The sequence below is a fragment of the Mastigocladopsis repens PCC 10914 genome, assembly GCF_000315565.1.
GTDB lineage: Bacteria > Cyanobacteriota > Cyanobacteriia > Cyanobacteriales > Nostocaceae > Mastigocladopsis > Mastigocladopsis repens.
In genome coordinates this window covers 4,269,622-4,384,964 of sequence record NZ_JH992901.1, presented here as the reverse complement: position 1 = coordinate 4,384,964, position 115,343 = coordinate 4,269,622, and the positions used below count along the sequence as shown (strand labels likewise).

The window sequence follows — 115,343 nt, the reverse complement described above, 5'->3', positions numbered from 1 at the left end:
ATTCTGGCAGTTCCGCCTAGACATTTTCTGTTAATTTTGCTGTCGTTGGAAGCGCCATAACAAAACACTTGTCATAATGATAGTCGGCAAAAAAACGATAATGAGGGCGTTGGTTGCTGTCGCTGGAATAGATAGACTCGGAAGAACGTACTTAATCAAGACCGAAATCCCAGCCGAGAGAAAAAACACTTTGAGAATAAATCCAAACTGATTTTGCATAGAAGTACGGCAATTCGCATTCATAGGGGGGGTAGATACGAAAGAGAAGTATATCTCTTACTCTTTAAAATAAATTCAAGCAGAGCAACACACAACACTCTGCTTGTACATCGCCATGATTCACTTGCCATCACTGCTGCTATTTCTGGTGTTGTTACTGCTACTACCTTTTCTTGGGTTTGTTATAGCACTAGACGTGGTGGGAATTGCAGTGAAAAAATTAGGGTTCTCCCCCTCTATCGCGATTTTATTATTTACACTGGGGATATTAACCAGTACTATCAATATCCCTTTGTACCGCACTAAATCTTTGGTTTATTCGCTCTTTTATTAACTCTTAAGTTAGTGGTTAGTAGAACAATGTAGAGACGTGTCATAGCACGTCCCTACAAACCATGGCGCTTCTCAACAAGTTTTTCAATTTAAGCATGAGGTAACATCAAAAAATGCCAGTTGAAACTAATAATAATAAACGCCCAATCAAACCGCCAAGAATACGGCAGTTTGGGGGTAGCTTGCTCATTCTGTTGACCCTTCTTTTTCTCCTGAACGCAATTGTTCCCAGCTTTTTTGGTCCTAGACTGACGCAAGTTCCCTACAGCGATTTTATTGCTCAGGTACAAGCAGGTAAAGTAGATAGGGCTGTTGTGGGCAGCGATCGCATTGAGTATTCCGTCAAAACCCAAACCCCGGACGGTAAGCCTGGTGAACAAGTTTTCGAGACCACACCAATCGCAATTGATCTGGATTTACCCAAAATTCTCCGCGACAATAATGTAGAATTTGCCGCACCACCGCCAAACCAAAATGGTTGGATTAGTACTCTTTTAAGCTGGGTTGTACCACCATTAATTTTCTTTGGTATTTGGGGCTTTTTGCTCAATCGCGGTGGCGGTGGTCCCGCAGCACTAACGGTGGGTAAAAGTAAAGCACGGATCTACTCTGAAGGCAGCACAGGTGTAAAATTTATTGATGTTGCTGGCGTAGATGAGGCAAAAGCCGAACTGGAAGAAATTGTTGACTTTCTTAAAAGTGCTGATAAATATACCCGCCTGGGGGCAAAAATTCCTAAAGGTGTGTTGGTGGTAGGACCTCCAGGAACAGGTAAAACACTCCTAGCCAAGGCAATTGCGGGTGAAGCTAGTGTTCCCTTCTTCAGCATCTCTGGTTCCGAATTTATCGAACTATTTGTTGGTGTCGGTGCTGCAAGAGTCCGCGATTTATTCGAGCAAGCAAAACAACAAGCTCCCTGTATCGTCTTTATCGATGAGTTAGACGCACTGGGTAAGTCTCGCGGCGGTGCTGGTGGGTTTGTAGGTGGTAACGATGAACGGGAACAAACCCTCAACCAATTACTCACCGAAATGGATGGCTTTGATGCTAACACTGGTGTCATTATTATCGCCGCCACCAACCGTCCTGAAGTGCTCGACCCAGCATTGCGCCGTCCTGGTCGCTTTGACCGTCAAGTCGTTGTGGATCGACCTGACAAAATTGGTCGCGAAGCCATTCTTAAAGTTCATGCCAGAAATGTCAAATTGGCTGAGGATGTGGACTTGGGAATGATTGGTATTAGAACACCTGGGTTTGCTGGCGCAGATTTAGCCAACCTTGTCAACGAAGCTGCACTGCTTGCGGCACGTCAAAATCAGCAAGCAGTGACAATGGCAGATTTTAACGAAGCCATTGAGCGCGTTGTTGCTGGTTTGGAAAAACGCTCTCGTGTCCTCAATGAAACTGAGAAAAAGACTGTAGCTTACCACGAAGTTGGTCACGCTATTATTGGTGCTTTGATGCCAGGAGCTGGTAAAGTCGAGAAAATCTCGGTTGTCCCTCGTGGCGTTGGTGCTTTGGGTTACACAATTCAAATGCCAGAAGAAGACCGCTTCTTGATGATAGAAGATGAAATTCGCGGTCGCATCGCTACCTTGTTGGGTGGACGTTCCGCAGAAGAAACAGTTTTTGGCAAAGTGTCCACAGGTGCGAGTGACGATATTCAGAAAGCGACTGACCTCGCAGAACGCTATGTTACTCTGTACGGTATGAGCGATAAACTTGGTCCTGTGGCATTTGAAAAAATCCAACAGCAATTTCTCGAAGGTTACGGGAACCCGCGTCGTTCAATTAGTCCTAAAGTAGCAGAAGAAATTGACCGCGAGGTGAAGCAGATAGTGGACAATGCCCACCACATTGCTTTAACTATTCTGCATGAAAACCGCGAGCTACTGGAGCAAACTGCAGAGGAACTTTTGCAGAAGGAAATTCTTGAAGGTACACAACTGCGCGAACATCTTAAGCAAGCCAAAGCACCAGATGAACTGGCTGAATGGTTGCGGACAGGTAAGATATCCGAAGATAAGCCCTTGATGCAAAGTTTGCTGGTGTAGGGATTTTAACCGCAGATGGACGCAGATGGACGCAGATAATTGTTAGTTGCATCTTTGAATTTGAATTGGTAGCGATCGCACTTTCAGGAAGGCGATCGCTTTTTTTCTATTCTAAATTTTTAAAGTTTCGCTGTAGTTAGTGAAGTGAGTTTCATAAATTTTCTCCAAATTCGTCGCCACATAGTATCCCGCCATCCTGACCAAGCTGTCATATCAAGATATTGAAAGAACAAATTTTTTTTAGGGTGTTTACATTCCGCTTTCAATCCTGCAAACCAGGGTTTAGGAGAATTAGTATAGTGAATAATGCAAGGATTGTGAACCAGTTCATTATAGACTTCTTGTGCGAAGGGACTGTCTTGCCATGATGGATAGTCATATACTTTTGGCATCAGATTCCATTTAGGGTGAAGTTCTCCCCATTGACCTGCAAGCACTGCGTTTAAACCATCTTGATCGTTCCGCACATATTCTCTATTTTGTTTTACATATTCGATGACTTTTTTCCCTATACTATCATCTCGCCATTTTTTAAATAACCATCTCAATTTTCTGATACACTCAAGGCAACATATCTGTCTGCGTTCTCCCGTGTTGTTCAGATTACTGTTGAAGAATTTGTTTTTTCTCCAAAGTAATTTCAAAGCTAATATAATCATCTTTTGTGGCTAGGATTTTGCATTTTAGTAGTAAATATGAAAGTTTCTGTGATATTGTTAAAATCATTTACCACATTCGTATTTTACGAGTCATAGTCAGCTTTTAGTAACTATTAAACACCAGCAATGATAGGACTAGAAAAAGTATTGGTCAGTATTGGGCACGGAAGTTTTCCACCCTAAAGTCATTTTATTGAGGTTCATTTCTCAATTAGATTTGTGTTAAAAGCTTCATGTTTTGAATTGAGTTTTAAGTAAATAGACTGGGTTAAATCTGGTTTCCCAAAGCTGCTAAGTGGCTTTTTTAAAGTATTGTTTACTAGGCAAACTCTATTTACTTATCTAACTGATCACTAGTGGATGGAAATAGTTGCCTGGTGATAATTTAGGCTATTTTCCTAGAAAAACAATAGAAGTCAGTTAAGAGAATTAGAAGCTTTTAACCACCTTAATTGAGAACAAGCCAGGTATTTTAGCATTTCTTTATTAAGAGAAATCAGGAATTCGTAAATCTTACTTGTGAGCTAGAAGCACCATGTCCAGTCAGAATTAAAGTCATATTCAAGCTGCTCCTGGCTGTGCAAGCTCACAAAATACAAAGGTGGTGTAAATAGGTTTGTTCTGTGTAGTTTGCTGTTTCCTAATTTGAAGAGTGAAGTGGAGGATAACTTGAACAAAAAATTACAACGAGAATGGTTCTCCAATATCAAAGCAGACGTATTGGCAGGTACTTTAGTCGGGTTAGCACTCATTCCAGAGGCACTCTCCTTTTCCATCATTGCAGGTGTAGATCCGAAAGTGGGGCTATATGCCTCCTTCTGCATCGCTGTGGTGACAGCTTTTGTGGGTGGACGACCTGGTTTAATCTCAGCTGCTACGGGTGCAATGGCGCTGGTGCTGGTTACGTTGGTAAAACAACACGGACTGGAATATTTGTTTGCGGCGACCATTTTGACTGGTGTCATCCAGATCATTTTTGGCAGGCTCAAGTTGGGTCAAAAGATGAAGTATGTCCCCCGAGCAGTCATGATAGGCTTTGTCAATGCCCTAGCAATTTTAATCTTCATGGCGCAGTTACCGCAATTGGTGGGTGTTCCCTGGCAAGTCTATCCAATGTTAGCGGGAGGTCTTGCCATCATCTATATATTGCCTCGGTTTACTAAAGTCGTACCATCACCATTAGTTGCCATCATTGTTATTACAGCCATTTCCATTGTGGGCGGTATCGATGTTCCTACCGTTGGCGATATGGGTGAGTTACCGACAGCTTTGCCGATGTTGAGAATTCCTCAAGTCCCCCTGAACTTTGAGACATTCCAGATCATATTTCCCTACGCATTCACCTTGTCTATTGTGGGTTTGCTAGAGTCATTGTTGACAGCATCACTGCTTGACGAACTGACGGATACTCCTAGTGACAAGAACAGAGAAGCTCAGGGTCAGGGAATTGCCAATATCGTCACCGGGTTCTTTGGAGGAATGGCAGGTTGCGCCATGATTGGTCAGTCAGTGATTAATATTAAGTCTGGTGGACGCACTCGTCTTTCCACTTTGTGTGCAGGTGTTCTCTTACTGTTCTTCATTTTAGTGTTAGGCAGCTGGGTAAAGCAGATACCGATGGCAGCTCTGGTGGCGGTGATGATTATGGTTTGCATCGGTACTTTTAGTTGGTCTTCGCTTCAGACTTTACACCTAGTGCCCAGAAGTGAAACTGCCGTTATGGTGACAACGGTTTTCGCTACCGTATTGAGCCACAACTTGGCAGTTGGAGTTGGGGTGGGTGTGGTTCTCAGTACAGTCTTCTTTTCACGCAAAATTGCGAAAGTTGTCTTTGTTGACTCAGTTCTTGGTCACAATAACACCTACCGCATCTATAGTGTTGCCGGACAATTGTTCTTTTTATCAGTGGACGACTTTCTCGCGGCGTTTAATTTTAAGGAAGACTTAGAGCGCGTCAAAATTGATTTAACCCATGCCCATATTTGGGATCAGGCAGCGGTTGCAGCTATTGATAAGGTAGTGATTAAGTTTCGCCGAAATGGTGCAGAGGTAGACTTAATGGGGCTAAATGAAGCGAGTGCCTCATTGCTAGAGAAACTAGCAGTTCACAACAAGTCAGAAGGTTTGGACAACTTAGCTAGCCACTAAATTATCTTCGGTGCTGTTGGCAACTATTCTTAGCCAGGATGGCAACGGTTTCGCTTTTCCTTTGAAAGGAAATCTCGTGCAAAGACGCAAAATTACTAACGGAATTTGTCGCAGATGTAGCAGATAGTTTATCGGTTCCTTGTCTTACATAACTCATCCGTTACATCCGTGACTTATCCGTTGCCTAACTCCGCTGCCAAATTTTAATTGTCTTATCTAAACTCCCACTGACCAAAAGTTCCCCCGAAGCAGTAAAAGCCAATGCTGTGACCGTATGTGTATGACCTGTAAACGTACCCAGCAATTCTCCTGTTTCTAAATGCCACAATTTAATCGTTTTATCTGCACTGCTACTGGCGATCATTTGTCCATTAGGACTCAATGTAATAGCATACACTCCATCCGTATGTCCGTTGAGCGTGTTCAGCAATTCTCCTGTTTCTAAATGCCACAATTTAATTGTTTTATCCCGACTGCCACTGACTAAAATCTTGCCATCTAGACTAACAGCCAAAGAACAAACAATATGAGAATGACCTGTAAACGAGTGCAGCAACTGGGGAAGGAAAGGTATTAGAGCTTCTTGTTGTGAGATACGCCAGACTTTGATTTTGCGGTAACTCCCTGTGACTAAAGTTTGCCCGTCTGGACTCAAAGCAAGTGAATGAGCAGCGGTATCATCTAAGGATAGAGCGGTGGCTACTTGACGCTGCGTCAAGTCCCAAAACATAATTTTTCTATCATCTCCCCCAGTCGCCAACATCCGTCCATCTGGGGTAAAGGCAACGCAGCGCACCATCCCATTATGCTTGTGCAAAATATCAATCAAATCTTGTGCGCCTACGTGCCAAAGTTTAATTGTGGAATCTGCACCAGCACTGACTAAAGTTTGCCCGTCGGGACTGAAAGCAAGGGAATTGACTTCATCGACTAGCCCCGATAAAATCCAAGGTTGTTCTGATAATGTCCCGATTAACTCACCCTTGGTCAAATCCCACAGCTTGGTCTCCCCACGACTACCACTTGCTACCAGAGCAGAGGCGTCACCGTTGTTACCCCTTTGACTGAAGGCTAGGCAATTAATTCCTCTCGTGTGCCCTTTCAAAGTTTGCCAGCATTCCCAATCACCTACTACTGGCTTAAGCGGATGTTCTGGTGGCAGAGTCTGAGCTGTCTGTGTCATCACAATCTCAGTCAAGACTCGTCGTGTCTCTTTTTTAGTATTAAGTGATTCTAAATACCAACTCAATCCCCCTGCATATAATAAATGACTCGGAGTCATGTGCAGTTTTGGCTCACTAAATTCAATTTGATTTGTGGGTAAAAACCCAGCAATAATCGCTTGTTTTTCGTAACCTTTTTGACCAGTAGATGGATAAAACAAACAGAGGAAAATTAAGACTTGGTGATTTTTCAAATCCTCTTGTGTGACAGACCATCTAACTTTGTCTTTCTTGAGACTGTTAAAACTTTCTCCATCAGCAGCGTAAACTTGAAGACTAACTTTCGGGTTACTTGCAAGCAAGTAGGAAAACTTGCTTTCGCCCCGTAAAATGCCCTCATCATCCAGAACCATGTTGTTCAAGGTGTCTTGTGGCACTTTTTTAACCTGCTTGCCCAAGCGATCGCTCATCACTCGGTCAACAATTTGCTCTCGTAATAGATAATCTTCCGCTTGCTGTTGGAAATATATTGGAAAAGGGATCGCCCAGTCAGGAGGGTCAGGATATTCAGGCGGTGTAGGAGGGGGATTTTTGGCGAGAATTTCTGCGTGTTGGCGAGCAATCTCCAGCAGTTTTGCCAATGGTTCGCCCCAAAATGCCATAATTTCACTGTGGCAGCCTTTGACTTGACTTTCCAGCAAAGATAAATCGTAGGTCTTAAGTTTTTTTAGTCGTTGAAGAAAATCAGCTTGTTGAGCTTTTAGTAAGCTAATCCAATCCATTTGCATTCCTGCGGCGCAGTGTTGCATACTTACGTTAAGTCATGCCAAGGCAATTGCTCAAGTCAGTGTATCAACTTTAGTTATTTAAGAAGCCAGTTACCTTAGTAGTTAATGTAACACAACCTTTTATGTGGATAGACACCAATTGACCTGCCCTGGGGCATGGTCAAGAAGTGGTAACACGAGCTAGTTTGCCTTGAGAAAATTTAAGATGATAAAGGAAGATTTTAACCAACTTGGAGCATAAGATACTGTTTCAGGAGACGCAGTTTTACCTGGAATGTGATCAAATTTTATAAAATCTGAGAATCTAAGTTCTGTGTTCTTCTCAGATTTTCCACCACCCAGCGCTAACATAACGCTAAAGTTTTCTTGTACTTACGTGTTGATATCGTGGAGTGCAAGGTGCAAGAGATGAGAAATGTTAAATTAGAAGCATGGAAAGAAAAAGTGCTCACAAATTATCTTGATGGTATACGCCTCATAAAGATTCCCGCTTCTCGCAAAAAACGCTTGGTCGTACTCAGATGGTTAGTTAGAAAATTTGAAAAAGAGGTGACTTACACCGAACATCAAGTTAACGAAATTATTCCTCATCATCACTCTGACTACGCGACATTACGACGGGAACTTATTGGTTATCAGCTTATGGAGCGAGAAAATGGTTTTTACTGGCGATGACCCGCAGCCTTGTGGAAGCCCGAAACAGAAATTATGAAGCAGACTGAGTTGTAGGCAACAATGCTACATTTCACGTTGCGTTCGTACTCTTTAAGAGAAAATTAAGCGACATTTGTCAGGGAGGGGCGTATGGCATGGATCTATCTTTTGATTGCTGGTTTATTTGAAGTTGGATGGGCAATTAGTCTCAAGTATGCACAGGGGTTTACTAGACTCGGTTCTAGTGTCGCTACGATCGCCTTTGGGATACTGAGTTTTGCCTTGTTATCCATTGCTCTGCGTACGCTACCAGTTGGTACTGCGTACACTGTCTGGACAGGTATAGGAGCCGTTGGTACAGTTGTGTTGGGTATAGTTTTATTTCAAGAACCTATTGAAGTGCGCCGCCTGAGTTGCATCGCCTTGATTATCATAGGTGTGGTAGGGCTAAGGCTTGTCTCTCCACACTAACCTTAATATGTGAAATTTTCTACCACAAGTGAGAGCCGCAGAAACCTGGGATCTGCAACCATTGCGATGGAGAGATAGAGAGTAATTCATGCAGATTCATACACCAGATTGGGTTAAACACGCTGTTTTCTACCAAATCTTTCCAGATCGGTTTGCCATCAGCAAACAACCACGGAAACGGCTTTTACGTAATGCTCGTTGGGAAGATTGGGAAGCTATGCCCACACTTCAAGGTTACAAGGGTGGAGATTTGTGGGGCATTATCGAGCAGTTAGACTACATACAGGATCTGGGAATTAATGCCATTTACTTTACGCCTATCTTTCAATCGGCTAGCAATCACCGCTACCATACCCATGATTATTATCAGGTTGATCCGATGCTGGGGGGTAATCCGGCTTTTAAGGAATTGCTAGACGCAGCTCATCAACGCAACATCAAAGTTGTTCTGGATGGGGTGTTTAACCACGCCAGTCGGGGATTTTTCTTTTTTCACGACATTCTGGAAAATGGTCCCCATTCACCTTGGGTGGATTGGTTTAAAATTCATGAGTGGCCCGTTTCACCTTATAATGGTGAGTTTCCCGCCAATTATGAGGGCTGGGGTGGAAATCGCGCACTGCCGGTATTTAACCACGACAAGCCAGAAGTGCGGGAATATATTATGGAAATTGCCGAATATTGGATTAAATTCGGCATTGACGGTTGGCGGTTGGATGTACCGTTTGAAATTCAAACTCCTGGTTTTTGGCAAGAGTTCCGTCAGCGAGTCAAAGCGATTAATCCTGATGCTTATATTGTCGGTGAAGTTTGGGGAGATTCCCGTCAATGGTTGGATGGGACTCAATTTGACGGGGTGATGAATTATCTGTTTGCAGGACCAACTATTGCTTTTACCGCAGGCGATCGCGTAGTCATGGAACAAGTACAAAGCCGCGACTACCAACCATATCCACCGTTGTTTGCAGTTGAGTATGCTGAAAAAATGCAACAACTCCTGCAACTTTACCCTTGGGAAATTCAGCTGACTCAATTAAATTTGCTAGCCAGTCACGATACAGCAAGGTTACTGACTATTGCTGGGGATGATAAAGCAAGTGTGGTATTAGCAACTTTACTGCTACTTACCTTTCCTGGTGCCGCTAGTATCTACTATGGTGATGAAGTTGGTTTACCAGGCGCTTTAGATCCAGACTCTCGTCGTGGTTTTCCTCTAGAAGCTGGATGGGATAGGAATATTCTCAAAACTCACCGCGAATTAATTGCCATACGCCACGCTTATCCATGCTTGCGTACAGGTGAGTACAAAGTCCTGTATGCTCAAGCAGGACTTTACATTTTTGCCCGAATTTTGGGAAGGGAAGAATTGATTGTTGCAGTTAATGTTGGTACTGCACCGGCAAAAGGGATTGTTGATACCACAAGTTTAAGCACTCAACCAAACAATCTGTTATACGGCGCTGCTGAAGTGGAGTGGAGTGTCGAGGGAGGGTCTAACCAACTCATTTTAAATGTTCCTCCACGTACTGGCTGCATTCTAGGTGTAAGGTAAGCTAACAGATCGCATATCACATTTAAAGAATCTATGGGGTGGGTCGGAAAACCTGCCCTTGCTATTTTAAGGCAGGCAGGATGTCAGCCCCACAAGAATTTGAATGTACAATACCTACTTTCCAGCAACCATTGCAGGCATCAACACTGCATCAATAACGTGGATGACACCATTGTCGGTAAGAATGTCGGTTGTGAGGACATTGGCGTCATTCACTTTCACTTTGCCATTAGCAGAATCAATTGCGACAATTGATCCCTCTAGTGTTTCCGCATGGTCAATTTGGATCAAATCGTCAGACCTGACATCTCCGTTAGCGACATGATACATCAGAATTTTCTTCAATTTAGGGATGTCTTGCAGTAATGAATCTAAAGTTCCTGGTGGAAGCTTGGCAAATGCCTCATCGGTGGGTGCAAAAACCGTATAGGAACCTGGAGTTTTCAGAATTTCTACGAGTTCGGCAGCTTCAACAGCTTTTATCAGCGTGTTAAACTTTCCGGCATTGACAGCAGTTTCAACAAGGTCAGGCATAATAAGTTGACTTAGGGTAATACTACAAAATACTTATAGAGTGACAAAAAACTATCAGCCTCTATCAATAGAGAGGTTGCTAGCAAATCAACAGGCGCAACAGGCGGCAGTAAACACGTTGGTGCTGCTAAACTGAATCCCATGCGTACCTCCTCTATGAAGCACTTTTGACCACACCCCCCCCATTTACTGCATAAGTGTATTTGTAATTTAATTATCTATATTATGGTTTATTTAGTTGACCATTTACAAGTTGTTTAGTTTATGCGTTCCCGCCAAGGTATTATCGAGCTATTTACGACTTTCTTACAATTCGACGCAGATAGGGTAATTGGTTGGGCTACTGATGCTAAACTGCGTCGAAATATACTCAATCATAACGCGCGTTTATCAGAACCAGAAAATTCTGAGAATTTTTGGGTTTGCTATTGGTATAAACTATGGCAAATTCAAGCAGAAAATCTGGCACGAGGGCATTTGTCAGCTTATTTACAAGAAGTGTGCTATTGGACGGCTAACAAAACAGTTGCTAATTTTTCTTCTGGACAATACACTTTAGCTGACTGCTTTCAAATGGTAGTAACTAGCACAGATAAGGTTTTGAAAAAGTTTAAACCCGAGATGGGTTTTAACCTTAAGAATTACGCCAGTGCGATTTTTAGCAGCGAAATTAAGGAAATGCTGCGCCAGCAGAACGAAGTTGATATTTGCACCAATTGGCGATTGTTGCGAAGGTTGACTCAAAAGCGGTTAATGGAGTCTTTACAAAATGTTGGACTGAATGCGGACACGATAGAACGTTATGTATTAGCTTGGAAATGCTACCAGTCTCTATATGCTCCTAAGGTTCCTACTGGTACTCGCAAACTGGCAAGACCAGATGATGCTGTATGGCACGCGATCGCTCAGCTTTACAATTTTCAACGCAACACTCAATTGTCACAACCAGGGGCAGAGTGCAGTCCAGAAACAATAGAAAAATGGCTGGTAAGTTGTGCGAAAGCTTGCCGCACTTATTTGCACCCTAATATGACTTCCTTAAATGCGCCAAGAGGAGATGATAATTCTGGGGAGTTTCAAGATATTCTACCGCAACTTAAGCAAGAATCGTTACTAACAGAAATTATTGCTCAAGAAGAAGTGCTTGAGAGACACTCAAAGCAATCTCAAATCAGTACTGTGTTAATTGCAGCTTTGAACGAACTGGAGGTTGAGGCGCAAGAGATAATAAAACTTTATTATAGTAAGGGTTTCACTCAACAACAGATTGCAAAACAATTAGGAGTGAAGCAGTACACTGTTTCTCGTCGGCTCACCAAGTCTAAAGACGTGTTATTGCTTAAGCTAGCTACCTGGACTAAAGAATCGTTGCATATTTCACTAAATTCCCAGGTACTTAACTATATAAACACTATTTTAGAGGAATGGTTACAAGCTTACTATAGCCGTCCCTCTTTTAAATTGGAGCAACAATTATGACATTTAACCCAGGCGCAGTGACACTAACAAATCCTACAGATTTGTGGCTAGAAATTTCTGAAGCCGAACAAACAAAGACTTGGGAGCAAAGCCAAGCTTTTTCATCGGACAATCGTCGTTGGACTGCTTACCTCAACCGCTTGTGTTTGAATACTTTTTTACCTTGGCTACGCGAAGAATACGCTGTAGATGCGACTGCTTTTCCTTCTCTAAAAGCTCATCCAAGTATTTGGGAAGTCGTGAATGGTACTGGTATTTCCTTTGGAACGTCACGAATGGTATTAATCCCCACAGAGGCGGTTGATTTAAGCGAACTACGCGTTCCTCAAGAATGGGTGGATATTCCTAGCTGGAGTGCTGATTATTATTTAGCAGTGCAAGTTAATTTAGAAGAGGGCTGCATTCGGGTTTGGGGGTATACAACCCACGCGCAACTCAAGAGTATGGGAACATATGATGCAAGCGATCGCGCTTATTCTTTAGATGCAGAGGATTTAATTTCTAATTTGAATATCCTGTCGATGACACATCAAATATGTCCAGAAGAAGTGACTCGCCTTGAAACTGCCCCAATACCAGCTTTATCTTCCGACCAAGCACAAAGCTTGCTCCAGCGCTTAGGCAATTCCAGACTTATATTACCACGCATAGCAGTACCATTTCAAATCTGGGGAGCGCTCTTAGAACATGCAGGCTGGAGACAACGTTTGTACGAACAACGTCAAGGACAGCAACAACAATGGTCAATTCGTCAATGGATGCAAAGTGGTGTATCAGATTTTGCACAAAAATTTGGTTGGGGAAGTGTAGATTTACAGTCTAGTTTTGCTGGAGCGCGAGGTTCGGAGGTAGAATCAACCTTGCCACACTTAGTACGAAAATTAACAATTTCTGGACAACAATACGAACTGCGGGTGCAACCTAAAGGCAATATTGAAGATAACATATGGCGCTTTGAACTACGGAGTCAAACAGGCAATTTGATCGAGAGTGGATTTAAATTGAGACTTCTGACTGAAGATTTACAGCCATTTGCAGGTAATCAAGCGCAAGCCAAAACTCCTGTAAACAGGCTTTACATTGAAGTCGCTTTGAATGAGCCTGGAGAAGGGTTGGTGTGGCAGATAGAACCGAGTCCAGAAGAGTATGAATGCGAAGTCTTGTATTTTTGATGAGCTAAAAGGAGTTGCTGAATAACAACTAAAAATAACAACTATATGGTTTTTTATGGTTTTCTTTCTTTTTCTTTCTTTAGCCGCGCGATGGAGGTGTTAAGGTTACGCATTACAACGTTAGTGAAACACGTCTTGCTGGCGTGCTTTAAGTTTACATAAGTAACGGCGATATGCAGCTTTAGCCGTATGTATAATTTTGAATCTCTAACCCTATACTATAAAAATAGTATTAATACTCAAATAAGAACTTAAAAATGATTGCAGAAATAAATCCAGGAACTTTAATTAATAATCGTTATCTGGTTCAGAAAATTCTTGGACAAGGGGGGTTCGGACGAACTTACCTAGCATCTGATACTCAGCGCTTTCATGAAGCCTGTGTTCTCAAAGAGTTTGTACCTGCAACCACAAAAGAAGATATTATCCGTAAATCTAGGGAGCTATTTGAGCGCGAAGCAAAAGTTTTATACCAAATCCAGCATCCTCAAATTCCCAAATTTCTGGCTTGGTTGACAGAAAACCAGCGGCTGTTTATCGTCCAGGAATATATTGATGGCAAAAATTATGCACAAATTTTATCCGAACGTCTTTCAGTAAAAGGTAAGCCATTTTCCGAAACTGAAGTGAGAGCATGGCTAGTAGATATGTTGCCAGTTTTGGAATATATCCACGAGCGTAACATTATTCACCGGGATATTTCACTGGAAAATATTATGACCCATAATCAATCTAAACCCGTGCTGATTGATTTTGGGGTGGTTAAGGAGAAATTCACTCAGATATTATCAGCCCAATCTCCATACCAGTACTCAATTCAAGGTTCAGTAGTGGGGAAAATTGGCTACTCTCCACCAGAACAGCTGCGTTTAGGACAGTGCTACCCTTCTAGTGATATCTACGCACTTGCTGTTTCTGCAGTTGTCCTTTTGACTGCGAAAATGCCACATATGTTAATAGATGGTTCTCTAAACTGGCAATGGCGATCGTATGTCAATATCAGTGACTCTTTAGCTCGCATACTGGAAAAAATGCTAGCTGAAGTACCAACAGAGCGCTACCAGTCAGCAAAAGAAGTTCTTGTTGAACTTACTAGTAATAATATTACTACTACTACTACTAATATTACTAATAACAATAACAATAATAAATCATTTTCATTTGGTGGTCTAATTTCGAGCCTGTTCCCAAAAAAACCACAAATTAACTCTAACATTACATACGAACAGCAAAAGCAAAAAGTACTTCCAAATAAAGATTTAGAAGATTTGCTAATTTTAGAGGAACTAGAACAAAAGCTTCAAGAAAGTGAACAAAATACGGAACTACACCCACAAACACCTATCTCTGTCAATCCAGAGTTTTTAGAGTTTGTTGGGCAAGAATTGACTAGTTTTGTTGGTCCTTTCGCCAGTGTTTTGATGAAACATACTTTAGAGAAAAGTCCACACATACCACGCAAAGAATTCATTGAAACGCTAGCTGAGTCAATACCTGATGCACAACGGGCACAAGAGTTTAAAAGTCGCCTCCAAGCTCCTGTTAAACCTCACTCCCCAAAGCTTCAAATTTTTACCAACTCAGACAAATTTATTGGAAATCAACCTGCCATTAGCAATCCAGAGTTTTTAGAACAATGTCGGCGAGAACTGACTAGTTTTGTTGGACCTGTTGCTAGCGTAATTCTCGAACATACTTTAAATCAACAGCCAAATCTCACTCTAAACCAACTTATAGACAACTTGGTGGCAGAAATTCCTAACCAGCAAAGGGCACAAGAATTTAAAGAACGCGTCCACAAATTAAATATTACTTAATAAATTAAATAAGGATTTTCGACACAACAAGCGATTGGTTAACCTGAAGTTCGCCTTTGACAAATCGGTCAATCAGGTGTGGTTTCTTGAGGGTGAGCCATATCACGTTTGCACCAATTACTAGAGTTTAGAGTAGAGCACAGTGGCAAAGACGCACATCGTTTCAAAAAAAAGATGCGTTTGCTCTAGATTGGTGCTGCATAATCATCGTTTTCTGCCGGTAATGAAGTAATAGTTAATCGATAACAGGTTAATTGAAGGCAGACAAAAACACATCAAGATAATTGAAATAATGCAGGTTTGTGAATAAAAATTAGTAATTTATTCTCACTCTCTGAGTAGAGCATTTTTTGATTTTAGCATTTTTTTGTTACCTGATTGAGGCAAATTTATCGCTCAAACCTCAAGAATTAATTTTGTCCATATTCACAACATGAGCATTTCCCAAAAATCACATTGTTATAGGAGATAATTTTCGTGAAATCATTGCCTAGCAAAATCAACATTAAAAACGAAAACCGCATACAGATTGATGCCAATCTTCTCATCATCGTTTCTATATCGTTAATAGCAATTAGTGGTGTAGTCGCTATTAATCCTATTTTACCAAACATCGCAAATTCGCTCAATATTGCACCACAAAAAATCGGACTGATAATGACAACTTTTCTGATGCCAACTACGTTTGGAACTCTAATTTTTGGAGCATTAGCCGACCGTATTGGCAGAAAGAAAATCCTCATTCCTTCTCTGCTACTGTTTGGGATTGGCGGAATATTATGCGCCTTCGCCAATAATTTTCGCAGTTTACTGGAGTGGCGGTTTTTGACAGGTGTCGGTGCTGCTAGTTTAGAGTCTTTAGAACTCACTCTTATCAGCGATTTATATAGTGGTAAAATGCTCACCAGTGCAATGGGGTTCAACGCCGCAATGATTGGCATTGCTGCTACAATTTATCCTCTGGTTGGTGGAGTATTAGGGGGGTTGAGTTGGCGATATCCGTTTTTACTATCGATATTAGCCTTTCCAGTTGCATTGTTGATTTCAAAGAAGCTGAAGCTAGCGAGCAAGCAAAAGAACACCTTGAATTTGAATCTTACTAGCTATCTCAAAGATACCTATGACAATATTAAGAATCCCCAAGTGTTTGGATTACTGTTTGCAGTCTTTTCCCTCTTCGTAATTGAGTTAGGTACTTTCTATACCTATATCCCTATCTTTGCAGGAAATTATCTTGGTGCATCTGGAGCAGAAATTGGTATTATTATTTGCTGTGAATCACTAGTTTTTTCTTTTGCTGCTTCCCAGTTGGGGTTTTTGGCAAATCGGCTTTCAGAAAAAAGCTTAATTCTATTGGGCTTTATTCTCTGCGGTTTGTCACTACTGATTATGCCTACAATTCATACCATTTGGGGGCTGATAATTCCCTGTATTATATTTGGTGTATCTAAAGCCTTGGCTTTTCCACCTTTACAAGCAATGTTAGCAGGAATTGCCCCAGAAGGCTTTCGGGCTTCTTTTATGGCGCTAAATGTTACAGTTCAATCACTTGGGAGAGCGCTTGGTCCGTTATTGACAGGTATTGCTTACAGTGCTTGGGGAATGCAAGGAGTCTTTTATGCAAGTGCTGCTCTTACCATCATCACAGTTATAGTGTTTGGTTCGCTGCTGACTTCCAAAAAATTGAGAGCCTTAAACAACTAGATTTGTAAAATTAATTTTCAGGATGAAAGGTTTTCATAGTTGTTAGGGCCGAGAAAAATATAACTCCTCGACCCTTTTGGAATAAAAATAATTTGATGGAATTTTCACTTCTAACGCTACTTAATGGGTTTCCCCATTCTCAACGCAAAGCTTCAATTAGTGGCCGGTCTGAACCCCCACTAACTGCACATAGCTGCCCTCTGCCTTTGTTCAAAGATTCTTTGGAACACAGGGCTTAAAGATAACTTATAGCGGTTTGCAATTGGGTGAGGTACACAAAGAAATAATGAACCACAGATGGACAACGGACACTTGCTACAACGGGGGGCTTCGGGGTCCCCACGGAGTGGGGTTGGGGGGAGACCCCCCTCCGGATTCGCCAGTCGCCTGGGTGCGGGAAACCCCTATGGCTGACGCCACGCCTTACGGCGAACGGGTATGCCTGAGCCTTCGGCACGGCTGCGCCGAACGGCACGCCTGACGGCGTTGGCGTAGCCTGTCCGCAGGACTTACGCCAGTTGCCTAGGTCGGGAAACCCTCCTTCAGCACTGGTCTCACCGCAACGCAGTGTCCTCCAGATGCACACAGATAAATTTGTACTTCATTCAGATGAGAAGCGCTGTAACAACCGAACTAACACCTTGGGAGTTACCAGCCAAAGCATCGAGTAAGCTGATATAACTCTATAGTCCAATAGTGATGCAACACTGAATGAATTATGTCAAAAGCTCAACGAAAAATATAGCGTGCAAGTCAGTTCAAGTACCATGTGTCGTTTCTGACGCCACTAGCAACATATGAAAGAAACACATTTATTTCGGAATCCTCCAATCCTTACTCGATAAGGGTTTTAGAATGTGTTTCTTGAGAGATAAGGAACTATCTCTTTCCTTGACTTTTTTTTCGCTTTTATTGAGATAATAAGGGCTGATACACTTTTTTACCTTAAACTCTTTTTTTGAAAGAGTTTAGAGTAATTTTTATTTATTCAGAAAAATTAGATTTCTAACAAAAAAAACAGCAAGATGCAGAAGAAAATATTGTCTATGAATTCCTCTTTTGCTACCAATATTCCCCAGAAGTTTTTAACAAAAACTATTGTAAAAGGAGCAAGTCTGCTCACTTTGTCATTGTTAGCTATATATCCAGCAAATGCAGAAACGTCTGTTTCTCTTCCTGGTGTCGCAGCTTCTGGAAACAATCTTCACGCACAAGGGAGCACACCTTCCAAAAGCCAGGTCACTAATGTCAATCAGCTTAGTGATGTCCAACCGACTGATTGGGTATTTCAGGCATTGCAGTCACTGGTAGAACGGTATGGTTGTATTGCAGGGTATCCTAACGGAACCTTTCGCGGGAGTCGGGCGATGACCCGTTATGAGTTTGCAGCTGGGTTAAATGCTTGCTTAAACCGTATCAATGAATTGATTGCACAAGCCACAACAGATTTGGTGAGCAAAGAAGACTTAGCAACTTTGCAGAGGCTTGAGCAAGAGTTCACGCCTGAACTGGCAACTTTACGAGGTAGGGTAGATGCTCTAGAAGCACATACAGCTCAACTGCAAGCCAATCAGTTCTCCACAACGACCAAGCTCACTGGTCAGGCTATTATTTCCGTGAATGCTGGTGGGTTTAGTGGCGATCGCATTGTTGACGCCACTGGACAAAACGTACTTGCTAACTCAGACCCCAATCCGACAGTGTTATATAGAGTAAGTCTAGATTTCGACACTAGCTTCAGAGGAGATGATCTGCTAAAAATACGCCTTGACGCTGGAAGCGGTGTTGATTTAAACAATCGAAGTGATGGCACGATTGATAATGCTGCTGGTTTGTTGGAGCCTTTTTTTGGTAGTCCCATAGACTATTCAAGCGAGCCACCTACAAACAATGATATTACTATAGGCAGAGTGTTTTACAGTTTCAAACCTACTTCCGACTTAACGGTCTCTATCGGTCCAGACATTCGGGCAACTGATTACGCTGATTACAACAGTTATGCTAATCTGAGTTTTTTGGATTTTAGTACTCAGGCATTTGTAAATAATCTTCTTATCTTCCCGGTTGACGGTCCTGCTACTGGGGCTGCAATTCACTGGAAACCAGGTAATGGAGCATTCTCTGTACGAGCATTGTACGCTGCGGCAGACGCTAACAACCCTGGGGACAACGGACTGCTCATTGGTTCTGCATCGTTCACAGGGTTACTCTACCCGGATTTAAGAAATTCCAACATAGTTAGCAACCGAGGCTTATTCGGAGATACCTATCAAGGTACAGTGGAAGTAGAATATGCTCCCTCTCGATCATTCACGTTGCGCTTGCAATACAGTGGCGGTGAAGTCATAGACAATCGCTTTGATGCGCTTGGGGTAAATGTTGAACTAGCCCTTGGACAAAAGTTTGGTATTTTTGGTCGCTACGGTTACGGTAGCTACAATGACACCGCCTTTGGCGACATTAACCCCAATTACTGGATGGCGGGGATTGGGATGCGAGACTTGTTTACACAGGGTGCTTTAGCAGGAATTGCCGTTGGTCAGCCATTTATTGCAAGTGAAATCGGCAATTCAACTCAGACTAACTTCGAGGTATTTTATAACTATCCATTCACTCGAAATATCCAAGTCACACCAACAATTCAAGTGATTAACAATGCTGGAAATCAAGAAAGCAACGGCACAATTGTGACAGGTACACTCCGTACGGTATTTTCCTTTTAGCTTAATCGGACAACTGGTTCGGCTGATGTGTTGGAAGCTTTAAGCGTTAATCTCCAAGCTAACACCGAAAAAGCTCAAGCCGCTTTGGAGACAATTGGCATAACTTTTCTGTTTGCACCAGATTGGCATCCCGCCCTCAAGGCGATCGCTCCATTGCGAAAAACGCTACCTTGAAAGGGCGACTTATCTACTATGTTTTATTTCAAATTGTTAAGTTATGTAAAAATTAGTGGAATCTGTCAAAATAAAACTGACTTATAAATAGGGGTAAAAACTTTTGATTTCAACACGGACAAAGTGTATGCTATTAGCAAAAAAAGTGCATGATAATTTTTTTTAAATTATTATAACACAATAATTTGCTATTTTTCAGTGAAAGGGAAAACAATTTTTTTGAAGCTAGTGATTCAAGCCCTAACGAATTTAGCTAAACAGACTCAGGTTGAATTATCAAAGTTAATTTTAGGATTAAGTAGTAAATATGTCCCCGATAGGCGTTGGTTCTAGTGACTCGACTACTATATTAAAAACAGGAGAAGCCAAGCTTTGGATTTTATTGGTAGGTGTTAACGAATACCAAGATGAAAGCTTGCCTTCTTTGCGCTACCCAGCCTTAGATTGTCAAGGCTTAGGAGAAGCACTTAGCAAAGCTACCCAAAGATTTCCTAATAAGGAAGTTATTGTTCACCACGATTTTGCGACAAAACCTCCTACTTTGGAAATGATTCGTGGGAGCTTGCAAAAAATTGTTTCGCAATCTCAATCTCAGGACTCGATCCTGTTATACTTTTCAGGGCATGGAATGTTAGAGCCGAATACTCAGCAGGCTGTTCTATGTTTGGCAGATACCCGCAAAGATGACTTGCTCTGTTCAGGGTTGGGTATGCAAGAACTGTTACAAATCTTAGGGGCTACTCGCGCCAACCAACAGTTAGTTTGTTTAGACACCTGTCATAGCGGTGACATGAGATTAGTAGAGAACAGTGGGAGAGCTAGAGATGCAACTATCCCTGAGACTTTACCCAATCCCACAACACAAATGATGGATGTGTTGAGACAACGTGCTTCTCAAAGTAAGGGATTTTGCGCCTTACTATCTTGCGATCAAGGACAAAAATCTTGGGAGTTTCCAGAATTAGGACATGGAGTATTCACCTACTATTTAATGCGGGGACTGTTGGGTGAAGCAGCTGATTCACATGGACTCATTGAAGCAGACGGGCTTTACAAATATGTTTACCGCCAAACTCTGCAATATATTAATAAATTAAATCAGCAACTGCGTCTAATTAATCAGCAAAAGCTCAACCGTGGAGATAGTAAACTTCATCCAGAATATCCCTTACAGACACCTAAACGAATTGTAGAAGGAGTAGGAGAATTAATTGTTGGATTCAAGCCAGCAAAAGCTGAAACTCACAAGTCGCGACGTGCAGTTGTAATTGATGGACTCTCAAACAAGAAAACGACTAATGATTTGAGTCGATTGTTTGCTGGGGCTGGCGGTTTTGAGGTAGAATTTTTTCCTCAAAAAGGCAAAAATTGGTCAGAGGTACGGGGAATAATCCAAGAACTTACTCGTTGGGATCATGAATCAGAAATAAAATCTCCCTCACAATTGGGGGCGGTAAGAGATACACCAACATCCTTATTGTACTTACGCGGGCAGATCGAAGAAATTGAAGATGGAGAAGCCTGGTTAATTTTAGGTGATGGAATGCGCTTGAGCCGTTCTTGCTTAAGACAAGAGTTACGCCGCGCTCAAAAAACTCAACAAATAATTATCTTAGATTTAATTATCTCAGATTCTTCGGAAGCGACTTCCCTAGAGAATTGGATAGAAGATTTGCAAAGTGGCGCAGAGCAGGGACAATGTTTAATAGTCGCTGCAACGCCTGCCGAAAAGTCAGAATTATTTTCCGAAACGCTTCTAGAAACCCTTGTAGCAGCAAATCCGCAAGCCGGATTACCTGTTGCTAAATGGATGACTCAATTACAACAGCTTTTGCAAGCCAAAGGTATCAAACTCCATACCTGGGTATCTGGTACACAAGCAGTCATTGATATTTTACCTGGTAATATTGGCACAGTTTTCCAAGATTTAGAGGAACTAGAGGAACCTCAGATTCAGGAAAACAAACAGGAAGACAAGGAAATTTTACTTTCCCAAGAAATTAACAATGTATTTCCATCTCTTTCTGCTCCCTTGTCTTTACACCAGTCACAAAAGAAGGAATCTTCTTTATCTGGTGATGTTCCTGTTTCAGCAATCAAACAACCTCAACTCAATTTCTTCTTAGACTCAGAACAATATACCAGCCTGGAACAGTTGCTAAAGCAATCGATAGGACCGATCGCGCCTACAATATTACGAAAAGCTGTTCTACAGGCAGCAAATTGCCAAGAATTAGTGGAAAGTATAGCGGCTTACTTATCGCCACTCCGACAAGAAGAATTTCACAAACGGGCGAGCACTATATTAGAAACATTGAATGTTTCATCTCCCCAATCAGCTAAATCGTCAACACAGGAAAATCAAATCATCGATGCCAAATTTATCAGTAAATGCGAGCGTGAGTTGGCTTATTCAGTTGGTCCGATCGCTAATTTGATCATTAAAAAGGTTTTGCAATCTCACCCACAAATTTCCTTAGCAGAATTTGTCAGAAAGTTGGCAAAGGAAATTCCCGAAACAAAACTGGCTATAGAGTTTGAGCGGCGTCTGCTTGGTTAAATAAAACTCAATACCGTTCAGATAAGACCAAAACAGTTATCAGCACGGCAATGTAGAGACGCGCCATGGCGCGTCTCTACACCTCACCGAATCTCACCAAAAATCCTTAACTGAACCGTATTGAAATAAAACTGGGTATTACAGCGCTTTTTCAAATTATTGGACCACAAATCATAAAGAAAAAAAAGCCGATTTCTTATGCAAAATCTGCTTTCTAAATATAAGCTGACGGATTAAAATATTATTCCAATCCATCTACTTCTGATTCTTGTTTAACATATTAAAAGCAATTTCTAAACTATACTTCATCCGATTGAAAGCTTCTGCTAAATCCCCAATTTCATCTTTAGATTGTTTCCCAAAATCGGCATTCATATCACCAACGCTAACTTGTTCTGCCACAGTTGCAATTTTTTTAATACGCAATAGTACAGTCTTTCTCAACAACTGATTCATGATAATAACGATGGCTGTAAAAATAATTCCGACAATTGCTAGGACAAGAAGCAATGACTGATTAGCAGTTTTTAAAATGTCTTCAGCCGGAACATAAACCATTTGGGCTCCCAGAACTTGATTGAGCTTCCATCCAAAACCATTGTCTTTTCCGTAAGTCGCTATTTGACTTTTTGGAGCTAATTCGGGAGTGGTATGACAACGAAGACAACTCTTGTCCTGAATAGCAAAAGGTCGGGCGCTATAAAACAATTTTTCTCCAGACATAGTCCGGAAACCAGAGTCGCTTTTATTACCAGGTTCTTTACGAAATCGTTCAACAATCTCAGCTTCAAATTCGTCAGCTTTATCTCGCAGATTTGTTGGATTCAGAGTGGCATCTTTGTATAAAAAATTCCCATATTCTTTGTTTTTACGAAATTTTTCAAACACCTCTCTAACGGTAAATGATGGTATGGATTCTGGAATGAACTGCTCTTGAGTGTCCACTTTTGGCAACAATAAGGGTTGTACACGCTCGTTGGTATAATCTCTAACCGAATTGGCGATTTGCATGAGAATCAAGGCTTTAGAACTTACCTCATCCTGTGCTTTTGTTTGAAGTACATTTGATAAAGCGATACCACTAATGAAAATACCGCTGATAAAAACCATTATTAAAATTAGATTAACTTTAGTTCCTATTTTCATGATTTTTTTGCTGAATATACACCTGTTATATATAAATGGCAGACAATCAATCAAAATCTAATTTCATATATTATAAGATTTTCCTAAATTTTTACCTAATTATTATATCAATTTCCCTGAATCATTTATCAAAACTTCTCTCATTACGCAAGGAATGCACACTTGGAGAAACACCCAACGCACTGGCTTCCCTACCTCTGTGCCAAGTTGTGAGAGGGATGCCCTCAGGTGGGTTGCGGGTTTTTTACGGTTCTCATCCGAACCTGATTGACATAAAAATTGCTTAGAAAAATTTATCCATGCTATATTTTGATTCGCTTAGAAAAATTATTTCCTAAAATATGTTGATGTCATCCCAACTTTCCCGACGTTTATTTATTTTGCAGGTACTGCTCTTCACCTCTGCCTGTGCAAGAGAAGAAACAGCAAATCAACTTGAGTTAGTTATTGGTGTAATTAGCTATGGAGAAGGAAAACAAGCAATAGAACGGTTTGCTCGCTTCCGTGAATATTTGGGTAAAAAAGCAAGGGCACTTATTCAATTAGAGCCAGCTTTTAATGAAAAGATAGCAATTGAACGCATTCAGCATCGTAGTTGGTCATTAGTTTTTGCTCCTCCAGGTTTGGCAGCAATTGCAAGTGCTAACTATCAATATTTACCAATTTTTCCTCTCCAAATGGAGGGTAATTCCCGCTCGGTATTTGTTGTACGCAAAGACAGTCCTGTACGACAATTAAAAGATTTACAAGGGAAAACAGTTGCCCTAGGTCAACCAGGTTCCGCCACTGGATATTATTTTCCCCTGTACAATCTTTTTGGTTTAACATTGGCAGAAATCCTATTTGCTCCTACACCAGAAACAGTGCTTGAATGGGTGGCACAAGGAAAGGCTGCTGCTGGTGCTATTTCCCTAGAGGAATTTAATTTGTATAGAACAAAATTAGGTAATGCATTTCGCATATTATTCTTCGACTCTCAAAATGTTCCACCAGGTGCTGTTTTGATTGGACCTGATGTTGAAAGAAATCGTCAAGAAAGGATTCGCGATTATATGAGAGATGCTCCTCCTAATTTGGTTCAAGATGTTAAATATCTACCAAACGCAGAGGCACCTGATTATCAAAATATGATTTCTGTAGTCAAGCGGGTAACATCTATTGCTGCCCGTCTTAATTCCAAACCTGTTCGCTTATTTTGATGAATCAACCTCTCCCTTTTAAGGAAAAAACCTACTAATCAAGCTGAAACATGAATGCGATCGCGTTTCGCCGACCAAAACTAATGTGAAGACCTGATTTTAATTTGTACCAAACACCTGGTATAAGTGGATATTTATTAATGAAAGTGCCGTTAGAACTGTTCAGATCTTGGATATAGTATTCGTTTCCATCGTAACGAATCTGGGCGTGAACCCGTGAGATAACTCCACAATTGGGAAAATCTGAAAGATCCACTTCGGGCTTAATGCGATCGCTGGACTTGCCGATATTAATAACCTGAAAATCTTCCGGTAATTCAATCACCCTGTCAGTTTCCAGATGGAGTAGCTGTGCAATGGGCTTTTGTACGATTGCAGGAGACGCAGGGAATGGCGAAGACGAAATTGATTGTTCATTGCGAACTGGTGGAACCTGTAAGTGTATGGTTTTGGCTGTGAAATCGAATACTTTAGTCGTTAAGAAATAATTGAAGACAGCAAATGAAATCAAAGAAAAAATGGCGCTCGTATAAAAGACTGATTGTATTCCCCAAAACCTAACAGCAATGCTTCCTAAAAAAGGACCAAGTGTCTGCCCCCACGACATAATTGAGGTATTTACCGCCATAAATCCAGCCCGAGATTCTTGTACAGAAAGCCCTGCTAAGAGTGCTTGGGATGATGGAAGGGCGATACCTTGAGCTGCACCGAGTAACAAAAGCGGGATGAATAGCAACCAAAAATTAGGAATAATCGGGAGAATTAGCAAGGCAATTGCAAAGAGAATAAAAGAAAGTTTGATGAGTTTGATTTCCGACAAATTCTGAGTCAAACGTCCCAATTGAGCAGCAAAAACCGCTAGCGCAATTGACATACTCGTCAGGAGGATGCCATTTATCGCCTCTGATGTACGGAACTTGTTTACCGCCAAGAATGGGATAAAGGTTAAACATAAAGTTTGCAGTAAGAACAGAGACATGACCGCGAACAACAGCCCTAGTACGTGACGATTGTTTATGCTGCTCCAGGTACTTTGTAGATAAGATTTTAACTCAAACTTTTCTGCGTTCTGCGGTCGCCTTGGTAATCTTAGTGTCACGAGTACCAAAAACGCAACTGGAATGGCAAGCAACCCTGGTAAAAACGTATATCGCCAGCCAAACCCGCCTAATACTCCACCAATCAGAGGAAAAAGCGCCCCACTCATACCAATCAAACCGGCATTAAGTGCCATCGCAGTACCTAGCGTTCTCCCGCGATAAAGGTCACCGATAACGGTAAGTTGTAGCGGTTCTAAGCTAGCAGCACCAACACCTTGTAAAAGTCGTCCTCCCAAATGTGCCGTGAAATTAGATGTCCAGCCGCTTAACCCAGCACCAAGGGCAAACACTAGCAGCGAAGGAATTAGGACTTGCTTTCTGCCTAAAACGTCAGCTAAAATTCCAAATATCGGAGTAATAATGGCACCAGGCAACTGGAAAATTGTCGCTGTCCATGAAACTTGATCAGTTGTAACTTGGAAAAATTGTTGTATCGTTGGCAGCGCGGGGTTAAAAAGGGTTCCCCCTAAAATTCCCATCAGCGTCACAAAATTGACTATGTAAAAATTCTTATCTTGGAAGATATTAGTTGTACTTTTTGGTTGAGATTGTATTCTTGCGTTATTCATAGGTTTGATTTTTTATTAAACTAATACTCGGCTTTTTAAGTTTGCATAATATGACAAATTTATTGATGGTTAAAATTTCTTAAAATAACGCAGGTTGAGGTCATCAACCTGCATTATTTATGGCATTTAAATTAAGCCAAAGCAGCGCCTAACTGTCTGCCTGTTTGGGGTCCAACTATTCCATCCACAGTTAAGTTATGGTCTTGTTGGAATTTTTTGACGGCGTTTGCGGTAGCTTCACCGAATATGCCGTCAACTCCAACTTGATATCCCAGTTGGGATAAGTCGCGTTGTAAGCGTTCGACATCTGCGCCAGTGGAACCATGTTGTAGCATAGGGGGTTGACTCATGACAGTTTACTCCTTGTTATTGATATTTGTTTATAGTGGTGAACCTTTGAAAGTATGCACGCGAAAGGCTTAACCTTTTTGGGGGATATCCCACTCCACAAATAGGTCTGTAAAACCACGGAATATCATTGTTGGGACATGGGTTAATTCTTGGTTTGGGCGCAGTCGCAGATTTGTCAGCCTTGAAGACAATATTTCCAGAGCGATTCGTGCTTCCCGACGGGCTAAGTTTGAACCAATACAGTGATGAACTCCATGACCAAATGCGAGATGGTTAGCTTGTGCTTGTTTGAAACGTTCTATATCATAGCGATCGCTATCACTGTACTTAGTTTCATCACGGTTAGCGGAAGCATACATCAAAAAGATGCGAGTGCCTTTGGGTAGTTGAACTCCCGCCAGTTCTAGATCTTGGGTGGTTGTGCGACTCATTGCTGGGACAGGAGCATCATACCTGAGTACTTCTTCCAAAGCAGCAGGAATGAGCGATGGGTCATCACAAATAGCTTGCCATAATTGGGGACGCTCCAACAGGTGTTTTAAGGCATTCCCAATCAAATGAGAACTCGTTTTATGTCCGGCTTGTATTAACCCCACTAAAATTCTCACCAACTCTGGCATATTCAGGTCAGAGGTGATTACATTGCTGATCAAATCGTTGCGAGGTGCATTCCGTCGTCCCTCGATTAAACCTGCAACGAAATGCTGCATCGCCACCATGCTGCGAGCACATTGCACCTGCTCTTCTGGCGTCAGCGGCGACGATATCAAAGCATTCATGTCATAACACCACTGCTTGAGTTCTGCCATCCTGTCTAACGGGATACCGTACATAGTGAGGATGGCTTCAAGAGGTAACGGATAAGCAAATTGCGATATGATGTCTGCCTGACCATCATTGACAAAATTGTCTACCAACTTATTAGCAATAGCGCGAATGGAATCTTCCATCGCCTCAAGGCGCTCTGGTGCAAACACTTTCATAAAAGGAGCGCGTAAGCGTTTGTGTTCTTCGCCATCGCTATTAACCAAATCGCGTACCAAGGGAAACCCTTGACGCAGCACTTGGAATACCTCTGGGGTAAATTCAACAATCGGGCTGAGAGTATCCGCCGAAGAAAAGCGTGCTGGGTCTTTCAGTATAGTTAGGATGTCATCATAACGCGTGGCAACATAGCCGTTTAACAATGGACTGTAAAATAACGGCTCCTCAACTCTTGCACGCTTATAAAATGAATAGGGATCTTCAAGTTGTGGGTTGACAAAGGGTTGGTAAGCTTCTCCTAGATGAGGGCAAGTTTTCTTCTCAGGCTCTGTTGAATGCTGTCCAATCATTTTGCTCCTTAATATTGCAATATTGCAAACAATTAAAGTGAAATTAGTATGATGTCACCGCTTCTAGTGGTGGAATTTTGAGTGCCTTATTCCTGACAATCAATGGTGAACGGATTACCTTCTGGATCAAGACCTTCAGCAATTTTTAAACCAGGCGAGGGGGAACGAACAGGGCTGAGTTGAACGCCACGTTCAGTTAGCGTATGGTATGCGGTTTCAAAATCATCAACGTGAAACGCTAGCTTGGGTCTATCCTTACCATGTTGTGTCTCTAAATTACCGTGCAACACTAAGGTGCATTCGCCAGTTGCAAACTCTACCCACTGTTTGTCGTTGCGTCCTTCTATACTTTTGAAGGATTTAACCTCAAGCCCCAACTGGTCGCGGTAAAAGTTTACCTGTTTGTCTATGTCCTTTACATAGACAATAGCTTTTGTCAAACCTTGTATAAGACTCATGTTATTTGCGCCTTGTTTGCAAAAATATTTTGGAGTGGGGAACTAGCATAGATACACATTTGTGTGGAAAAATCAAGACTTAAAAGCAATATTTTTGAATTTTGAATTTTCAATTGTTCCCCCCTCCTTAAATCAAGCGATCGCAGGTTTTCTAAAAGCAACCTGTAGGTGATTAGGACCATGAAACACGATGTTGTTTGCCCACTCAATGTTTTCTTGTGCCAAACGAAGGTCAGGCAAACGGTTGAGCAGGACATTTATGGCAATTTGACCCTCGGCACGGGCTAGCGTCGAACCAAGGCAGTAATGGATACCGCCGCCATAGGCACTGTGTTTGTTATCTTGCCGCTGTATATCCAGAACATCGGGGTTCTTGAATTGGGCGGGATCTCGGTTAGCTGAACCAAGCATGACTCCTACGCTATCCCCACGCCGGATTAACTTGCCGCCGACCTCAACGTCTTCATAAGCCCAGCGTGTCACCATCTGGATTGGGGTGTCGTAGCGGACGAACTCTTCGATTGCCCCAGGGATCAGTTCGGGGTGCGAGCGTAACTTTTTGAGTACTTCTGGATGATACAGTAACGCCAGTGCGCCCTTGGCAATGAGGTTAATTGTAGTCTCGTGTCCTGCGGTCAACAGGTGCGTACAAGTGGCGACGATCTCAAAGTCGCTCAGTTTGTCGCCCTCATCAGCAGCCTTGACTAAAGCCGAGATCAGATCCTCGCGCGGATTGGCACGTCGTTCTGTGATGAGAGGGGTGAAATAATCCACGAATGCTTGGGCAGCCTCGTTTGCACGTTCGTAGACTTCTGGTGGTGGTTTCAAACGGGAGGCGCTGGCATGCTGCATGGCAAGTGCCCATTCACGGAACAACGGCAAATCTTCGGGATCAGCACCGAGCATAATCGCAACTACCTTAGTTGGCAGAGGGAAAGCAAACTCCTCAACCAAGTCCAACTCACCACGGTTCTGGACTTTATCCAACAAATTGTCTGCGATTTCGTAGATGGCTGGACGGATGTTTTCGACAATTTTTGGGGTGAATGCCTTGCTAGCCAGCGATTTTAGTCGTGTGTGATTGGGCGGTTCCCGAAAGACTATCCAGTTACTGACCAAAGACAGGAACGCGTTATATGCCGTTGGTACTGGCGTGGTTTCAACGTCCTCTCGTTCGTTCAAAGTCTCGCGACCAAATCTCCTGTCTTCCATCACCTTCATCACATCGTCATAACGGAAGATGTACCAGGCACCCGGCAACTGAGGATTCGCCGATACTCCCCAATGAACGGGGTCTTCTTCTCTATAGCGACGATAGACTGTGTAGGGGTCTTGGATAACTTCACGTATAAATGGGTTTAATCTTTCAATTGTCGAACTAGTCATTTTTAATCTCCAAGAAAAAGTTTTGAATTAGGGGTTAGAAGTTAGGAAGCACTAGACCTGTTGCATCTCTTTGATTCCATCTGTGTCCATCTGTACGGCAGTTGCTATCTCCTGCGGAGACGCTGCGCGAACAACGGGGGGAACCCCCCTTCGGGTTCACAGTCCCCTACGGCGGGAAACCCGCCTGCAGGGCTGATTCACCGCAACGCACTGCCTCGTCCATCTGTGGTTAATTATTCTTTTTTTTGGAATGAATGCAAGAAGTCTACTCAAAACTCCTAACTCTCTAAAGGCACCAGTTGCAGTGGATTCCGCAGTTCAGACAGCATCTTTGTCATCTGGTCGCGTCCCAAGTTGAAAACTTGCGCTACGGATGGTCTAGACTCCAGACGCCTAACGTAATGTGTCAAATTGGAAAAGTGGTTGTAGTTGTAGACCATACGCAGGTAGGCGAGCGTGGGAGCAGCAGCACAGTCAGCGATCGTAAACTCTTCTCCTCCCAACCAGGTACGAGTTGCCAGTTTTTCATCCAGCAGTTCGAGTGCTGTTTCCAATAACCGCTTTGCTTTGATAACTTCTTTTTTGCCCTGTTCCTCAACAGGACGCTGGGTATCGGCGAATAGCGCCTCCCGTCCACCGTTGATATACACATCAATCGTCCGTTCCAGCATCCGCACCTCTAGGGCTTGTTCTGGGTCAGCAGGAATCAGGCGGGTTGTATTTTGAAAATATTGGTCGAGGTATTCAATGATGATATTTGCCTCAAATAAAACATTACCTTTATCAGTAGCCAGAGTCGGAATTTTGGCAAAATGGTTGATTTCCATATATTCCTCACGAGATTTTGGCTCAAAAAGATTTACCTCGACAGGTGTAAAATCTGCTGACTTCTCGTACATAGCGATCAGGACTCGTTGGGAATAGGATGATGCAGGGGCATAGTAAAGCTTCATAATTCAGTTCTCAGTTATGAGTTGATAGTTTTATCACTACCGGCTGAAAAATGAATATATGCATTTCTTTTTATGCTCCATAACATAAGCTAATGAGCATTCAAGTTGCATAGAGCTAGGGCTGAAGCCCTTACTACAAGCGAATCATCGTGGAAAAATGAATGACGATTAGCTTACTACTTAAAAGCTCCCTCGAACTTGGTCAATCAACGCCTTTGAATCTTCAGGTAGGGTGTCACCTCTCCAAGCAACGTGTCCATCAGGTCGCACCAAGACATAGGCACGCTCGTAAAGCTTGGCAATTTCGGGGTTGTCGATGTGCTGAATCGACAAAGGCACTCCTTTTTCCTGACAAACCTTTGTTAATGTTTCGACTCCCTGCGTTGACTGGAAGCACATTAGCACAAAAGAGCGACCGAACAAATCTAAAGTTGATTTACCAGGTTCCAACCAAGCATGAGGTGCCCGACAGCCAGGGTAGCTACTCTGTTTCCACTCAAAGGGGTCGTCAGTTGGGGCTGTACCATCAGGAATGATACCACCGGACTCATAGCGGAACCCGAAGTGAACCCCAGGTGCATCAAACTCTCGCTTTACGCCACTGCGTTCCATACCAACAGCCATCTCTTTGCGGATTTGTTCACCTTCTGGGGTGTCAGTCATAATGACTGGAGGGATGGCGCGTTTTTGGGTGCGTTGCAAGTTCGCGTTTGCCTGTTGCAGGTTTCGTACTGCAATGGGACGCCGTTCAATTTCATAAGTGTCGAGCAAGTTGGGACCAGCCCAACCTTTGAGAGTGGCAGCAAGTTTCCAGCCCAAGTCAACTGCATCACCTATGCCAGTGTTCATCCCAAAACCGCCAGAGGGAGAAAGTGTATGGGCACTGTCGCCGACGAAGAAGATATTTCCTACTCGGAAATGGTCTGCGACTCGGTGAGTGAGACGCCATGGAACGTTGGAAACAATTTCAAACGGAGTATCAATTGATATGGCGGCGCGGATGGCTTCTTCGGCATCACGCACACTTCCGTCTTCTTTTGGCTTCAAAATCAGGCGATAAAGTGAGTCCCCATCTACTGCGCGCAGCGGTTCCTGAAGAATTGGGTTAACCAAATAATAAACCATTGCATGGTTTTTGCCCATCACACTCGCCAGTTCGGGTGCCTTGAACACAACACTCTGAAACACCTGCGTGGCGTGAAACGTGGGAGCATCAACATCACAAGCCTTACGTACCGTACTGCGGGCACCATCGCAAGCTACCATGTATTGGGCGTGGATGACCTCTGTACTTTCTTTTTCCAGGTTTGTCACCTGCGCGATGACACCCTCAGCAGTTTGCTCAAAGCTATCCAAGCGAGAGAGAAACCGAATTGCTCCATCTGGATATTCTCCCAAGTTATTTAGGAACACCGGGGCGAACCAGTTTTGTGGGCAGACTTGCTCCGGTTCCGGTGTGTAGTTAGGGAGCGATCGCTCGGCATAAGAGGGAAAGTGAACTCGGTATATTTCGTGACCCCCGACAGATGTCACCCAGGCAATATCTAGGGTGTGGTCGGAGGGCCAGCCTGCATTGCGTATCTGCTGGGCAATGCCCCAACGACGGCAAAACTCCATTGAGCGCGGTCCAACTGTACTCACCTTGGGGTCAGTCACCACCCCATCAGTCTCCTCTATAAGGGTACAATCGATACCTTGGTAACGTAGTTCCACCGCCAGCGCTAGACCCACAGGTCCGCCACCGACTATTAGTACATCCGTTTTAATATTGTTATCACTTGTCATTTGTCCTTTGTCCTTTGTCATTTGTCCTTTGATTCAATGGGATAAAGACTGGGGATGATGAGCCAGGTCTTCAAAGAATCTGGCGTAGAAATCAAACATCTCGTAAACGGTGCTGTGGATAACTTGACATTCACGCGCTTGATGTGCCAGCCGCTCAAATCGACGGGCGATCGCTCTCATTGCTAATTCCGGAGTCGGGATATAAATGGGGTTTTCAATCTCAAACGATGGTCCGGCTGTTTTACCGCTTTTGCCTGAAGGCAGACTCATCAGCAATTCTCCTAGCGGACGCATCATTCCCGTCATCACGTCAATACCAGCATTCATCAGCTTTGAGCGTCGCAAACTACCAGTGGGCATCAAGCCGAAGTGTTGCACCATCAACTGCATCATCAGAAAATAAGTTTCGTTGAATATTTCCATAACTGCCCTCGTTTGCGGAACAGTGACAACGTTGGTGCTATAATCTCGGTGCTGTAAGGAGGGATTACGCAAAGCAGGGTAGGAGGGGTTCCACGGTACTTTGCGTCCAGTCTCAGCATCGGTCATGTGTTCTTTAGAAAGTGCCTCCGCTAGACGACGAAATTGCTGATAGTGAGAACGGTCAAATTTAGGTGATTCGGCATGGCATCCCTCTCCTTGCTCGACAATAAGGTCGATGGCAAAAAGTGCGCTGTTGAGATCGTCAACTTGAAACTGGTAATCTGGGTGAACTTTATTAAAGTCATCGCGCAGGAACAAACGATGCTCGCCACCTACTTGACCCTTCTTAACCATGAATAAATCTGGAATATTCTCTAGCCCTTGGCGAATCTGGTGGTACAACTCGCTCAAAGAACCATAACCGTGTAAGTTGTCAATTGAGCGATTCCCACTTCCTGGTTCGTTGCTCAAGTTTTCTTCCAAAAAGTCCGGCATCTCCAAACGCATAAAACGCTGTAGAGAGGCGGCGTTCATTGGTTCTAGGGCAAAGTCTACATCAATGGGGAAACGTGCGTTAAGTTCCTTGAAGTTAGGAACTGCTGGATAAAAAGGTTCCCCAATCGCCATCAATATATTATTAACCATCAAAAAGTGAATCATTTCCTCGCGGGAAATTTCCAGCACCACACCCCGCATGCCGTAACTTCGGACTTCTTTGCCGTCGCCACAAGCTAAATGTAACTGTTCGGGAGTCCACAAACCCCGGCGCACGTATTCCTCACCAGTGACGTAGTTGGGAATAGAGTATCCTGCATAGATGTATTGCAACATCACAGTCACTTCCAACTCCGCCGCTTGTTTGAGGGCGCTTACCAACTCCTCCCGCGTTTGGATGGTGCGTTGCGGGCGTTTTGGTTCTGGAATCGCAGGCGGAACGTACCCAACTCGCTGTAGATTTTGCAGAAACTTCAGCAAAAGCATCGACTTGGCTTGGGACATATCCCGCGTTGGGGGCATATAGTAAGTCTTATATTTGTTGCGTGGATCGGACATTTGCCACATTAACCGTGCGTAAGTCTCGACCTTGCATTGGTCGGCGAGACTAAACACATCGACTTTCATAAACGAGAAACTTAACTCGTAGAAAGCTAGGATCTGTTCGTAGATTAAGTTAAAATCTACCGCTGCATCGGGGATTTCATCCAGGTGCCAATCATCACTCATCACCCGTACAGCAAAAAAGCCAGTACCAGACCAAAAGCCTAGTTTATCATCATTATCGTAAGCAATTAGCGCTTCGTCCAGGTGATTAGCGTCACAAGGTAACTCATCCGGGCGAGCAGATAGCAGCACCCGCGTTGTTCCTGCCCTAGCACCGCGCAGAGTCACCCAAGCACGCCCCTTGTCGTCGGTGGAAATGACACACTCAGGGGCAAACTCTCCCTTGGACTGCCGTTTCCCTGGCTTGAAGTGTACGATTTCCATTTCAGAGTTACGCGGGTAATGGAAAGCCTTATCTGCATTGGCGGGATCACTTTCAAACTCGTAGCGTAGTTGAGGAAAGGCTCTGGGGTTATAGAACTGACGCAGGTAAACCGCTTCAACTGGTGCTGGACGCCCGCGTACGAAAGACCGCACTTCTAACTCCACTGCGTGGTCTTCACCGCTATGTCTATTGGGATGTTCGACAAACAAACAAGCGTCATCTACCTGAAGGTTGATTTCTTCCTCTTGAACGAGAATTCGCCGTTGTCCGTCAGGTGCCGTCCCGATGATGCACAGACCTTGCTGTTCTATTTCCTGAGATAAATTGTCCCACTCTTGGGCTAAAGGAACATCTACAATTCCACTAGTTAATTGATGCGCCTCCTTTTGATATGCTTCCTTGGGTATCCGCGCTATCAGCTCTTGGCTATCAACAGTACGCAATTCCAAATCACCCAAGTCGAGCTTAGAACCAATCGCGTGGGTTGGTCCTGGTCCCGCTTTGGGGGTGCGTCCCACACAAGGTACTGCCGTAACCATATTTAAACTCACGCCTTGCGGGGTGACTTGCACAGTAAGGTTAGAAATTGGTTTAGATTCTGTTTGCGAAAGAGCAGCACGTCGAGGAGTCAGCAACCGTCCGTGAGGATAGGTAGAAAGTTCGTCTTGACACCATAAACCGATCGTTCCGTGCAGTTCCCAGAAACTAGGCAAATCCGGTTGAACTGGCGCAGACATATTACTAATGCCCAATTGCATCACCAGCCCCAAGACATCCTCACGATTCATTGCTTCGCGCAGTAGAGATACAGTTGGTGACTGGGCGGCTTCTTCATACCACAGAAAATCTTGGGCATCTTTGGGGATAGTAAACTGATAAACAGCCGCTCGTTTAAACTCATTGTTGAGGCAGTGTTGAGGCAATTCGCGGATGTGGTTAAAGTCTTGCCAGCGAGCTAACTGCATACCTGTAATCGGGGCAGATAGCATATATGGAACTTCGTGGGAAACGCCTTGGCGTCCGAAGGCGAGTTGACCCAACATAATTGTGCTACTCCAGTTGGAAGCTGGGTCAGATTCAAAGATTCGGGCGCGATTAAAACTTGTTTTGACGTATTCGTTGTAATGACCCCATAAATCAACAGAACGTCCTACCACTGGGTCATTTTGGTCAACTTGTCCAAACTCCCTTTGCGTGCTAACAATTTGTGCTTCGATAGAAAAGTGACCGTTACCGCCAAAGTCCCATCCCATAGCCATACTAAAAGGACCATTTTCATCTAGTTCCCCTTGGGCGTTAAACTTTGGTCCCAAATTGTAGAGGTATTCGTGGTACTCGGACGCTCCACGGTGGTGGTCGAAGGGCTTACCGTTCATGTAGACTGTGTTGCTACTAACATCCACTCCTCCGTTTTTATGTCCTGTTGGGGCGTGGATGCGGGCGAAACCGAGTAAGTGTAGGCGGGGAAAATCTAAGATGCTCATCTTAAAAAATCACTTTTATGACTTTGGACAAAAAGGGAAGTTAGGAAAGAAAAAAGGACTTTGCTGAATTATGATGTACATCTGGTAAGTCGGGAAATTGGGTTAGTCAAGTTGATAGTTATAAGGTCACTAGAAGTGTATAGAGTTCAGTGAATCGAACTTATGCAGTTATAGACAAAAAGGGGAGGTGCGTAGGTGATGCAGAGACCAAAACAGAGGGCAAAGAGGAGAAGAAGTAAAGATTTCCAGTAATTGATTGTATGAGAATGTCATGGGGATGACTCGTTTAGAACTGAGAAGCTGTAAATTCCACACAAGGAGAACCGCAAGTTGTTAAATTTCTCAAATTCTTTTGAAAATTCATAATTTTTTGTTTTTGACAAGATAGTTGAGGTGTCCTCAGCCCTCCAGATGTATTGAGGCGAGTCGAGAAGATTAAGCCGCTTTATAATTCTGTAGATGTTGGTTTGTTCTTTGAGTCTTGCCATTTGCCTTGCTGGTAACGGGGTAGTTGGTTGTCGTTTTTTTTATTGGTTGGTGAGAAACAATATCGTACACAGCCTCAAGTGTAGACTCAATAGAACCCTGAAGCCAAGCGGGGTATTTAGAACAATGTTCGCCAGCAAACAAGAGAGTGTTTTGGGGTTTAGCAGCTTCCAAGTAACTGATAGTATGGTTAGATTCATCAGACATATCATCGCTCCAATGAACAGTGCATCCACCAGCACTCCACTCGTAGTTACCCCAGGCGATCGAAGCCACATCTTTAATCATCCCAGGAGTTTGAATTTCTGGGTGAACTTTGCTCACAACGTTCTTGACGTAACTGTGGCGCTCTTGCTCAGACATCATCCCTAGGCGTTTTGCATCGTCGCCGATGGTATAACTAGCAAGCATCGTACTCCCACATTCGGGGTTGAATTTCACAGAAGGATAGTATGTTTGGCGAACACCATCACCGCTAAAGGATGCACCACCTTTGATACCTTGTTTTTCCCAAAAAGCTTGTTGAGTGTGAAATGCAACCTTGGTTGCTGGACAATATATGGTATTGTGGATAGACTCCAGTTTTCTGTCGTCAAATCCGCTCAACTCCATCTTACGCATTACCGAGAAAGGAATAGTGCATAACACATAGTCGCAACGACGCTTATGGAACTGTCCGTTTTCCAAGTAATCCAATTCTACGTGGTCTTTACGTACGTGCATTCCTACAATTTTTTGGTTGCACTGAATTTTAGCTCTGATTGATGCTACTAAGCGCTGGATGAGTTGGTCCATTCCGCCTTTGAGTTGTAACAAATCGTGACTGGTTTCAACTAAGATGTCGCTAAGGAACATATCCAAGGCTTTGCTGCAACGAGCGCGAAAACTTGGATTATCTTTGATGAATGCTTGTAGGTCGATAGTTTCGCCGTCTTTTCTAAAGTAAGGTTCTAAATCCAGTCTTTCCAATTCATCCATCAAGTGTGATTTGAGGTCAAGTTCTAAACTTTCACGCAAATTACCAGGTGAGATGGTATCGACGATAGTTTTTAGCCATGCAGCAAATAGTTGAGTTTTCTCGCTGTAACGATTGTCTGTAAAGATTTCTTGATAACGTTCTTGGAAGATGCGCGGTGCATCTTTCATCTGGAAAATCTTACCAGAGATGTTCATAAAAGCGTTTTGTTCTTCAAATACTGTGACAAATTTGCAGAGTTTGTCATTCAACCCCATTTCAGATACGTAGTGCAGTGTATGCTGATGTTCACTAGGTATACGCATGGCTCCCAATTCTGCGTAGGGTGCGTCAGGTTCGTTACCAAAACGGTGTGTCCAAACTCGACCACCGATACGTGGGCTACCTTCCATAATATCTACTTCATGACCCATACGTTCTAACTCGTAAGCTGCAACCAAACCGGCAATTCCCGCGCCTAAGATGGTGATGCGCTTACCTTTTTGGAAGTTAGCCAGTTTGCACATATCGAGCATTGTTGTAGTATCCATTTTCCAATTCCTCTTGCAAATGAGTTTGTTGTTTGTTTTGGGTGTTTCAATTGCTTCATTTGTTTGATACAGGAGAGGAATTTTTTTTATGCACTCTTATCTGAACTTACTGATAAATTTAACGCTCACATGAATTCGCCAACATAAATCATCAATTACGCGAACCACTCTTTTTTGTCCAAAGTCCAACTCGTAGTTTTGTTCAAAAATCAAATAGGAGTCCTATATATTATCTCAAGTACGGTTCCGTGGCGCTGCGGGCGCTCTGCATCTAGTCCTAAGTGCTGGCGAAATTCCTGTTCTGCTTCTTCTTCTGAGAGAAACTCACTACAGTAAACATACCCCGTACCAATTTTGCCATAAAGAAGTATGTTCCACACCCAACCAGAACCCAAGGCGGTGGCTGTTGATTCTTTCTTTGAGTAATGTGATTGTCCGAAGGGCACTGCGCTCCGCGCAATCGCTTTGCTCCCAAACAAAAACAAAGCACAGTTTCGCAGAACATATTATATATGGTATTTAATTTTTGTCCAAAGTTCAATCAAAATGTAAACAATTGTAAAAAATGCAGAGGTTTTGCATAAAGTGCCGTGCCTTCATCACGAGAGAGAATTAGAGGTTCACTTCGGCTCTTCTAATAAAGTTTGGAGTCTCAAATAATGAGGAGAGATGAACTTGATTCGTATCTACTACAACTTGCTTCTGTTGCGCAGCGACAGAAGCCGCATTCTCATGAACGGCAAATCGCTTTAACAAAGCTAGTTCATAGCATTGTGCGCTTTGGCAATCTTTGGTATCCATCCAAAAATCAATTTTTCAGCAATGTTCAAGATATTTACAATGAAGCACGTCAGGAACTTTTCCTTTATATTTGTCAAAATATTGACAAGTACGACCCGGAACGCGGTACGGTTTTGGTATGGGTCAATGTTCTTTTGGAACGACGATTTTTTAAAGATACTCTTCGTAAAAACCTAAGTCATCGTTCCGTCACAAAAATGACGATCACTGACCTAGATAATCTTGCCTTACCTGAAGAACCAAAAGACCTGACAGAAATCCTTAAGAAATGTATAGAATCAGACCCAGAAGACATTTTCAAAAATGAGTATGTAGAGAAATGTCCTCAAGCGACGTTTCAAGCATTAGCTATACGAAGAATGTCTGGAAAATCTTGGAAAGAAATTTCAGCAGAATTTGAAATGAAAGTTCCTACAGTTAGCAGCTTCTATTACCGATGTATAAAAAAGCTGTCTTCAAAATTAAAAGAATACTGTGACAATGAGGTAGATTAAGGAATAGGTGAACAAATGAGAGGAAATTTATCAGAATCTTTAACCTTTACGATACCGATAAGCTTAGAAGCGCACGCACTTGCAGAACGTTTCCGAAAGAAATATAGGAATCCTCATAAAGCTAAACAGGTTTATCTCAATACTTTGGCAGTGTTTGCCGTCCAGTTTTATCTGCGTTGTATGGAAATTCAAACTTCTTGGGAAGGAAGTTTTAGTTGCAACCCAGTCATACAAACTCTTATGGATGTTGCTGATTTAGAAGTCATTGGTTTAGGGACGATAGAATGTTGTCCAGTGTTACCAAACCAGAAAGTTATTCATGTTCCACCAGAAGTTTGCTCAGATAGAATTGGCTATGTAGCTGTACAGCTTGACGAATCTCTTGAAGAAGCAACACTACTGGGATTTTTTAAAACAGTTCCCTCAGGCGGTGAGTTACCTCTCAGTCAGTTGGGTTCGCTTGAAGATTTGCTTATACACCTAAACCAATCAACCGAAAAAATTAAACAACCAATTCACTTGAGCCAGTGGTTCATGAACGTTGTTGATATCGGTTGGCAAACTATAGAATCACTTCTGAATCCGCAACAACAAGCAGAACTAGTTTTTAAATTTAGAGGTGCTGAACCCACTTTATCTCTTCACCCAGAAAATTCAAATTGTGGTGTGCAGAAAGGCAAACTGCTGGACTTGGGACGAGATTCAAAAAATCAACCAATTGGTTTAGTGGTAGGATTGATACCAGCTTCTGGAGAAGAAATAAACATCAGCGTCAAAGTGTACCCAACTAGTGGTCAAAATTATTTGCCAGAAGAACTGGAACTTATAGTGTTAGATGAAGCTGGAATTGCCGTGATGCAAGCTACTGCCAGAAACACAAAGAGTATTCAATTAAACTTTAGTAGCGAAATTGGAGAACGTTTTACCGTTAAAGTTGTTTTAGGTGATGTCAGCTTTACAGAAGTTTTTCTTACCTGAATTTCAGAATCAAGAAATACTGGTGCTGGTTGTTATAGTCGGAATTGAAATATTACGGAGCGAACTGAGTGTAAAAGACTTTATCTTACTATTTGTTAGTGTTATTGTGATACTTCAGAATCCCAAGTTTTACATGGGTCTATGGAGAAATTAGTTGTTCTTAAGTTGGATGGTGATTTGGAATATCAGGGATTTCGAGTGACGCTGGAGATTGGCTCAGATTTTGCTCCTCCAGAAATAGAAATCTCTGGTAACTTGCCACCTGCACCCGACTTGGCTACCTACTTGCGTCAATGGCAGCAAAAGTATCGCATTTTAGGGATGCCAAGTCGTATCAAGCCACAAGATATTATTTACGATGGCTTCATCAAAACACGAATTTCAGAATGCCGCCAAAAAGCTAAGGTATTAACTGATTGCCTACAAAGATGGCTTGACTGTGAAGAATTTCGCTGCATAAATAACACATTACGGGAAGAATTAAGACGAGATGAAGCAATTAGAGTATTAATTCGCACAGATAATTTTGAATTACACAGAATTCCCTGGCATTTGTGGGATTTCTTTAATAGATACTCGTTAGCAGAATTTGCCCTAACTACGACAACATCACAAACCCCTCCAAAAGCAGTGCGTAAACATAGGGTAAGAGTTTTGGCGATTCTGGGCAATAGTAGTGGAATTGATGTTCAACTAGACCGTCAGTTGCTAGAAAATTTACCAAATGCCGAAATAGTTTTTTTAGTAGAACCGCAGCGCAAAGAGCTAAACAATTATCTTTGGCAGCAGTGGGATATTTTATTTTTCGCAGGACATAGTGAAACTGCTGATAATACGGGTCTAATTTCTATCAATAAAACTGATACTTTATCAATTGAAGAGTTAAAGTATGGTTTAAAAAGAGCTATTGAACAAGGTTTACAGATAGCAATTTTTAACTCCTGCGATGGTTTAGGATTAACACGGCAACTGGCTTCTTTAAACATCCCGCAAATGATTATCATGCGGGAACCCGTACCGGATGAGGTGGCACAAGAATTTTTAAAACATTTTCTCAAAGCTTTTTCGGGTGGTCAGTCTCTGTATCTGGCTTCACGGGAAGCAAGGGAAAAGCTGCAAGGCTTGGAGGATAAATTTCCCAATGCAACTTGGTTACCAGTCATTTTCCAAAATCCCAGAGTTGTCCCGCTGACTTGGAAGGAATTAAGCACTCAACAAACCGAGCCTAAACGTCATTTTCTGAGTGTGCTTATGGCAAGTGTGCTTGTCACAAGCTTAGTCATGGGAGTGCGCTATTGGGGAATACTACAACCGTGGGAGTTGCAAGCTTATGACCATCTCATGCAACTGCGACCAGCAATTGAAATCTCAGATCCACGTCTAGTGATAGTGACTGTTGATGAAGCAGATATTTATTATCAAAACCAAAAGGGGATGAAAGGGCGAGGGTCGCTCTCAGATAAGGCACTGGCTCAACTGTTGCAAAAACTTGAGCAGTATCAACCAACAACTATCGGTATAGATATTTATCGTGATTTCTCTGTAGACCCGAGTTATCCAGATTTAATAACTCGGCTAAAGCAAGATGAGCGTATTTTTGCAGTGTGCAAAGTTCCTGCTGAATCTGATGGCGCACCAGATGGTATTCACCCCCCGTACGAAGTTCCAAAAGAACGACAGACTTTTAGTGATGTTCTGGCAGACGAAGATGAAGTTGCACGTCGCCAGTTGCTGTATTTGACCCCTCCTGCAAAATCTCCCTGTACAGCAGAATATGCTTTCAGCCTTCAGCTTGCACGTCACTATTTGCGTTCCAAAGGTATCAAGGCAGATATTACCCCTCAAGGCTACTTACAAATTGGCAAAGTTTTGTTTAAACCGTTAAAGGAACACACCAGCGGCTACCAAAAAGTGAGTGCAATAGGTTATCAAGTACTGCTTAATTATCGTTCTTTAAGTAATCAGGAAAAAATTGCCGATTCTATCTCTCTAAGAGATGTCCTAAATGACAATGACCAAATTGACTCTGAATTACTAAAAAATCGTATTGTTCTTATTGGTGTGACTGCCCCAAGTACTGTTGATCATTGGAAGACTCCCTCCCACAAAAAGAAAATACCAGGATTATTTGTGCAGGCGCAGATGATCAGCCATATCCTCAGTGCTGTTGAAAATGATCGCCCTTTGTTGTGGTGGTGGTCTTGGTGGGTGGAAACACTTTGGGTGTGGGGATGGTCGTTGGTAGCTGGAATAATAGCGTGGCGTTGCTCAAAGCCACTATATCTTGGACTGGCAGTAGCTGGGGCGCTGTTAACACTATTTGGAATTTGTTTTGCTATCTTTACACAAGCGGGATGGATACCACTCGTTCCGCCTGCCTTGACATTAATATTAACCTCTATGGCTGTGGTGTGGAGAATACGAAGATAAAATTCCGAAATACAGGCATTGTCAGCTGATGTTATAAGTAACATCGGCATTTGGACACTTAATTATGAAACTTGCTGGCGTTATACCTGTGATACTCCTTTGTGTTGCGAGTTACTCCTCACAAGTATATGCACAGGTTAGCCAACCGACTAAGAATCCTAATGTTAATACACAAAAGCGCCTTGAAAAATTGAACTTTCCACGTAGCGGTGCACCTATCGGTCGCCGCCAAGGAGGGGCAAGGCGTAATGGCTGCCCAAACCTGAAGCAGTCTGTGACTGCCTTGGTGCCAGGTGAGAGAACTGTAAATGATGAATCAATATCTTTCTTAGCATTGACAGTCTCTGAGTATCCAACCTTTTGGGTTTATGTGCCAGAATTACCTACCAACGTACGCTTTGGAGAGTTTATATTTCAAGATGAAAAAGGCAAAAATATCTACCGAACATCTTTGACGCTGCCTGAAAAGTCTGGTGTTATTGGCATTAACCTGCCAGAAAATCCGCAATATGCTCTTAAGCAAGACAACAAGTATCAGTGGTACTTCAAAGTTTATTGTGGAAATCCGCAAAATACATCTGATTATTATTACGTTAAAGCATGGGTGCAAAGAGTCGCGCTCACCCCGAACCTTGAAAGTCAGTTAAAGGCGGCAAAACCAAAAGAATACACTGCCTATGCTGTTAATAATATTTGGCAGGATGCCCTAACCAATTTAGTCAACTTGCGTCGCATCAATTCAGGTTCGTCAGTGCTTGCACAGGATTGGAGTAATTTGTTAAAAGCTGTTGGCTTAGAAGAATTTGCAGCAGTGCCGATTGTGCAACGTTATACTTTGGAAAAATAATGGTTGTGGCAGAATTATGCGAGATTTTTCGATAACTGACCAAACTTTTATGAACTTTCGTAAAGAACTAGCAGGTTTTGCGTAAAACTTGCACTTGGCTAACTAGAACTCTTGCAAAAGTACATTGTTTTATTTGAAATTTAAATTCATGCCATAAGTTAGTTCCTAGTTCCTTCAATGACGAATTGTTCTGTCATAACCAATTCCCCAGCAGCACATAAGGTGCCCAGAAATAAGGACTGTTATCCTTCGCAAAAACCGCAAGTTGAGCACGCTGGAGTGCTTCGGCTTTAGCCACCCCATTCTTTAACTGTCGGTAGAACTCGCTCATCAAATCTGCGGTAGACTGGTCGTCTACTGACCATAAACTTGCTAGAGTACTGCGTGCGCCCGCCCGCACAGCGACTCCAGCTAATCCTAATGCTGCTCGTTTATCTCCAAGCGCAGTTTTGCAAGCACTCAAGACAAGTAATTCGATGTTGCTAGACCTACTAGATTCACTAACTCGCAGTAAAGTGTCAAAATCCTTAACCTCAAGCAGATCATCCCAGGTAAGAATAAAGGTTTTTTGCGGGTCGGAACTGAACTCGCCGTGAGTCGCTATATGAACCACGGAGAAAGGAGCTAATTGTAGCTCCTTTTGCAGATTGGTTTTGGTAAACTCTTGATTTAACAGTTCTTCACTCCTGGGTACCTCAGACTGGATTTCTTTCAATTCCCGTGGCACATTTTGCAATGGAGGAAACCCAAAGCGTTGTTCGCCGACTCCGGCAGTTAAAGCTTTTAGCTGTACTTGTTGCAATGGTTTGGGGTCAAAAAGTCGCAAACCAGGAGTTAGAGCGATCGCATATTTCTCTACCAGATATTTCTGCTGCTGTGCGTCGTACAGAACGCCCATCGGGATATTTTGCAACGAACTATCCAGAACAAACACTAAGGTTTTGATGCCACTCTTGCTTAAGAGTGCTTCTGCTGGTCGAATTAACCAATTATATATCTCCTGCGACTTTTCCTGAACCTGAAAAGTCCCAGCAACATCTAATAGGCTTTTCCGCAGGTTTTGTACAGTGCTTTCTACTTTCTCTTGAGGTATGACTGTTGTATACTTGCGAAGTTCTTTTTGTTCAGGCAAGGTGAGAATAACTTCTATACGGTCTGGTAAAATAATTGGATAGATGATTGCTGCTTTTTTGTCCTGCTGTACTACTGTGTCAATTGCTACCTTAGCTTCCACACAGGGTGAGCGAAAGAAGTTGTTCAGTTCTGCAAGTTGGAGTGATTCGATCACATTACGAGCTTGCGTGAGATTGTATTGCATAGTTTCAGAGTTTCCCTGATTCTGCAAACGCAAATCAACCAACTCCCGATACACAGGTTCCACACTCTCACGGAAGGAAAACTGAATTTCAGGATTAATGGCGACTAAATCGCTACGTAGAGACTCAAGGGTTTTGAATGCTTCATCGTATGCGGCAGTTGCTCCTTTTATATCTCCCTGAGCTTTGAGTAAACGTCCCAACTGCCATTGCCACTGATAAGCAATGTCTGGCGGCTCAAGAGTTTGGGCGATGAGCAGTGCTTGCTTAGTGAGGTTTTGTGCCTCAGAGAACTGCTTGGTTTTTTCGTACAACCCGCCAAGAGTACCAAGTCCATAAGATTCTGCTCGTTGGTCTTTTAAGCTTCGCGCCTGCTCCACAGCACTGGACAAGATCTGAGCAATATCCAGCCATGAGGAAGTCTCTACGGTAGTTTTCTGTCTCAATTGCGTTATACTTTGGGCATAATTAATCTGGGCATATACTGAGGTTCTGCTGGGGGGCAACTTGCTCATTTCTGGTTGGATTTGGGATCCCAAAGCCAATGCAGCAGGAAATTGTTCCTTTTCCACAAGTAAGCTAAGTTGATTAAGCTGTGCTTGAATACGCGTAGTAGGTCGTGCGACAAGAGCAGCCTGTTGGTAGTATTTTAATGCAGCTTGAGTTTCTTTTTCAGCCAAGGCTTTGTTGTCTAGACTGAGTTGAGTTTTTCCTTGGGCGAGAGCTGTGTTACCTAGACTGAGCAAAGTATCCCCAGTCGCTGTTGATGATTGTACTCGCTTTGCGACTGTTAAACTTTCCTCCAAGACTTCCCGTGATTTATTTAAATCACCAACGACTCTGAGGATATTACCGAGACTACGCAGTCCAGTAGCTTTGAGTGGCGAGTCTGGAAGCTTTGTGAAGGATTGCTGAACCTCTGTTAAAATCTTACTAGCCTGACGGTAAAGTCCCAAAGCTTGCATAGCTTGAGCAGTATTGATACGGTTGCGGGTTAACGTCGCCTCATCACCTATTTGCTTGTAAATCTTTGCGGCTTCTTGCCAAGTCGAGAGCGCGGCTTGAGTTTGTCCTTGTGCCAATTGTAACCGCCCTTGCACATCTAAGGCTTGGGCAAAGATGGCAAAACGTTGTTTTGAGTTGTCGCCATTTTTTAACAGATTCAGGCTTTGGGCGTGAAGCGAAGCTATCGCCTTGCGAATCGCCTTTTCTGCCTGAGTCCATTGTCCAAGTTGCTGATACACCAGGGAAAGATTGCTCAAAGTCATAGCTTCGTTGAGTTTATCCCCAGTAGCTCCAAAGGTAGTAGCTGCCTGTTCCAAAACTTTAACCGCTTCAGCAAACCGTCCAGCATCATAGAGTGCTTTGGCCTGTTGCACAGAGTTTTCAGTTTGAGCCGTGCTGTTTGGTGTCGTCTGGGTAGTATAATTAACAGCAAGAACGGTTGCCAAAAATGGTGAAACTACTGTGCATAGAAACGCGGTAAGCAGCGCTAATAAACACCGAGTTAGCCAACCCTTACGCGTTCGCCCGTATATGCCCGGAGGGTTTCCTTCAGAAACTCTCCCCTCGAATCTTCGATTCGAGGCAACAAAGCGGAGCTTTGTTGGGGCATAGGGCGCGCTACGCGAGCGCCCAGACATCAAAAAGGATTGTATTGTATGGAAAAATACAGACCGTTTTCCTGCCATGTTCTTTTCGTTGAATCAACAGATATTAAAGGAATACCCCAGTCAAGACGAGCGGTAAAGCGCTCTCCCTGTGACCAGCGCAAACCAAGACCGACGGATGCTAAGGTGTTAGGGTCTGAATTTTCTGTATCAGAATCTTCTGTATCTGAACTGTTCCAGCCTACACCGAAATCAACAAAGGGGATAATTTGTAAAACACCATTAATCTGGGGTACGCGAAGAATTGGGACTTGGACTTCAGTAGAAGCAAAAGCGCCATTATCTCTAAGTAGGAAATCTTGACGGTAGCCACGAACACTATCCAAACCTCCTAAGCCAATCTGCTCTAAAGGGAGGAGTGCTCTTGATGCCAGTTGCATATCTGCACGAAGGAACAGTAAGGTGTCAGGAGCCAGAAGACGTACCAATTGAGCCTGTCCTTGCCATGAGAAAAAACGGCTATCGGGTGGGTCATCATTAATTGTGGCACCCAACGCACCCAATCCAAAGCTAAACTGAGAGCGAGCCGCGATAACTTCACGGCTGTTGCGACTCGTCCATTCTTGAAAAAATCGCAAAGCTGATACTCTAGTGCGTCCCTCCTCATCAGCCCCAATTGAAGGAAAGCCAATTCTTTCAATGTCTAGAGGATTGTATGAAGCTTCGCTTTCTCGTCGAGAAGCAGTCAAACCAAGGGCGAATTCTTGCGAGGGAGTTTGGATGAGTGGTTGGCGCAATGTTAGTTCGTAGTAGCGGGAAGCTGATTGTATATCTAGGATATTGAAAGGACGTTCAATGATTTCGCTAGATGTCGTGCCGTAGTAAAAGCTAAGAGTACCATTGCGGGGATTGAGGGGAAATGTGTAGCTAGCATCAAAGGCGTTGCTGCCATCGGTGTTGGTGTATGCTAAACTCAGACCATCTCCAAATCCAAGTAAATTAGCTTCGTTAACTTGTAATCGCCGACGGAAACTACCAACACTAGGCGATCGCCTATTATCAAGAACGATTTGGGTACTGAAGGTTTGTGCCTCTCTTATCTGGACTAGTAGTATGCTTGCACCTGGACGCGACCCTGCTGTGAGTTCAGCAGACAGGTTTTGAATCAAAGGATTAAGTTGTAGCAGTTGCAAGGCTTGTAGCAGACGCTCTCTGTTCAGAGGCGGTGACGTAGCTCTACCTAAGCGACTGCGTATATAATTTCGTTTTAATCGCCTAGTACCTGTGACTTGGATGTCTTCCAATCTACCCTCAACTACTTGGATTCTGACAACACCTCCCTGCATTGTTTGAAGAGGGATATATGCTCCAGAAGTGATGTAACCCCTTTTGACGTATGATTCTGTGATGGCGGTACGAGCTTGATACACTTCAGTCAGTGAGATAGGTCGGTTAGTAAAGGGAGCAAGTACTTTTGCTAACTCTTCAGGGCTAAATACGGTGCTGCCTATAACTTCAAATCGTTTAACGATAATAGTTTCAGGAAGTTTGCCAGGGATGGGTTCACTAGGTGTAGGAGTTTGGCGAGAGGGTGGAAGTAAGTCTTCTTGTGGAGGCAGTGGCTGTGGCGGTTTGGGTGAGGGAGTTGGAGAAGGTGGGGGTGGTTGCACATCCTGTGGCGGTGGGAGTTGTTGACTTTGGAAAGAATTGCCATTTGGTAGTTGTACAGGAGTGACAACTTGTGCTGTGAGGCGTTCAGGAATGATGAGCAGCAATGCAACTATACTGATCTGTAAGTAGAGCGTAGCTTGTAATTGACGCTTTAGCACTAAAGTGCTCACGGCAAACCCCCTAAAGCTTGTATCCTGGACTGCTAGCTTGTTTGAAAATTTACTTTTCATGGCACTTTGGTGATGTTTGCCAAGAACTCTGGTGTTGTGTTGGGGTTTGTGCTGTAAATATCACTTCGCCCTTGGAACCGAATACCCACCCAGTCGCTTCAACTATTGGGGCTGGTGGAGTAGTATTAGGATTGGTGGAAATATTTGTGCTTGAGCTTTTCTCTACCTCAGGATTGAGACTGACCCAATCTATCTGCACGGCGTCAGGTGTGAGAACATCTTTGGGGTTAGGGGGTAAACCGCCGCGTCCGGTGATGATAAAACTGCTTTGAGCGTAGTTAGGGGAGTTGCAACCTTGGGCGACTTCCGTGTCAACTGGTACTGATGGCAAGTTGATTAAGCCACTGTCAGGCTCAGTGACAGATGTGTTCTGTTCTACAGAACCGCTGCGTCCAAACTGGGAACTAGCCGTGATGTCGCTTGTTTGTGGGTTTTCTTCGTCTCGAAATTGAGTACCATAGATCCCAAAAGTGTTGATTTGGACTCTACCACCTGTGCCTGTGTAAGCATTAGCGGTAATGTCGCTATTTTCATTAGGGACGGCAACGATGAAGCCGTTAGGGGCGTTGATGGTAATGTTACCGCCATCACCGCCAGCTTGAGCAGTGCCGGCATTAGTGGAGACTTGGCTGTTGCGACGCAAGAGTAACAAGTCTTCGACTCGTAAGTTGATGTTACCACCATTACCAGATGCAGTTTCAGCTTGGATATCTGCTTGCTTATCTAGCTTAATAGAGCCAGAGGTAACTTCAATGTCTCCAGCAGTTCCCTGTCCCAAACTGCTTGCAGACACTAAAGCGCTACTCGTTAGAGACAGTGAGGCAGTGGTGATGTTGATATCACCTCCCTTGCCCACCCCTTGTGCTTCCACACTACTGTATATTCCACTACCGCCTCCATAGATGCTATTCACTCCATCGAAGGAGACGCGATCACGAGCATTGATATTTACGTTACCTGCATCCCCCTGCCCGGAGGTGCTAGCAAAAAGTCCGCCGCCATTGGTTGCCGACAGCGAATTAGTTGTGATTGTAATATCGCCTCCCTTGCCCACCCCTTGTGCTTCCACACTACTGTATATTCCACTACCGCCTCCATAGACGCTATTCACTCCATCGAAGGAGACACGATCACGAGCATTGATATTTACGTTACCTGCATCCCCCTGCCCGGAGGTGCTAGCAAAAAGTCCGCCGCCATTGGTTGCCGACAGCGAATTAGTTGTGATTGTAATATCGCCTCCCTTGCCCACCCCTTGTGCTTCCACACTACTGTATATTCCACTACCGCCTCCAGAGACACTATTCACTCCATCAAATGAGACGCGATCACGAGCATTGATATTTACGTTACCTGCATCCCCCTGCCCGGAAGTGCTAGCAAAAAGTCCACCGCCATTGGTCAGCAAAAGCGATCCAGTCGTGATCTCAATATCACCGCTATTGCCCACACCTGTTGTGTCTACACTGCTAAATATCCCACTAGAGCCTCCATTGCTATTCACCCCATGAATGGATACCGTATCGCGGGCTTCGATCCTCACTTTGCCCGCATTTCCCTGTCCTTGAGTGATGACATACAATCCAGCACCCCCTGTCAGCGAAAGGGACCCAGTCGTGATGTCGATATTACCTCCGTTGCCTACCCCTGTCTCATCTACACTGCTAAATGCCCCACTCACACCTCCATTAATATTGGCTCCATCGAAGGAAACGGTATCACGGGCATTGATATTCACGTTGCCCGCATCTCCCTGTCCTTGAGTGAGGGCATTTAGTTGAGCGCCTCCTGTTAACGAAAGCGACCCTGCCGTAATGTTAATTTCGCCCGCGTTGCCCACACCTGTTGTGCCCACGCTGCTGAGTATGCCGCTAGCACCTCCATTGTTTCCTGCTCCATCAAAGGAAACCGTATCGCGGGCATTGATACTCACGTTACCTGCATCCCCCTGGTTCAAGGTCAGGGTATTCAGTTGAGCACCATTAGTCACTGCCATCGACCCAGTCGTGATGCTGATATCACCTCCATTGCCCACACCTGTTTCAGCGACTGAGCTGATGATCCCACTGGTGCTTATACCCGGATTTTCTCCATCAACGGAAATCGCATCGCGGACATTGACATTCACGTTGCCCGCATTTCCTTGTCCATAGGTACTGGTAAATAGTTGAGAGCCACTGAATAAGTTAAGCGAGCTAGCAACTAGATTGATAGTGCCACTAGTACCAGTGGCTCCGGAATTGATTTGATTAGCAATCAAGCTAGACTCGGTCAGGGTGACTGTTTCTGTTGCATCAACGGTAATATTGCCAGCATTTGTGTCAACTGACCCCGAATTGTTACTGATGCCAGCATTCAGGCTACTTCTTCCTAAAATATCGAGGTTGCGAGCATTGACAGCAATGCTACCACCGCCAGCAGCTGTGACATCTACTTGAGCTTGATTGGTGAGCGAAACATCAGCTCGTTGCACTTGAGATGGAAAACTCAAACTCAGAAGATTGCCAGTGCTGTCAATGTTTAGCCCGACCGTTCCTGTTCCTGCTAATCCTCCCAACTCGACTTGACCCCCTAGAGCTGAGAGTTTCCCACCATCCATGCTTAGATTACCTCCTAAAAGCGCTAATGTCTTACCTGTATTTACCTGTAGGTTAGACCCTTGCAGTTGAATACTCCCTGGATTGCTGCCATATTGCAACCCTATGGGGACGCTAATAGTCAGTAAGGAAGTGTTAGTAGTATCTAGTGAGGTGCTGAAGAGGCTATCATCAGCAAATTTAAGACTACTTGCCGTAGTTGCCAGAAATGAACCGCCAATATCTAACCTGGCATCTTTACCAAAGATAATCCCATTGGGATTAATCAGAAACAGGTTCGCTCTACCGTTAGCTTTGATTAAACCATCAATTTCAGAGATAGACTTACCCGTTACACGACTAATAATGTTTTGAATATCCTGTGCATTGTTAAAGAAAGCTGTCGCTCCATTGGGAACAGAAAACTCAGAGAAGCTGTGGAATAGATTGCCACCTCTTGTCGTTCCACCCTCAATAATTCTGGTATTGCCCTCTAATCCGACGTTGGAATTATTTGGGAGAGTAGCATCTGGGGTAATTTGAGCAATCGAGCTATTTGCATACAAGATGATCGCACTTCCAATTGCAATTCCTAGACTTTGCCACCAATCCAAACGTATCTCTCCAAAAGACATTGCACTCTCCTATGAAAAAGGGAATTTAGCTTGGAAGCCTCAACTAAGAATATAGGTAGATGTCAGCACAATCAACTTATGCACAAGCGAGGATATTAGGACTAGAACAGCGATTCAGTAATCGGGGAAGAGAAAAAAATCAACTAAGCCGCTTCGTAAATAGTGAAAGAGAAAAATGGCTGTTTCCCAAGCCTTTCCGATTGATGATACTACACGGCGGTACTTTGCAGCGACAGCGGATGAGCGTCACCAAATCCGTCAACCACTTTTCTAAACTTGTGCAACTTGTAAGTTGGGAAATCCAGCACTTTTAAATGTAAGGAGAATCAATCATGAAAGCAATCCATTTTCAAAGCATGGCGGCATGGCTGTGGGGGTTGTCTCTTTCATTTGGCTGTTACTTTGACGTGAAAGCTATGCTAGTCAAGCATTATACTCATTTTTTCAAGTCCCATTAGTCAAAGTGATCTGTTAGAGTGAAGAGAATGACTTCACTCTCATCAGTAATTATGCTAAAGCGTTCTAAGTTCGAGACGACTCAATCGCAAATTATGCACCGTGCTGAGGAGCTGATTAGTGCAGCCTCAAATCGCTACCGCATTACAGTTCAAGTGGCAAATCGTGCGAAGCGTCGGCGTTATGAAGACTTTGACGGTGCGGATGATGCAATGATGAAGCCAGTGTTGAGGGCAATTATCGAGATGTCCGATGAACTCACTCAACCAGAAATTATTGGCGAAGTCTAAAGTGATGCCAACCGGAAAATAGAATGAGCAAAAATTTAGAGTTCATTCAAGTGACACTAAAGTCTAGGCAATTACTCAACACGTCCCCTTTTTTAAGGGGATTTTTGGCAGTCATAGTGGTTGGTGTATTTCTTTTGATAGGAATACACCAACCAACTTACGCTCAAAGAATAAGTCCCGGCGATGCTTGGCAGCCAGTTTATCAACAATTACCCGACTTACCCCGAGAAAACCAGTACGTTAGCAAAGAAACTGGGAAAGTTGCCGAAAATAACACCTTGGTTAGTCGCATGATAAGGTATCACATCTATGTGAAGGGACGTGCGCCAAATTATCGACTGGATTGGAAGCTGACTTTGGCTGATTATCTGGGTGCTAATGAAGTGATGTATGAAACGAGTTATCCTGGGAATGATACTCTACGGAAGAATCCTTTTGATAGCGATCGCGCTGCTATTGCACGTTTGAACCGTCGCCAGCGAGACGCATTGGTGCAAGCCATAGTAAACGTTTTTAGTCCTAATTCGCAAAACACACAAGTCCCTACTCCTAATAACTCAAATCAGTCAGAGGAAACTACCCCAACTTCTCGACAAGTACCCAAACCAGGAAACTTGTAGAGACGTGCTATGGCACACCTCTACAAGTCTCCCATTTTCTATTCCCTAATTATGGAACGTGTTATAAAAAGTGGACTTGGTTGGCGCATCGGCTGGAATCCAGCAGCACCAGAGTTTAAAGGTTTAGTGGGTACAGAGGATTGGGCAATTGAATTAACAGAAGCCGAGTTGAATGATTTTTGTCGGCTACTGGCGCAACTAGCAGACACCATGAAGCAAATTGCAACTGAATTAATGGATGAAGAAAAGATTGCCTGTGAAGCCGAAAGCGATTTATTATGGATGGAAGTAGAAGGCTATCCTCATGCCTATAGTCTGCGCTTTATTTTGAAAACAGGGCGTTGTGCAGAAGGCGAATGGAAAGATTCTGCTGTTCTTGAGTTACTGCAAGCCTCTGAAATGATCAAGGTTTTTTAGATTTAACTCTTGAGAGTTTTACATCTTGTGGTTATAATAGAAAAAGTTGACTACGGGGCGTAGCGCAGCTTGGTAGCGCGCCACTTTGGGGTAGTGGAGGTCGTGGGTTCGAATCCCGCCGCTCCGATTGATGATGTCGAATAAGAGATTATTTGTCGTCATTAAGACATTAATGTTATTTGTTACTCCTGACAATCGTTAACAAATTAATGTCGCTGGCTTATTTCAGAGTGAGGTATATGGTTCAAGACCAACCTCATTTTAATTTAGTTATGAAGATTTTGTAAAAATCCTAAAGTCCAACCCGACAACCGATTAACCGTTCACCACGTGAGTTAATCGATAAACTCTTGCTCGAACGTCTATCCTTAGCAGCGATGGCGCAGAGGGTTCACCGCAGGTGATAGCACGCGTGACTCGAGTATCACTACGTTGGCTGCAATACTATGTCAATTAGAAATATTACCAAACTCCAAAGCACATTGAGGTCACCCAAAAAAACCTGGTAGGCTAATCCGTGACTCTTGACGAGATGCGGTCATTTGTTGGGTCAAAAGTGAATATAGCGATTCTCGTTTGAATGAAGTACAAATTTATCTGTGTCCATCTGTACGGCACGAAGTTTGCAAAGGAGGAAACCCTCCTTGCAACTTCTCTGTGCAACGCACGCAAGAGTTCATCTGTGGTTCATTATTTCTTTGTGTACTTCACCCAATTGCAAACCGCTATAAACAGTGGATTTGGCTTGCCATTGATGCTGTGACACGAGAAATTGTTGGAGTTTATCGCTCTTCCATCACTCTCTCCATAGTATATCCTGAAACCCTTACAGCGAAAGGCTTTACCCAGGAATCAATGTTTCAGGCTTTGTGTGAGAAATTAAAGTCCAAATCCCTAACAGTGTCTATGTTTCAGATTTTGGCTTTGATTTTTCTCTCGGCAAAGTCATGGAAGAGGGCTAACCCGGAACCGTGATTACTGTACTGGCGCTCTAGTGAACAGAATGCAATCGCTGCTATGATTCTGGAAGAACTCGAAGATGAAGTCCAGTGGGATGCAGCCTTCGCACGTTCCCAAGATGCCCTTGCTAAACTTGCAGCCGCAACAATGGCTGAATATCACGCAGGTGAAACCCAACAGCTAAATCCCGAAACGTTTTATCGCACCTGAAACTCATCAAACTTCACAACTTTTGAATTCGGCTGACTTGTATCAAAACGATAGCTACTGACTGTCCCCGTACTCGTGTCAAAGATGCTGAAAGCTGTGATGTCATTACTAGCAATATACGGCAGAGGTTTACCATTTTTACCTGACAAAGGAGCAATTGTTGGTACAACTGGTTTTAACTCATTGGGATCACCAAGTGCAGCATAATCCTTTTTGTCGCTAGGTGGGACTGGTCGCTTATCGCCACTCAAGAAAGCACCGTAAGTGTTGCCTACATTGGATGTTTCAAGAAAGTGCATTCCTGATGGACTACGAAAGCGGTTCCACACATGCGAATGCCCGTAGAATACCAACTGTACATTAGCCGCTTCAAGTAAGGGCATCACATCGCGGATCAGGTAATCTGCTTCTTTAGGGTAGTTGTAACGCACTGCCTTGATTTTGCCTTTAGCATCACGTTCAATAACCTGGACGGGATCAGTATAAGCAGGGACAATATTGTCGCCTAAAGAATGTGGCGGATGATGAAACATCACCACTTTATACTTTGCTTGTTTGAACTCAGGGCTGTTGAGTTCTTGTACTAACCAGTTGTACTGCTTGCTTCCTTTGGCAATTGGCTCAAAAATAACCTGTCCGTAACCCCAATTCTCTGGGTTTTGCAAATCTTTATCTCTTTCGCGGTACTTCCCTCTGGCTTCTGCATCCATATTGGGAGTCCGCCACATATTTGTTGCGTACAGAACTACCAGACGTACATCACCAGAACTTACTGCATAGTAAGTTTCTCCACCTTCTTTACTTTGGGGTAATGTAAAAATTTCTTCGTAGGTATCAGTATTATAAGAATTATCTTTCAGCGACTTTTCCCCATACAACTTCATAGCAACTGCACGCGGGATCGCATCATTAAATTCAGCACCTAAACCTTCACTCTTGCCAAAGCGTCCCATCACTTCATGATTTCCAATGCTGGTAAACATAGGGGCGTGTTGAATGATTTCTCCACCAGTGAAAGATGTCTTCACACCGTTAAAATCTCTTTGGGACTTGGCACGACCTTGCAAACAAGGGAAGAAAGCACCGCCCCCATGATCATCAAACCATTCTGAGGCACGGTCTGCAATATTGACTGCATCTCCTGCTAACCACACCGCATCCACTCTACCAACTGTTTCCACGACCTTTTGCAGATTTGCTGCTATCATTGGTTTCAACTGATGGTCAGACGTGAGCAGAATTTTCAATGCTGTTCCTGCAGTTGGGGTGGGTGCTAAGGTAAAACTATTACTGCTGATACTCTCGCCATCTTCTCGTACACTGGTGACGCGATAAGAAACTCGTTTACCTGGAGTTAAGCCAACCACTTGGGCTTCATGTCGCCAAATGTCTCGCGCGACAGGTTGCTTGTATTGTCCGTTTTGGGTTTTGTTTCCTACTCTTGATTCCTGGTCTTCCCGTGTACGACTAAGTTTGGTAGTATTCGCTGTGGCTGTTTGCTGGAAATTGTCCCCATAGGCAACACTATGTTTAGAACCAGCAAACTCAGTAAACCACACAACTCGCACTGAAGATTGAGTGGGGAGTTGTAGAAATGGATCTGTCAGCAACTGGGGTGCAGACTTTAGAGTTTTTTGCCCAGGAAAGCAACCGTATACTAGAGTAAGGCAGATAACTAGCACAAATAAACCAGCTAGGATTTTGCGAGTTGTGAAATATCTCAGCATTGCGATTCCAAAACTTTGGTGCATCTCAATTTTGTAGAAATACAATACACCGACAAAATAAAATCGCACCGTTCCAGATGATGTCCGGATGTATTGGTTTTGTAAACAAAGGTAATGTCTATCATTCTGGAACGGTTGTAAAAGAATATGTAGCCATCACCGAAAGCTGTAAAGGCAGAATTTGCACTGACTGAGAGCATAAAATAAAACTAAAAAAAGTAACAAAAATCACACCTTTTCTGTTTTTAAGAATACCTTTATTTTTCTGAATATGTAAAAAATGAGCAGAACTACTCTGACGAAATTGATTAAAATTTGTTAAGAAGGATGACAAGTGGTCAAAAAAAGGAAACAAATCGTATGGTGAACGCAGTTGAAAATCAGCCACCACATCACGTAGTCATTGTTGGTGGTGGATTTGGAGGATTATATGCAGCAAAAGCACTCTCGTGTGCTGATGTCAAAGTGACTCTCATTGATAAACGTAATTTTCACCTATTTCAACCACTTTTATACCAAGTCGCCACTGGCACGATATCTCCGGCTGATATTTCCTCACCACTGCGTTCCGTACTAAGTAAGAGCAAAAATACGAAAGTGCTGCTAGGAGAAGTGAATGATATCGATCCCCAAGCACAAAAAGTGCTCATGGGTGAAGAAGCGATACATTACGATTCATTAATCCTGGCGACAGGTGCAAAGCATTCTTATTTTGGCAAGGACCAATGGGAAGAATTTGCCCCTGGTTTAAAAACCGTGGAAGATGCAATAGAAATGCGTCGCCGCATCTTTACGGCGTTTGAAGCAGCAGAAAAGGAAACTGATCCCGAAAAACGTCGTGCTTGGTTAACTTTTGTGATTGTCGGTGGTGGTCCTACTGGTGTGGAATTAGCAGGGGCGATCGCAGAACTAGCCTACCACACTATGAAAGAGGATTTCCGCAACATCGACACATCCGAAGCACAAGTTTTACTCCTCGAAGGTTTGGATCGAGTTTTACCACCCTTTGCACCAGAGTTATCAAACCAAGCAGAAGCATCACTGACGCGCTTAGGCGTTACCGTTCAACCAAAAACACTAGTCACGAACATAGAAGGAGATGTTGTCAGCCTCAAACAAGGTGATGAGGTGACGCAGATTCATGCGAAGACGGTATTATGGGCAGCAGGTGTGAAAGCTTCGCCTTTAGGGAAGATGCTAGCAGAAAGCACAGGTGCAGAGTGCGATCGCGCCGGACGAGTTATTGTTGAACCGGACTTGAGTATCAAAGGGCACTCCAACATTTTTGTCGTTGGAGACTTGGCGAATTTTGCCCATCAAAACGGTAAACCCTTACCTGGTGTTGCACCTGTGGCGATGCAAGAAGGACAATACGTCGCCTCACTGATTAAACAACGTCTCAAAGGTAACACGTTGCCACAATTTCGTTATTTTGATTGGGGTAGTTTAGCCGTCATTGGACAAAACTCTGCCGTTGTAGACTTAGGTTTTATGAAATTTTCAGGTTTCTTCGCCTGGCTGTTTTGGTTGTTTGTTCACATTTACTTCCTAATTGAATTTGACAACAAGCTGGTGGTCATGATTCAGTGGGGCTGGAACTATTTCACCCGCAAACGTGGGGCAAGATTGATTACAGGTAAAGAACTATTGCAGGATGTAAAATCTGAAAACGCAAACGGACATTATACACCAGCAAACAATAGACAGGCGGTTAATGTATAAGGGCTTATTTTACCTCACCCCGCCCTTCGGACGGGGTGATGTTGGGCGGATACGATAAGTAAACAAACGGGTATTGTAAAACTTCACTTGCTCCCACACCGTAATCTTTGATTCGGTGTGGGTTTCTCTTGCGGGTTGGCTCACTTGAGCGTTTTTGAGCGGAGCCGGAGATGCTCCGCCTCCGGTGAGGAAGACGCCCAGCCCCACTTTTGCTGAGCGATCGCTATTGCGCCTACATCAACCTCATCATCAACAGTGCGTAGAAGCTCTGCTTCTTGTCGCCAGACATCGCTCATTGGACACAGTTGCTCAGAATGCGTAGACGCAAAGCGGCTTGTCGATAGACATCGCCCAAGGGGCGATCGCACTTGTGTTGATGAATGATTTAGGACTGCTATATCTGAACCCGAATCTGGTTTCCCGGCTTGTAGACGCGGAGCGGCGTATCCGTTGGTAACATCTGCCATCCCATTGCCTGAAGTACAGATGTGTCTTCCTGAGTCAGCCACATATTCAAGGGTTTTCAGCCAGCAATTATTATAACAATCCGAAAAGCAGCAACTTCAGTTTGTAGTTCAGTATATATAGCAGTCCTATTTGATTAGTGAAATCATCATAAGGGTTGTCAATAGTCACTTTTGAACGGCAGGTGACGCCAGGTGCTCTACTTGGGGAGACCCCAAGACCGCACTGGCTCCTTTATGCCGGGAGACCCGTCCACCGCACTGCCTCCTGTTAATTGTTGACTCTTGACTGCCGATAATTTCACAATTCATTCAGCATTGCTGTATCTAAAAAAGTGAGATGCATCCGATTTCAGAATGAATTCGATGGGGTAAATTAACCTGTCAATACCCCCTGACCTGAATCCTTACGGTACATCTATGTCCTCCAACTCCCCCTCTCAAAGCAAACGCAATCGGGGTGTCATCCTCACACCCGTGGGATGGCGCAAGCTGGAAAAGGCTGAGAAACGAAGCGGTCAGCGCTTTACCAAAGAGCAACTGTGCGATCGCACAGGTCTATCAATACAGACTATCTCTCGCATCCGCAAGCGCAAAGTCGCGGTTGACCAGGATTCACTAGAGTGCTACGTCAAAGCCTTTGGTTTAGAGAAGCTATCCGACGAAGATTATACCCATGTCCGACAGGAAAACCAACGGCAAGATTGGGGGGACGCACCGAATGTATCTGTGTTTTATGATCGCTGTGAGGAAATGGCACAGCTACAGCAGTGGGTATTGGAAGAAAATTGCCGTTTAGTCGCACTCCTAGGAATGGGTGGAATTGGCAAAACTGCGCTAGCCGTGAAATTCGGGCAGAAATTTAAAACTGAGTTTGAGGTAGTGGTGTGGCGATCGCTCCAAAATCCCCCAACCTTGGAGGAGTTATTGGGAAGCGTATTGCAATCAATAATGCAGATGCTCCAAGAAGACCCTGTTGTACCTACTAGTTTGGATGGGAAACTGTCCAAGCTGATGGAGTACTTTCGGGATAAACGCTGTCTACTGATTTTAGACAATGCTGAGACAATCTTAAGCGTTGGTGGTGAGGCTGGACATTGTATGGAGGGTTATGAGGGATACGGTCAACTGTTCCAGCGCATTGGAGAGGTATCCCATCAGAGTTGCTTGCTCGTGACCAGTCGGGAAAAGCCCAAAGATATTGTAGCGCTTGAAGGAGAGGAGAAAAAAGTGCGAACGACTTGTCGTCGCGCTTGCGCTTCGCTGCAACTGAGAGGATTAAAACCCGAAGATGGGCGAAAGCTGTTCGAGCCTAGAGGACAATTCACGGGTACGGACGCAGAATGGATCAGACTGATCAAATACTACGGAGGCAACCCGTTCGCGCTGAAGATGGTAGCAGCAGGAATTCAACAGTTGTTTGACGGCTCTATTGCGGAGGTGTTGGAGTATATCGGACAAGGAGTACTAGTCTTTAATGATATTCGCGATCTGCTTGATCGCCAGTTTAGTCGCTTGTCGCCAGTAGAACAAGAGGTGATGTTGTGGTTGGCAATTAATCGCGAACCCGTATCTGTAAAGGAATTAAAACAAGATGTAGTGAGTGTCACCTCTAAGCAAGAATTGCCGGACGCTTTGTACTCGCTGTTGCGGCGATGTCTCATAGAGACCGCTCCGCGATCGCTCATTGAAAAAGCAGGAAAGCAATTCTCACTGCAACCTGTAGTCAAGGAATACGTTACGGAGCGATTGGTTAAGCAAGTTTGTAAAGAAATAGTAAGCAGTAGAGAGAGAGCAGAAAGTTCCTCACCCGTCGCTCTTCTCCAAACTCATGCCCTGATGAAGGCAACTGCAAAAGACTGCATTCGGGAGACACAACGACAACTGATTGTGCAACCCTTGCTTGAGCAACTGCTGATAGAGTTGGGCAGCCAGCAAAAGCTTGTGCAGATGTTGAAGGATGTGCTGGAGCAGCAAAGACATTAAACCTCAATACTGGCAAGGTATGCGGGAGGCAATGTCCTCAATTTGTTAGCACAACATTATTGAATTAGTTTGGCATTCTATGTAAAGAATATATTGCTTATCGTCTTTTTAAGTCAGTTGATGAATTGAAATCTTTACTAGATAAGTTATTAAACCAAGGTGAGTTAGTGAACAGGGCTATTTCATTCTAAAAATCAGTAGAAGGAAGCTTGTATTTGCTTGTCTCAGTACAACATATATAACTAGTTTTATGAGGAATTTTAGGAAAATTTTGCTTTTGAATCATTAAATTTTGAAAGGCTATATAAGTAGCCAACGAAGTTAGTATAAGACTAATAATAATACCAATTATGGACACAATATTTTGAATAATGGACACAATATTGTGAGTTTTTTGCAGGAATTTAGTATTTGTTTGTGAAGTGGATACATTGTTCGATTGGGACAAGAGTTGAGTAATTTTTTTTCTTTTACAATAAACCAAATTGCATGAATACTACCTATAATCGGTAATGGTGACATCGTTAGAGCAAGGTTAATCCACCAATGAAGCCAATTGCGATTATTTGGTTTTTCAAAAATAAGTGTGAGGAAAACACCTAAAGGGGGTGAAAATAAACTAAGAGCCAAATGGATAGTCAAACATATCGAATCTTTCATAGTATCACTGCTATTTTTTTATGTTTTTTCACTTACATTTTTCGGATTAGACTTTGGACAGAAAGCTCCTGGCAGAGGGCATTTTGTAAATCACTGCAAATCACTCCTATATTGTTATTAGGAATAAGCGCGACCAACTTATGCGCTGAAAGTCAAGGCTTCCTGACAAAGTGTCTGTGGTAAAGTGGCAATTTCCCAAGAACACGTAATTTGTGCTGCCATTTAAGAGTTGGGAGTGAGAGAATCGTTGCAAGACCCCAGAATCAGTAAAACTTAAAGATTTACAGTAATCCGTGACAGAAGTTCAATCCAAAAGTTCATTTTAGCTATTTCTCTAATATCCGCATAAATACGATCACTGTGATCGCTTGCTTGATCTGCTCCCTTTATTCAGCGTTAATTCAACTATGCAACGTTTCCTCTGTTTGCACCAGACCAGATATATCAGTTAAGGTATCAGTTAAGAATTTAGTAGAATGCTTGTGTCAGCAAAGAGTGTGCAACGAAGTGCGATCGCTGAAAGCGGGGCTTTGCCCATCGCGTAGCGTGCCCAAAGGGCTTTGGCACAGAGTGCCCGCCAGAGGCGATGCTCCGAAAGGGCGATCGCTTTTGAGTCTTTTAACTTGGACTTTTATGACAGCGTATATGCCATCATAATAAGATGGCGATTAAAATTGTAGTTGATATCAGCGTTTTTATTAGTGCGCTTATTAGCTCTAAAGGCTCTAGTCGAGAACTCATTCGACGCTGCTTGAAAGGTGAATATCAGCCTTTGATGGGAAATGCTTTATTTTCTGAGTATGAGTCAGTCATTCAGCGCTCAGAAATTCTCGCCAAATGTCCTTTAACTAGTGAAGAAATCTCTGCTTTACTTGCATCACTGATGAGCGTAAGCCAATGGATTTCTATTTACTATTTATGGCGACCTAATTTAAAAGACGAAGCTGACAATCACTTAATTGAATTAGCAGTTGCGGGAAATGCTCATATTATTGCCACTCACAATATCAAAGATTTCCAAAACACTGAATTGTTATTTCCTAACTTATCAATACTAACACCAGAAGAAATTATTAGGAGTTAAACAAAAATGGCAACTTTAACTATTCGTTTACCAGATGATAAACATAACAGATTGAAAGAACTTGCTCAAGCCAAAGGCATAAGTGTCAATAAATTGATTGAAGAACTTTCTACCATAGCTCTAGCAGAATTTGATGCCTATACAAGATTTAAAGCAATGGCTGCAACTGGCAACCCAGAAGAAGGCTTAAGAATACTAACTAAACTTGATACTCTGACAGAATAGAGCTTGTAAAGAAATAATGTAAAACCTAACCGGAGGCGATGCTCCGGAGGAGCCGCCCAAGGGGCGATCGCCTAAATCAATCCCATCACTAGAAGCGATCGCCTTTACAAAAGTATGAATATCAAGGGTGCGATCGCCAAGTTTAAGAATATTTTTTCTTTACTTGCCTCTGCATAGATATACTCATAATATGAGTTAAAAGGGAACAGGGAACAGGAATTGTTTATAAATGATTTAGGATTGCTATAGTATCACCGAAACAAGGATGTTACGGGATGAGTGGTAAACGTTATCTACTGGATACAAATGTCATCGTTTCGTTATTACAAGGTTCCGGGGCGTTGGTTACATTATTGCAAAATGCCGAATGGGTAGGAATTTCCGTCATCAGTCAAATTGAATTTTTATAGATAAGTAGCACTGACTCAATCAAATCACCAATGCGTTATACAGTAAGGCTTTCACCAAAGCTAATAAAAATGTGCTGCTTTCATGAACCGTATTGATATATAGAGAGTCTAAAACAAACAGATGAAAGCGCTAGCCTCTTGTTTTGCATCTATTGTTGGCACAGAAAATAGTGTCTGTTGGGAAGATGTACCACTCAGTCAGCAAAAATCTATATTAGTGGCGATCGCTTCCCCAACTCCTCCCGGTTGTATTGTCTATCCTCACACCACCGAACAGCTAGCCCAAGTCATGACAGAAGCGCATCGCAATAATTGGCGCGTTTTACCGTGCGGTAGTGGCAGTAAACTGAACTGGGGTGGGTTAGTCAAAGACGTTGATATCGTAGTGAGTACAGAACGCCTCAACCGACTGATTGAACACGCCATAGGTGATTTGACGATTACAGTCGAAGCTGGAATGAAGTTTTCTGATCTCCAAGCAATTTTGGCGGACTCTAAGCAATTTCTCGCCCTTGACCCTATTACACAAGATACAGCAACAATTGGGGGTATTGTTACTACCGCTGACACAGGTTCCCTACGACAGCGTTACGGGAGTGTACGGGATCAACTGTTGGGTATTAGCTTTGTTCGTGCTGATGGACAAATCGCCAAAGCTGGGGGGCGAGTGGTGAAAAACGTTGCTGGATACGACTTGATGAAGTTGTTTACTGGGTCGTATGGTACACTAGGGGTTATAAGTCAAGTGACTTTTCGCGTTTATCCGTTACCTGAAGCATCGGGTACGGTAGTGCTGACTGGTATGGCTGAGGCTGTATCCCAAGCTGCTGATGCACTGCGAGGTTCTGCTTTAACACCAACCCAAGCTGATTTGCTATCAACTCAACTGGTATCTAATTTGGAGTTGGGTCAAGGATTGGGATTAATTGTTCGCTTCCAAAGTATTGCACAGAGTGTCAAAGAACAATCAAACCGACTTTTGGAAGTAGGGGCGAAACTCGGTTTGCAAGGGACGATATATTCAACAGTAGATGAAGTTGAGTTATGGCGCATATTGCGACAACAAATGCATTCTTCTCCCAACGACTCTGCAATAACTTGCAAAATAGGAGTACTACCAACTTCTGCTGTTGAGGTTTTGACTCAAGCGGAAGTGGGTTTGGTTCACATCGCTAGCGGTTTGGGGGTGTTGCGATTTGAGGGTGAAAATACAGTTGATAAGGTGTTGGGGACACGAAATCTCTGTCAAAGTCATGGTGGTTTCTTGACTATTTTGTCAGCACCAGTGAAGGTTAAGCAGCAGGTTGATGTGTGGGGCTACACTGGTAATGCTGTGCAGTTAATGCATCGGATAAAAGAACAGTTTGATAAGGAAAATATTTTAAGTCCTGGTCGTTTTGTAGGTGGAATTTAGTTTAACTAAACCACCTATACGCAAAGGACGCCAAGAGGGGGGAGAATAAGAAATAATATGCAAGTTTCAGAAAATTCAGATAGTAAGAAGGCTAGTTTGCAGGATTTGACTGGGTTTGATGCAAACCATCCGCCTGAGCCAAAGTTGATTGACACTTGTGTTCATTGTGGGTTTTGTCTCTCGACTTGTCCCAGTTACAGGGTTCTTGGCAAGGAGATGGATTCTCCGCGAGGGCGCATCTATCTAATGGATGCAATTAATGAGAGTGAGATTCCTCTAAATAAGGCAACTGCACAACATTTTGATAGTTGTTTGGGGTGTCTTGCTTGTGTGACGACTTGTCCTTCTGGTGTGCAGTATGACAAGTTGATTTCTGCGACTCGTCACCAAGTTGAACGCAATTATCCCCGCAGTTTGTCGGATACACTGCTTCGCAAACTGATATTTTCTTTGTTTCCCTATCCCAATCGTTTGAAAGTTTTGCTCGTTCCATTGTTTGTTTATCAAAAGTTGGGTTTGCAGAAACTTGTACGTACGACTGGGTTGCTGAAGCGGATATCTCCCCGCTTGGCTGCAATGGAAACAATTTTGCCAAAAATTACTTTAAAATCCTTTGAAGGTAATTTACCAGATGTGATTTCAGCGCAGGGTGAGAAACGTTACCGAGTTGGGGTGATTTTGGGATGTGTGCAAAGGCTATTTTTTTCTTCTATAAATGAAGCAACTGTGCGTGTTTTAACAGCAAATGGCTGTGAGGTTGTGATTCCTAAAACTCAAGGGTGTTGTGCGGCGCTTCCCGAACATCAAGGACAAACGGAACAAGCCAAAGCTTTAGCAAGGCAGATGATTGATAGTTTTGCAAATATTGATGTCGATTTCGTGATTATCAATGCTGCTGGTTGCGGTCATACGTTAAAAGAGTATGGTCACATTTTAGAGGATGACCCGGAATATCGGGAAAAAGCTAAAGAATTCGCCGCGAAAGTTAGAGATGTGCAAGAGTTTTTGGCGACTGTTGGTTTAACAGCAAAATTGTCACCTCTTAGTGATAAACCCTTGACTTTGGTTTATCAAGATGCATGCCATTTGTTGCACGGGCAAAAGATTAGTGTGCAACCGCGTCAGGTATTGCGGCAAATTCCTGGTGTGAAATTGCGCGAACCTATCGATGCGGCTATATGTTGTGGTAGTGCGGGGGTTTACAATATGCTGCAACCAGAGGTCGCTGAAGAATTGGGTAACCAAAAAGTGCAGAATTTGCTGAATACTGGTGCGGAGTTAATTGCTTCTGCTAACCCAGGTTGTACTTTGCAAATTAGCAAGCATTTGAGGTTGCAGGGTAAGAAAATTTCCATCATGCACCCGATGGAGTTGTTGGATTATTCAATTCGGGGTGTGAAGTTGGAATTGTAGACATTAGACTTTTTGCAAAAATCCTAATTTATTATTTGGAACCACAGATAAACACAGACCAATTATCTGTGGTTTCATTTACATGATATCTACTTTTTGTATTCACCTCAGTATCGCTATAATCCGCATCATGGTCAGACGCCTCCCATAATTTTTAACTGCTTTCGACTTTGAAAACATCCTCTAAATAATATATTGCTAGAAGAAACAGTCGAGGAAAGAATTGATAGGCTGAACGTGATTTGCAATTAGCTGAAGAATAGTTTGACTTGGAAGAGGATGCGTATCAAAAAGACTAAGAATCCTGACATCAGAAACAATGAAATAAGTATATTAACTTATCCAGATAAAGCTTGGTATAATTAAGAGCTAATGCCATTTTAGAAGCTGTTTATACAGACAACGTTAAATTTGTAAAGCGCGGCACAACTACTTAATATCGCGCTGTAAACTTGTGCCTTTGACTACTTAAGATGTACTTTATAAATTAGCTATGCTCTTAATTCTATATTCAGAAAATAATATCACAAAACTTACTCAACTGATCCAACCCGATTTTAAATTTGTATAGCTACAAAAAATTCTTACAATAATAAGTAAAGACCAGTACTCTGGTGATTGACTTTTCTAAAAAGCGGTTGCACAATATAACCACTCTAGCTTTTTTAAATTGTTATCAACGGTGTATCAATCTCGGTGTAAATTATTTGTGTGTGTTCCAAGTTAATAGTTAACATCCGTGTGCAACTATTAACTAATAAACATTTAACAACATCAACGGCTAAAATTAGCTCGCTAGAGGGATTACTTTGCCCAAAATGGCACCTTCCACACATCTTCATGAAGGATAGTATCTCTATGGCTCCAGTAGTGCATATCACGACTTCCACTTGGAGTTTGAGTAGCAACAGAACAAGAATCTATGCCTTTGGCAAAGTTTGCCAAAAGCAACTTGTGTAAAACAAAACTCAGTTATTACCTTTTCAACAAGCTAGAACTTTGATTCTTTTATCAAAAAGCAGTGTGACTTTGCCTACTTTGACTAAAAATAGGCAGGCATTGTTAGACGGTAAAACGCCCTTTCCATCAAAGTTTTGTGCTTAGTGTACATTATTGATATTCCACGACTAAAACCCCTTGCTGACTCATCAAGCATGGGTTTTTGTCAACATCGCTAACCGTACCCCTTGCTACTCACTCGCCAACACTTTATGAATATCATTGTTCGTTTGATTGGCACATTCGCTCTTTCGGTGTCTGCATATGCTGCTATGCCTGACTTTGCAATAGCGCAGCAGACTCCAACTGTTCCCCAGCCAGAAACAACGCAGCAGACTCCAACTGTTCCCCAGCCAGAAACAACGCAGCAGAAGATTTGCTCTTTCGATGCAGTCGAGAATTTACTCCCTTCACCGACAGGAGAGCAAAGCCTTTCTCCGCTTTCCTATCTAGCACAGCAAGGTTTTAGACAGAACCCGGACGGTTCCTGGGCTTGTTATGTCAGAGTTGAGCAAAAACAGGAGCGCTATTACACCCTTTTTAAAGTTCAACAAGTCAATGGAAAGCTCATAGCCAGTTCTTTCTTAAATAACGGTAGTCTCATTGAAGGACAAGATATTCGCAGCTTGGACTTGTTCATGATGCTTATTGAGAAGCATACGAAGACAAATCAAGGGAACCATCAGAGTATACGTAGGTATCTGGAATCTTTCATTGCTTTAGTTAAGCAAGGGAAAGTACCACCCTCTGGTCGTGGATATCTCTTCGACCAACCAAGCCGAGGGTTCATCTTGTACAACACTGCCACAGGAGGAGAACTCAAGGGTACAGCAATCACAATTAACATCAATTCGCCTCAGAACCTGGGTTCCTCCCCAGTTCCGTAAGCTCAATTCCCTACAGGCAAACTGGGTGCATTGTGGGATTTGGTGTTGCTTGCACTAAGACTGGAGCAGTACTTCAACAATGAGTGGAGTCCAACAGTAGACCTAGCTATCATAGATAAATCTTGATGCGACTTAGTCATTCACGGGGTTGTGGAAGCCACAGTCGGGGAGCTTGAGGCTTTGTCACCACTTCATACCATAGGCGCTCATAACTGTTAACCATATGTTCTACGGTAAAGTTACGCCGTGCTACCTCCCGACCGCATTGACCAAGACGGATACGCAGTGCTGCATCATCACGCAGACGGTGCAGTGCAGCAGTCAGTCCTTCTACATCGTCTTTATTTACCAATAACCCAGTTTCGCCATCGCTCACCGCTTCCGCAACGCTACCCACGCGGGTAGCAACCACAGGACAGGCGGCAAGCATTGCTTCAACTACCGCTAAAGGAAACCCCTCTGAACGGGAAGGCATAGCAAAGATGTCAAATTGTGGTATGTAGGCGCGGGGGTTATCCATCCATCCGGGAAACTCGACGCGATCGCTCACTCCCAACTCAGTTGCTAGCTTCTCCAGGGCTGTACGTTGTCCACCCTCACCCAGAATAACCACTCGCACTCCTTCAAGTTGAGCAATAGCCCGCAGCAGAAGATCGTGACCCTTCATGGCATCCAGTCTACCGATGCTACCAATCACTATCTGTCCATCAGTGCCTCTAGCACCCCTGTTCATAAACGGGGAAGGGATGGGGATGGAGTTCTGCTCTGTAATATCCGGTATACAGTTTGGTATAGAAATTACTGTGCCTCGACCTAGAGCGTAGAAATCCTCCATCCGCCTTGCACTTGGCTCACCAACGGCAACATGAGCATCAACTCGCAGCGACAGCGCCCTAGTACGCCACAACTTAACAGCGTCTGTAGTGCGTAATGGTAGCTGGTCAACGCGCACCACACGAGCATTAGGTAATGTCAGTGCAGCCAAAAGACCCGTTGCACACTCCCAAGGGGTGCAGATGTTGATATGTACCACATCAGGACGCAGGCGATGCAACGCCTGAAGGTGCGCCGTTAGGGACAGGATTCCCATCGCAGGTAATACCACCCGCGATGCTTGCAGTCTATGCTGTGCAATTGCATCTACTACCAGATGGCTAGTACCGACTATGGTAATGTCTATATCTTTAGACACATTAGTGACTAAATGTTGGAGGCTAATTTCCGCTCCTCCAATACCGGCAGAATCTGTATAGGCGACTACGCGCATCATCGGTCATAGGTAATGTAAAGTATTTACAACAAATCTACCGTAAGGAGATGTAGACCTAAAAGTCATCGCAAGTAGACTCTTGTTGCAGCCTTCTATAAGGAAAAGCATTTGTTATGGTTGATGTCTATATTATTGACCTATTTGTCATTGGTCTACTGCTGTTAATTGTTACCTTAGGTTCAGGCTGGATTTCGCGCTTACCTCTTTCCTTTGCTCTCATCTACCTAGTAGTTGGTATATTATTGGGTCCCTATGGCTTTGGGTTGGTTCACTTGCGCCGCGACGGAGTATTTAACGCCGAGGTCTTGGAAAGGGTAACAGAATTCGTGGTGATTGTATCTGTGTATAGCTGCGGCTTGAAAATCATTCGCCCGCTACAATTGGGCGCTTGGGATATAACGGTGCGGCTGATTGGTTTTTTGATGCCGATTTCAATTTTTGGGCTTGCTATTGTCGGCAAATTATTTTTAGGCATGGATTGGGGAGCAGCTATTTTATTAGGAGCAATTCTTGCACCTACTGACCCAGTATTAGCTTCAGAAGTTCAACTGACTGATACACACGACCAAGATGAATTACGCTTTGGTTTGACCTCAGAAGGCGGATTAAATGATGCTTTAGCTTTTCCCTTCGTGTATTTTGGCATTCATTCGTTAAAAGATAACAATTGGGACAACTGGTTTAAACAATGGGTTGCGGTTGATTTAATTTGGGCGATCGCTGCTGGGATAGTTATGGGGATTATCGTCGCCAAAGCTGTCGTTTGGATTGATAAAAAAATTCAAAAACGCCGTCGTGCTGATGAATTAATGGAAGATTTTGTTGCCATCAGCACAATTTTGCTAACTTATTCCTTGACAGAATTTGTGAATGGTTATGGATTTCTTGGAGTATTTGTTGCAGGTTTAGTTGTTCAGCGGAGTTATAAAAATCCAGAAAAGCCACTGGCACAATTGGAATTTATAGAGCGAATTGAAAAGCTTTTGGAAGTCGGGACAATTTTATTATTGGGTTCTATTTTATTATTTAAACCAATGGTGGAATATGCTTCCCAATCTTTTTTGGTAATAGTCTTGTTGTTCTTAATCATCCGACCTGGAGGAGCCTGGATTAGCACAATTGGTAAACGCCCTGTCAACCCGCGTCATCAGACATTTCATCCGGGAACTCGGTGGTTATTTGGTTGGTTTGGCATTCGTGGAGTTGGCTCTTTATATTATCTTGCCTATGCCTTTGGTAATGGTTTAAAAGGCGACCTTGGTGAGCAAATTGGCTGGATTACTTATAGCACTATTGTCGTTTCTGTGATTGTGCATGGAATTAGTTCAACGCCATTAATGAATTGGTATGAGCACAATCTTGCCGACAACAAAAATGCTTCTCCTCCAGCTACAATTGATGAATTTGAATGAAGTCATGAAGAGGATAAGGGGGATAAGGATGCAAAATGAACACTTCTTACTTCCTCATCTCCCTTATTTTCCTTTACTTACCTGTTACTTTCTCAATCAGGTCTTCAGCTTTTTCAATTAAATTCGGCTCTTGATTTTCTTTTTCGTAAGCCTTCACATTCCTTTCGTAAACCTTCTCCACACTTTGTGGGCTTTCAGAATCTTTTACGGCTTGTTCATAAGCCTCTTGTCTGTCTTCTGCACGAATACCAGCAGCTCGGTTATATTCGTAAGCACGATCAATCTTCTCTTCCGGTGTGAGTTTCTCGGTTGAAAATGCAGGTTTTTCAGTTGAAAATCCTACTGCATAGCTAGGCTGAACAAAAAAAAATAAACCCGAAAAGTTGATGAAAAACATTAACCCGATGACAACGATGCTTTGACGTAACGCTTTATTGAAACTAGCTAAAACGATTTGCATGATATACCCTCCTGAGTTTTCTGTTGTCAGCTTCTGTGAAGTAGATATAAATGCTTGTTTGCATTGTATAACTCACAGGAATCCTACGTGGTTAGGTACAACTTTGCCTTCTACCAGAGGGTACATTCAAAATTTAAAATTCCAAATTCAAAATATGGCACAAAGTACCATACTGCGCTATTTGAATTAGAACTAGCCCTTTCAAGATAGGTAAAAATTTTCCTCTGTATTCCTCCGAAGTTCAGAGCGGCGGCTTCCGCCGCTCTGACTTCTCTGTGCGCCGGTTAAATAAATGACTTTTGAACCGCAGAGGGCGCAGAGGAGGCAGAGAAAAAAGAGATTTTATGAGTCACCCCATCAGGGGCTGGAATTAGAACTTACGCATTGACAAGCAAGACAAAAAGTGCATGAGAATGGAGAAAAAAAACCAGCACTTAAAAGCAAAACAGCGCGGTAGTTAAAACTACTCGCGCCGCCTTTCCTCTTTGGTCTAAAGACACCAAGCTCCCAGGCATCCCCCGTTATTAAGGTGGAAGTTTCTTGATACTGAACCTCCAATTTTCTTCTTCAACCAGGATTAACTGCAACTAACTTATCTACCCAACCGTTGTTACTGAGAAACAAATCAATATACATCTCAGGTGGATTATCTTTACCCACAGTTTGGTGTGAATGAATCATATAGTGCCCGGTGAAAAACTCATAACTTTCTTTTGTCACTCTAGGCAGAAAAAATAGAAATAAGTAGGTCGGTGTAAATAATTAAAGGTATGTAGTAAGCGCTTTAGCGCTATACCAAAGTAGTGCCTACTACTTTGCTAGTTTCCAAGCTCTACTTTTCTTTACAGAGTTTGATTTTTTCAGATGATTATGCAAGGTATTCATGATGCTAATCATGGGAGAAAACCCAGTATAAAGTTGGGGAATCGGAAATACCTTAAGCCATCAATGTTTTTCTTTAATGCTATTTTTACAACCAATCGTGACTAATCTTAATACCTCGGCTTTGCATTATTTGCTCAAACAAATCTGTTGGTAGTGCTTCTTCAACAGGCGACACACCAGGTTTTTTCAGCTTGCGATCTAGTAACAGTTGGGCAATACTACCCGTGCCACAACCAGAAGCCACTGCGGTATTTTCATGGACTAAACTAGAGCAAAAGACTGCTTCTCTATCATCTTTAAGACCTGTAATTTCTGAGCGAACTGCTACCCCAATACCACTGAAGCGATTAGTTACATCGGTCATAAAATGGCTGACATGAGCCAAAAATTCAATAGCGCCTTTCTGTTGCATGAGTGGCTTAGGAAAAATATGAGCAGCTATCCAAGTCAAATGATTATAAAAATCGGGAACTGAACCAAATTTGGTAATGACTGTTTTCACAGAGGGAAAAGCATGAGGCAGTGTGAAGGTTTCTGGCATATCAAACCAGTAAACTCCGGTGCGTCCATACGGGGGTGGAAAGTCAATATTTTCGCGTTGGCTGTAAGGCTTTACCATCTGCCATTGACCATCTATCAAAGATTCAAAAGGTTTTTGCAACCCTAAAAAAGTTGTCCGCATGACGGTGACACCAGCCCCACCCGAACCAGACACCAAATAACTCAAATGAATCTTTTCCGGTGCGTCGAATTGCTCAACGCCCTGACGTACCATGCTGTTAGAAATACCGGGAAATATGCCAGTGTTAACAATCGCCGTGACACCGGCAGATACCGCTGCATCATTGTAGCCCAGAGCCTTACTAGTATAAGAACGGTGGTCACTGACATCGACGTAGTTGACGCCATGTTCAATACAGATTTTCAGAACATTGGCGTCTCGGTAGTGAAAAGGACCAGCGCAGTGAACCACCAAGTTGGCAGAGGCGATCGCCTTCCTCAATTTCTCCACGTCTGCCAAGTCCAACACCAAAAATTGCACTCGCGGATCACTCATTCCATGATCTGGGGTGCGTCCCGTGATTGTAACTTCTGCTTGTGTATGGGTGAGAAGGTCTTGGGCAACACTACTGCCGATCCGCCCCCGCCCTCCAAGAATCAAAACCCGCTCAGTCATGGCTCCAGCACTGACAACAGCATTTTTATTACATCAATTTTCAGTTATCCTTGTCATCGGTAACGAGTAAGACGTTACTTGCTCACAAAGGAAGATGTGTTATGAGAATTAAGGTTGTAGTAAGCACTCTTTGCGCTTACTACAAACTCATCATTCGCGACCGAGAACCGTTGCAACGGTAGATTTTATTGAATCTCCTGCATCTTTTAATGTTTGTGTCAATGGTTCCTGAGTATGCAAAAACATTTTCGCACAGTTGCGTCCCGGTAAGCCAGAAATGGAACCACCTGGATGAGTTCCTGCACCCGTGAGATATAAATTCTCAATCGGAGTTTTATAATTAGCCAACTCTGGTAGAGGACGGAAGCACAGCATCTGTTCTAGAGTCATATCAATGTGGTAATAGTTGCCCTTGTAAGTTCCCAGGCGTTCTCCGAGTTCCGCCGGACTTTCCACATGACGGGCGATGATCGAGTGTTTGAGATTAGGTGAATACTCTGCCAGTTTAGAAATCACCTTATCAGCAACTTTGTTTTTCAATTCATCCGTCCAGCCTGTCCCTTTCAACCCCGTACCTTCTGCACCGGCAATTTGATAAGGGGCAAAAAACTCAATCCATAATGTATGCTTGCCTTGAGGTGCCATTGAGGGGTCAAGTCCTGTAGGCATCACCACATACATTGAAGGGTTCTCATCGGGAATTTTACCCAAAGTAATCTCACTATGAGCTTGTTCCACATGGTTCATAGAATCTGCAATCAGAATAGAACCAATGAGATACTCATCTTTGTGTTGGTGATGTTCAAAGCGCAGCGGTTCGGATAAAGCACAATCTATTTTGAGAATTGTTTCGTTATTGTTGATGATGCGGCGATCTAATCGGTCGCGCAAATTCGCATCTGCGCTATCCACATCGCTTGTATCCATGAGTTGCAAAAACAACCGCTTGGCATCAAGACTTGAGATGACACCTTTGTTAGCACGATATTCTTTGCCACCTGCAACTCTCACCCCGACAGCTTGATTATTATCCACTAAAACTCTTTCAACCTTTTGGTCGGTGAGGATAACGCCACCAAGACTTGTCACACACTTTACTAAAGCTTCGCTGAGTGCGCCAGTACCGCCGCGTGGGCGTGCCATACCGGGGTTATGGCGCAATGCCAACATCATTGCCCCAAAGGACATCGCTTTTTGGGAGGGAGGTGAACTCAGTTCCGCAGATAGTCGCGCAAGGGGTGCTTTGACAAATTCAGAATCAAAATACTCGTTGATATTGTCTATCGGACTACTAAGCAGCGTGCGAATTAAATCTAGAGTTGTGTTGGGACCCCCCAGAATTGAGAAGAAGTCTTGCAGATGTTTTAGACCGTAGTTACCAGCAATGTCAACAAGTGACTTCGGTGCTGCGTTGAAAAAGGGCGTCACTGCTTTCACAAACCGTTGCCAGAAGTCAATGTATTCGGCGTATTTTTGGGCATCTCTCTCACTGTAACGGGCAATCTCCGCACAAGTCTTTTCCACAGACTTATGAGCTAAAAAATACTTGCCATCGGGATGGGGACAAAAGGCGACTGGATCACAGGAAAGATATTCCAAGCCGTACTTGTGTAATTCTAATTCTTGTATAACTGGACCAAGGAAAATAAATAGGTGATTAATAGCGCAGGGGTTGAATTTAAAACCAGGTGCTTCTTGCGGCATGAGTTCTTCAGTTGTCGAACCGCCACCGGGTATTGAACGCGCCTCCAGGAGTAGGACGCTGTATCCAGCTTTGAGTAGATAGGCGGCACAAACAAGTGCATTGTGACCAGCGCCAATAATCACAACATCATACGCTTCCATAAGTGCAACTTCGGGAGTAGGGTATATTCCCAGATATTAGAAAGGTGTTAAGAAGTATAAATCTTTCGGCGGTTATAATTAAATATTAAGCATTTATGTGATTTAGTTTTTGTTTGCCTTCAATCCGCAGGCGGATGCTAACCACTGATTACCCAGCGTCTTTGAGCAACTATAATCACTGCGTTATTCATTCGCAAACGTATAACTGTAGCGCGACCAATAGCTGTCAGACCTTCAACTCTTGTGCCCTCAGGATTCCATGCAAAATGGTCTGACCATTACAGATAAACACTGATTTACACACATATCGTATCTGTGTAAATTTCGTGTCCATCAGTGGTTTTATATAAAAAAATCTACTTTTGCAAGAGTTTGCTCGTCATAGAACAAGCTTTTCTGCCCCAGTATGGAAGAGAGGAGAAAAGGCTTCATACCCCTTCTCCCAATATTAGGAGAAAAGGTATGAGGGCTAGTCTTTTACTCAAGATGACCAATATTAATCTTAAGTTTAAGTTGCCACTGATGCGGCATACTGTACACCCTTTGTAGATAAGGAATTACCTAGGATAAATATGGGTTCTAGGTGCTATTCCTGGATTGACAATTGCTGCCAACTCTTCTTCAGACAATTTGCTGATCTCAGTCTCCAGTTCTTCAACCGTGAAGTCAAAGCCACGCTCTTTAGCAATTGTGATGAAAGCTTCTGGGTTAGTTGCAGCTTTGAGTCTTTGCTGTAATGCCTGATCTTGTCTGACGGCTTTGAAAAGTTGGGCTGCGTTGTTCTGTGTCATAAACAGTCCCTCTGGTATGTTAAATATCGGATTTGAAAGCGTAGTAATTTAACTCCTATAGTTGAGTCAAATGCATAAAGGAGCTATTAATTAAGGTTATACACTTCGATATTGAACCAGAGAAAAAAATGTATTATTGATTCTGAAAAAGAAATATAAGTTCACGCTTAGTAATTAGGTAGCCCGTGAAAGCATAAATAATACCTATATCTATGTAGACAAGATACGACCGCAATTTTGATTAGCAGGAACCGCTTCCATCATCTTTTTAGGAAAGTCTAACTTTAGATTTCCCATCAATTCAATAAAGCTATGACGCTCATGGTTAGCAAATCTTGGGTTGCAACGTTTTTCTTCGCCAATTGTGGAGACAGTACAACCTTGATAGTCATGACCGGGATAGACCAGAGTTTCATCAGGTAGAGTAAATAGCCGCTGTGTCACAGAGTCATATAAAGTACCAGCATCGCCGCTTTGAAAATCAGTCCTGCCGCAACCTCGGATAAACAACGCATCACCCGTCAGAACACGCTCTTTGCTAACTAGATAGGCTAGGTGAGCATTTGTATGACCAGGAGTGGCGATCGCCTCAATCACGACTGACCCCAACTGCAAGATTTCTCCATCTGCAATATAGCGGTCTGCACAGACAGCTTCTGATCCAACCGGAAGAATTGCTTCACAACCAGTTGCAGCTCGCAACTTGCCTGTACTGGTAACGTGATCGGCATGGATGTGAGTTTCTAAACAATAGCGTAGAGAAAGTTCTAGTTGTTGAAGCAGCTGGCAATCCCGCTCAAATTGTTCTAAAACTGGATCGACGAGGACAGCAACCTTCGTTTTGATATCGGCAATTAGGTAAGTATAAGTACTTGATTCCTTGTCAAATAACTGGCGAAATAGCATAACACTTCCCTAGCTTTTCACATTAAACAGTAACGAAGAAGAAATGAAACAGTTGTTAACCACTCACTTTATTAGGTTTTAAACAATGTGTAGAGACGCGAAATAGCTTTGTTTAACGAAGCTATTTCGCGTCTCTACACAATCAGAGCTTAAGTTCCTAATCGATTCGTGATACCTTACCCTAGTAATTAATTAATCTTAAACACCGACCCAACTGTTGACTTAATCGAATCCCGTGCATCCCTAAGTGTCTGTGCTATGGGATGCTTATTCTGCAAAAAGACTCGCGCACAATTGCGTCCGGGCATTCCTGAAATTGAACCGCCTGGATGAGTTCCCGCACCTGTGAGGAACAAATTCTCAATTGGGGTTTTGTAGTTCGCTATCTCTGGCAAGGGACGGAAAAACACCATCTGATCCAAGGTCATGTCAATGTGGTAGTAATTTCCTTTGTACGCGCCCAATCTTTCTCCTAGTTCCGCCGGGCTTTCCACGCGACGGGCGATCAGTGCGTTTTTCACATTTGGCGCGTAGTCTGCTAGTTTATCAACCACCCTGTCTGCAACTTTATTTTTCAGTTCATCCGTCCAACCTGTACCCTTCAAACCCGTGCCTTCTGCGCCTGCAATTTGATACGGGGCGAAAAACTCAATCCACACGGTATGCTTGCCTGGTGGTGCCATTGATGGATCTAACATTGTCGGCACAACCACGTACATTGAGGGGTCGGAATCTGGAATCTCTCCTAAGGTACATTTACTATGTGCCTGTTCAACGTGAGCAATAGAATCTGCAATCAAAACAGATCCAATGAGATATTCATCCTTGTGTTCGTGATGTTCAAAGCGCGGCGGTTCGTTTAAAGCCAAGTCAATCTTGAGAATAGTTTCGTTGTTATTGACGATGCGGCGTTCTAATCTTTCTCGCAAATTTGGATCAGCTGCATTCACATCGCTATCATCGATCAATTGCAAAAATACCCGCTTGGCATCAATATTTGATATTACCCCGTCTTTAGCACGATATTCAGTGCCGTTTGCCACCCGCACACCAACAGCACGACCATTATCAACCAAAACTTTCTCAACGTGCTGATCAGTTAAGATAACGCCGCCTTTACTTGTCACCAACTTTACTAAAGCTTGCACCAATGCACCAGTACCGCCACGGGGTCTTGCCATACCGGGGTCATGACGCATCGCCATCATAATTGCACCAATGGCAATGGTTTTTTGCGAGGGAGGCGCACCTAGTTCGGCTGCAAGTCTTGCCAAAGGCGCTTTCAGAAATTCTGAATCAAACCACTCGTTAAGAATATCTTCAGCGCTGGTCAACATGTTGCGAATAAAGTCCAGCGTCTTGTTAGGAGAACCAATGACCGAAAATAAATCTTTCAGCTTTGCGATGTCGTAATTGCCAAGAATATCTAAAACTGACTTTGGCGGCGCGTTAAACATGGGAACCATTGCACCTATTGCCCGCTGCCAGTAGTCTGTATATTCAGCATATTTTTTGGCATCGCGTTCACTGTAACGGGCAATTTCTGCACAAGTTTTTTCTAACGACTTATGACCTAAAAAATACTTCCCGTCGGGGTGAGGACAAAAAACAACTGGATCGCACTCCAGATATTCCAAACCGTACTTTTCCAGTTCTAATTCTTGTACGACTGGTCCTAAGTGAATAAACTCGTGGTCAATGGCACACAAGTTAAACTTAAATCCAGGAGCTTCTTTTGGCAAACATTCCTCTGTTGTCGCTGCACCACCAGGAACAGAACGCTTTTCTAATAGCAAGACGCTATAGCCAGCTTTCAGCAAATAAGCGGCACAAACTAGCCCATTATGTCCTGCTCCAATAATTACAACATCATAAGTTTGCATAATTTATTTTTCGGGAAGTAGATATACTCCCGATTTTAGAAAGATGTTGATACCTTTACATCATTCGGCAGTTATAAAAATTAACCTTTAGGTATGATTTATAATGATGTTACTGTTGGTAACAGGTAATTGCTCTTAGGCGCTAGTTTAGTGGTTAGTGATAGTTCTTGACAAAGAACAGCGGGAGTATACCACAACTCCCAACTCATAATTAACTATTACTTGCACTAGCAGGTATTTGCCTAACATGAGCGTCTACCAAAAGTGTCACAGTGCCTTTTTGCACTTCCATATTTTTGACACGCAATACTACATCATCAAACTCAAAGTATGGTAAATTTACCAGTTGTTTTACCTTCTGCATTAGGGCAACAACAACTTCGAGTGAAATCCCTTCCCCTTGAGTGCAGTTGAAATTTTCTAGCATTATGGGTTTGTGTTTAGTGCGTGGACAAACCTGTGCAGTGAAACTTACTGGGCGAGCATTCCCTTTTTCTTTTAACAGAACCTTTCCCGTAAACCCTATCTTACCATTAGCTAGTAAATGAATTTGGATTTCTTGTGGCTGTAAACATACAATTTCACCTTCTACATTTAACTCAAAGTTTTGCATCTTGCTGCGAACAAAATCTGAGGTCAATGCATGGTTAATATCTGTTTCTGTAAGTACAATACGAGCAGTGCTATTGATTGGATGATTCAGTTCTACTTGACCAAAAATAGCACTTAAAGGATTCACAGCAACGCTATCTGTTTGCAGTTTTATGTCCTGCACACGGATGCCTCGCATTACCAATCCTTGACCTGTTACAGAAACTCCATCTGCCTGTCCCTGAAATATTTTCAGCAGGTCTGTTTGTACATCTACGTCTATTTTTTCTGCTCCATCGAGCTGTTCAGAAAGTCGCCTTTCGGCTTCCTGGGAAAGCATCTGCTCCTCTAACCGTTGCTCTTGTGACATGAATTATTTATCTCCTCGCGTCCTTTTACTGCTTAATTTTGACGCTAAAAACTCAGAATAGTATCTACATCAAGATATAAAAGAAGGAAGATATAAAAATCCTATCATTGGATAATAAACGAACCACATGAGGCAACAAAGAACATAGAGGAAGAAGAGGAAAATACTATCTGTGTTAATCTGTGTGCATCTGTGGTTCCTTAATCTTTACACCTTGAGCAATAGCTACAAATACACAAAATTATTTGCCTTCTTCATCTCTTTAGTAACAACCATCCGCACACCCCCAGAGGGAACAATCGTAATGCCACGACGTACTGGACGCACTGGACGATTGTCAGCCAGATTTAGTTGAAAACGTGATAAAATTGTTGCTACTACTAATTTCAGTTCATACATAGAAAATGCTGCACCAATACATCCACGATAACCGCCACCAAAAGGGAAATATTCATAAGGCGAAAATTTCTGGTTGAGAAATCTTTCTGGTTGAAACTTTTCTGGTTCAGGGTAAGTTTCTGCACGTCGATGTGCTAAATGAATGGAGGGAACTAAAACTGTCCCTGATGTAAATGTATGACCAGCAATTTCTACTTTATCTTTTACCATTCGTGGTGTGCAAATCAAAGCGATGGGGTGAATTCGCAGTGTTTCCTGACAGACAGCGCTGAGGTAAGGTAATTGAGTCATAGCTTCAGGATTGGGTGCATCTCCTAAAGTATTCAATTCCTGCATCAGCTTATCTTTTACCTGAGGATGAGAGTGAATTAAATAAAACACCCACGCCAAGACTGGTGCTGTTGTTTCATATCCTAAAAGTAGCAGAGAAACTAATTGATCGCGTAACTCTTTATCTGTCATCTGCTGTCCGTTTTCGTCATGCGCCGACATCAGCAAACTCAAAATATCTGTACGCGAAGCATCATTAGATAAACGCCGTTCGGAAATCTCTGCATAAATCAGTTTATCAATTTCCTCTCGCCGTCTGGTAAAATTTCCCCAAGGACTCCACGCACCTAAATCTTTTTGTAGTGGCGGGAAAAAAAACAAGGTAGAGTACAAAGGTTTAGTCACGTCTTCTAACAAAGAACTCAGCAGTTCTTTTAATTTTTGATAACGCCCACCGGGACTCATACCAAATACCACTTGCAATATAATTTGCAAAGTGATATCAGGCATGACTTGTTGCATAGAAACAGATGTGCCTTGTGTCCAATTTTGTGTGACTTCTTCAGTGATTTGGCAAATGGCTTGACCGTAATCCTTCATGCGATCGCCATGAAAAGGTGGCATTAATAACTGCCTTTGACGATTGTGCGATCGCCCCTCTTGCAACACAATTGAATTTGCCCCAAACAAAGGCTCAAAAACATGAGTTGCCTTCTTAAAATCTAACTCTTTCGCTGGAATCGCAAAACAATCAGCAATAGCTTCAGGACTACTAAAAAATACGACTGGCGGCGAATTTATCCCTAATACTCGCACCGTAAATATGTCGCCATAGTTGGCAGCACAATCCTCTAAAAATTTTGTTGGATTAACAATTAATCGTAGTGTTTGTATTAAAGAAACCATCATGATAAAACTTCAGATATTTCTCTTTCCTGGCTCAAAATGTAGTAGGTAGGACATATGCCCTACCTACTACTGTGCCGAAAACTATACCAAAATCCTATTTTTAAAAAACTCAACCTGCGATAGATTCCAAAATTTGAGATTTGACGGTGTGCTGATTTTTAACAACCATTTGGATAGGACGTTCCAGTCCTGTCACCAAACCACGACGTTTCGGTCGCACATCACGATCATCAACCAGCCCCAATTCCAACCGCGAAAGGATTTTTGCCAGTACAACTTTCATTTCAAACTGGGCAAAGGCTAAACCAATACAGCGCCTTGCACCGCCCCCAAAGGGCAAATACTCATAAGGGGAGAATTGCCTTTCCAAAAAGCGTTCTGGCTTAAACTGCTTGGGTTGGGGGTATAAATCCTCACGCTGGTGCGTCAGATACATAGAGCCAATCACCAATGTATCCGGTTCCAGTTCGTAGCCACATAGCGATACGGCTGTTCTCACCACCCGTGGAAACGTCAGCATAGCAACAGGGTAAATCCGCAAGGTTTCGCAGCAAACAGCATTGAGGTAGGGTAACTTAAAAATGGTACTAGGGTCTGGATTTTCACCCAACTTATCAAGTTCCTCTAGCAGTTTTTCCCGTACTACTGGCAGTTTATGAATCCAGTACAATGCCCATGTTAGGGCTGTCGCCGTGGTTTCGTGACCAGCAAACAGCAGCGTCATCAACTCATCACGTAATTCCTCGTCGGTCATGGGTTGACCGGCTTCATCTGTTGCTGTCATCAGCAAGCTGAGGATATCTGTGCGAGAGTCGTCTGCTTGCTCTCGACGTTCGTTAATTTCCTCGTAAAGGAGTTGGTCAGCTTGCTGTTGGCGGCGCATTGCCTGTCCCCAAGGACTCAACGGACCAAAATCTTGTTGTAGAATGGGAAAATAAAGCATCGCAGCACTCAACCGAGAACTTCCCTTTTCGAGCATGGCAGACAAACGTTTCTCCAGTTCTTGAGCGCGTGGACTGTTATATAGTCCAAACACGGCTTGCATAATCGTCCGCATGGTAATGGTTTGCATCGCAGACCTGACGCTGAAAGGTTTGCCTATCTGCCATTGGTTGATGATTTCCTCTGTGATATTGCCAATCACTTGACCGTAGTTTCGCATCCTGTCACCATGAAAGGTCGGCATTAACAATTGCCGTTGACGCTGGTGCTGCGCCCCGCTTACAGTGATCACAGAGTGCTTTCCTAGAAGACTTGCAAAAATCTGGTTCAACTCACCGGAGGCTTCAAACTGCTTTGTATCGCTTGTTAAAATCTCCTGCAATGCCTGGGGATTACTAACGAACACTATAGGCGAACTATTGCTTTGTAACCGCAGGCTAAAAATATCCCCATACCGCTGGGCGCACTCTTCCATAAAGGACATAGGGCTGAAAACCCAGCGAAGCATTTGTACAAAGGCAGGGCTTTGTGGACCATTTGGTAGTTTCATAAATTTTTTGTGAGTTAAAATTTTTTGCTACTGAAACTACCTTAAGATAAATTCCTGACATTGCCTTTCAATATTTAAGCTAATTATCTTAGCGTTACTAAACAGTAATAAACTGTAACAACCTGAAAGTTGTAAAATTTTTATTAAATTGAAGGAGCATGTATAGTGTCTCCTCAATACTTGAAATAAGGTACTCAGCATGACAGCAATCACCCCAAAGGCAACTGCAGCATCTCCCGATTTTTGCGAAGGAATTCAATACTTTGGTCAAGCAATCCCAGGTTTTGAAACTTATGGTGGAACACCTGTCATAGAGTCGGGCAAAGTAGCAATAAAAGACCCCACAGATCCAGCAGCCGCCTTCCAAACCTTACTTGCTGCCGACGCTTTGCGCTACCTGATACTGCAAGTCACCGCAAGTAAAGCCTCTGGACACCCAGGCGGTTTTGCGTCTCAAGCGGAAGCTTACGCAGCGCTTGTCATGCTCGGTTACAAGAACATTATCACCGAAGTGGGACACCATGCCCCTGGATTTTATAGTGCCATGTTCTTGGATCGTTCGCTAGAGGACATGGGAATTTTTACAGTACAACAATTGCGCGATCGCTTCCGGGAAAAACACGGACTTCTTGGACACCTTAGCGGCTACATTCCCGGTATTCTCGCACCCGCAGGGCCTTTGGGACAAGGGCAACACTTTGCAATGGCAGCAGCACGGCTGCACAAAGACAAGCTTTTCCCTTTCACCCTGGGCGACGGTGGACTCGGTGAACCCTACATCATGAGTTCAATGTCTCACTTCCACACCGCTTTCGGTGGTGTGACCAACTTCTTGCCAGTGTTGGTGTGGAACGGTTACAGCCAGGAACACCATAGCATGGTTTCCCTCAAAACCAATGAACAAATGATGGCTTACTGGCATGGAAACGGTTTTGAAGAAGTTGTGTTAGTCGATGCCAAAGACTTTGATGATGCAAATCAACCAGGTGATTACGTTGATAGTACTGCCTTTTCCTTTGAGCAGCGGCTAGCCTTTACCAAAGCTGTGTTAATTGGTGTGGATGAAGCAGCGCGATCGGCACTGAGTGGTCAGCTGACCGTATTTATCATTAAACAACTCAAAGGTGCTGGAGTGCACGCACGAGGTGCCAAATCTCACAACCTCTACGCCAAAGACACCCTGGATGCACCCCATATTATAAATGCGTTAAAAGAACGCGCCTTGCCTCCAGAAGTTTGGCAACTGGTACGGACAAACTGTGAACGCGCAGGCGGAGGTCCAGCAGCGAAGACAGTTGTGACAGAATTTGAATATGAGTTGCCAGAATTAGGCGAATTGCCTTTAGAAGAATATCCCGTAGGTGGCGAACCAAAAGTTTCCACCACATCTATGGGAAGATTGGTGGGAAAAGTTGGACAGATAGATCGCAACTTCCTTGTCACCAACGCCGACGGGAACGAAGCATCTGGTATTGCCAACATCAACCAAGCACTCAAGATTATTCACCCCACCACCGACGACTTATACAACCAAGCACCAAACGGACAAGTTTACGAACCATTGAGTGAAGATGCTTGTGCGGGGTTAGCTGCTGGTTTATCGTTGATGGGTGCGCGGACTTTGTGGTGTTCCTACGAATCTTTTGCCATCAACGGTTTACCAATTTGGCAAACAGTCACGCAAGCAATGGCAGAATTGCGGCGTCCTACTCCCTCGACTATTACTTTATTTACTGCCGGGGCATTAGAGCAAGGGCGCAATGGTTGGACTCACCAACGTCCAGAAATTGAAGCTTATTTTGCTTCCTTGATGCGGAATGGCAATGTGTTCCCATTATTCCCTCCCGATGCTAACAGTATCCAAGTGTGTTATGAGTGGGCCCTGACGACTAAGAATAAGGGAATTGTGATTACTGCGAGTAAGTCGCCATTGCCAATTCGCACCACTTTGGAACAAACTCGTCAAGCTTTGCGCGATGGTGCGTTAGTGTTGCAAGAAGTTCCTGGAGATAAAAAAGTTGTGTTTGCCGTTATTGGCGATATGACATTAACACCAGTATTTGAAGCTGCTGCTTTATTAGAACAACAAGGTATTGGTACAAGAATTGTTTCTGTTATTAACCCCCGTCGCTTGTATCGTCCCCACGATACCGCTTGGGATACTTGTTCTGAACCCGATGGCGGTTTCTTGGAAGATGAGAAATTTGCCGAATTGTTTGCTGGCGATGCACTCATTGGTGTGACGGGTGGCGCTTCGGCGATGCTGGAACCCATTATGCTGCGGAGTACCAGCAAGCGTGATACCTTCGCGTGGAAGCGTGGAGAGACGACAGCGAGTGCAGGTGAGTTGATGGCGTTTAATGGTTTGACTGCACAGGCGTTGGCGAAGCGGGCACAGGAGTTAGTGGGTTAAGTTGCAATACGGTTCAGTTAAGGATTTTTGGTGAGATTCGGTCAGGTGTAGAGACGCGCCATGGCGCGTCTCTACATTGTGTTCCTGATAAGGGTTTTGGTCTTATCTGAACCGTATTGTTCATTGACACTCTCACCTTCAAGGCTTCGCCTGTGAAGGGAGATTCTTGCTTCAACAGGTTTTTCTAGCCCACTGTGGTATAACCAGTTAAAAACTCTCCCACAGGCACTGACCCCGACAGATTCCCCTCCACAAGCATCTGTTTTACTACCACGGGCTGCCCGACCGCAGTCACAAAATACTTATTCTGATGTATCGTTTGTCTGATTCACAACATTCGACCCCCCTGTTAATCAGGTATTTCTTTTTGGTGATGCGAGTTGTCTGGTGGAGAAACACCAATCTTGCCTAACCCTAACTTTTTTGGTGGCAAGTATATTCTACTACACCAAGGTATTGCGAAGCCATGTTTTTTATTGGTCGCAATTCATCTCACCGTTAAGGCGAAGCCTGTAACGGGAGATGAATTGCGACATCCAAGATAGACTTCTTGCAAAAATACGATTTATGAATTTTTGAACCACAGATGGACGAGCCAGCGCCTTGCGGTGAGAAGTTGCAAGGAGGGTTTCCCTCCGGGCAAACTGAGCGCAAAGCGCACGCTACGCGTTAGCAAAGCTCCTCCGCAGGAGGCACGGAGGGTTCCCCCCGTTGTGGCGACTGGCGTACAGATGGACACAGATAAATACAGATAAATACAGGTAAATCTATACGTTATTCAATTGAGTTGCTCTATATTTACTCACCGCATCAATCGCCAATGCTTAATTTTCAGCCCAGCGTTCCTAATCCATCTTTTTGCCGTTGATATCGCTCTTTAAACTGTCGTTGCTGTTGATTGTGATCCACAATTGGATGAGGATAGCCAATAGCATCCCGTTCTAAAGGTGAAATTTTACCAGTTACCAAATATTCCGTATCCATAGACCGCAATTCCGGAACCCATTGCCTGATGTAGTCCCCCTCTTGGTCAAACTTTTGCGCCTGACTTGCAGGGTTGAATATTCGCAAGGGTTTGGGGTCCATACCGCTAGAAGCACTCCATTGCCAGCCACCATTGTTGGCAGATAAATCGCCATCAATCAGCTTCTGCATAAAGTATTTTTCTCCCAATTGGGGATTTATCAGCAAGTCTTTGGTTAGGAAATTCGCGACAATCATCCGACAGCGGTTGTGCATCCAGCCAAGTTCATTCATCTGGCGCATTGCTGCATCTACGATGGGATAGCCAGTTCTACCTTCACACCAAGCTTGGAAGTATTCTTCGTTATTGTCATAAGGAAAGTTTTTCAGAGTTTCTCGGAAAGCACCCTCTGCTAGTTCTGGGAAGTGATACATCGCGTGTTGATAAAATTCCCGCCACGCTAGTTCCTGTTGCCATGCACGGATGCTGGTTTCTGTTTCCTCACTGCGGCTATTTTCTAACGCCTCCACAGTTGCTTGCCAAACGGTGCGAATCCCAATCACACCAAATTTCAAAGCCGCACTCAATCTGGATGTACCATCAACTGCGGGGAAATTGCGCTGTTCTTTGTATTCATTAATCGCACTGGCGCAAAATTCCTCTAACCGTTCTTGCGCCGCCGCCTCACCAGGTGCAATGACCAATTCTCCATCCCAGTGGAAACCTAAATCTTTGGCTGAGGGTAATTCTATCACTCCAGAAGCCTTTGCAATTTCCTTTTCAGCTTCTGTCAATCCCGTCATATTTTGTAGAGACGCGCCATGGCTCGTCTCTACAGGAGACGCCTTTGGTTTGTTACTCCAATTTTTCCAAAAGGGAGTATAAACGGTGTAAGGAGCGTTGGAACCAGTACGAATATCTTCTGGGGAGTGTAGTAGCTGATCCCAGTTTTCTGGAAGAAACTGGATACCTTTTTCTTTCAGCGCTTCTATAACGGTGCGATCGCGTTCTTGAGAATAAGGTTCTACATCCCAATTCCAAAATACAGCCTGAGCGCCAACAGCCGCTGCCAGTTCTGGAATTGCTTTCGTAGGATTGGCGTGGAGAACTAACAACTGGCTACCAGCTTGAGCATATCGCTCCTGTAGCGACTGCAAACAGCCAATCATGTAAGTCACTCGAACCGGAGCAACATCATCGCGTTCCAAAATATTTGGGTCGAGGCAAAACACACCCACGACCTTTGGACTCTGCTTTCGTGCAGCCAAGAGTCCTGTGTTATCCGAAATACGCAAATCGCGACGATGCCAAAACAGAATTAAATCAGACATTCCATCCTTAAGATAGTTCACTCGTACTATCTTAAAGTTAACAAAAGTCAAAAGTCAAAAGAGAAGTAAAATTTATCACTGCGAATTTAATAAGACAAATCAGTAGATTGTTGCTGCAACCAATCCTTTCCCAGCACGATGGTAATATGTGAGTCGAGGTGATGGGTGCTTTGCACTTGGACTTCCCCAAACCCCAAAGTACTGCGAATAGCTTCAGCACTTGCGTTATCTTCTGGTTGGGCGATAATATGAGTCTCACTGACAGGCTCACTCCAAGACTTAGATATATAAACATTGGAATAACCAGCTTGTTGTAAAGTTGTCATTAAACCTTCGAGACTCGTGCTTTCGCTACCTGTGGTGTCTTGAAGAGTTATGTGCAAATGACTTGGATCAAATGCTTGTCGTGTTACCGACTCTAAATCAAAGTGTTGAGTCATCATAGCAGCGATGCGATCGCCATCTGGCATCCAGTAGCTAGCATCAAACTCCCCCTTCGCGCTAAACTTACCCGGAACCATTAACATCTCTACATCCGAGCCATTGGTTTGCATTCCAAAACCTGCCAGTGTCATCAACTCTTCAACCCTCAAATTAGTGTCGATATGAGATTGAATAACCTTGACAATTTTAGGGAATCGTCCTAAAGTCTGGGGGTTGAGGGTTTGCTCCATCAGTGCCCTTATAACCATTTGCTGTCGCTCAACCCGACCAATATCCCCACGGCTATCATGACGGTAGCGCAACAGTTGTAATGCTTGGTCGCCGTTGAGATGCTGCAACCCTTTCTTTAAATTGATGTATAAGTGCTGGGAATCATCTTGGTATTTCATATCTTTAGGGACATCAACCGTCACTCCTCCCAAAGCATCTATCAGCTTGCTAACTCCCAAAATATTTATCCGCACATATCGGTCAATTTCTACTCCTCCCAACAGTGTACTGATAGTCTTGGCACTTAAAGCCGGTCCACCTTCAACATTCGCTGCATTAATTTTCCCCACACCATGCCCCTCAATAGGGACACGGGTATCTCTGGGAATAGAAAGCATGACTATTTTTTTCTTTTCTGGATTAAATCGCAGCAAAAGCATAACATCCGAAAGACCATCAAAGGAGTTAACCTGAGGTAGGTATCCGAGATTTTTAGTTTGTTCATGAGGGCTTTGAATATCTGTTGAGAGTACGCTCATTCCCATAACTAAAATATTGACGGGGCGAGTTAACTCAGAAAATTGCAGCCCCTGTCCGGAGATGTGATCGGTATCAAAAACTGCCGCCTCGCGTGGACTCAAATCTGCCTGCATTAAAGGTGTACTGGTCAAAGAAAATGCTAACAACCCTCCCGCTGTTGCTGAAACCATCGCCATCCCGCCCAAACCTAACCATAATAACCAACCTTTTCGGTTGTGGTTCTGAGGATTATGGTTTTCTGTCGCAGAAGTTTTTTGAATGGTCACTGATTTGTTCACACTCACTGATATACTTACAATAAATTTGCAGATTTAAGCCAGAATATCAAACGACATCCATCTCTATTTTCATCGTTAACCGTCTTTTCTTTCCACCAGGAATGAACTATTACGACAAGATTGCACAAATCTATGACCAAACGCGCTGGTTAACAGAGCCAGTGGCAGAGGAAGTGGCAGACTTTATCCTTGAACTTGTTTGTGCAATACCTGAGACATCTTTTCTAGAACCAGGTGTTGGTACAGGTTTAAATGTTCTTCCCTTCGTTAGGCGTGGTTATTCAGTCACAGGAATTGATATTTCTGAAGAAATGCTCGAGCAGTTCCGTCAGAAATTTAATGAAATTCCCCCAAATTTGAAGTTGATTCATACTGATGCTTCACATTTGCCTTTTCCAGACAATAGCTTCGACGTTGTACTGACTGTTCATATGGTTCATACTGTTTCTGATTGGAAAGCATTTTTGGATGACATTAATCGAGTACTGAAACCTAGAGGCTTTTATCTCAACTGTCAATGGATCACGCCGCCAGTTCGCAAAGAATTTGAAGATTATTTTCGAGCTATCCTGGCTAAGTATCAGGGTTATAAGCAAAAATCAAAGCGTATCAATGCAGCCATCCAAGAAATAAATGTAGAGGAATATTTCCACAGCAAAGGATGCAAGTCAAATTACTTCGTTGCCAAAGAATGGACAGTTAAAAACACAGTCAGAGAGTTATTAGGTTTTTTTAGAGCACGAGCATACGGCTTATGTTGGCAGGTACCAGATGAGATATTTCACAAGATTATGAATGAACTTGAAGAGTTTTGTATTCAGCATTACAAATCTCTCGAAGAAGTTCTCTCTTCTGAAGCTAAGTTTGAAATATGGGCTTATAGAGTAGTTTAACATCAGAAAAATTTCTGTCAAACTTTGATGAATATCAGCGTACTGAAATTGGGTAGTGAAGGATCTTATCTGAACAGTATTAACTAATTATCAGCTTTCCGGAAAATAGCGAGACAGAAAATCTTGAGGTGTCAAAATGGGAATTTGATTAAATTCAGTCAAGACTAGTAAATCTAAATCACCAGTAATAATGACTTCCGCACTCGCTGCAACAGCTGCAGCTAAAATTTTATTATCTTTGGAATCGCGTAGTTGAGGTGCATCAACAGAAATATCTGGACACATCTGTATGACATCTTTTGTCACATTAATGACATCATCTACATTCAAATCTAAAGATTGGATTTTGGACTGAAATTTTCTACGGCGTAAAGTTGTTTCTAATTCTAGAAATAAAGCTTTAGAAGCAAAAATAGTAATTTTCTTGTCTTCTGCAAGTATTAAAACTTTATCTGGTACACCTCCCCACAACAAAGCTGATATCCAAACGTTAACATCAACTACAACTTTCATTTTTCAGTCCAAAGTTCTTGTCGTACTTCCTTGACTATCTGACTGATTTCTTCCAGTGTAGGTTGATTGGAGTCTAAACCTGCTTCTTGTACTCGTCTTCTTAATTCTTTTAATGTTAGTGGTTGACGGATTTTTTTGAACACGATTTCATCTTCTGTGACTGAAACTTCATACTCAGTCAATGGCTTTAGTTTTTCTAACAATTCTGATGGTATTTCTAGTTTTCCATCATCTGTCACTTTGACAATCATCTTTGTATCCACGATGTTTATTTTCTAATTTCCATTTTACCCTGATGTCACATCCGTTGAATATGAGCGTACTGAAATTCGGTAATGAGAGGTTCAGCCTGTTGCCAGAAATTTCCCAAACAGATACAGACAACCTCACATCAAATTCTGATTTTTCGTTTTCACTCGCTGATATAATTCCTCCATTGCTTCAATAAAAGAATTATCCTTTTGCCAAAAAGCAGGAAAATCCCCCTGTTTCTTAATCAAAATTGCTGAAACTGCGCTTGGAGTTGCAACTTCAATGGTTTGAGGTAATCGCTTTGTCCCTAACCAAAATTCCCTTGCAGTTGGCTTTTGGTGAATCTGCTGTTTAGAAAGTTTTGTATAGAAAGAAGTTGAAGCCTCTATCTTAACTTCTTTAGCATCGAGTTCTTCTGAAAGTGCTTTACCCAAGGGCGACTCAGCTAGTTTTGCCTGAAGTTCTGCTTTGGATAACCCTCGTAGTTCAAATAGCAAAAATGGGTTCTGATCCAGTTGAGAAGCGACTAAATAGTAAACTCCAGCAATATGTTTGCAGGGATTGGCATAATCTGGACAAGAACATGAAGTTTTAAAGTCTTTTTTGTTATGAGGTAATAGGTGTAATCCTAATTCCGAAAAGGAGTCTTCAATGTTTTCTGGGACTTCATTAAGCAGCAGTCGAGAAACAATACTCGCTTTGGATGAAAGTTGTTGGATAATTTCCTTCCAACGTGTTTTGGCAATGGGTGTAATTTCAATTGAAATGTGGTATGTTGGTTCTTTGTAAACTCCAAAATAGGGATTAACTGACCCTTTTACCATAGCCGTGATGTGATTTTGCTCAATCTCAAAGCTCAACACTTTACCACCACGAGCATAAGAGCGTCCACGTTGGAGTCTAGAATCATCGGTAAAAGCTTCCAGTGCTTTAATAAAGCGATCGCCCCACCAAGTTCGACTAAATTTAGCCATAAATTACTCCAGGAAAGAACTCAGAATGCAGAACTCAGAACTCAGAAGTCGGAATTGAGAATGGAAGTGGAATAGGCTGTTAGCAACCTGCTCACTTCTTCAAGTTGAGATGTCAAATCTAAAGTGTTTCCATATTCAAGGTCTTTTGCCAGAATTAAGTAATAACGGCACTCTTCTAGCGAACAATGGGCAATATTGAGAAATCGCAGTTTATCAGGAGCCGTTTTTTTCCTAAATCCTTCTGCAATATTAGCTGGAATAGAAACTGCTGCTCGTCTCAGTTGGGAAGTTAATCCGTAAATTTCTGTTTTAGGGAAATCAGTACTAAACCGATAGACTCCTAAAACAAATTGATGCGCCTTTTGCCAAACAATCAAATCCTGAAAAGTCTTTGCTGGCTCCCTCTTCATCACTAACTCCTAAAGTTCAGAACACAGAACTTAGTTGTTATAACTCAAAATTCTGAGTTCTGAGTTCTGCGTTCTGGATTCTCTATTCCAAAATCGCGCTTTTATTTAATGTAATGAGTTCCTTAAAAGCTTCGTTATCCAGTTCTGTTAGCCAAGATTCATCAGCACCAACAACAGCAGCAGAGAGTTTTTTCTTATCTTCAATCATCTGGTCAATTCTCTCTTCTAAAGTACCAATAGCAACAAATTTATGAACAAAAACATTCTTCTTTTGACCAATACGGAAAGCACGGTCAGTTGCTTGATTTTCTACTGCTGGATTCCACCAACGGTCAAAGTGGAAAACATGGTTAGCTTTAGTAAGGGTAATACCAACACCACCTGCTTTGAGAGAAAGTATAAAAACAGACGATTCTGTTTCTGGATCTTGGAATTCACCAATCATTTTCTCCCGTCGTTGGCGACTAGTACCGCCATGCAGATAGTAAGTGTTGCAGTGCTGAGTGTGTTTCAGATATTTCTCCAGACTTTCGCATATCTCAGTAAATTGACTAAAAATAAGGAGGCTTTCTCCTTCTGATAAAGCCTCTTCCACCATCTCTGCTAAACGACTCAATTTATGGGAACGTTCAGGCAAAAATTCACTCCCATCTTGTAAAAATTGTGCTGGATGGTTGCAAATCTGCTTCAATTTCATTAGCGTAGAGAGGATTAATCCTTTACGTTGAATTCCCTCTGCTGTTTGCAGTTTTTCCTCCACATCCTTTACAACAACTTCGTAGAGGGATGCTTGTTCTTTCGTTAAATTCGTATATAGTTTTTGTTCAATTTTATCAGGCAAATCATTGATGATAGATTGGTCAGTCTTGACTCGCCGCAAAATCAATGGTTCAACTAACTTTTTGAGGGTAGTTGATTTTACTTTGTCATTTTCTTTCTGAATTGGAATCTCAAATGACTTACGAAAGTGCGCTTCTTTCCCCAAGTAACCGGGGTTGAGAAAGTTAAAAATTGACCACAAATCCAGCAAGCGGTTTTCTACAGGAGTTCCCGTCAACGCCAGTCGGTGTTTTGCCGATAGTTTCAAAATAGCTTTGGTCTGTGCAGCTTTAGGGTTTTTAATGTTTTGCGCTTCATCCAGCACTACACGCTGCCAGTTGATACTACCAAGTAGTTTTTCATCTTTGCGAGCCAGAGTAAAGGAGGTAATCACTACATCATGCTGTAAGCTAGCTGTTTTAAAATCTTCCTCCTGCTGAATGCGGCTACTCCCGTGATGCACCATTGTTTTAAGTTGGGGCGCAAACTTGGTAATTTCTTTCTGCCAGTTTCCCACAACTGAAGTCGGGGCAATTAATAGTGTAGGCATTAGAGAAGAAGATGAGGAACTAACTTCTCCCTGTACTTCCCCCACTTCCCCTATTTGAAAAGACTCCCTCTCCTGCACGAGTCTAGCAATAACCTGCACCGACTTCCCCAAGCCCATATCGTCTGCCAGACAGCCATTTAATCCCAATCTTTCCAGGTACTGCAACCATGAGACACCGCGCTTTTGGTACTCACGGAGAGTTCCTTGCAATTGTTGCAGTTCAGAAATGGGTTCCAGCCGGCTCTTGTCTTGCAACTTCGCCATTGTCTCAGACAAGAATTGGTCATATTCAAATTCCCATTCTTCACCCACTTCAGCACTACGTTGCAGGAACTCCAGCATGGTCATTTCTGATTTTTCATCAGCGTGTGACTGCCAAAATTCCAGGAACTGCTGCATTTTGTCCCGGTCTAGTTCCATCCACTGACCGCGAAAATGGACTAGGGGAGTCTTAGCATTAATGAGTTGTTGCCATTCCTGTGAAGTTACGACTTCGTCACCAATTGCCAGTTCGTACTGATACTCCACCAGTGAGTCAAGGCTGAAATAGCTTTTTGTCTTGCTTTTCGTTGCAGATAATTTGCTAGCAGATGCCTTGAGGCGAATTTTTGCCCGACGGCGACCTGCGGGGGTATACCAAGCAGGTACAATGACCTTGAAACCAGCATCTTCCAGCACCCAAGCACTTTCTCTTAGGAAGTCAAAAGCCTCTTCTAGGGTGAGTTGCACCTCCGTGGGGTGTTGTGTTTCCAGTCCCTGCCACAACATAGGATACATCCGTGCTGCATAGCCCAGATTGAGTAGCAGATTTGTTTCAAAGTCCTTACCAAACTGCTTGTGTACCCCTGTTTTGGTTTTTTGGTTCATTGTCCAGTAGTCAGCCAGCGCTAGTTTCAAAGAGGGGTCTTGTTTGCTAGCTACAAGGAATTGAATGTGCCAATTGTCTATCCTCTCTAAAGGAGGTGAGTGTAACTGAAAGCAGAGGTGAAAGGGGGAGTCGCTTTGGGTACGGGCGATTTTAGTTTTCCATGTCAACCATTGCTTGTATTCTTCTAAAGCAGCATCCGTGGAGAGTGGGTTGTAACTGTTTGGACGTAAGCAATGGTGAATGAGCGAATCAGCAATTTGTTTGTCAAAAGCAGCTGTTGAGGGTGTGTGGGTGACTATATCGTCAAGGAGAGACTCACTGAAGTGACGTAAAAGCTTTTCTCTATCAAAGAACTCTACTAGATTATTAGGTGCTACCGAACCTGCCACACAAATTAATGGCATATATTCGATATATTTTTTCAGGTTTGATTCGTATGCAAGAGAAATAATTTCCCAAGTAGCGTAGATTTCAAATGGCTGTGTTGCTTCGGTTTTTGTCTTGCTTTTTTTATGAGTCTTAGTAACGGTAGCTTCTAACTCACGGTATTTTAGTGCAGGTATATATTGGTCTTTGAGAATGAATTCCTTAAAGGCTTGAATGTAGTGATACCAAAATAAGATATCTGATCCAAGTTGAATTTCACCTGAACCGTATAATGCTAAAAAGTGGATTTCGTTGAGGAGCTTGATAACATTGATAGCTTTTGAAACTCGATAAGAATCAGTTTTGACAGAGGCTACAGCCTCATAGCAATCAACCTGCCAGTATTGAAAACCTTCATATTCTTCAGGTAGGTCTATTTCCAGATACTTAATTAATTCTGGTGAGGGAATGGGCTGATTGTTAGCAGTCGGTAGAGCAAAATATTTGGGAGATATACGTTCTTTTAAGGTAGCTGCTGGTTCTTTTATTCCTAACTCTTGGGCTAAAAAAGCTACCAATTCATCCTGTGCTAGATGTCCGGGGTGAATTTGTTGATTTTTGTTACGACGTTTTTTGAGTTCAGGGGTTTCTACCCATAGGTAAAAAGACCCTGACTGAATGAATTCACCCCCAGCGTTTGGTATCCATGTACCATGAATAACTTTCATGAGTCCACGCTTTTGGTTGGTCTAGAATTTCTAGAGAGTCTAAATTACTTTACCAAACGTCGGTATGGTGTGTTATACAATTCTGTTAAGAATTTAGGATTTCCTAATTCTTGCGTTAAATATCATTCCAGCCTAGCGCTTTACTAATTTCCTGTGGGAATTTTAATGGAAATGGAATGAAAAACAGCCTTTTTCAGTAGGGGTGAAGAAAGATATCGCTAAAGCAGTCGAGCCAGAACATCTCTTACAAGTCATTTCTAGCTGAGTTGGTTCTGCTGGCTCGACTCAGTCTTAGTGAGAGTGATAAAGAATTATTTTTTCTCTTCTCACTTTTTCTGCATTGCTACCAATGCTGGTTTTTTCATAACCAACAAGCTTAAGCCCAAAAAGGAAAGCCCCACCAGAGTTCCTGGTTCTGGGATTGATTTTGGGTCACTTGCTGGAAATGGAGGTGAGACGGTTGGTCTTTGGTTAGAAGCAACGATAATACACCTACTCCCGCAAAATCCTCCTGAAAACGCATCGCCCCGATATATGTAACTCATACCTTCGCTACTAGCCCAAATTGCACGGTCGTTATCCCCAATAGCTGTTGTAAACGCAAACGATGTCGGAGTGAAACTAAAGCTTTCTAGTTCCGCAAAGGTTTCGGTGAAAGAGGTTTGCGTATCCGAATAAGTCGCTGTGAAATCTGTTAGTTCTTCTTTTGTTATTGACTCAGACATATCGAGGTCTTCACCCGTGAAAGAACCCGATAGTTCACCGTCTCCGCTACCGTAACTTTGAGTAAAAGTAAACGTGGCAGCCGAAACGGGATTGGTTGCAAGAGCAGCACAGCAGATAAAAACTATACCAACTCCAGCATTTCCTACTTTAGAGAGCAGATTCTTGAGCATTTTATTTTTTATATGGTCAGAGTAATTCAGTAGCAATCAGTTTGTCGTGCCAATATCAGAGACACTATTACACTTGGAAAGTATATTTGAGTCTTGTACCAACAGAACTGGCAATAAAATATTTAAATCAAACATTACCTAAGAAGTAAACTTGTTTAAGTATTTTTACTGTATTGCTATAAAAAAGACAATTGACACGAACTAGAATGATTCTTTACGCCCTAAGAGGGATGAATTCATTGAACAACTAAGTATACCTGGATGGCTAGTATCTTATAATGTTGCATCTCACAAGCTTCGTAGGTTGTATTGGGGCACTCCGCCTACAGCTTATGGTATAAATGGCAATTTTCGTATTCTTAATAAAAAAAGCTATGAGTGTAATTTATCCTTTAGACAGATAAACTCATGAGCTATAACCTCATTCTAAAAAGAGGAACTTGCACTTCCAGCTTTATAAGAATGATTTCCAGCCAAGTCCCACTAGCATAAATTTAGAACCTAGATATGCGAAATTTATTTCGTGGCTACTATAAGCCTACGCCCGAAGAATTAGTTGAGATTTGGGAAAATTGTATTTTTTCTTTTGATGCAAATGTTTTGTTACACATCTATTGTTATACTCCAGAAACGCGAGAGAGATTTTTTGAAATTCTTAATCGGCTAAAAGAGAGGATTTGGATACCTTATCAAGTCGCTTATGAATATCAGAAAAATAGAATATATGTTATATCCAAATATTTCAAAGCTTATGAAGAGATTGAAAAACTTCTAAATAAAAAGAATCAAGAATTAAAAAGTGAGCTTTTACTAGAATATAAACAACACCCAGTTATTAATATTCAGGAAATTTTAGAAACGTTTGAAAATGTCATAGGAAAAGTCATATATCAATTAAACGAAGCGAAAAATTCTCATCCTAATTATCTTGAACATGACAAGCTTAGAGAAGTGCTATCTGATTTGCTTGATGGGAAAGTTGGTCAGCCATATACTGAAGAAGAACTAGAAAATCTCTATCAAAAAGCAGAGAAGCGATTCACCTATCAAAAGCCTCCAGGATACAAAGATGCAAATAAGCCTGTTCCAAGAAGTTACGGAGATGTTATTCTCTGGTTTCAGTTAATTGATTATGCAAAAGTTCAACAAAAATCCATCATATTTGTGACAGATGATAATAAAGAAGATTGGTGGTTAAAGTATGCAGGAGAATCCCTTGAACCAAGACCTGATTTAATTCAAGAAATTTTATCTGAGGTGGGGGGAGAAAAGTTTCAATTTTATATGTATCACAGCGACCAATTTTTAGATTATGCTGAGAAATTTCTTGGGTTACCAGGTCAGCCTGAAGTCATTAAAGAAGCTAGAGAAATAATGCTGCAAAGTTCAGTAAACAAGCGAATAGCAGTTGAGTCGCAATATTTGCGTAGCGTGGGGTATGATTCTTCCAATCAAGTTCTGGAAATTGAGTTTCAAAAGGGAGAAGTTTACCACTATCAAGACGTTCCTGCTACAGTTTATGCAGGCTTGATGAATGCCGCATCACATGGCAAATATTTCAACGCCAATATTAAAGATGTTTACCCCTACCATAAGCTAAGTTAGAAATAGACGAGCTAGTTGCCAGAGGCGACACTTGTTGTGCAAGTGTACTTAATATAATCTTGTTGTAATTTTGATTAGGAAGTTTTTGAGCGTGGAACCGCTACGGGTCGTAGTCGTGGGTGGTGGCGCAGCTGGTTTTTTTGGCGCAATCGCAGCAGCCGAAGCCAATCCCCACGCGCAAGTGACAATACTCGAAGCCAGCCGCCAAGTACTGGCTAAAGTCCGCATATCTGGTGGTGGACGCTGCAACGTCACTCAAGCTTGTTTTGACCCATCAGCGTTGATTCAAAATTACCCCAGAGGTGGTAAAGCTTTGCTAGGTGCGTTCACACGCTTTCAAGCCAAGGATACAATATCTTGGTTTGCTCAACACGGAGTCCCACTCAAAACTGAAGCTGATGGCAGGATGTTTCCCATCACTGATAATTCTGAAACTGTAGTGAACTGTCTGATAAATACAGCAAAAGCGGCTGGGGTAGAAATACGTACGGGAGTAGCTGTTTCTTCAGTTAAAATTAAAAGTCAAGACTCGCAACACAGCACTCTGTTTGAAATTCTTCTGAAGTCAGGAGAGATATTGGAGTGCGATCGCCTACTCCTTGCCACAGGCAGCAATCCTATAGGCTATAAAATAGCTCAGGCGTTGGGACATACAATTGAACCACCAGTTCCCTCATTATTTACCTTCAACATTCCTGATGAAAAGGTTTTGAAGTTGGCTGGTGTGAGTGTCAATCCCGTGCGGTTGCGCTTAAGCGTACCAGGAAAGCCCCAACTAGAACAAACCGGACCTTTGCTCATTACCCATTGGGGTTTCAGTGGTCCAGCAGTGCTAAAACTCTCTGCTTGGGCTGCGAGAGTGTTGCACTCAAGCAACTATCAAGCAACTTTATTGATTAATTGGCTACCCCACCTCAAGCCAGAAGAAGTACGGCAAAAATTGCTAGTAGTCAAAAATGAATGGGCGAAGCGGGTGATCGCATTGCATCGCGGCGTTGACTTACCCCACCGTCTCTGGCAATACATTATTTCCCGTGCAGGTATCACTTTAGAAGACCGTTGGGCAGAATTATCTAATAAAACACTTAATCAGTTGCTACAAGAACTGACTCAAGGACAATACCAAATTAAAGGCAAAGGAGTTTTTAAGGAAGAATTTGTCACCTGTGGGGGTGTCAACCTTAAGGAAGTTAACTTTAAGACAATGGAAAGTAAATTAGTTCCAGGTCTTCACTTTGCTGGAGAAATTTTGGATATCGACGGTGTCACTGGTGGCTTTAACTTTCAAAGTGCTTGGACAACGGGATATTTAGCAGGGTTGGGAGCAGTTAACTCAAAACTTGTCTAAAATAGTCCAAATTTAGTGGAGATTCTTTGATGACTTTTCAACAACTACAAATAGGCGACTACTTTCGCATACCTGGTATCAGTTCCGGGTTCGTGTATAGAAAGGCTAGTAGTTCACATTGCAGTCTAAACGCTCTATTACAGCCAATTCGACCTGGCACAACAGTTATACCGCTTACCCTCGCAGAAATGACTCACTATTTTGCGACAAAGCAAGAGTATCTTCAAAGCCTCAGGGGTGAAATAAACGGTTAGCAATAATGAAAGCCCCTTTCCAAGCTGCTGCTTAGAAAGGGGCAAATACAAAAATAAAAAAAGAAAAGCTTGATTATTTCTTTTACCTTTTTACTTTTTACTAACTAAAACTCCAGCTTCTTGCTGTATGGGCAAGACATCTAAAATATCAGTTTGAGAACAATATTTCAGGTCTTCATGACAGTTTAGGCGCAATAGACGTTTGCCGTGACTGGCGTGATGAAAAAGACCCAATAAATTGTCTTGCCACTGGGAGTAAAGAGCGATCGCGCTCATGACTTCATCGTTACCCACTAGTTCGTCGGCTGACAAATTAGTTTGCTGCACAACACTGTGGGCAATCGCACCTGCACAAGCCGTATCTTCTAAGGAAAAACTGCCTTCCCAACCTGAACCGACTATCCAAACTGTTTCTGGTTGCTTTTCCAGGAGATATTGCACTACCACAGCGCGGTTGACAAAAGCAGCTGCTAGTACTGCTTTGGCGTCTTGTATTCGTTGTAAAGCACGGGTGCCATTAGTGGTACTAATGAACAAGCGCCGTCCCTGCACAAGTTCTGGGGTACACTCCAGAGGAGAATTACCCAATTCAAAGCCAGGAACTTTTGCACCCCCGCGTTCTCCAGCTCGCAGACGTTTGTCCGCAGACCATTTTTCACTCACTGCCATAAGTTGATCCAAATCACTGAAGACTTGGACAGCTTCGCCGCCAGCTGCTAGGACTGTCGCCATTGTCGTAGTGGCTCGTAGCACATCGACTGCGATCGCGCATTCTGGCACTTTATCTGTTGGAGCCAATTCCGGAGTGTGGTAAACAAATAGCTTCACGCCCTGGTTACACCTGATTGAATACTACTGCCGAAAATAATATTTCTACTTACCAGCGTCAACCGCCATAGTGACAGTTTATGCCAAAAATACAGCGAAAAACAGGACGCCAGCACTGCTTTTGTGAAAACGGCAGCTTATTCAGTTGCTAAATCAACGGTAATCTAAAAAAAGAACAGATTTTGTAGAGGCTGTGTTTGGCGTTCTCATTTCTCCCTCCACTTCCAAACTGAGGCTATACCTACCAAATGTAGAGACGTTGCATGCAACGTCTCTACATTCCAAAATCAAAAATCCAAAATCTAAAATCGATATGGCACCTTTACCTGACTATCGCCCTAAACAACTGTCCTTAGGTCCGTTGGAAGCAGAAATTTTGAATATCCTCTGGAACCTGGGTTCAGCTACAGTTAAGGATGTACACGATCGCATTCTGGTTGACCCCAACCGGGAACTCGCTTATACATCTGTGACCACCGTGCTGCGTCGCCTCACCGAAAAAGGGTGGCTAGCCTGTGACACAAAAGGGCGAGCATACTATTGGCGACCATTGGTGACAAAGCGGCAGGCAGAGGTCATCAAGGCGCACGAGCAGTTACAGCGATTTCTGGCTGTGGGTAACCCCGATATTATCGCCGCGTTTGCAGATAGTCTGGATGAAACTGCTTCCGAGCAAATACAAGCGATCGCCAAACGCATTCAAGCCGCACGCCAAGCAAGGGAGGAAAAGTAATGCATCTAATAATGATTGTGGCTGCTTTGGCAGTTGCTTGCTGGACAAGATGCAGATGGACTAAATCTCAAGGCTCTTGGAGTGAGCGGTGGCAATATGCGCTCTTTTTATTTCTCTTTCCCCCGTTGCTCATTTTCATGACGGCGATCGCCCTTTTGTGCATGGGACCCCAAGGTAAAATGGGCGGGTTGCAGACAGGCTGCTTTGGCTATATGTTGGCATTCTCCTGTCTTGCTTTTTTTGCATTTTTGTGCTTTAAACTGGCATGGGGGGGATGGCAGTCTGTAAAATCTGCTTACAACTGTCCGGTGGTTAATCTTACAGGGAAACAAGCCCGGCTTTTGGACACAGGGGCACTGTTTGCGGGTCAAATCGGTTTTTGGAAACCCGAACTCGTCCTCAGCCAAGGACTGTTGCAAACTCTCTCACCAGAGCAACTTGAAACTGTCTTAGCCCACGAACAAGGGCATTACCATTACCGGGATACATTCTGGTTTTTCTGGCTGGGTTGGATGCGTTCTTGCACAGCATGGTTGCCAAACACAGAAGCTTTGTGGCAAGAGTTGTTAGTGTTGCGCGAAATGAGAGCCGACGCACACGCAGCCTTACAGGTAGACCCTCTGCTGCTCGCAGAATCACTTTTGTTGGTGGTCAGTAGTCCGCCTGTATCCTCTGAAATTTTTTGTGCGGCTTTGGGTTCGAGTGGTGCAGACCGCTTAGAACAGAGGATAGAAGCCCTATTAGCACAGCCAGAACCAATTCCAGAAGCGCAATTACAGTTTTGGAATGGTTTCCTCTTGGCGTTCCTGCCTCTGGTGAGTGTCATATTTCATAGTTAATTTATTCCTTTTATCTAAATAGAGTGCGTTACTTCTTTAACGCACTCTATTTTTTTTAGAGCGGTTTTTCATGAGACTTCTTACAAAAATCCGATTTATGAATTTTTGAACCACAGATGGACACAGATACACACAGATAAATTATCTGTGGTTTCCTTATCATAAAATTGGCTTTTGCAAGAAGTTTATTGAATGCATTACACCTTTTTTTCTAAGATGGGCGACACGAGCCATCAACCGTGCAGGCAGGATTCTCACCCTACAAGTTACACCTGTTTCAAATATCATCTACAGAAACTTACCTGAACTTCTCCTGAAATTTCCAGAATTTATCTCTATTGATTAGATCAAACTAATCTTAGAAAATAACAGCAGAGTGAATGCAATTCAAGACAGTAAACGAGTTGGTTATGGTAAGCCAAAAAACAATAGAGATAGTTAAGTCTACAGCCCCTTTTCTAAAGAAGAGTGGAAAACAAATTACAACTCGAATGTATGAAATTATGTTTGAGAATCATCCGGAGGTAAAAGAAAAGTTTAATATGTCTGCTCAAACAGATGGTTCTCAACCTATAAAGTTGGCAACAGCAGTTTATAGTTATGCCTCCCAAATTGACAATTTATCTGCTTTAAAGTCAATGGTTGAGGTCATTGCTCTTCGCCATGTGCAAGTTCAGATCTTGCCACAAGAATATCCTATTGTAGGAGAGAGCCTATTGCAAGCAATGAAGGATGTATTGGGGCAAGCAGCTACTGAAGAAGTGATGGCAGCTTGGACAGAGGCTTATCAGGCATTATCTGAAGTCTTTATTAAAAGAGAAGATCAGATTTATGAAGAACAGGAGCTTATTTAGCTGTAGTCGCTTGCAAATAAAAATACTTTGACTCAAAGGCTCAACAAGAAATTTTACCCCGCTTTTTCCTTTGGAGCAGGACGGGTTTTTGAGTCATAAGTAATGACACTAATGCTCCCGTCAGCCTCCATATATGCCCTTTTCACATCAGCAATAGACTCTACACCCTGCTGGCGCAACTGACTCATCAACTCATCCTTGGTGAGCAGTTCTCGTTGCATATGGCGCTCAATAATTCGGCCTTTCTTTACAAGCAGTAGTGGTGGTGGGTTCAAAAAGCGTTGAACCCGTGGATATTTATAGCCCAACCAGTTTAGAAAGTAACTCCAGAAAATAACGGTTCCTACCAGAATCCCTCCTTCTGTAATTGATGAGTAGTGACTTGCCATCGCGTTTTGAGCAGCTTCAGCAAACAGCACGACTACCAGTAAATCAGCAATTCCTAGCGTTCCTACTTGTCGGCTGGGCATGATGCGTAGAACCGAAAACAGTGACAGGTACACAAGCGTTCCGCGTAGAATCAGTTCAGTTAGGGAAATGCTGGGAACAAAGAGTTCTTGCCAATTGATGTAGAACAATTTTTCCATTAGCGCTTTCTTTCTCCTGTTTCCTGGTGGCAATTTCATTAATAAAATCATAGAAAAGTCTTTGTTTATTCACATAAATTTGCTTGTCTGCCAATTGATACTTCATAGTACTTTGAATTATGAGAAACTTGCCAATATGCAGTTTTAGAATATTCTTTTAGTTAAGGTTAGACTTGCCTTACAGTTGTTACAAAACTCTACAGACGGATTTATCTACATTGCTTAAGTCGTAAATTGAGTACAGACAGCAGCAAACGCGCACCTTGCCGTCTTTACACAAGCTCGATGCGCGTTGCTGACACGAAGACAACTAAAAGGAGTTTATAAGCTCCAAGACCGCTCTTGGTCGCTAAAATCCCCCTTTATTTTGTCGTAATCAGAGATTGGATCAAAAAGATTATCAGGTGCGCTTTCTGACTTCGGCTCATTTGTATACTGTGAGTCAAAGCCCGTACGTTCCATATATGCATCTACCAAACTCGGCGAAATTCTTTGCGCCAGAAGGATAACCTTACCTGCATCGCCGACAACAACCTCGCGTTTTGGATTTTCAGCAGCCTCAACAATAGCTTTAGCAACAAGGCTAGGATCGTAAATTGGCGGTGTTGGCTGAGGCTTCACACCCAACTTGGTACGTGCTTTATTAAACAAAGGGGTGTTAATGCCCGCAGGCATAATTTCCGTAACGCTAATAGCCAGCTTCTGATGCATCAACTCAACGCGCAGAGATTCTAAAAAACCATCCACACCGTGCTTTGATGCAGCATAGGCAGTTTGCAACGGCAGACTACGCTTTGCCTCGACCGAGGTGACATGAATTAACGCCCCACGCCCTTCCCGTTTCAGATGAGGTAGTGCTGCCATTGCACCGTAAACCTGTCCCATCAAGTTAACATCAATAATGCGCTTAAATTCCTCCGGCGTTGTCACCTCAAAAGCAGCGTACATTTCCACAGCGGCGTTGTGTACCCAAGTGTCGAGTCGCCCAAACACCTCGATGGCTTTGTCGGCGATCGCCTTGACTTGAGCGAACACCGTCACATCAGCAACTACGGCTGTTGCTTCGCCACCCATACCCCGGATCTCCTCCACTAAAGACTCTAGTCCGGGCTGACTGCGAGCCGCAACAACCACCTTAGCTCCTCGGCTAGCAAACTGAAGAGCTGCATTGCGCCCAATTCCACTCGAAGCCCCTATGACTGCAACAACCTGCTGATTTATTGGCTTGAGTTGCATTGCTTCTACTCCTTCAAAAATACGTGCATTGCTTCTACCAATCAGATAAGTTCAGAGCCGAAGCTTCATCAGTCGTAGGGTTTATCACAATTTCACCTTTTTGTCTGAAGTTTCACAATTAGCGCTAATATCATGTTTGTAGTCAGGACTTCAGTCCTTGGTATATCAGGCAAAGAGGACTAAAGTCCTCACTACGAACTTATTTATAGCGCTTCTCACTGGAATGAAGTACAAATTTATCTGTGTGCATCTGTGTCCATCTGTGGTTCATTATTTCTTTGTGTACCTTACCCAATTGCAAACCGCTATAAGTTAGAGCGTTGCAGACTTGCAACATTTATCCAGATCTCAATAAAGTATCTGAGAATAACGAATCATCACACTGGCATGGAGTAAGCAGGTGAAACCAGATTTAGAAATGAGTGAAGAGTGGAGTGCTTTTCTTGCAAAAGGCATCGCTCATCCTAAAGTTATCGTTATTGGCGAGGCGATGCTGGATTGTTATTTGCAAGGGGAAACCCTAGGTAGTCTTTCACCTGTACCTATTGTGAAGGTCAATCACCGTAAACAAATTCCAGGTGGTGCGGCTGATACCGCTTTCTATCTCAAAAGTCTTGGCACTCAGGTTATATTCTTCTCGGTTATTGGTGAAGACTGGGAGGGGAACTTACTGCGACAAACCCTAGAAGAAAGCGGAATAACGACAAGCTATCTGTTAGCTGACACAACTAGGCAAACACTGACTAAGCAAAAGGTCATGGTAGGGTCACAATTATTGATGACAATGAACTCTGGTAGCACCGATGCCATCGACCCCTATACAGAAAAAACTCTCATTAATCAACTTAAAGACTGTTTCGCCCAGTCTCATGCTGTTATTGTCTGCAATTATGGTTATGGAATTGTGACACAAGGGGTGATGCAGACCTTAGCACAACTTCAGCATAGCTTTCCCCATGTTCTTATTTTCGATGAAAAAGGGACAAGGGAAGCAGGGGAAGTAATGACTTCCTCATCTCCTCACTCCTCACTCCCCACTTCCAACAAACATATCCCTGACTTAGACCAACTCCTCGCCCTTGTCACCTCTTACCGGATGACAGGACGTAAAATTGTTTTCACCAATGGCTGTTTTGATATTCTCCATGCAGGACACGTTTCCTATCTTCAACGTGCCAAGGCATTAGGCGATATTCTTATTATTGGTGTTAACTCCGACAACAGCATTCGCCGTCTCAAAGGACCAACTCGCCCCATCAACCCTTTGGAAGATCGCATTCAGGTTCTCGCTGCACTCGGTTGTGTTGACCATCTCATTGCTTTTGAGGAAGATAGCCCTAGTCACCTTATTCGCAAACTTCGCCCCGATATCTACGTCAAAGGTGGTGACTACACTAAAGAAACTCTGCCAGAAACACCCGTGGTAGAAGAATACGGCGGAGAGATTGCATTTTTGCCCTTTGTAGAAAATCGTTCAACAACTAAGATAATTGAGCGGATTTTGCAAGGTGAAAATAAGTAGGGGTGCAGCGATATCGCTTTTTGGATATCTAGCGATTGGCAATTGAATGTAGTAGAGTGAAGTTTATTGTTCTAGTGACGGTGTTACGCGATCGCCCCAAAGGGTGCTCTGCACCATCGCGCAAACTGTAGTGTTTTTTTGAGTTAATCACTCTCAACACTCCACAATTTTAACTGAAAAGTTGGAACTTCGAGCTTGGAACTCGGAACTTCAAGCTTGGAACTCGGAACTTCGAGCTTGGAACTCGAAACTTCGAGCTTGGAACTCGAAACTTCGAGCTTGGAACTCGGAATTTCGAGCTTGGAACTCGGAACTTCGAGCTTGGAACTCGGAACTTCGAGTTTAGAACTTCCAATGTCAAATTTTACACTTTAACCTTCAAACTTTCCCCCTCAGACTGGAAGTCTAAGGCTATACAGACCAAACCCGCCTGCGCGGGTTTAGCTAATTAGTCCGCGTAGGCGGACTTTGTTTGTGTAGCCGCGACTTCTAGTCGCCACAGCTTTCCAAAGGTTCTTTATACGGATTTGATATCAACTTTCCTCTTCTACCACCTGTTCCACAAATCTTTGCACCAAAGGGACTTGAAACGCATTCCCTTCTTTCTCCAAAATCTCTTTTTGTACCAGTTTTTGGACAACTTTTTTATCTTGCTCTGTAGGAGCTTGCCCTTGGACGACATAACGTAGTAAAGTGCGATCGCTCTGTGTTAAACTCGTCCATAATTCCCGGAAATATTGATCACCTCGTTCTAGTACTGTGGGAATAACAGCGTGGACATCCTCAACATTGGCTTTTACAGTCCCGGCTTCTCGCCTGTTTTCCCTAATTTCCCGGTTCAGCAGTTCCACCAGTTCATAGCAAACCAACTGAACAAGATAAGGTTGGCAACGAGTCAGTTGAATAATTGCGTTTACAGCAGTTGGTGCGTAAATTTCGGGAAAGTCTTCCACTGGTTGTAAAATCAACTCACGCGCTTCTGAGTTTTGCAAGTAAGTTATCCGTATAGCACGGGTGTTAATCAGATAGTCGCTCCAGTAGGGGGGAAGTTCCGAGAGTTGATGCGAACCACTGAAAAGCAAAGTCCACTTTTGGCGGTGTTGTAGGATGTTGCGGAGAAAATTGAGCGTACGTGTGCGTGTCGCTTCCTCTACTTCGCTCAAACGCTCAAATTCATCCAGACAAAGAAGAAATCGCTTGTTAGGAATTGTACGTTCTATTTCGCCTAGCCAAGTTTGCAGCGCCGGAAATGGATCTTGAGCAAGTTTCTCCCCATTAGGATAAGGCAATTTAACAGTCCGGGGTAATTGCCGTGCTGCAGCGATGATTTGTGTCGCCAGATTTTCCGCTAACCCTTTGGGAGTTGCGGCTGATGCTGCACCTTGCAAATCTACCAATAACGGCACAACAGTAGAGTCTACCTTATGCGGTAAGTACTTAAGAGCAGAAGTTTTCCCCGTTCTCCGCCCACCATACAGCAATAACACGGGTGGCTGCTCCGAAAGTGCCAAAGTTTCGATTTCCCGAAAGATATCGATTCGTCCTTTGAAGCGATTGTTTGCTGTGTAGGGATCTAGGGAATTGCCAGCGATGTAAACTTGCCGGATTTCTGTTGAGTGTCCCGCTTGTTCCTCTAATGTACGCTGTGCTGTTTGTAGGATACTGAGCCAGCGTTGGGTAATACTGCCGAAAGTGGTAGCTATCTCAGCATGTTTCCCAAAAGCGAGATTATTTTGCAAGTCGCGCAACGCACGAATCGGACGGTTGAGTAATTCCGACTGACGATAGGAGGAAGTAGCGCTAAGAGATGCTTTTACACCTTGGCTAATATCCAGTAGCTGGGGTAACACAGTACCAAGTTCTTTGGGTGGCGGTGAAGGTATCCAAGCTAGGTGTTCAGGGACAGATGTGATGTCACTCAAATGCTGACAACGGCTAAGGCTATCGATTGCAATACCAGTTATTGCCTGTGCTGCAACTTTTTGCTGGTTGGTGGAAGTGGTGAGGTAATCAATCATCTCGCGGGCAGCAGCTGGGTTTTCTTGATAAGCTTCTACAATCAGCTTGTCTATAAAAGGCAGTGGCAAAATAATCTTTTCGTCGAGATGGGGTGGTATGTAGCGCAAGTACTTTACTTTATCCCCACTTCGTGAAATCAGGAAAAGGAGCAGCATCCACACTAACTCTGGGAACCAAAAGTAAACGCGGAGAACACCAAGAATAAACGCCACGCCTAACGCCACGTCGCCCGCCAAGCCTAACGCCAAGCCTAACGCCAAGCCTAACGCCAAGCCTAACGCCAAGCCGCCCGCCACGCCGCCCGCCAAGCCTAACGCCACGCCAAACGCCACGCCAAACGGCGCGCCTAACGCCAAGCCTAACGCCAAGCCTAACGCCACGCCGCCCGCCACGCCGCCCGCCACGCCGCCCGCCATGCCTCTCGCCACGCCAAACGCCACGCCGCTCGCCATGCCTCTCGCCACGCCAAATACCCAACCAAACCCCAAGTCAAACGCCAAATCTCTAAGTTGATCTAACGTAGACCGTAACTGAACTGTAAAGGGTAACGGTTGGAACAGCGAGCTCATTGTTTCAGGTGCAATGCGAAAGCTAATAAGCCCAAAAAGAAAGGTGACAAACAATATATTTGAGATATTTGAGATAAATCGATACAACCTATTTTGCAGCTTTTCATTGCTACCACGTACCATTAACAGACCTATTAACCAGCCCAACCAAAAAATGCAACTGAAGAACCAGTCCAATGGTTTACCGCTAGCAACGGTATACACTGGAGCTACTAACAACACAGCCAGAATTGGCATTACGGCAATTAGCCACCAAACTTGTCCAGCATACCGACGTAGGCGCGGGTTGTTGCGAAACTCGGCTCGCTTGGCAAAGGGGTTGTCTGTGGGTTTCAATTCTGGATCAATATCGCGCAGCCAGTCTTCAAAGGTATACGGCTTGAAATAAGCCCAGTACAGCAGGCGCAGACATTCGGCGACGTAAGACCAAAATCCATGAAATGGGCGTTCTTTAGTCATCGCTACTTCGTCAAATTCAACAGGTACGCCAAAAATTCCTTTACCTGATCGGGGTTCCGTAAACAGTAAAAAAATAAAACCACCATAACTATTCCCAGCACTAGAGTTTTGGCATTATTCCAACTGTCTGCTAGCCATAAGCCAAAAGCACCAATGCTTGAAAAAAACTTGTGTACCCAACGCCACAGATCCGATAACTTTAGAGAAGCATTTCTCGACTTGGGCAAACGGCGCTTTTCCTCTTCAAACCGAGTTCGTATCCAATTTTCATCATGTCCTTGCTGACGCGCCTCACACACCAAACCCCCTGCTATCTGAAGTAAAAAAGGATGACTCCCGCCCAGTTGTCGAGTCAACTGCTGTTCATCCACACTCAAAAATGCTGAAGCATTGTTGACGGTGCTAGCAGGTAGGCGTGCCAAGTCTTTCGCTTCCTCTTCCTTCAGTTCTCCCAAGGGAATCACATGACCTAAATTGAAGAAAGAAGAAGTCAACTGATGCTCTTTACGATAAAAATCTAATTTTTTCGTTGTCGCTACCACTAACATCAACGAATTACTGTCCATCAAAGAGCGCAGATTGTTATAAAAGTCATCATTAAACTCGCTCTTGTTGTCGAACAACATCTTAAAATCATCCAAGCACAGCACTGGCAATACCTTCTGCGTTTTCCACTGTGCCATAGCTTCCGAAAATGCCAAGCGGTTAAGCGGTGTCACTCTCAAAGGGTCACTCAAAGCTGGGTTTGTCGCCACGCGCGGGAAATGTAGTAATTGTTGTGCGATCGCCTGATAAAAATCCGTCTCGCGATGACACTGCACATTTTGAAGCGACAGGTAAATCACCACATAGTGGTTGGGATCGCTGACTCGTTGCTCCCATGTCTGGAAAAAGTGATACAGTAACGATGATTTCCCAATGCGCTTTTCACCAACAACATTAATGCTTGTTGGCTGTACACCACTCATGCGAGAGGCGATCATCTGTAATTCATCCTTACGACCCACAAATAGTTTAGGGTCTTCAATCATTCCCGCTGCCACAAAAGGGTTGGAAGGAAGCGATCCGGAACTCATGTAAAGATTTTGTGCTAATTCCAGGACTGGAATGTCATTACTTAAGAGAATACCACTAGCTTCAAAATTAGGTATGCGGTCTAAATCACTCACAACTAAACCGACAGCTTCACCAACACCCACAAGAACGCCGTAAGGTCATGAGCTTTTAAGTTAAAGTATCATCACATTTAATATTGATATGCAAGAATTAGGGGGTAAAACGAAATCATCAGGCTATATCCTGGCTCTTGATTTGGGGACAACAGGCAACCGTGCTTTTCTGTTCAACGCAGATGGTCAAATTGTTGCTCAGGCATATAAAGAACTGACACAATATTATCCTCAGCCTGGTTGGTTGGAGCATGACCCTATGGAAATTTGGCAAGCAACTTGCTGGGTTATGCAAACTGCGATTCAAAATGCCCAAATTGCCTCCACTGAAATTGTCGCTGTTGGGCTCACTGTGCAGCGGGAAACTTGCTTGATTTGGGATAAAACAACTGGGCAACCTCTCTATAATGCAATTGTCTGGCAAGATCGCCGCACTGCTCCTCTTTGCCATCAGTTGCAACAAGAAGGATATGGTCAGGAGATTTGCGATCGCACTGGACTGGTCATTGATGCGTACTTTTCAGCCACAAAGTTGTCATGGCTCTTAGAGAATTTTGCAGGCTTTGACCAGAAAAATATTTTAGCAGGCACGATTGATACCTGGGTGCTGTGGAACCTCACGGGTGGCAGAGTTCATGCTACTGACCATAGCAACGCTAGCCGTACAATGCTGATGAATTTAGCAACCTGCGACTGGGATGAGAGACTCTTAAATTTGTTTAAGATTCCTGCTCATATCCTGCCCCAAATTCAGCCCAGCTTGGGTACATTTGGAGTCACAGATGCTGGCTTATTGGGTGTTGAAATTCCTATCACTGCCATTTTGGGAGACCAGCAAGCAGCTTTATTCGGTCATGGCTGCAATCAGTCTGGTTTAATGAAATGCACCTACGGCACCGGAAGCTTTTTGGTTGCTCACACTGGCTCTAAAATCGTGCGTTCCCAGCATCAACTTCTAAGTACCCTGGCATGGACTCTAGCAAATCCGAGTGGTACTTTGGATGTAGCCTATGCATTAGAAGGTAGCATATTTACGAGTGGAGCTTGCATCAAATGGTTGCGTGATGGCATTAAGCTTATTGCAACTGCTGCTGAAACCGAAGCGTTGGCAAATCGCGTTGCAGATAATGGTGGTGTTTACTTTGTGCCTGCATTTAGTGGACTGGGTGCGCCTCACTGGGATATGAGTGCTAGGGGAGCCTTTTTTGGCATGACTGCAATAGTACAACGGGAGCATTTGGTACGCGCGGTACTTGAGGCAGTGGCTTACCAAGTTCAGGAAGTCGTGCAGGCAATTAATGCATCCAACAATCTTCCCATTGAGCGACTCAGCGTAGACGGTGGTGCTTGCGAGAATAACTTCCTCATGCAGTTCCAAGCAGATGTGTTGGGAATTCCAGTAGAACGCCCCACAATGCGAGAGATGACTGTGCAAGGTATTGCGTTTGCGGCAGGTCTTGCTGCTGGATTTTGGGATAGCTATGAGGCACTAGTACGCCAACGACAGATAGACCGCGTGTTTGAGCCTGGTGTGGGGAGGAATCGCGCTTTGGAAAACTTCGCTATTTGGCAAAAGGCAGTTGAACGCTCTAAACACTGGGCTGATTAATGTGCTGTAGCAAAGTCCCCACGAGTAACCTTATCAGGTGTACAGCAAATTGCATCAACACTTTCTTTATTTTTTGTTTAACTCCCCAGGCTGGATTCGAACCAGCGACCAATCGATTAACAGTCGATCGCTCTACCACTGAGCTACTGAGGAACGCTCCGATTACTTATAGTAATGCTAAGAGGTGGATATTGCAAGTACTTTTACAAATAATTTTGGAAATTTTTTTAGGGACGCGCAACGTCAGTGTTTGCAAGTCTTTTCAGGTTCAACCTTCTCTAAACCATGACAAGCAAACTGCAAGCAAATTTGTCAATGCTGCCTGGAAAGCTTTGACTCAAAACTCAAAATACAGTACTGATGATGCACTCAGCACTATTTAAATCCCATCCGCAATTCAGCTAGACGCTGACGTGCTTTGGCGTCGATAGAATTAGCTAAAAACCTTGTGTTGGATTGTTTTCGTGGTTTATATCTTTCCCGCACCCGACACACATTGGCTTCTACCTCGTAACACAGTTGCTGTGCTGACAACCATTCAGCCCCGTACCCCTGTACAACCAACTGCTGTGCTCGGTCTGATGTGGCAACAATCATGCGAGAAATGAGAGATTGGGCTAATGAGGAGCGTAAAGAGGCACAGACTTTTTCAATATATGTGTCTGCTGTCTGCCCGAAATCTGTAAAATAAACTGATAAAAGCTCAGTAATAATTTCTTTGTTGCTACAGGTGTTTTGATATTGGGCATCAAACACAATTTGAGTTTCATAACCCAAAAACGCACTGTAACTAGTTAAAGCTTCAATCAGTTCCCAACGCGCTGCCTCTAGTCCAGCAGTATCACGGGTTTTTTTCAAGCAAGACCAAGCGCCTATTATGTTGTAGCCGTCCACGAGCAAGACGGCTTGTGGTAAGGAAGGGGGCATGATTTTGAATCACAATTTTCTAGAGTTAACAAAATTCATTCATAAGTTTTATAGTAATTCAATCATTGCTTGTAACACTATGTTACAAAAATAAAAATGAGCAGAAAGGGTGTAGAGGTAAATCAATTCAAAAAGAAAAATTTACATACACCCCCTACACCCTGACACCACTAAGATTCAGAATCTTCGTCGTGCAACTCCATGAGCCGTCGTTTGAGACGCAGCGGTTCACCCTGATCCACTAAAGAACCCTTTTCTAGTAGTAAAGCGCCGTCACAGTAATTCAACTCGTCTAAGCGATGGGTTACCCACAGAGCTGTAATGCCCCGACTTTTGACTAAGCGGTGGACAGCAGCTACTAATTCCAATTGGCTATCTGGATCGAGTAAAGCTGTGGGTTCATCTAACAATAAAACCTCACAACGACGGGCTAAAGCACCGGCGATCGCCACTCGCTGTTTTTGTCCACCACTCAGAGCATAAATAGGGCGTTTTTGCAGTGATAGTAAATTTACCGCCCCTAGCGCCTCTTCAACACGAGCTCTCACAGCAACTAGTGGCAGTTTTTCCTCCACCAGCCCAAAAGCCACATCAGCACCAACTGTTGGCATAACCAGTTGATGATCAGGATTTTGGAAGACAAAACCCAGAGGATGGAACAGTCGAACTTCGCCAGACTGGGGAGCTAATAGCCCCGCCATAAGTCTAAGTAAGGTGGATTTGCCACTGCCGTTTGTACCCAAGAGCATCCAAAATTCACCCTTGGGCACTTCTAGAGAGCAAGACTTTATGACACTCTCTCCAGACGACCAGCTAAAGTTTAAATCTTTTACCTCAATGCCTAGTTTTGCCATGTATACACCACGAGGGCTTTACTCAGCTGCTATGGCGAAGAAACCAGGTGGTCTACCAGTTCCAGCGGCTGAACCATCTTTCTGAGTCAGTTGCACCCCAGAAATTTCACTAGCACGGACGGCAACTTTTTTTTCTGTCTTGCCCTCGCTTTGGAGTTCCACAATATCAGGGTTGCCAGAATGCATTGCTGCCACAATAACCTGATAAACAGCCTCAGCATCCTCAGCAGACTTACGTTCTATGGATATAGGGAAAGCTGTGTTTTTTACGGTTAAGTCGATGGTAAACATTTAGCCTTAATCAAATTTAACTGTAGGACTAATTTTAACGTTAGCTAGCCAGTCTCTGTGGGGAGGTGGGGAGATCGGGGTTCCCTCTGGGGATGAGGAAGTGGGGTTAAATAGAAAATTAAGAAATTATTAAATTGAAGATCCACTGGAAAATTTCTTGATTTATACATAGAATTTAGATTAGAGGTCAGTTAAAAAATGTAAACTTAACTGACAACCCTGTTAACTTTCTGCTTGTAGGCGGCAGTCAAATGCTAATCTGCGGGTAGAAGGGAAAAACCTGTAATTATAAAAGTTTGGAGATTTGTTGTAATGACCATCGCAGTTGGACGGGCCCCCAGTAGTAGAGGGTGGTTTGACGTTCTAGACGACTGGTTAAAGCGAGACCGGTTCGTGTTCGTAGGTTGGTCAGGGATACTACTATTCCCCTGCGCCTTTCTAGCACTAGGCGGTTGGCTAACCGGTACCACCTTTGTGACCTCATGGTACACCCACGGGATCGCCTCATCGTATCTAGAAGGCTGTAACTTCCTGACAGTAGCGGTATCGACGCCAGCGGATGCAATGGGACACTCCCTATTACTGTTGTGGGGACCAGAAGCACAAGGCGACTTCACCAGATGGTGTCAATTAGGAGGATTGTGGGCATTCGTAGCCCTGCACGGAGCCTTTGCTTTGATAGGGTTCATGTTGCGGCAATTTGAAATCGCACGTCTGGTAGGAATTAGACCCTACAACGCTATAGCATTTTCTGCACCAATAGCAGTATTCGTCAGCGTGTTCTTGATGTACCCCTTGGGACAGTCGTCATGGTTCTTTGCACCCAGTTTCGGTGTGGCAGCGATCTTCAGATTCCTGCTGTTCCTGCAAGGATTCCACAACTGGACACTCAACCCCTTCCACATGATGGGAGTTGCAGGTGTACTTGGGGGAGCGCTGCTGTGTGCCATCCACGGTGCAACAGTAGAAAACACCCTGTTTGAAGACGGCGATGCAGCTAACACCTTCCGCGCCTTCAACCCCACCCAAGCCGAAGAAACCTACTCAATGGTGACAGCAAACCGTTTCTGGTCACAGATATTCGGTATTGCCTTCTCCAACAAGCGCTGGTTGCACTTCTTCATGTTGTTTGTACCAGTCACAGGCTTGTGGATGAGCGCGGTTGGGATTGTCGGTTTGGCGCTGAACTTGCGTGCTTACGACTTCGTGTCGCAAGAATTGCGGGCGGCAGAAGATCCAGAGTTTGAAACTTTCTATACCAAAAACATTTTGCTCAACGAAGGCATCCGCGCTTGGATGGCTCCTCAAGATCAGCCTCACGAAAAATTTGTCTTTCCTGAGGAAGTTCTGCCTCGCGGTAACGCTTTGTAACAGTCTTAGCGTTTCATAACCGAATTTTCCCCGCCTAATGGCGGGGTTTTTTATATTTTAGATTTTCAATTTTGGATGGAAATTTGATGACTCATGATTAAATATTTGATAACTTGTGTTATATTGAGTAAAGGTGAATAACCCAGAAGCTCAAAGCTTCTGCCTTTTTGAGACTAAGACCGTTTAGGCAACAAGGAGGTGATGCCCATGATAGAAAGTAGTAAATGCATGGGTCATCAGGTTGCAGTTAGCCGGCTGTGTGCCGGGGCTGTTCTCTAGAAGTTAGCCTTAGTCTTTTAGTAAGACTAAGTCAAACTAAGCGCCTAGGCTAGCTTGGAGTTCCTTCCGGCAGTCTGGTTGCAACCTGAAGACCCGCTAGACCGCTCTTACCTAGATCTCCTGATCTAAAGTAAGAGCGGATAGTTTTATGAGTAAACAGCAAACAGCGAATAGTTATCACTTTCGATAGGAAAAATAGGATTAACTGATAACTAAGTGGGAACTTCTTGAACCGGAGAATGTCTAATAATCTTAGCCAATCAGAGACCAAGCCTAAGCAGTATACCACAAGGTTGGTGTTAGGTCAGGTGTAATAGCAAAGACGAGTCTCAACCCTAAAGTTATGCAGAGTAATGCTTGGCTTGGTATAGGGTGAGCAAACTATCATGCCATCTGGCACAATTCCCCATAGATCTGTGCATGAATCTGTGTTGGCAGTAGGTCTGTATTGCATGGGTTTCGACCTTTAGAGGTCTAGA

89 protein-coding genes, 2 tRNA genes and 1 pseudogene are annotated in these 115,343 nt (G+C 43.4%); 44 read left to right on the top strand and 48 right to left on the bottom strand.

Annotated features, from left to right (window positions below; all coding sequences use genetic code 11):
* Positions 1–30 precede the first annotated feature (30 nt).
* On the bottom strand, positions 31–219 hold the full coding sequence (locus tag MAS10914_RS0121520) for a hypothetical protein (protein ID WP_026082722.1): 189 nt from the start codon (positions 217–219) through the stop codon (positions 31–33).
* 446 nt (positions 220–665) lie between these two features.
* On the opposite strand from MAS10914_RS0121520, the gene ftsH reads away from it, so the two are divergent.
* Positions 666–2,606 carry an ATP-dependent zinc metalloprotease FtsH gene (gene ftsH, locus MAS10914_RS0121510; protein ID WP_017318012.1) on the top strand — a complete coding sequence of 647 codons (1,941 nt, stop codon included), beginning with the start codon at positions 666–668 and terminating at the stop codon, positions 2,604–2,606.
* A gap of 119 nt (positions 2,607–2,725) precedes the next feature.
* Here the strand turns inward: ftsH and MAS10914_RS30745 are convergent, their stop codons facing one another.
* Positions 2,726–3,265 carry a glycosyltransferase family 8 protein gene (locus tag MAS10914_RS30745; RefSeq protein ID WP_017318011.1) on the bottom strand — a complete coding sequence of 180 codons (540 nt, stop codon included), beginning with the start codon at positions 3,263–3,265 and terminating at the stop codon, positions 2,726–2,728.
* Between the two features lie 669 nt (positions 3,266–3,934).
* Here MAS10914_RS30745 and MAS10914_RS0121500 point away from each other — a divergent pair.
* Positions 3,935–5,413: a SulP family inorganic anion transporter gene (locus tag MAS10914_RS0121500; protein WP_033366352.1), complete on the top strand. Its 1,479-nt coding sequence runs from the start codon at positions 3,935–3,937 to the stop codon at positions 5,411–5,413.
* A 184-nt stretch (positions 5,414–5,597) separates the two neighbouring features.
* On the opposite strand, the gene MAS10914_RS0121495 is transcribed toward MAS10914_RS0121500, so the two are convergent.
* Positions 5,598–7,358, bottom strand: coding sequence for a WD40 repeat domain-containing protein (locus MAS10914_RS0121495; RefSeq protein ID WP_026082721.1), 1,761 nt, complete (start codon positions 7,356–7,358; stop codon positions 5,598–5,600).
* Between the two features lie 186 nt (positions 7,359–7,544).
* On the bottom strand, positions 7,545–7,715 hold the full coding sequence (locus tag MAS10914_RS35785; protein ID WP_017318008.1) for a hypothetical protein: 171 nt from the start codon (positions 7,713–7,715) through the stop codon (positions 7,545–7,547).
* A gap of 57 nt (positions 7,716–7,772) precedes the next feature.
* Between MAS10914_RS35785 and MAS10914_RS0121485 the strand changes: the two genes are divergently transcribed.
* The 3 genes from MAS10914_RS0121485 (at position 7,773) to MAS10914_RS0121475 (ending at position 10,041) form a co-directional block, all read left to right on the top strand.
* Entirely contained in the window at positions 7,773–8,039 is a 267-nt protein-coding gene (locus MAS10914_RS0121485) for a DUF2087 domain-containing protein (RefSeq protein WP_017318007.1), read from the top strand.
* Between the two features lie 129 nt (positions 8,040–8,168).
* Positions 8,169–8,489, top strand: coding sequence for a DMT family transporter (locus MAS10914_RS0121480; RefSeq protein ID WP_017318006.1), 321 nt, complete (start codon positions 8,169–8,171; stop codon positions 8,487–8,489).
* A gap of 88 nt (positions 8,490–8,577) precedes the next feature.
* On the top strand, positions 8,578–10,041 hold the full coding sequence (locus tag MAS10914_RS0121475; RefSeq protein WP_017318005.1) for a glycoside hydrolase family 13 protein: 1,464 nt from the start codon (positions 8,578–8,580) through the stop codon (positions 10,039–10,041).
* Between the two features lie 114 nt (positions 10,042–10,155).
* Here the strand turns inward: MAS10914_RS0121475 and MAS10914_RS0121470 are convergent, their stop codons facing one another.
* Complete coding sequence (locus MAS10914_RS0121470; RefSeq protein ID WP_017318004.1) at positions 10,156–10,575, bottom strand: fasciclin domain-containing protein; 420 nt, start codon at positions 10,573–10,575, stop codon at positions 10,156–10,158.
* Between the two features lie 264 nt (positions 10,576–10,839).
* Between MAS10914_RS0121470 and MAS10914_RS0121460 the strand changes: the two genes are divergently transcribed.
* The 7 genes and pseudogenes from MAS10914_RS0121460 to MAS10914_RS0121430 all read left to right on the top strand — a co-directional run bounded on the left by MAS10914_RS0121460 (position 10,840) and on the right by MAS10914_RS0121430 (position 22,204).
* Positions 10,840–12,054, top strand: a complete 1,215-nt coding sequence (locus tag MAS10914_RS0121460) for a sigma-70 family RNA polymerase sigma factor (RefSeq protein WP_017318002.1) — start codon at positions 10,840–10,842, stop codon at positions 12,052–12,054.
* Entirely contained in the window at positions 12,051–13,226 is a 1,176-nt protein-coding gene (locus MAS10914_RS0121455) for a DUF1822 family protein (protein WP_017318001.1), read from the top strand. The genes MAS10914_RS0121460 and MAS10914_RS0121455 overlap by 4 nt, the downstream gene beginning before the upstream one ends.
* Positions 13,227–13,483: 257 nt before the next feature.
* Positions 13,484–15,043, top strand: a complete 1,560-nt coding sequence (locus MAS10914_RS0121450; RefSeq protein WP_017318000.1) for a serine/threonine-protein kinase — start codon at positions 13,484–13,486, stop codon at positions 15,041–15,043.
* Positions 15,044–15,520: 477 nt separating this feature from the next.
* Positions 15,521–16,747: an MFS transporter gene (locus MAS10914_RS0121445; protein ID WP_017317999.1), complete on the top strand. Its 1,227-nt coding sequence runs from the start codon at positions 15,521–15,523 to the stop codon at positions 16,745–16,747.
* A gap of 1,046 nt (positions 16,748–17,793) precedes the next feature.
* Positions 17,794–19,470: an iron uptake porin gene (locus MAS10914_RS0121440; protein WP_017317998.1), complete on the top strand. Its 1,677-nt coding sequence runs from the start codon at positions 17,794–17,796 to the stop codon at positions 19,468–19,470.
* A 12-nt stretch (positions 19,471–19,482) separates the two neighbouring features.
* A pseudogene (locus MAS10914_RS33090) lies at positions 19,483–19,638 on the top strand (anthranilate phosphoribosyltransferase); the annotation flags it as partial.
* A 313-nt stretch (positions 19,639–19,951) separates the two neighbouring features.
* Positions 19,952–22,204 (top strand): caspase family protein, encoded by a 2,253-nt coding sequence (locus tag MAS10914_RS0121430; protein ID WP_017317996.1) that lies wholly within the window; start codon positions 19,952–19,954, stop codon positions 22,202–22,204.
* Between the two features lie 255 nt (positions 22,205–22,459).
* Here the strand turns inward: MAS10914_RS0121430 and MAS10914_RS0121425 are convergent, their stop codons facing one another.
* A complete protein-coding gene (locus MAS10914_RS0121425; RefSeq protein WP_017317995.1) occupies positions 22,460–23,350 on the bottom strand; it encodes a c-type heme family protein in 891 nt (296 codons plus the stop codon).
* 347 nt (positions 23,351–23,697) lie between these two features.
* Here MAS10914_RS0121425 and MAS10914_RS0121420 point away from each other — a divergent pair, with 347 nt between their 5' ends.
* The gene (locus MAS10914_RS0121420) at positions 23,698–24,549 is read left to right on the top strand and encodes a phosphate/phosphite/phosphonate ABC transporter substrate-binding protein (RefSeq protein ID WP_026082720.1); all 852 of its coding nucleotides are present in this window, start codon (positions 23,698–23,700) and stop codon (positions 24,547–24,549) included.
* A gap of 34 nt (positions 24,550–24,583) precedes the next feature.
* Here MAS10914_RS0121420 and MAS10914_RS0121415 read toward each other — a convergent pair whose 3' ends face one another.
* The 10 genes from MAS10914_RS0121415 to MAS10914_RS35780 form a co-directional block, all read right to left on the bottom strand.
* Positions 24,584–26,218 carry an MFS transporter gene (locus tag MAS10914_RS0121415; RefSeq protein ID WP_017317993.1) on the bottom strand — a complete coding sequence of 545 codons (1,635 nt, stop codon included), beginning with the start codon at positions 26,216–26,218 and terminating at the stop codon, positions 24,584–24,586.
* A gap of 131 nt (positions 26,219–26,349) precedes the next feature.
* The gene (locus MAS10914_RS0121410) at positions 26,350–26,568 is read right to left on the bottom strand and encodes a peptidoglycan-binding domain-containing protein (protein WP_017317992.1); all 219 of its coding nucleotides are present in this window, start codon (positions 26,566–26,568) and stop codon (positions 26,350–26,352) included.
* Between the two features lie 69 nt (positions 26,569–26,637).
* Positions 26,638–27,903: a cytochrome P450 gene (locus MAS10914_RS0121405; protein WP_017317991.1), complete on the bottom strand. Its 1,266-nt coding sequence runs from the start codon at positions 27,901–27,903 to the stop codon at positions 26,638–26,640.
* A gap of 86 nt (positions 27,904–27,989) precedes the next feature.
* Complete coding sequence (locus MAS10914_RS0121400; RefSeq protein WP_017317990.1) at positions 27,990–28,361, bottom strand: VOC family protein; 372 nt, start codon at positions 28,359–28,361, stop codon at positions 27,990–27,992.
* A 132-nt stretch (positions 28,362–28,493) separates the two neighbouring features.
* Entirely contained in the window at positions 28,494–29,747 is a 1,254-nt protein-coding gene (locus tag MAS10914_RS0121395) for a cytochrome P450 (protein ID WP_017317989.1), read from the bottom strand.
* A gap of 278 nt (positions 29,748–30,025) precedes the next feature.
* Positions 30,026–30,700 carry a glutathione S-transferase family protein gene (locus tag MAS10914_RS0121390; RefSeq protein ID WP_017317988.1) on the bottom strand — a complete coding sequence of 225 codons (675 nt, stop codon included), beginning with the start codon at positions 30,698–30,700 and terminating at the stop codon, positions 30,026–30,028.
* 180 nt (positions 30,701–30,880) lie between these two features.
* Positions 30,881–32,485: an FAD-dependent monooxygenase gene (locus MAS10914_RS0121385; protein ID WP_026082718.1), complete on the bottom strand. Its 1,605-nt coding sequence runs from the start codon at positions 32,483–32,485 to the stop codon at positions 30,881–30,883.
* A gap of 33 nt (positions 32,486–32,518) precedes the next feature.
* Positions 32,519–35,878, bottom strand: a complete 3,360-nt coding sequence (locus MAS10914_RS0121380) for a ferritin-like domain-containing protein (protein WP_017317986.1) — start codon at positions 35,876–35,878, stop codon at positions 32,519–32,521.
* 435 nt (positions 35,879–36,313) lie between these two features.
* Positions 36,314–37,870, bottom strand: a complete 1,557-nt coding sequence (locus MAS10914_RS0121375) for a flavin monoamine oxidase family protein (protein WP_017317985.1) — start codon at positions 37,868–37,870, stop codon at positions 36,314–36,316.
* Between the two features lie 209 nt (positions 37,871–38,079).
* Positions 38,080–38,316: a tryptophan 7-halogenase gene (locus MAS10914_RS35780; protein ID WP_232224207.1), complete on the bottom strand. Its 237-nt coding sequence runs from the start codon at positions 38,314–38,316 to the stop codon at positions 38,080–38,082.
* 213 nt (positions 38,317–38,529) lie between these two features.
* On the opposite strand from MAS10914_RS35780, the gene MAS10914_RS0121365 reads away from it, so the two are divergent.
* From MAS10914_RS0121365 to MAS10914_RS0121345, 4 genes are all read left to right on the top strand, one after another.
* A complete protein-coding gene (locus tag MAS10914_RS0121365; RefSeq protein ID WP_017317983.1) occupies positions 38,530–39,165 on the top strand; it encodes a sigma-70 family RNA polymerase sigma factor in 636 nt (211 codons plus the stop codon).
* 15 nt (positions 39,166–39,180) lie between these two features.
* Positions 39,181–40,143 (top strand): DUF1822 family protein, encoded by a 963-nt coding sequence (locus tag MAS10914_RS0121360; RefSeq protein WP_017317982.1) that lies wholly within the window; start codon positions 39,181–39,183, stop codon positions 40,141–40,143.
* Between the two features lie 141 nt (positions 40,144–40,284).
* Positions 40,285–42,573, top strand: coding sequence for a CHASE2 domain-containing protein (locus MAS10914_RS0121350; protein WP_017317980.1), 2,289 nt, complete (start codon positions 40,285–40,287; stop codon positions 42,571–42,573).
* Between the two features lie 64 nt (positions 42,574–42,637).
* Entirely contained in the window at positions 42,638–43,420 is a 783-nt protein-coding gene (locus tag MAS10914_RS0121345; protein WP_017317979.1) for a DUF928 domain-containing protein, read from the top strand.
* A gap of 193 nt (positions 43,421–43,613) precedes the next feature.
* Here the strand turns inward: MAS10914_RS0121345 and MAS10914_RS0121340 are convergent, their stop codons facing one another.
* Genes MAS10914_RS0121340 through MAS10914_RS30740 form a run of 3 tightly spaced genes read right to left on the bottom strand, consistent with a single transcriptional unit; the run spans position 43,614 to position 51,458 of the window.
* Positions 43,614–46,379: a CHAT domain-containing protein gene (locus MAS10914_RS0121340; protein WP_017317978.1), complete on the bottom strand. Its 2,766-nt coding sequence runs from the start codon at positions 46,377–46,379 to the stop codon at positions 43,614–43,616.
* Positions 46,379–48,247, bottom strand: a complete 1,869-nt coding sequence (locus MAS10914_RS0121335) for a ShlB/FhaC/HecB family hemolysin secretion/activation protein (RefSeq protein ID WP_017317977.1) — start codon at positions 48,245–48,247, stop codon at positions 46,379–46,381. Before MAS10914_RS0121335 ends, MAS10914_RS0121340 begins: the two co-directional genes overlap by 1 nt.
* Complete coding sequence (locus MAS10914_RS30740; protein WP_017317976.1) at positions 48,237–51,458, bottom strand: two-partner secretion domain-containing protein; 3,222 nt, start codon at positions 51,456–51,458, stop codon at positions 48,237–48,239. The genes MAS10914_RS0121335 and MAS10914_RS30740 overlap by 11 nt, the downstream gene beginning before the upstream one ends.
* 59 nt (positions 51,459–51,517) lie before the next feature.
* Between MAS10914_RS30740 and MAS10914_RS0121325 the strand changes: the two genes are divergently transcribed.
* From MAS10914_RS0121325 to MAS10914_RS32260, 7 genes are all read left to right on the top strand, one after another.
* On the top strand, positions 51,518–51,772 hold the full coding sequence (locus MAS10914_RS0121325) for a hypothetical protein (RefSeq protein ID WP_017317975.1): 255 nt from the start codon (positions 51,518–51,520) through the stop codon (positions 51,770–51,772).
* Between the two features lie 195 nt (positions 51,773–51,967).
* Complete coding sequence (locus tag MAS10914_RS0121320; protein WP_017317974.1) at positions 51,968–52,204, top strand: DNA-directed RNA polymerase subunit omega; 237 nt, start codon at positions 51,968–51,970, stop codon at positions 52,202–52,204.
* Between the two features lie 23 nt (positions 52,205–52,227).
* On the top strand, positions 52,228–52,824 hold the full coding sequence (locus MAS10914_RS0121315; protein WP_017317973.1) for a hypothetical protein: 597 nt from the start codon (positions 52,228–52,230) through the stop codon (positions 52,822–52,824).
* A gap of 51 nt (positions 52,825–52,875) precedes the next feature.
* Positions 52,876–53,241 carry a DUF1818 family protein gene (locus MAS10914_RS0121310; protein WP_026082716.1) on the top strand — a complete coding sequence of 122 codons (366 nt, stop codon included), beginning with the start codon at positions 52,876–52,878 and terminating at the stop codon, positions 53,239–53,241.
* Positions 53,242–53,294: 53 nt separating this feature from the next.
* A tRNA-Pro gene (locus tag MAS10914_RS0121305) sits at positions 53,295–53,368 on the top strand.
* Between the two features lie 530 nt (positions 53,369–53,898).
* Positions 53,899–54,216 (top strand): hypothetical protein, encoded by a 318-nt coding sequence (locus MAS10914_RS0121300; protein WP_017317971.1) that lies wholly within the window; start codon positions 53,899–53,901, stop codon positions 54,214–54,216.
* Positions 54,217–54,219: 3 nt separating this feature from the next.
* On the top strand, positions 54,220–54,411 hold the full coding sequence (locus MAS10914_RS32260; RefSeq protein WP_051151134.1) for a hypothetical protein: 192 nt from the start codon (positions 54,220–54,222) through the stop codon (positions 54,409–54,411).
* Here the strand turns inward: MAS10914_RS32260 and MAS10914_RS0121290 are convergent.
* Positions 54,399–56,138, bottom strand: a complete 1,740-nt coding sequence (locus tag MAS10914_RS0121290) for a purple acid phosphatase family protein (RefSeq protein WP_026082715.1) — start codon at positions 56,136–56,138, stop codon at positions 54,399–54,401. The genes MAS10914_RS32260 and MAS10914_RS0121290 overlap by 13 nt on opposite strands.
* Positions 56,139–56,498: 360 nt before the next feature.
* On the opposite strand from MAS10914_RS0121290, the gene MAS10914_RS0121280 reads away from it, so the two are divergent.
* Positions 56,499–57,860: an NAD(P)/FAD-dependent oxidoreductase gene (locus MAS10914_RS0121280; protein WP_026082713.1), complete on the top strand. Its 1,362-nt coding sequence runs from the start codon at positions 56,499–56,501 to the stop codon at positions 57,858–57,860.
* Between the two features lie 140 nt (positions 57,861–58,000).
* Here MAS10914_RS0121280 and MAS10914_RS34510 read toward each other — a convergent pair whose 3' ends face one another.
* Positions 58,001–58,327 (bottom strand): hypothetical protein, encoded by a 327-nt coding sequence (locus MAS10914_RS34510; protein WP_156818208.1) that lies wholly within the window; start codon positions 58,325–58,327, stop codon positions 58,001–58,003.
* A 417-nt stretch (positions 58,328–58,744) separates the two neighbouring features.
* Between MAS10914_RS34510 and MAS10914_RS0121270 the strand changes: the two genes are divergently transcribed.
* The 8 genes from MAS10914_RS0121270 to MAS10914_RS0121240 all read left to right on the top strand — a co-directional run bounded on the left by MAS10914_RS0121270 (position 58,745) and on the right by MAS10914_RS0121240 (position 67,402).
* Positions 58,745–60,310 carry an NB-ARC domain-containing protein gene (locus MAS10914_RS0121270; protein WP_017317966.1) on the top strand — a complete coding sequence of 522 codons (1,566 nt, stop codon included), beginning with the start codon at positions 58,745–58,747 and terminating at the stop codon, positions 60,308–60,310.
* Positions 60,311–61,465: 1,155 nt separating this feature from the next.
* The gene (locus MAS10914_RS34500) at positions 61,466–61,627 is read left to right on the top strand and encodes a hypothetical protein (protein ID WP_156818207.1); all 162 of its coding nucleotides are present in this window, start codon (positions 61,466–61,468) and stop codon (positions 61,625–61,627) included.
* Positions 61,628–61,631: 4 nt separating this feature from the next.
* Positions 61,632–62,054, top strand: a complete 423-nt coding sequence (locus tag MAS10914_RS0121265; protein WP_017317964.1) for a putative toxin-antitoxin system toxin component, PIN family — start codon at positions 61,632–61,634, stop codon at positions 62,052–62,054.
* A gap of 6 nt (positions 62,055–62,060) precedes the next feature.
* Complete coding sequence (locus MAS10914_RS0121260; protein WP_017317963.1) at positions 62,061–62,279, top strand: toxin-antitoxin system HicB family antitoxin; 219 nt, start codon at positions 62,061–62,063, stop codon at positions 62,277–62,279.
* A gap of 275 nt (positions 62,280–62,554) precedes the next feature.
* A complete protein-coding gene (locus tag MAS10914_RS36290) occupies positions 62,555–62,689 on the top strand; it encodes a PIN domain-containing protein (RefSeq protein WP_017317962.1) in 135 nt (44 codons plus the stop codon).
* Positions 62,690–62,810: 121 nt separating this feature from the next.
* A complete protein-coding gene (locus tag MAS10914_RS0121250; protein WP_017317961.1) occupies positions 62,811–64,103 on the top strand; it encodes an FAD-binding oxidoreductase in 1,293 nt (430 codons plus the stop codon).
* Between the two features lie 57 nt (positions 64,104–64,160).
* Positions 64,161–65,516 (top strand): (Fe-S)-binding protein, encoded by a 1,356-nt coding sequence (locus MAS10914_RS0121245; RefSeq protein WP_017317960.1) that lies wholly within the window; start codon positions 64,161–64,163, stop codon positions 65,514–65,516.
* A 1,211-nt stretch (positions 65,517–66,727) separates the two neighbouring features.
* On the top strand, positions 66,728–67,402 hold the full coding sequence (locus tag MAS10914_RS0121240; protein ID WP_017317959.1) for a hypothetical protein: 675 nt from the start codon (positions 66,728–66,730) through the stop codon (positions 67,400–67,402).
* Positions 67,403–67,538: 136 nt separating this feature from the next.
* Here the strand turns inward: MAS10914_RS0121240 and MAS10914_RS0121235 are convergent, their stop codons facing one another.
* Complete coding sequence (locus MAS10914_RS0121235) at positions 67,539–68,672, bottom strand: glycosyltransferase (RefSeq protein ID WP_017317958.1); 1,134 nt, start codon at positions 68,670–68,672, stop codon at positions 67,539–67,541.
* 113 nt (positions 68,673–68,785) lie between these two features.
* Between MAS10914_RS0121235 and MAS10914_RS0121230 the strand changes: the two genes are divergently transcribed.
* The gene (locus tag MAS10914_RS0121230) at positions 68,786–70,084 is read left to right on the top strand and encodes a cation:proton antiporter (protein WP_017317957.1); all 1,299 of its coding nucleotides are present in this window, start codon (positions 68,786–68,788) and stop codon (positions 70,082–70,084) included.
* A gap of 73 nt (positions 70,085–70,157) precedes the next feature.
* On the opposite strand, the gene MAS10914_RS0121225 is transcribed toward MAS10914_RS0121230, so the two are convergent.
* From MAS10914_RS0121225 to MAS10914_RS0121180, 9 genes are all read right to left on the bottom strand, one after another.
* Positions 70,158–70,544, bottom strand: a complete 387-nt coding sequence (locus MAS10914_RS0121225; RefSeq protein ID WP_017317956.1) for a hypothetical protein — start codon at positions 70,542–70,544, stop codon at positions 70,158–70,160.
* 970 nt (positions 70,545–71,514) lie between these two features.
* A complete protein-coding gene (locus MAS10914_RS0121215; RefSeq protein ID WP_017317954.1) occupies positions 71,515–72,606 on the bottom strand; it encodes a saccharopine dehydrogenase family protein in 1,092 nt (363 codons plus the stop codon).
* 150 nt (positions 72,607–72,756) lie between these two features.
* Positions 72,757–74,451: a beta-carotene ketolase CrtO gene (gene crtO / locus MAS10914_RS0121210; RefSeq protein WP_017317953.1), complete on the bottom strand. Its 1,695-nt coding sequence runs from the start codon at positions 74,449–74,451 to the stop codon at positions 72,757–72,759.
* A 557-nt stretch (positions 74,452–75,008) separates the two neighbouring features.
* Positions 75,009–75,242, bottom strand: coding sequence for a Nif11-like leader peptide family natural product precursor (locus MAS10914_RS0121205; protein ID WP_017317952.1), 234 nt, complete (start codon positions 75,240–75,242; stop codon positions 75,009–75,011).
* 210 nt (positions 75,243–75,452) lie between these two features.
* Entirely contained in the window at positions 75,453–76,148 is a 696-nt protein-coding gene (locus MAS10914_RS0121200) for an MBL fold metallo-hydrolase (protein WP_017317951.1), read from the bottom strand.
* 188 nt (positions 76,149–76,336) lie between these two features.
* Positions 76,337–78,031 carry a beta-carotene ketolase CrtO gene (gene crtO / locus MAS10914_RS0121195; RefSeq protein ID WP_017317950.1) on the bottom strand — a complete coding sequence of 565 codons (1,695 nt, stop codon included), beginning with the start codon at positions 78,029–78,031 and terminating at the stop codon, positions 76,337–76,339.
* Between the two features lie 211 nt (positions 78,032–78,242).
* Positions 78,243–78,992: an LmeA family phospholipid-binding protein gene (locus tag MAS10914_RS0121190; protein WP_017317949.1), complete on the bottom strand. Its 750-nt coding sequence runs from the start codon at positions 78,990–78,992 to the stop codon at positions 78,243–78,245.
* 225 nt (positions 78,993–79,217) lie between these two features.
* Positions 79,218–80,570: a cytochrome P450 gene (locus MAS10914_RS0121185; protein ID WP_017317948.1), complete on the bottom strand. Its 1,353-nt coding sequence runs from the start codon at positions 80,568–80,570 to the stop codon at positions 79,218–79,220.
* Between the two features lie 109 nt (positions 80,571–80,679).
* A complete protein-coding gene (locus tag MAS10914_RS0121180; RefSeq protein WP_017317947.1) occupies positions 80,680–82,062 on the bottom strand; it encodes a cytochrome P450 in 1,383 nt (460 codons plus the stop codon).
* A gap of 199 nt (positions 82,063–82,261) precedes the next feature.
* On the opposite strand from MAS10914_RS0121180, the gene MAS10914_RS0121175 reads away from it, so the two are divergent.
* Positions 82,262–84,475 (top strand): phosphoketolase family protein, encoded by a 2,214-nt coding sequence (locus MAS10914_RS0121175; protein WP_017317946.1) that lies wholly within the window; start codon positions 82,262–82,264, stop codon positions 84,473–84,475.
* An 831-nt stretch (positions 84,476–85,306) separates the two neighbouring features.
* Here MAS10914_RS0121175 and MAS10914_RS0121170 read toward each other — a convergent pair.
* Both MAS10914_RS0121170 and MAS10914_RS0121165 read right to left on the bottom strand, forming a co-directional pair.
* Positions 85,307–86,770 carry a cryptochrome/photolyase family protein gene (locus MAS10914_RS0121170; protein ID WP_017317945.1) on the bottom strand — a complete coding sequence of 488 codons (1,464 nt, stop codon included), beginning with the start codon at positions 86,768–86,770 and terminating at the stop codon, positions 85,307–85,309.
* Positions 86,771–86,856: 86 nt separating this feature from the next.
* Entirely contained in the window at positions 86,857–88,230 is a 1,374-nt protein-coding gene (locus MAS10914_RS0121165; RefSeq protein ID WP_033366337.1) for an LCP family protein, read from the bottom strand.
* 113 nt (positions 88,231–88,343) lie between these two features.
* On the opposite strand from MAS10914_RS0121165, the gene MAS10914_RS0121160 reads away from it, so the two are divergent.
* Entirely contained in the window at positions 88,344–89,135 is a 792-nt protein-coding gene (locus MAS10914_RS0121160) for a class I SAM-dependent methyltransferase (RefSeq protein WP_017317943.1), read from the top strand.
* Positions 89,136–89,225: 90 nt separating this feature from the next.
* Here the strand turns inward: MAS10914_RS0121160 and MAS10914_RS0121155 are convergent, their stop codons facing one another.
* The 6 genes from MAS10914_RS0121155 to MAS10914_RS0121130 all read right to left on the bottom strand — a co-directional run bounded on the left by MAS10914_RS0121155 (position 89,226) and on the right by MAS10914_RS0121130 (position 95,511).
* A complete protein-coding gene (locus MAS10914_RS0121155) occupies positions 89,226–89,648 on the bottom strand; it encodes a putative toxin-antitoxin system toxin component, PIN family (RefSeq protein WP_017317942.1) in 423 nt (140 codons plus the stop codon).
* Positions 89,645–89,911, bottom strand: coding sequence for a hypothetical protein (locus tag MAS10914_RS0121150; RefSeq protein WP_156818206.1), 267 nt, complete (start codon positions 89,909–89,911; stop codon positions 89,645–89,647). Before MAS10914_RS0121150 ends, MAS10914_RS0121155 begins: the two co-directional genes overlap by 4 nt.
* 123 nt (positions 89,912–90,034) lie before the next feature.
* Positions 90,035–90,874 (bottom strand): SWIM zinc finger family protein, encoded by an 840-nt coding sequence (locus tag MAS10914_RS0121145; RefSeq protein ID WP_017317940.1) that lies wholly within the window; start codon positions 90,872–90,874, stop codon positions 90,035–90,037.
* Positions 90,875–90,915: 41 nt separating this feature from the next.
* Positions 90,916–91,284 carry a four helix bundle protein gene (locus MAS10914_RS0121140; protein ID WP_017317939.1) on the bottom strand — a complete coding sequence of 123 codons (369 nt, stop codon included), beginning with the start codon at positions 91,282–91,284 and terminating at the stop codon, positions 90,916–90,918.
* Positions 91,285–91,366: 82 nt separating this feature from the next.
* Positions 91,367–94,615, bottom strand: coding sequence for a DEAD/DEAH box helicase (locus tag MAS10914_RS0121135; RefSeq protein ID WP_017317938.1), 3,249 nt, complete (start codon positions 94,613–94,615; stop codon positions 91,367–91,369).
* Between the two features lie 326 nt (positions 94,616–94,941).
* Positions 94,942–95,511, bottom strand: coding sequence for a PEP-CTERM sorting domain-containing protein (locus MAS10914_RS0121130; RefSeq protein ID WP_017317937.1), 570 nt, complete (start codon positions 95,509–95,511; stop codon positions 94,942–94,944).
* Positions 95,512–96,018: 507 nt separating this feature from the next.
* Here MAS10914_RS0121130 and MAS10914_RS0121125 point away from each other — a divergent pair.
* Positions 96,019–97,116 (top strand): PIN-like domain-containing protein, encoded by a 1,098-nt coding sequence (locus MAS10914_RS0121125; protein ID WP_017317936.1) that lies wholly within the window; start codon positions 96,019–96,021, stop codon positions 97,114–97,116.
* Between the two features lie 91 nt (positions 97,117–97,207).
* Entirely contained in the window at positions 97,208–98,464 is a 1,257-nt protein-coding gene (locus MAS10914_RS0121120) for a BaiN/RdsA family NAD(P)/FAD-dependent oxidoreductase (protein WP_071599844.1), read from the top strand.
* A gap of 344 nt (positions 98,465–98,808) precedes the next feature.
* Here the strand turns inward: MAS10914_RS0121120 and MAS10914_RS0121110 are convergent, their stop codons facing one another.
* Positions 98,809–99,546, bottom strand: coding sequence for a 2-phosphosulfolactate phosphatase family protein (locus MAS10914_RS0121110; RefSeq protein WP_017317933.1), 738 nt, complete (start codon positions 99,544–99,546; stop codon positions 98,809–98,811).
* 313 nt (positions 99,547–99,859) lie between these two features.
* Between MAS10914_RS0121110 and MAS10914_RS0121105 the strand changes: the two genes are divergently transcribed.
* The 3 genes from MAS10914_RS0121105 (at position 99,860) to MAS10914_RS0121095 (ending at position 101,972) form a co-directional block, all read left to right on the top strand.
* On the top strand, positions 99,860–100,279 hold the full coding sequence (locus MAS10914_RS0121105) for a BlaI/MecI/CopY family transcriptional regulator (protein ID WP_026082709.1): 420 nt from the start codon (positions 99,860–99,862) through the stop codon (positions 100,277–100,279).
* Positions 100,279–101,118 (top strand): M56 family metallopeptidase, encoded by an 840-nt coding sequence (locus tag MAS10914_RS0121100; protein ID WP_017317931.1) that lies wholly within the window; start codon positions 100,279–100,281, stop codon positions 101,116–101,118. The genes MAS10914_RS0121105 and MAS10914_RS0121100 overlap by 1 nt, the downstream gene beginning before the upstream one ends.
* 380 nt (positions 101,119–101,498) lie before the next feature.
* A complete protein-coding gene (locus tag MAS10914_RS0121095) occupies positions 101,499–101,972 on the top strand; it encodes a globin domain-containing protein (protein WP_017317930.1) in 474 nt (157 codons plus the stop codon).
* 53 nt (positions 101,973–102,025) lie between these two features.
* Here the strand turns inward: MAS10914_RS0121095 and MAS10914_RS0121090 are convergent, their stop codons facing one another.
* Both MAS10914_RS0121090 and MAS10914_RS0121085 read right to left on the bottom strand, forming a co-directional pair.
* On the bottom strand, positions 102,026–102,559 hold the full coding sequence (locus MAS10914_RS0121090) for a DUF421 domain-containing protein (RefSeq protein ID WP_017317929.1): 534 nt from the start codon (positions 102,557–102,559) through the stop codon (positions 102,026–102,028).
* Between the two features lie 321 nt (positions 102,560–102,880).
* Complete coding sequence (locus MAS10914_RS0121085; protein WP_017317928.1) at positions 102,881–103,795, bottom strand: SDR family oxidoreductase; 915 nt, start codon at positions 103,793–103,795, stop codon at positions 102,881–102,883.
* Positions 103,796–104,195: 400 nt separating this feature from the next.
* Between MAS10914_RS0121085 and rfaE2 the strand changes: the two genes are divergently transcribed.
* Positions 104,196–105,317, top strand: coding sequence for a D-glycero-beta-D-manno-heptose 1-phosphate adenylyltransferase (gene rfaE2 / locus MAS10914_RS30725; RefSeq protein WP_017317927.1), 1,122 nt, complete (start codon positions 104,196–104,198; stop codon positions 105,315–105,317).
* 533 nt (positions 105,318–105,850) lie between these two features.
* Here the strand turns inward: rfaE2 and MAS10914_RS34495 are convergent.
* Both MAS10914_RS34495 and MAS10914_RS0121070 read right to left on the bottom strand, forming a co-directional pair.
* Positions 105,851–108,364: an ATP-binding protein gene (locus MAS10914_RS34495; RefSeq protein WP_017317926.1), complete on the bottom strand. Its 2,514-nt coding sequence runs from the start codon at positions 108,362–108,364 to the stop codon at positions 105,851–105,853.
* A 2-nt stretch (positions 108,365–108,366) separates the two neighbouring features.
* Entirely contained in the window at positions 108,367–109,563 is a 1,197-nt protein-coding gene (locus MAS10914_RS0121070) for an AAA family ATPase (RefSeq protein ID WP_017317925.1), read from the bottom strand.
* Between the two features lie 58 nt (positions 109,564–109,621).
* Between MAS10914_RS0121070 and glpK the strand changes: the two genes are divergently transcribed.
* A complete protein-coding gene (glpK, locus tag MAS10914_RS0121065) occupies positions 109,622–111,142 on the top strand; it encodes a glycerol kinase GlpK (protein ID WP_017317924.1) in 1,521 nt (506 codons plus the stop codon).
* Positions 111,143–111,223: 81 nt separating this feature from the next.
* On the opposite strand, the gene MAS10914_RS0121060 is transcribed toward glpK, so the two are convergent.
* From MAS10914_RS0121060 to MAS10914_RS0121040, 4 genes are all read right to left on the bottom strand, one after another.
* Positions 111,224–111,295: transfer RNA gene (locus tag MAS10914_RS0121060), tRNA-Asn, on the bottom strand.
* A 222-nt stretch (positions 111,296–111,517) separates the two neighbouring features.
* Positions 111,518–112,069 carry an NYN domain-containing protein gene (locus MAS10914_RS0121050; protein WP_017317923.1) on the bottom strand — a complete coding sequence of 184 codons (552 nt, stop codon included), beginning with the start codon at positions 112,067–112,069 and terminating at the stop codon, positions 111,518–111,520.
* A gap of 170 nt (positions 112,070–112,239) precedes the next feature.
* Positions 112,240–112,923: an energy-coupling factor ABC transporter ATP-binding protein gene (locus MAS10914_RS0121045; RefSeq protein ID WP_017317922.1), complete on the bottom strand. Its 684-nt coding sequence runs from the start codon at positions 112,921–112,923 to the stop codon at positions 112,240–112,242.
* 18 nt (positions 112,924–112,941) lie between these two features.
* Positions 112,942–113,214 (bottom strand): hypothetical protein, encoded by a 273-nt coding sequence (locus MAS10914_RS0121040; RefSeq protein ID WP_017317921.1) that lies wholly within the window; start codon positions 113,212–113,214, stop codon positions 112,942–112,944.
* 312 nt (positions 113,215–113,526) lie between these two features.
* Between MAS10914_RS0121040 and psbD the strand changes: the two genes are divergently transcribed.
* The gene (gene psbD, locus MAS10914_RS0121035; protein WP_017314240.1) at positions 113,527–114,585 is read left to right on the top strand and encodes a photosystem II D2 protein (photosystem q(a) protein); all 1,059 of its coding nucleotides are present in this window, start codon (positions 113,527–113,529) and stop codon (positions 114,583–114,585) included.
* The last annotated feature ends 758 nt before the right edge of the window (positions 114,586–115,343 follow it).

Bases quoted from the DNA above. Each gene is read 5' to 3' on its own strand.
- MAS10914_RS0121520 (WP_026082722.1), bottom strand. From the start codon at position 219: ATGCAAAATCAGTTTGGATTTATTCTCAAAGTGTTTTTTCTCTCGGCT.
- ftsH (WP_017318012.1), top strand. From the start codon at position 666: ATGCCAGTTGAAACTAATAATAATAAACGCCCAATCAAACCGCCAAGA.
- MAS10914_RS30745 (WP_017318011.1), bottom strand. From the start codon at position 3,265: ATGATTATATTAGCTTTGAAATTACTTTGGAGAAAAAACAAATTCTTC.
- MAS10914_RS0121495 (WP_026082721.1), bottom strand. From the start codon at position 7,358: ATGGATTGGATTAGCTTACTAAAAGCTCAACAAGCTGATTTTCTTCAA.
- MAS10914_RS35785 (WP_017318008.1), bottom strand. From the start codon at position 7,715: ATGTTAGCGCTGGGTGGTGGAAAATCTGAGAAGAACACAGAACTTAGA.
- MAS10914_RS0121485 (WP_017318007.1), top strand. From the start codon at position 7,773: ATGAGAAATGTTAAATTAGAAGCATGGAAAGAAAAAGTGCTCACAAAT.
- MAS10914_RS0121480 (WP_017318006.1), top strand. From the start codon at position 8,169: ATGGCATGGATCTATCTTTTGATTGCTGGTTTATTTGAAGTTGGATGG.
- MAS10914_RS0121475 (WP_017318005.1), top strand. From the start codon at position 8,578: ATGCAGATTCATACACCAGATTGGGTTAAACACGCTGTTTTCTACCAA.
- MAS10914_RS0121470 (WP_017318004.1), bottom strand. From the start codon at position 10,575: ATGCCTGACCTTGTTGAAACTGCTGTCAATGCCGGAAAGTTTAACACG.
- MAS10914_RS0121460 (WP_017318002.1), top strand. From the start codon at position 10,840: ATGCGTTCCCGCCAAGGTATTATCGAGCTATTTACGACTTTCTTACAA.
- MAS10914_RS0121455 (WP_017318001.1), top strand. From the start codon at position 12,051: ATGACATTTAACCCAGGCGCAGTGACACTAACAAATCCTACAGATTTG.
- MAS10914_RS0121450 (WP_017318000.1), top strand. From the start codon at position 13,484: ATGATTGCAGAAATAAATCCAGGAACTTTAATTAATAATCGTTATCTG.
- MAS10914_RS0121440 (WP_017317998.1), top strand. From the start codon at position 17,794: ATGAATTCCTCTTTTGCTACCAATATTCCCCAGAAGTTTTTAACAAAA.
- MAS10914_RS0121430 (WP_017317996.1), top strand. From the start codon at position 19,952: ATGTCCCCGATAGGCGTTGGTTCTAGTGACTCGACTACTATATTAAAA.
- MAS10914_RS0121425 (WP_017317995.1), bottom strand. From the start codon at position 23,350: ATGAAAATAGGAACTAAAGTTAATCTAATTTTAATAATGGTTTTTATC.
- MAS10914_RS0121420 (WP_026082720.1), top strand. From the start codon at position 23,698: ATGTCATCCCAACTTTCCCGACGTTTATTTATTTTGCAGGTACTGCTC.
- MAS10914_RS0121415 (WP_017317993.1), bottom strand. From the start codon at position 26,218: ATGAATAACGCAAGAATACAATCTCAACCAAAAAGTACAACTAATATC.
- MAS10914_RS0121410 (WP_017317992.1), bottom strand. From the start codon at position 26,568: ATGAGTCAACCCCCTATGCTACAACATGGTTCCACTGGCGCAGATGTC.
- MAS10914_RS0121405 (WP_017317991.1), bottom strand. From the start codon at position 27,903: ATGATTGGACAGCATTCAACAGAGCCTGAGAAGAAAACTTGCCCTCAT.
- MAS10914_RS0121400 (WP_017317990.1), bottom strand. From the start codon at position 28,361: ATGAGTCTTATACAAGGTTTGACAAAAGCTATTGTCTATGTAAAGGAC.
- MAS10914_RS0121395 (WP_017317989.1), bottom strand. From the start codon at position 29,747: ATGACTAGTTCGACAATTGAAAGATTAAACCCATTTATACGTGAAGTT.
- MAS10914_RS0121390 (WP_017317988.1), bottom strand. From the start codon at position 30,700: ATGAAGCTTTACTATGCCCCTGCATCATCCTATTCCCAACGAGTCCTG.
- MAS10914_RS0121385 (WP_026082718.1), bottom strand. From the start codon at position 32,485: ATGACAAGTGATAACAATATTAAAACGGATGTACTAATAGTCGGTGGC.
- MAS10914_RS0121380 (WP_017317986.1), bottom strand. From the start codon at position 35,878: ATGAGCATCTTAGATTTTCCCCGCCTACACTTACTCGGTTTCGCCCGC.
- MAS10914_RS0121375 (WP_017317985.1), bottom strand. From the start codon at position 37,870: ATGGATACTACAACAATGCTCGATATGTGCAAACTGGCTAACTTCCAA.
- MAS10914_RS0121365 (WP_017317983.1), top strand. From the start codon at position 38,530: ATGAGGAGAGATGAACTTGATTCGTATCTACTACAACTTGCTTCTGTT.
- MAS10914_RS0121360 (WP_017317982.1), top strand. From the start codon at position 39,181: ATGAGAGGAAATTTATCAGAATCTTTAACCTTTACGATACCGATAAGC.
- MAS10914_RS0121350 (WP_017317980.1), top strand. From the start codon at position 40,285: ATGGAGAAATTAGTTGTTCTTAAGTTGGATGGTGATTTGGAATATCAG.
- MAS10914_RS0121345 (WP_017317979.1), top strand. From the start codon at position 42,638: ATGAAACTTGCTGGCGTTATACCTGTGATACTCCTTTGTGTTGCGAGT.
- MAS10914_RS0121340 (WP_017317978.1), bottom strand. From the start codon at position 46,379: ATGTCTGGGCGCTCGCGTAGCGCGCCCTATGCCCCAACAAAGCTCCGC.
- MAS10914_RS0121335 (WP_017317977.1), bottom strand. From the start codon at position 48,247: ATGAAAAGTAAATTTTCAAACAAGCTAGCAGTCCAGGATACAAGCTTT.
- MAS10914_RS30740 (WP_017317976.1), bottom strand. From the start codon at position 51,458: ATGTCTTTTGGAGAGATACGTTTGGATTGGTGGCAAAGTCTAGGAATT.
- MAS10914_RS0121325 (WP_017317975.1), top strand. From the start codon at position 51,518: ATGTCAGCACAATCAACTTATGCACAAGCGAGGATATTAGGACTAGAA.
- MAS10914_RS0121320 (WP_017317974.1), top strand. From the start codon at position 51,968: ATGCTAAAGCGTTCTAAGTTCGAGACGACTCAATCGCAAATTATGCAC.
- MAS10914_RS0121315 (WP_017317973.1), top strand. From the start codon at position 52,228: ATGAGCAAAAATTTAGAGTTCATTCAAGTGACACTAAAGTCTAGGCAA.
- MAS10914_RS0121310 (WP_026082716.1), top strand. From the start codon at position 52,876: ATGGAACGTGTTATAAAAAGTGGACTTGGTTGGCGCATCGGCTGGAAT.
- MAS10914_RS0121290 (WP_026082715.1), bottom strand. From the start codon at position 56,138: ATGCTGAGATATTTCACAACTCGCAAAATCCTAGCTGGTTTATTTGTG.
- MAS10914_RS0121280 (WP_026082713.1), top strand. From the start codon at position 56,499: ATGGTGAACGCAGTTGAAAATCAGCCACCACATCACGTAGTCATTGTT.
- MAS10914_RS34510 (WP_156818208.1), bottom strand. From the start codon at position 58,327: ATGGCAGATGTTACCAACGGATACGCCGCTCCGCGTCTACAAGCCGGG.
- MAS10914_RS0121270 (WP_017317966.1), top strand. From the start codon at position 58,745: ATGTCCTCCAACTCCCCCTCTCAAAGCAAACGCAATCGGGGTGTCATC.
- MAS10914_RS0121265 (WP_017317964.1), top strand. From the start codon at position 61,632: ATGGCGATTAAAATTGTAGTTGATATCAGCGTTTTTATTAGTGCGCTT.
- MAS10914_RS0121260 (WP_017317963.1), top strand. From the start codon at position 62,061: ATGGCAACTTTAACTATTCGTTTACCAGATGATAAACATAACAGATTG.
- MAS10914_RS36290 (WP_017317962.1), top strand. From the start codon at position 62,555: ATGAGTGGTAAACGTTATCTACTGGATACAAATGTCATCGTTTCGTTA.
- MAS10914_RS0121250 (WP_017317961.1), top strand. From the start codon at position 62,811: ATGAAAGCGCTAGCCTCTTGTTTTGCATCTATTGTTGGCACAGAAAAT.
- MAS10914_RS0121245 (WP_017317960.1), top strand. From the start codon at position 64,161: ATGCAAGTTTCAGAAAATTCAGATAGTAAGAAGGCTAGTTTGCAGGAT.
- MAS10914_RS0121240 (WP_017317959.1), top strand. From the start codon at position 66,728: ATGAATATCATTGTTCGTTTGATTGGCACATTCGCTCTTTCGGTGTCT.
- MAS10914_RS0121235 (WP_017317958.1), bottom strand. From the start codon at position 68,672: ATGATGCGCGTAGTCGCCTATACAGATTCTGCCGGTATTGGAGGAGCG.
- MAS10914_RS0121230 (WP_017317957.1), top strand. From the start codon at position 68,786: ATGGTTGATGTCTATATTATTGACCTATTTGTCATTGGTCTACTGCTG.
- MAS10914_RS0121225 (WP_017317956.1), bottom strand. From the start codon at position 70,544: ATGCAAATCGTTTTAGCTAGTTTCAATAAAGCGTTACGTCAAAGCATC.
- MAS10914_RS0121215 (WP_017317954.1), bottom strand. From the start codon at position 72,606: ATGACTGAGCGGGTTTTGATTCTTGGAGGGCGGGGGCGGATCGGCAGT.
- crtO (WP_017317953.1), bottom strand. From the start codon at position 74,451: ATGGAAGCGTATGATGTTGTGATTATTGGCGCTGGTCACAATGCACTT.
- MAS10914_RS0121205 (WP_017317952.1), bottom strand. From the start codon at position 75,242: ATGACACAGAACAACGCAGCCCAACTTTTCAAAGCCGTCAGACAAGAT.
- MAS10914_RS0121200 (WP_017317951.1), bottom strand. From the start codon at position 76,148: ATGCTATTTCGCCAGTTATTTGACAAGGAATCAAGTACTTATACTTAC.
- crtO (WP_017317950.1), bottom strand. From the start codon at position 78,031: ATGCAAACTTATGATGTTGTAATTATTGGAGCAGGACATAATGGGCTA.
- MAS10914_RS0121190 (WP_017317949.1), bottom strand. From the start codon at position 78,992: ATGTCACAAGAGCAACGGTTAGAGGAGCAGATGCTTTCCCAGGAAGCC.
- MAS10914_RS0121185 (WP_017317948.1), bottom strand. From the start codon at position 80,570: ATGATGGTTTCTTTAATACAAACACTACGATTAATTGTTAATCCAACA.
- MAS10914_RS0121180 (WP_017317947.1), bottom strand. From the start codon at position 82,062: ATGAAACTACCAAATGGTCCACAAAGCCCTGCCTTTGTACAAATGCTT.
- MAS10914_RS0121175 (WP_017317946.1), top strand. From the start codon at position 82,262: ATGACAGCAATCACCCCAAAGGCAACTGCAGCATCTCCCGATTTTTGC.
- MAS10914_RS0121170 (WP_017317945.1), bottom strand. From the start codon at position 86,770: ATGTCTGATTTAATTCTGTTTTGGCATCGTCGCGATTTGCGTATTTCG.
- MAS10914_RS0121160 (WP_017317943.1), top strand. From the start codon at position 88,344: ATGAACTATTACGACAAGATTGCACAAATCTATGACCAAACGCGCTGG.
- MAS10914_RS0121155 (WP_017317942.1), bottom strand. From the start codon at position 89,648: ATGAAAGTTGTAGTTGATGTTAACGTTTGGATATCAGCTTTGTTGTGG.
- MAS10914_RS0121145 (WP_017317940.1), bottom strand. From the start codon at position 90,874: ATGGCTAAATTTAGTCGAACTTGGTGGGGCGATCGCTTTATTAAAGCA.
- MAS10914_RS0121140 (WP_017317939.1), bottom strand. From the start codon at position 91,284: ATGAAGAGGGAGCCAGCAAAGACTTTTCAGGATTTGATTGTTTGGCAA.
- MAS10914_RS0121135 (WP_017317938.1), bottom strand. From the start codon at position 94,615: ATGAAAGTTATTCATGGTACATGGATACCAAACGCTGGGGGTGAATTC.
- MAS10914_RS0121130 (WP_017317937.1), bottom strand. From the start codon at position 95,511: ATGCTCAAGAATCTGCTCTCTAAAGTAGGAAATGCTGGAGTTGGTATA.
- MAS10914_RS0121125 (WP_017317936.1), top strand. From the start codon at position 96,019: ATGCGAAATTTATTTCGTGGCTACTATAAGCCTACGCCCGAAGAATTA.
- MAS10914_RS0121105 (WP_026082709.1), top strand. From the start codon at position 99,860: ATGGCACCTTTACCTGACTATCGCCCTAAACAACTGTCCTTAGGTCCG.
- MAS10914_RS0121100 (WP_017317931.1), top strand. From the start codon at position 100,279: ATGCATCTAATAATGATTGTGGCTGCTTTGGCAGTTGCTTGCTGGACA.
- MAS10914_RS0121095 (WP_017317930.1), top strand. From the start codon at position 101,499: ATGCAATTCAAGACAGTAAACGAGTTGGTTATGGTAAGCCAAAAAACA.
- MAS10914_RS0121090 (WP_017317929.1), bottom strand. From the start codon at position 102,559: ATGGAAAAATTGTTCTACATCAATTGGCAAGAACTCTTTGTTCCCAGC.
- MAS10914_RS0121085 (WP_017317928.1), bottom strand. From the start codon at position 103,795: ATGCAACTCAAGCCAATAAATCAGCAGGTTGTTGCAGTCATAGGGGCT.
- MAS10914_RS34495 (WP_017317926.1), bottom strand. From the start codon at position 108,364: ATGACTAAAGAACGCCCATTTCATGGATTTTGGTCTTACGTCGCCGAA.
- glpK (WP_017317924.1), top strand. From the start codon at position 109,622: ATGCAAGAATTAGGGGGTAAAACGAAATCATCAGGCTATATCCTGGCT.
- MAS10914_RS0121050 (WP_017317923.1), bottom strand. From the start codon at position 112,069: ATGCCCCCTTCCTTACCACAAGCCGTCTTGCTCGTGGACGGCTACAAC.
- MAS10914_RS0121045 (WP_017317922.1), bottom strand. From the start codon at position 112,923: ATGGCAAAACTAGGCATTGAGGTAAAAGATTTAAACTTTAGCTGGTCG.
- MAS10914_RS0121040 (WP_017317921.1), bottom strand. From the start codon at position 113,214: ATGTTTACCATCGACTTAACCGTAAAAAACACAGCTTTCCCTATATCC.
- psbD (WP_017314240.1), top strand. From the start codon at position 113,527: ATGACCATCGCAGTTGGACGGGCCCCCAGTAGTAGAGGGTGGTTTGAC.